This is a genomic window from Amycolatopsis sp. NPDC051903 (genome assembly GCF_044452505.1).
Taxonomy (GTDB): Bacteria; Actinomycetota; Actinomycetes; order Mycobacteriales; family Pseudonocardiaceae; genus Amycolatopsis.
Map to the genome: position 1 here is coordinate 33,378 of NZ_JBITBT010000008.1, position 113,076 is coordinate 146,453.

The 113,076-nt window shown below is 71.2% G+C and carries 100 protein-coding genes and 2 pseudogenes (1 of these 102 cut by a window edge); 65 read left to right on the top strand and 37 right to left on the bottom strand.

From position 1 onward, the window contains the following. Positions 1-255 precede the first annotated feature (255 nt). From ACIA77_RS19875 to ACIA77_RS19905, 7 genes are all read left to right on the top strand, one after another. The gene (locus ACIA77_RS19875) at positions 256-1,347 is read left to right on the top strand and encodes a hypothetical protein (protein WP_395887365.1); all 1,092 of its coding nucleotides are present in this window, start codon (positions 256-258) and stop codon (positions 1,345-1,347) included. Next, on the top strand, positions 1,347-2,498 hold the full coding sequence (locus ACIA77_RS19880) for a toxic anion resistance protein (protein ID WP_395887366.1): 1,152 nt from the start codon (positions 1,347-1,349) through the stop codon (positions 2,496-2,498). The genes ACIA77_RS19875 and ACIA77_RS19880 overlap by 1 nt, the downstream gene beginning before the upstream one ends. Then, the gene (locus tag ACIA77_RS19885; protein ID WP_395887367.1) at positions 2,495-4,102 is read left to right on the top strand and encodes a substrate-binding domain-containing protein; all 1,608 of its coding nucleotides are present in this window, start codon (positions 2,495-2,497) and stop codon (positions 4,100-4,102) included. Before ACIA77_RS19880 ends, ACIA77_RS19885 begins: the two co-directional genes overlap by 4 nt. Further along, complete coding sequence (locus tag ACIA77_RS19890; protein WP_395887368.1) at positions 4,099-4,674, top strand: hypothetical protein; 576 nt, start codon at positions 4,099-4,101, stop codon at positions 4,672-4,674. The genes ACIA77_RS19885 and ACIA77_RS19890 overlap by 4 nt, the downstream gene beginning before the upstream one ends. Before the next feature lie 90 nt (positions 4,675-4,764). Further along, the gene (locus tag ACIA77_RS19895; protein WP_395887369.1) at positions 4,765-5,094 is read left to right on the top strand and encodes a hypothetical protein; all 330 of its coding nucleotides are present in this window, start codon (positions 4,765-4,767) and stop codon (positions 5,092-5,094) included. A gap of 199 nt (positions 5,095-5,293) precedes the next feature. Beyond that, positions 5,294-5,947, top strand: coding sequence for a TetR/AcrR family transcriptional regulator (locus ACIA77_RS19900; RefSeq protein WP_395887370.1), 654 nt, complete (start codon positions 5,294-5,296; stop codon positions 5,945-5,947). Next, complete coding sequence (locus tag ACIA77_RS19905) at positions 5,944-7,194, top strand: cytochrome P450 (protein WP_395887371.1); 1,251 nt, start codon at positions 5,944-5,946, stop codon at positions 7,192-7,194. Before ACIA77_RS19900 ends, ACIA77_RS19905 begins: the two co-directional genes overlap by 4 nt. On the opposite strand, the gene ACIA77_RS19910 is transcribed toward ACIA77_RS19905, so the two are convergent. After that, positions 7,181-7,969 (bottom strand): hypothetical protein, encoded by a 789-nt coding sequence (locus ACIA77_RS19910; protein ID WP_395887372.1) that lies wholly within the window; start codon positions 7,967-7,969, stop codon positions 7,181-7,183. The two genes, ACIA77_RS19905 and ACIA77_RS19910, sit on opposite strands and share 14 nt — an antisense overlap. Before the next feature lie 92 nt (positions 7,970-8,061). After that, positions 8,062-8,355: a hypothetical protein gene (locus tag ACIA77_RS19915; RefSeq protein ID WP_395887373.1), complete on the bottom strand. Its 294-nt coding sequence runs from the start codon at positions 8,353-8,355 to the stop codon at positions 8,062-8,064. A 97-nt stretch (positions 8,356-8,452) separates the two neighbouring features. Between ACIA77_RS19915 and ACIA77_RS19920 the strand changes: the two genes are divergently transcribed. The 3 genes and pseudogenes from ACIA77_RS19920 to ACIA77_RS19930 all read left to right on the top strand — a co-directional run. After that, positions 8,453-9,049 carry a pentapeptide repeat-containing protein gene (locus tag ACIA77_RS19920; protein WP_395887374.1) on the top strand — a complete coding sequence of 199 codons (597 nt, stop codon included), beginning with the start codon at positions 8,453-8,455 and terminating at the stop codon, positions 9,047-9,049. Between the two features lie 32 nt (positions 9,050-9,081). After that, on the top strand, positions 9,082-9,681 hold the full coding sequence (locus ACIA77_RS19925) for a sulfite oxidase-like oxidoreductase (RefSeq protein WP_395887375.1): 600 nt from the start codon (positions 9,082-9,084) through the stop codon (positions 9,679-9,681). Beyond that, a pseudogene (locus tag ACIA77_RS19930) lies at positions 9,651-10,094 on the top strand (FAD-binding oxidoreductase); the annotation flags it as partial. The gene ACIA77_RS19925 and the pseudogene ACIA77_RS19930, both read left to right, overlap by 31 nt. A gap of 369 nt (positions 10,095-10,463) precedes the next feature. Here the strand turns inward: ACIA77_RS19930 and ACIA77_RS19935 are convergent. Next, complete coding sequence (locus ACIA77_RS19935) at positions 10,464-12,908, bottom strand: LuxR C-terminal-related transcriptional regulator (RefSeq protein WP_395887377.1); 2,445 nt, start codon at positions 12,906-12,908, stop codon at positions 10,464-10,466. Next, entirely contained in the window at positions 12,905-14,050 is a 1,146-nt protein-coding gene (locus ACIA77_RS19940) for a molecular chaperone DnaK (protein WP_395887378.1), read from the bottom strand. Before ACIA77_RS19940 ends, ACIA77_RS19935 begins: the two co-directional genes overlap by 4 nt. Positions 14,051-14,357: 307 nt before the next feature. On the opposite strand from ACIA77_RS19940, the gene ACIA77_RS19945 reads away from it, so the two are divergent. The 5 genes from ACIA77_RS19945 (at position 14,358) to ACIA77_RS19965 (ending at position 20,715) form a co-directional block, all read left to right on the top strand. After that, the gene (locus tag ACIA77_RS19945) at positions 14,358-15,407 is read left to right on the top strand and encodes an IniB N-terminal domain-containing protein (RefSeq protein ID WP_395887379.1); all 1,050 of its coding nucleotides are present in this window, start codon (positions 14,358-14,360) and stop codon (positions 15,405-15,407) included. 96 nt (positions 15,408-15,503) lie between these two features. Next, positions 15,504-17,276 carry an isoniazid inducible protein IniA gene (locus ACIA77_RS19950; protein WP_395887380.1) on the top strand — a complete coding sequence of 591 codons (1,773 nt, stop codon included), beginning with the start codon at positions 15,504-15,506 and terminating at the stop codon, positions 17,274-17,276. Then, complete coding sequence (locus ACIA77_RS19955; RefSeq protein ID WP_395887381.1) at positions 17,273-18,466, top strand: GTPase; 1,194 nt, start codon at positions 17,273-17,275, stop codon at positions 18,464-18,466. Before ACIA77_RS19950 ends, ACIA77_RS19955 begins: the two co-directional genes overlap by 4 nt. Positions 18,467-18,580: 114 nt before the next feature. Next, a complete protein-coding gene (locus tag ACIA77_RS19960; protein ID WP_395887382.1) occupies positions 18,581-20,155 on the top strand; it encodes a long-chain-fatty-acid--CoA ligase in 1,575 nt (524 codons plus the stop codon). Next, a complete protein-coding gene (locus tag ACIA77_RS19965; RefSeq protein WP_395887383.1) occupies positions 20,155-20,715 on the top strand; it encodes a TetR/AcrR family transcriptional regulator in 561 nt (186 codons plus the stop codon). The genes ACIA77_RS19960 and ACIA77_RS19965 overlap by 1 nt, the downstream gene beginning before the upstream one ends. On the opposite strand, the gene ACIA77_RS19970 is transcribed toward ACIA77_RS19965, so the two are convergent. Continuing rightward, positions 20,690-21,091 (bottom strand): pyridoxamine 5'-phosphate oxidase family protein, encoded by a 402-nt coding sequence (locus tag ACIA77_RS19970; RefSeq protein ID WP_395887384.1) that lies wholly within the window; start codon positions 21,089-21,091, stop codon positions 20,690-20,692. The two genes, ACIA77_RS19965 and ACIA77_RS19970, sit on opposite strands and share 26 nt — an antisense overlap. Positions 21,092-21,229: 138 nt before the next feature. On the opposite strand from ACIA77_RS19970, the gene ACIA77_RS19975 reads away from it, so the two are divergent. Both ACIA77_RS19975 and ACIA77_RS19980 read left to right on the top strand, forming a co-directional pair. Next, positions 21,230-22,354 (top strand): erythromycin esterase family protein, encoded by a 1,125-nt coding sequence (locus ACIA77_RS19975; protein ID WP_395887385.1) that lies wholly within the window; start codon positions 21,230-21,232, stop codon positions 22,352-22,354. 1,414 nt (positions 22,355-23,768) lie between these two features. Continuing rightward, positions 23,769-24,350 carry an NADAR family protein gene (locus ACIA77_RS19980; RefSeq protein WP_395887386.1) on the top strand — a complete coding sequence of 194 codons (582 nt, stop codon included), beginning with the start codon at positions 23,769-23,771 and terminating at the stop codon, positions 24,348-24,350. Here ACIA77_RS19980 and ACIA77_RS19985 read toward each other — a convergent pair. Further along, positions 24,308-25,291: a Gfo/Idh/MocA family protein gene (locus tag ACIA77_RS19985; RefSeq protein WP_395887387.1), complete on the bottom strand. Its 984-nt coding sequence runs from the start codon at positions 25,289-25,291 to the stop codon at positions 24,308-24,310. The two genes, ACIA77_RS19980 and ACIA77_RS19985, sit on opposite strands and share 43 nt — an antisense overlap. Before the next feature lie 101 nt (positions 25,292-25,392). Here ACIA77_RS19985 and ACIA77_RS19990 point away from each other — a divergent pair, with 101 nt between their 5' ends. The 5 genes from ACIA77_RS19990 to ACIA77_RS20010 all read left to right on the top strand — a co-directional run bounded on the left by ACIA77_RS19990 (position 25,393) and on the right by ACIA77_RS20010 (position 30,500). Beyond that, positions 25,393-26,355 (top strand): ABC transporter substrate-binding protein, encoded by a 963-nt coding sequence (locus ACIA77_RS19990; protein ID WP_395887389.1) that lies wholly within the window; start codon positions 25,393-25,395, stop codon positions 26,353-26,355. After that, a complete protein-coding gene (locus ACIA77_RS19995; protein ID WP_395887390.1) occupies positions 26,342-27,235 on the top strand; it encodes an amino acid ABC transporter permease in 894 nt (297 codons plus the stop codon). The genes ACIA77_RS19990 and ACIA77_RS19995 overlap by 14 nt, the downstream gene beginning before the upstream one ends. After that, positions 27,228-27,995 (top strand): amino acid ABC transporter ATP-binding protein, encoded by a 768-nt coding sequence (locus tag ACIA77_RS20000; RefSeq protein ID WP_395887391.1) that lies wholly within the window; start codon positions 27,228-27,230, stop codon positions 27,993-27,995. Before ACIA77_RS19995 ends, ACIA77_RS20000 begins: the two co-directional genes overlap by 8 nt. Continuing rightward, on the top strand, positions 27,992-29,716 hold the full coding sequence (locus ACIA77_RS20005; RefSeq protein WP_395887392.1) for an aminotransferase class V-fold PLP-dependent enzyme: 1,725 nt from the start codon (positions 27,992-27,994) through the stop codon (positions 29,714-29,716). The genes ACIA77_RS20000 and ACIA77_RS20005 overlap by 4 nt, the downstream gene beginning before the upstream one ends. 163 nt (positions 29,717-29,879) lie before the next feature. Beyond that, positions 29,880-30,500 carry a YdcF family protein gene (locus ACIA77_RS20010; RefSeq protein ID WP_395887393.1) on the top strand — a complete coding sequence of 207 codons (621 nt, stop codon included), beginning with the start codon at positions 29,880-29,882 and terminating at the stop codon, positions 30,498-30,500. 33 nt (positions 30,501-30,533) lie between these two features. On the opposite strand, the gene ACIA77_RS20015 is transcribed toward ACIA77_RS20010, so the two are convergent. Then, the gene (locus tag ACIA77_RS20015) at positions 30,534-31,691 is read right to left on the bottom strand and encodes a macrolide family glycosyltransferase (protein ID WP_395887588.1); all 1,158 of its coding nucleotides are present in this window, start codon (positions 31,689-31,691) and stop codon (positions 30,534-30,536) included. Positions 31,692-32,003: 312 nt separating this feature from the next. Between ACIA77_RS20015 and ACIA77_RS20020 the strand changes: the two genes are divergently transcribed. The 6 genes from ACIA77_RS20020 (at position 32,004) to ACIA77_RS20045 (ending at position 37,832) form a co-directional block, all read left to right on the top strand. Next, the gene (locus tag ACIA77_RS20020) at positions 32,004-33,578 is read left to right on the top strand and encodes an alpha/beta hydrolase (protein ID WP_395887394.1); all 1,575 of its coding nucleotides are present in this window, start codon (positions 32,004-32,006) and stop codon (positions 33,576-33,578) included. A gap of 173 nt (positions 33,579-33,751) precedes the next feature. After that, positions 33,752-34,654 carry an ABC transporter ATP-binding protein gene (locus ACIA77_RS20025; protein ID WP_395887395.1) on the top strand — a complete coding sequence of 301 codons (903 nt, stop codon included), beginning with the start codon at positions 33,752-33,754 and terminating at the stop codon, positions 34,652-34,654. Next, positions 34,651-35,385: an ABC transporter permease gene (locus ACIA77_RS20030; RefSeq protein WP_395887396.1), complete on the top strand. Its 735-nt coding sequence runs from the start codon at positions 34,651-34,653 to the stop codon at positions 35,383-35,385. Before ACIA77_RS20025 ends, ACIA77_RS20030 begins: the two co-directional genes overlap by 4 nt. A 182-nt stretch (positions 35,386-35,567) precedes the next feature. Next, positions 35,568-36,200 (top strand): hypothetical protein, encoded by a 633-nt coding sequence (locus ACIA77_RS20035; protein ID WP_395887589.1) that lies wholly within the window; start codon positions 35,568-35,570, stop codon positions 36,198-36,200. Further along, entirely contained in the window at positions 36,197-36,514 is a 318-nt protein-coding gene (locus ACIA77_RS20040; RefSeq protein WP_395887397.1) for a winged helix-turn-helix domain-containing protein, read from the top strand. Before ACIA77_RS20035 ends, ACIA77_RS20040 begins: the two co-directional genes overlap by 4 nt. Before the next feature lies 1 nt (position 36,515). Next, the gene (locus ACIA77_RS20045; protein WP_395887398.1) at positions 36,516-37,832 is read left to right on the top strand and encodes a DNA polymerase IV; all 1,317 of its coding nucleotides are present in this window, start codon (positions 36,516-36,518) and stop codon (positions 37,830-37,832) included. A 37-nt stretch (positions 37,833-37,869) separates the two neighbouring features. Here ACIA77_RS20045 and ACIA77_RS20050 read toward each other — a convergent pair whose 3' ends face one another. From ACIA77_RS20050 to ACIA77_RS20070, 5 genes are all read right to left on the bottom strand, one after another. After that, on the bottom strand, positions 37,870-38,964 hold the full coding sequence (locus ACIA77_RS20050; RefSeq protein WP_395887399.1) for a glycoside hydrolase family 88 protein: 1,095 nt from the start codon (positions 38,962-38,964) through the stop codon (positions 37,870-37,872). 92 nt (positions 38,965-39,056) lie between these two features. After that, a complete protein-coding gene (locus ACIA77_RS20055; protein WP_395887400.1) occupies positions 39,057-39,734 on the bottom strand; it encodes a FadR/GntR family transcriptional regulator in 678 nt (225 codons plus the stop codon). Positions 39,735-39,747: 13 nt separating this feature from the next. Further along, positions 39,748-40,791: an ABC transporter permease gene (locus ACIA77_RS20060; protein WP_395887401.1), complete on the bottom strand. Its 1,044-nt coding sequence runs from the start codon at positions 40,789-40,791 to the stop codon at positions 39,748-39,750. Further along, positions 40,788-42,323 (bottom strand): sugar ABC transporter ATP-binding protein, encoded by a 1,536-nt coding sequence (locus ACIA77_RS20065; protein WP_395887402.1) that lies wholly within the window; start codon positions 42,321-42,323, stop codon positions 40,788-40,790. Before ACIA77_RS20065 ends, ACIA77_RS20060 begins: the two co-directional genes overlap by 4 nt. 65 nt (positions 42,324-42,388) lie before the next feature. Beyond that, the gene (locus ACIA77_RS20070; protein WP_395887403.1) at positions 42,389-43,348 is read right to left on the bottom strand and encodes a substrate-binding domain-containing protein; all 960 of its coding nucleotides are present in this window, start codon (positions 43,346-43,348) and stop codon (positions 42,389-42,391) included. A 422-nt stretch (positions 43,349-43,770) separates the two neighbouring features. On the opposite strand from ACIA77_RS20070, the gene ACIA77_RS20075 reads away from it, so the two are divergent. Then, positions 43,771-44,892, top strand: coding sequence for a CapA family protein (locus ACIA77_RS20075; RefSeq protein WP_395887404.1), 1,122 nt, complete (start codon positions 43,771-43,773; stop codon positions 44,890-44,892). Between the two features lie 82 nt (positions 44,893-44,974). On the opposite strand, the gene ACIA77_RS20080 is transcribed toward ACIA77_RS20075, so the two are convergent. The 3 genes from ACIA77_RS20080 to ACIA77_RS20090 form a co-directional block, all read right to left on the bottom strand. Beyond that, positions 44,975-45,997, bottom strand: a complete 1,023-nt coding sequence (locus ACIA77_RS20080) for a family 2 encapsulin nanocompartment cargo protein polyprenyl transferase (RefSeq protein WP_395887405.1) — start codon at positions 45,995-45,997, stop codon at positions 44,975-44,977. Positions 45,998-46,019: 22 nt separating this feature from the next. After that, entirely contained in the window at positions 46,020-47,405 is a 1,386-nt protein-coding gene (locus ACIA77_RS20085) for a family 2B encapsulin nanocompartment shell protein (RefSeq protein ID WP_395887406.1), read from the bottom strand. Between the two features lie 181 nt (positions 47,406-47,586). Next, a complete protein-coding gene (locus ACIA77_RS20090) occupies positions 47,587-48,999 on the bottom strand; it encodes a family 2B encapsulin nanocompartment shell protein (protein ID WP_395887407.1) in 1,413 nt (470 codons plus the stop codon). Between the two features lie 517 nt (positions 49,000-49,516). Between ACIA77_RS20090 and ACIA77_RS20095 the strand changes: the two genes are divergently transcribed. From ACIA77_RS20095 to ACIA77_RS20105, 3 genes are all read left to right on the top strand, one after another. Next, positions 49,517-50,278: a hypothetical protein gene (locus tag ACIA77_RS20095; RefSeq protein WP_395887408.1), complete on the top strand. Its 762-nt coding sequence runs from the start codon at positions 49,517-49,519 to the stop codon at positions 50,276-50,278. A 5-nt stretch (positions 50,279-50,283) separates the two neighbouring features. Continuing rightward, a complete protein-coding gene (locus ACIA77_RS20100; RefSeq protein WP_395887409.1) occupies positions 50,284-51,435 on the top strand; it encodes a DUF6923 family protein in 1,152 nt (383 codons plus the stop codon). Positions 51,436-51,526: 91 nt separating this feature from the next. Then, on the top strand, positions 51,527-53,134 hold the full coding sequence (locus ACIA77_RS20105; RefSeq protein ID WP_395887410.1) for an esterase-like activity of phytase family protein: 1,608 nt from the start codon (positions 51,527-51,529) through the stop codon (positions 53,132-53,134). A 46-nt stretch (positions 53,135-53,180) separates the two neighbouring features. On the opposite strand, the gene ACIA77_RS20110 is transcribed toward ACIA77_RS20105, so the two are convergent. Beyond that, positions 53,181-54,200, bottom strand: a complete 1,020-nt coding sequence (locus ACIA77_RS20110; RefSeq protein ID WP_395887411.1) for an autoinducer 2 ABC transporter substrate-binding protein — start codon at positions 54,198-54,200, stop codon at positions 53,181-53,183. A gap of 174 nt (positions 54,201-54,374) precedes the next feature. Between ACIA77_RS20110 and ACIA77_RS20115 the strand changes: the two genes are divergently transcribed. From ACIA77_RS20115 to ACIA77_RS20140, 6 genes are all read left to right on the top strand, one after another. Continuing rightward, entirely contained in the window at positions 54,375-54,842 is a 468-nt protein-coding gene (locus ACIA77_RS20115; protein WP_395887412.1) for a hypothetical protein, read from the top strand. A 57-nt stretch (positions 54,843-54,899) separates the two neighbouring features. Beyond that, the gene (locus ACIA77_RS20120) at positions 54,900-55,442 is read left to right on the top strand and encodes a DUF305 domain-containing protein (RefSeq protein ID WP_395887413.1); all 543 of its coding nucleotides are present in this window, start codon (positions 54,900-54,902) and stop codon (positions 55,440-55,442) included. 26 nt (positions 55,443-55,468) lie between these two features. Next, on the top strand, positions 55,469-55,924 hold the full coding sequence (locus ACIA77_RS20125) for a DUF4396 domain-containing protein (RefSeq protein WP_395887414.1): 456 nt from the start codon (positions 55,469-55,471) through the stop codon (positions 55,922-55,924). 186 nt (positions 55,925-56,110) lie between these two features. Then, on the top strand, positions 56,111-57,337 hold the full coding sequence (locus tag ACIA77_RS20130) for a glucuronyl hydrolase (RefSeq protein WP_395887415.1): 1,227 nt from the start codon (positions 56,111-56,113) through the stop codon (positions 57,335-57,337). 40 nt (positions 57,338-57,377) lie between these two features. Continuing rightward, positions 57,378-58,688, top strand: a complete 1,311-nt coding sequence (locus ACIA77_RS20135) for a serine hydrolase domain-containing protein (RefSeq protein WP_395887416.1) — start codon at positions 57,378-57,380, stop codon at positions 58,686-58,688. 79 nt (positions 58,689-58,767) lie between these two features. Then, positions 58,768-59,310: a DUF3558 family protein gene (locus ACIA77_RS20140; RefSeq protein ID WP_395887417.1), complete on the top strand. Its 543-nt coding sequence runs from the start codon at positions 58,768-58,770 to the stop codon at positions 59,308-59,310. Positions 59,311-59,331: 21 nt separating this feature from the next. On the opposite strand, the gene ACIA77_RS20145 is transcribed toward ACIA77_RS20140, so the two are convergent. Beyond that, complete coding sequence (locus ACIA77_RS20145; protein ID WP_395887418.1) at positions 59,332-60,111, bottom strand: methyltransferase; 780 nt, start codon at positions 60,109-60,111, stop codon at positions 59,332-59,334. A gap of 45 nt (positions 60,112-60,156) precedes the next feature. Here ACIA77_RS20145 and ACIA77_RS20150 point away from each other — a divergent pair, with 45 nt between their 5' ends. Then, positions 60,157-60,717, top strand: a complete 561-nt coding sequence (locus ACIA77_RS20150; protein ID WP_395887590.1) for a TetR/AcrR family transcriptional regulator — start codon at positions 60,157-60,159, stop codon at positions 60,715-60,717. Positions 60,718-61,275: 558 nt separating this feature from the next. Here the strand turns inward: ACIA77_RS20150 and ACIA77_RS20155 are convergent. Beyond that, positions 61,276-62,037 (bottom strand): hypothetical protein, encoded by a 762-nt coding sequence (locus tag ACIA77_RS20155; RefSeq protein WP_395887419.1) that lies wholly within the window; start codon positions 62,035-62,037, stop codon positions 61,276-61,278. 90 nt (positions 62,038-62,127) lie between these two features. Then, positions 62,128-65,133 carry a BTAD domain-containing putative transcriptional regulator gene (locus ACIA77_RS20160; RefSeq protein ID WP_395887420.1) on the bottom strand — a complete coding sequence of 1,002 codons (3,006 nt, stop codon included), beginning with the start codon at positions 65,131-65,133 and terminating at the stop codon, positions 62,128-62,130. Between the two features lie 102 nt (positions 65,134-65,235). Here ACIA77_RS20160 and ACIA77_RS20165 point away from each other — a divergent pair, with 102 nt between their 5' ends. The 3 genes from ACIA77_RS20165 (at position 65,236) to ACIA77_RS20175 (ending at position 69,738) form a co-directional block, all read left to right on the top strand. Then, positions 65,236-65,889, top strand: a complete 654-nt coding sequence (locus tag ACIA77_RS20165) for a hypothetical protein (protein WP_395887421.1) — start codon at positions 65,236-65,238, stop codon at positions 65,887-65,889. Between the two features lie 29 nt (positions 65,890-65,918). After that, complete coding sequence (locus tag ACIA77_RS20170) at positions 65,919-67,472, top strand: alkaline phosphatase D family protein (protein WP_395887422.1); 1,554 nt, start codon at positions 65,919-65,921, stop codon at positions 67,470-67,472. A gap of 295 nt (positions 67,473-67,767) precedes the next feature. Then, positions 67,768-69,738, top strand: a complete 1,971-nt coding sequence (locus ACIA77_RS20175; RefSeq protein WP_395887423.1) for a protease pro-enzyme activation domain-containing protein — start codon at positions 67,768-67,770, stop codon at positions 69,736-69,738. A 35-nt stretch (positions 69,739-69,773) separates the two neighbouring features. Here ACIA77_RS20175 and ACIA77_RS20180 read toward each other — a convergent pair whose 3' ends face one another. The 3 genes from ACIA77_RS20180 to ACIA77_RS20190 all read right to left on the bottom strand — a co-directional run bounded on the left by ACIA77_RS20180 (position 69,774) and on the right by ACIA77_RS20190 (position 71,895). Continuing rightward, entirely contained in the window at positions 69,774-70,997 is a 1,224-nt protein-coding gene (locus ACIA77_RS20180) for an MFS transporter (protein WP_395887424.1), read from the bottom strand. Between the two features lie 102 nt (positions 70,998-71,099). Then, positions 71,100-71,375 (bottom strand): hypothetical protein, encoded by a 276-nt coding sequence (locus ACIA77_RS20185; protein WP_395887425.1) that lies wholly within the window; start codon positions 71,373-71,375, stop codon positions 71,100-71,102. Positions 71,376-71,718: 343 nt separating this feature from the next. Continuing rightward, positions 71,719-71,895, bottom strand: coding sequence for a hypothetical protein (locus ACIA77_RS20190; RefSeq protein ID WP_395887426.1), 177 nt, complete (start codon positions 71,893-71,895; stop codon positions 71,719-71,721). A gap of 110 nt (positions 71,896-72,005) precedes the next feature. On the opposite strand from ACIA77_RS20190, the gene ACIA77_RS20195 reads away from it, so the two are divergent. Continuing rightward, positions 72,006-73,067 (top strand): helix-turn-helix domain-containing protein, encoded by a 1,062-nt coding sequence (locus ACIA77_RS20195; RefSeq protein WP_395887427.1) that lies wholly within the window; start codon positions 72,006-72,008, stop codon positions 73,065-73,067. Beyond that, the gene (locus ACIA77_RS20200) at positions 73,013-73,207 is read left to right on the top strand and encodes a hypothetical protein (RefSeq protein WP_395887428.1); all 195 of its coding nucleotides are present in this window, start codon (positions 73,013-73,015) and stop codon (positions 73,205-73,207) included. Before ACIA77_RS20195 ends, ACIA77_RS20200 begins: the two co-directional genes overlap by 55 nt. A gap of 62 nt (positions 73,208-73,269) precedes the next feature. Here ACIA77_RS20200 and ACIA77_RS20205 read toward each other — a convergent pair whose 3' ends face one another. The 3 genes from ACIA77_RS20205 to ACIA77_RS20215 are packed head-to-tail and all read right to left on the bottom strand — an operon-like array spanning position 73,270 to position 76,374. Next, positions 73,270-74,289, bottom strand: coding sequence for an S-adenosylmethionine:tRNA ribosyltransferase-isomerase (locus tag ACIA77_RS20205; RefSeq protein WP_395887429.1), 1,020 nt, complete (start codon positions 74,287-74,289; stop codon positions 73,270-73,272). Then, positions 74,286-74,966, bottom strand: a complete 681-nt coding sequence (locus tag ACIA77_RS20210; protein ID WP_395887430.1) for an SDR family NAD(P)-dependent oxidoreductase — start codon at positions 74,964-74,966, stop codon at positions 74,286-74,288. The genes ACIA77_RS20205 and ACIA77_RS20210 overlap by 4 nt, the downstream gene beginning before the upstream one ends. 25 nt (positions 74,967-74,991) lie before the next feature. Then, positions 74,992-76,374 (bottom strand): purine-cytosine permease family protein, encoded by a 1,383-nt coding sequence (locus tag ACIA77_RS20215; RefSeq protein ID WP_395887431.1) that lies wholly within the window; start codon positions 76,372-76,374, stop codon positions 74,992-74,994. A 298-nt stretch (positions 76,375-76,672) separates the two neighbouring features. Between ACIA77_RS20215 and ACIA77_RS20220 the strand changes: the two genes are divergently transcribed. Genes ACIA77_RS20220 through ACIA77_RS20235 form a run of 4 tightly spaced genes read left to right on the top strand, consistent with a single transcriptional unit; the run spans position 76,673 to position 80,467 of the window. Further along, entirely contained in the window at positions 76,673-77,731 is a 1,059-nt protein-coding gene (locus ACIA77_RS20220; protein WP_395887591.1) for an ABC transporter substrate-binding protein, read from the top strand. 16 nt (positions 77,732-77,747) lie between these two features. Further along, positions 77,748-78,551 carry an ABC transporter ATP-binding protein gene (locus tag ACIA77_RS20225; protein WP_395887432.1) on the top strand — a complete coding sequence of 268 codons (804 nt, stop codon included), beginning with the start codon at positions 77,748-77,750 and terminating at the stop codon, positions 78,549-78,551. After that, the gene (locus tag ACIA77_RS20230) at positions 78,538-79,422 is read left to right on the top strand and encodes an ABC transporter permease (protein ID WP_395887433.1); all 885 of its coding nucleotides are present in this window, start codon (positions 78,538-78,540) and stop codon (positions 79,420-79,422) included. The genes ACIA77_RS20225 and ACIA77_RS20230 overlap by 14 nt, the downstream gene beginning before the upstream one ends. Before the next feature lie 49 nt (positions 79,423-79,471). Further along, positions 79,472-80,467: a YdcF family protein gene (locus tag ACIA77_RS20235; RefSeq protein WP_395887434.1), complete on the top strand. Its 996-nt coding sequence runs from the start codon at positions 79,472-79,474 to the stop codon at positions 80,465-80,467. A gap of 561 nt (positions 80,468-81,028) precedes the next feature. On the opposite strand, the gene ACIA77_RS20240 is transcribed toward ACIA77_RS20235, so the two are convergent. Further along, complete coding sequence (locus tag ACIA77_RS20240) at positions 81,029-82,675, bottom strand: DEAD/DEAH box helicase (RefSeq protein WP_395887435.1); 1,647 nt, start codon at positions 82,673-82,675, stop codon at positions 81,029-81,031. Between the two features lie 230 nt (positions 82,676-82,905). Between ACIA77_RS20240 and ACIA77_RS20245 the strand changes: the two genes are divergently transcribed. The 6 genes from ACIA77_RS20245 to ACIA77_RS20270 all read left to right on the top strand — a co-directional run bounded on the left by ACIA77_RS20245 (position 82,906) and on the right by ACIA77_RS20270 (position 89,546). Further along, positions 82,906-84,615, top strand: coding sequence for an acyl-CoA dehydrogenase family protein (locus ACIA77_RS20245; protein WP_395887436.1), 1,710 nt, complete (start codon positions 82,906-82,908; stop codon positions 84,613-84,615). A 187-nt stretch (positions 84,616-84,802) separates the two neighbouring features. Next, positions 84,803-86,464, top strand: a complete 1,662-nt coding sequence (locus ACIA77_RS20250; RefSeq protein ID WP_395887437.1) for a purine-cytosine permease family protein — start codon at positions 84,803-84,805, stop codon at positions 86,462-86,464. An 89-nt stretch (positions 86,465-86,553) separates the two neighbouring features. Beyond that, a complete protein-coding gene (locus tag ACIA77_RS20255; protein WP_395887438.1) occupies positions 86,554-87,288 on the top strand; it encodes a GntR family transcriptional regulator in 735 nt (244 codons plus the stop codon). Beyond that, positions 87,285-88,709: an amidase gene (locus tag ACIA77_RS20260; protein ID WP_395887439.1), complete on the top strand. Its 1,425-nt coding sequence runs from the start codon at positions 87,285-87,287 to the stop codon at positions 88,707-88,709. The genes ACIA77_RS20255 and ACIA77_RS20260 overlap by 4 nt, the downstream gene beginning before the upstream one ends. 16 nt (positions 88,710-88,725) lie before the next feature. Further along, positions 88,726-88,935: a hypothetical protein gene (locus tag ACIA77_RS20265; protein WP_395887440.1), complete on the top strand. Its 210-nt coding sequence runs from the start codon at positions 88,726-88,728 to the stop codon at positions 88,933-88,935. A 92-nt stretch (positions 88,936-89,027) separates the two neighbouring features. Next, positions 89,028-89,546: a GNAT family N-acetyltransferase gene (locus ACIA77_RS20270; protein WP_395887441.1), complete on the top strand. Its 519-nt coding sequence runs from the start codon at positions 89,028-89,030 to the stop codon at positions 89,544-89,546. A 101-nt stretch (positions 89,547-89,647) separates the two neighbouring features. Here the strand turns inward: ACIA77_RS20270 and ACIA77_RS20275 are convergent, their stop codons facing one another. Further along, on the bottom strand, positions 89,648-92,050 hold the full coding sequence (locus tag ACIA77_RS20275) for a Tex family protein (protein ID WP_395887442.1): 2,403 nt from the start codon (positions 92,048-92,050) through the stop codon (positions 89,648-89,650). 157 nt (positions 92,051-92,207) lie between these two features. Here ACIA77_RS20275 and ACIA77_RS20280 point away from each other — a divergent pair, with 157 nt between their 5' ends. From ACIA77_RS20280 to ACIA77_RS20290, 3 genes and pseudogenes are all read left to right on the top strand, one after another. Beyond that, positions 92,208-93,674, top strand: a complete 1,467-nt coding sequence (locus tag ACIA77_RS20280) for a chitinase (RefSeq protein WP_395887443.1) — start codon at positions 92,208-92,210, stop codon at positions 93,672-93,674. Between the two features lie 367 nt (positions 93,675-94,041). Continuing rightward, positions 94,042-94,257, top strand: a pseudogene (locus ACIA77_RS20285) (hydroxymethylbilane synthase); the annotation flags it as partial. Positions 94,258-94,318: 61 nt separating this feature from the next. Continuing rightward, positions 94,319-94,861 carry a hypothetical protein gene (locus ACIA77_RS20290; RefSeq protein WP_395887444.1) on the top strand — a complete coding sequence of 181 codons (543 nt, stop codon included), beginning with the start codon at positions 94,319-94,321 and terminating at the stop codon, positions 94,859-94,861. Positions 94,862-94,891: 30 nt separating this feature from the next. Here ACIA77_RS20290 and ACIA77_RS20295 read toward each other — a convergent pair whose 3' ends face one another. The 3 genes from ACIA77_RS20295 to ACIA77_RS20305 all read right to left on the bottom strand — a co-directional run bounded on the left by ACIA77_RS20295 (position 94,892) and on the right by ACIA77_RS20305 (position 99,205). Then, positions 94,892-96,583: a GMC oxidoreductase gene (locus ACIA77_RS20295; RefSeq protein ID WP_395887445.1), complete on the bottom strand. Its 1,692-nt coding sequence runs from the start codon at positions 96,581-96,583 to the stop codon at positions 94,892-94,894. Then, positions 96,580-98,040 carry a flavin-containing monooxygenase gene (locus ACIA77_RS20300; RefSeq protein ID WP_395887447.1) on the bottom strand — a complete coding sequence of 487 codons (1,461 nt, stop codon included), beginning with the start codon at positions 98,038-98,040 and terminating at the stop codon, positions 96,580-96,582. Before ACIA77_RS20300 ends, ACIA77_RS20295 begins: the two co-directional genes overlap by 4 nt. 76 nt (positions 98,041-98,116) lie before the next feature. Further along, positions 98,117-99,205 carry a winged helix DNA-binding domain-containing protein gene (locus ACIA77_RS20305; protein ID WP_395887448.1) on the bottom strand — a complete coding sequence of 363 codons (1,089 nt, stop codon included), beginning with the start codon at positions 99,203-99,205 and terminating at the stop codon, positions 98,117-98,119. A gap of 80 nt (positions 99,206-99,285) precedes the next feature. Here ACIA77_RS20305 and ACIA77_RS20310 point away from each other — a divergent pair, with 80 nt between their 5' ends. Next, positions 99,286-100,335: an AraC family transcriptional regulator gene (locus tag ACIA77_RS20310; RefSeq protein WP_395887449.1), complete on the top strand. Its 1,050-nt coding sequence runs from the start codon at positions 99,286-99,288 to the stop codon at positions 100,333-100,335. On the opposite strand, the gene ACIA77_RS20315 is transcribed toward ACIA77_RS20310, so the two are convergent. After that, positions 100,262-100,927: a TetR/AcrR family transcriptional regulator gene (locus ACIA77_RS20315; RefSeq protein ID WP_395887450.1), complete on the bottom strand. Its 666-nt coding sequence runs from the start codon at positions 100,925-100,927 to the stop codon at positions 100,262-100,264. The two genes, ACIA77_RS20310 and ACIA77_RS20315, sit on opposite strands and share 74 nt — an antisense overlap. Positions 100,928-101,122: 195 nt before the next feature. Here ACIA77_RS20315 and ACIA77_RS20320 point away from each other — a divergent pair, with 195 nt between their 5' ends. Then, positions 101,123-101,440 (top strand): hypothetical protein, encoded by a 318-nt coding sequence (locus tag ACIA77_RS20320; RefSeq protein ID WP_395887451.1) that lies wholly within the window; start codon positions 101,123-101,125, stop codon positions 101,438-101,440. A gap of 240 nt (positions 101,441-101,680) precedes the next feature. Here ACIA77_RS20320 and ACIA77_RS20325 read toward each other — a convergent pair whose 3' ends face one another. The 3 genes from ACIA77_RS20325 to paaI are packed head-to-tail and all read right to left on the bottom strand — an operon-like array spanning position 101,681 to position 103,984. After that, positions 101,681-102,274, bottom strand: a complete 594-nt coding sequence (locus ACIA77_RS20325; protein ID WP_395887452.1) for a TetR/AcrR family transcriptional regulator — start codon at positions 102,272-102,274, stop codon at positions 101,681-101,683. Positions 102,275-102,308: 34 nt separating this feature from the next. After that, positions 102,309-103,592 carry a phenylacetate--CoA ligase PaaK gene (gene paaK / locus ACIA77_RS20330; RefSeq protein WP_395887453.1) on the bottom strand — a complete coding sequence of 428 codons (1,284 nt, stop codon included), beginning with the start codon at positions 103,590-103,592 and terminating at the stop codon, positions 102,309-102,311. Then, complete coding sequence (paaI, locus tag ACIA77_RS20335; RefSeq protein ID WP_395887592.1) at positions 103,589-103,984, bottom strand: hydroxyphenylacetyl-CoA thioesterase PaaI; 396 nt, start codon at positions 103,982-103,984, stop codon at positions 103,589-103,591. The genes paaK and paaI overlap by 4 nt, the downstream gene beginning before the upstream one ends. A 215-nt stretch (positions 103,985-104,199) precedes the next feature. Here paaI and paaZ point away from each other — a divergent pair, with 215 nt between their 5' ends. Genes paaZ through paaE form a run of 6 tightly spaced genes read left to right on the top strand, consistent with a single transcriptional unit; the run spans position 104,200 to position 109,892 of the window. Next, positions 104,200-106,227: a phenylacetic acid degradation bifunctional protein PaaZ gene (gene paaZ, locus ACIA77_RS20340; protein WP_395887454.1), complete on the top strand. Its 2,028-nt coding sequence runs from the start codon at positions 104,200-104,202 to the stop codon at positions 106,225-106,227. Continuing rightward, on the top strand, positions 106,224-107,168 hold the full coding sequence (gene paaA, locus ACIA77_RS20345; protein ID WP_395887455.1) for a 1,2-phenylacetyl-CoA epoxidase subunit PaaA: 945 nt from the start codon (positions 106,224-106,226) through the stop codon (positions 107,166-107,168). The genes paaZ and paaA overlap by 4 nt, the downstream gene beginning before the upstream one ends. Continuing rightward, positions 107,165-107,449, top strand: coding sequence for a 1,2-phenylacetyl-CoA epoxidase subunit PaaB (gene paaB / locus ACIA77_RS20350; protein ID WP_395887456.1), 285 nt, complete (start codon positions 107,165-107,167; stop codon positions 107,447-107,449). The genes paaA and paaB overlap by 4 nt, the downstream gene beginning before the upstream one ends. Positions 107,450-107,456: 7 nt before the next feature. Further along, the gene (gene paaC / locus ACIA77_RS20355; protein ID WP_395887457.1) at positions 107,457-108,314 is read left to right on the top strand and encodes a 1,2-phenylacetyl-CoA epoxidase subunit PaaC; all 858 of its coding nucleotides are present in this window, start codon (positions 107,457-107,459) and stop codon (positions 108,312-108,314) included. Next, positions 108,308-108,814, top strand: coding sequence for a 1,2-phenylacetyl-CoA epoxidase subunit PaaD (gene paaD / locus ACIA77_RS20360; protein ID WP_395887458.1), 507 nt, complete (start codon positions 108,308-108,310; stop codon positions 108,812-108,814). Before paaC ends, paaD begins: the two co-directional genes overlap by 7 nt. Position 108,815: 1 nt before the next feature. Further along, positions 108,816-109,892, top strand: a complete 1,077-nt coding sequence (paaE, locus tag ACIA77_RS20365) for a 1,2-phenylacetyl-CoA epoxidase subunit PaaE (protein ID WP_395887459.1) — start codon at positions 108,816-108,818, stop codon at positions 109,890-109,892. Between the two features lies 1 nt (position 109,893). Here the strand turns inward: paaE and ACIA77_RS20370 are convergent, their stop codons facing one another. The 3 genes from ACIA77_RS20370 to ACIA77_RS20380 form a co-directional block, all read right to left on the bottom strand. Then, positions 109,894-111,000: an adenylate/guanylate cyclase domain-containing protein gene (locus ACIA77_RS20370; protein ID WP_395887460.1), complete on the bottom strand. Its 1,107-nt coding sequence runs from the start codon at positions 110,998-111,000 to the stop codon at positions 109,894-109,896. A 3-nt stretch (positions 111,001-111,003) separates the two neighbouring features. Next, positions 111,004-111,453: a universal stress protein gene (locus ACIA77_RS20375; RefSeq protein ID WP_395887461.1), complete on the bottom strand. Its 450-nt coding sequence runs from the start codon at positions 111,451-111,453 to the stop codon at positions 111,004-111,006. A gap of 547 nt (positions 111,454-112,000) precedes the next feature. Then, positions 112,001-113,076: the 3' portion of a chromosome segregation protein gene (locus ACIA77_RS20380; protein WP_395887593.1), read on the bottom strand. 100 nt of this gene lie beyond the right edge of the window; 1,076 of the gene's 1,176 nt are visible here — the last part of the coding sequence; the start codon falls outside the window, past its right edge — the gene reads right to left on this strand; it ends in the stop codon at positions 112,001-112,003.

Genomic DNA, 113,076 nt, shown 5'->3' on the forward strand with positions numbered 1-113,076 from the left:
CGCCCCCCCCCCCCCCCCCCCCCCCCCCCCCCCCCCCCCCCCCCCCCCCCCCGCCCCGCCCCCCCCCCCCCCCCCGCGCCGGTGCGCGATTTCCCTTCCACCGCACAGTGTGGTCACCCGCTTCCGGCGGAGATCCGACCGAACCCGTCCGTTCATCGACCGTTCACTTCGAACTCCTCGTGCCGCGCGTCAAACGAGTTGCAGGGACTGAAGGATCCGGGGTGACGCGTCGGGGGACGTGCGGAAGGTGGGTTCGTGAAACGCCGGTTGTCGATCGGGCTGGCTGTCGTTCTGGTACTCGCCGTGGTGGGGGTGATCATCTGGGGCCGCTCCGGCGGTGACGCCGAGGCGGGCGGCGGTGACCTCACCGTCGTGCGCGGTGTGATCGGGTCGGAGAAGCAGGCCTTCTTCACCGATCAGCGCGTGGTCGACGCCTTCGCCGAGCACGGCCTGAAGGTCGAGGTCGACACGGCCGGGTCGCGGCAGATCGCGACGACCGTGGACCTCGGGAAGTACGAGTTCGCGTTCCCGTCGTCCTCGCCGGCGGCGCAGAAGATCCAGCGCGACAAGAAGGTCACCACGGTCTACACGCCGTTCCAGTCGCCCTTGGCGATCGCGACCTTCGAACCGATCGTGCAGCTGCTGAGCGCGAACGGCGTGGTGCACAAGGGCGCCGGCGACTACCAGGTGCTCGACATCGCCAAGTACCTGCAGCTCACGCAGACCGGCGCGCGCTGGGACCAGCTGCCGAACAATTCGGCGTACCCCGCGCGCAAGAACGTCCTCGTGACGACCACCGACCCGCGCGAGTCGAACTCCGCCGCGATGTACCTGTCGATCGTTTCCTTCGTGGCCAACGGCAACGCGGTCGTGGCCGGCCCCGACCAGGAGACCAAGGTCCTGCCGCAGGTCTCGAAGCTCTTCCTGGACCAGGGTTACACGCAGAACAGCACCGAGGGACCGTTCGAGGACTACCTCTCCGCCGGTATGGGCAAGACCCCGCTCGCGCTGATCTACGAATCGCAGTACGTCGACCGCCTCGTGCGCCACGACGGGTCCATCCGCCCGGACATGCGGATGCTCTACCCGGCGCCGACGGTCTACTCGAAGCACACCCTCGTCCCCTTCTCGCCCAACGGCGACAAGGTGGGCCAGCTCCTGTCCACCGATCCCGAGCTGGGCAAGCTCGCCGCCACCTTCGGCTTCCGCACCACGAACCCGCAGCTGTTCCGCGACGTCGTCGCCGCGGCGAAGGCGCCGGTGCCCGACGACCTCGTCGACACCGTCGAACCGCCGAGTTTCGAGACCCTGGAACGGATGCTCGACGCGATCCAGAAGCAGTACTGATGGACGAATTCACCCTCACCCCACCCGAACCGGTGGCGGCGGTCCCCGTGGAGCGCGCCGCCGGGCTGATCGCGCTGGGCGACGACACGCGCGCCGAGATCTCCCGTCGCGCCGACGATTTCGCCGCGCGGCTGGAAGCGCTCGACGTCAAATCCCCCGAGTTCACGTCGCTGCTCGACGAGCTCCTCGCCGTCGGTGAAGCGGACATGCGCGCGGCGGCGACGGTCGCCGGCACCCTGCTCGACCGGTCGACGAAGGCCCTGGACTCCGCTCGCGGCGCCGTCGTGGCGCCGCAACAGCAGGTGACCACGAGCCTGTCGGAGCTGCGCCGCACGGTCGCGGAGCTCGACCCGGCGAAGCTGCCGATCACCGGCCGCAAGCTGCTGGGGATCTTCCCGGCCGCGCAGAGCGCCAGGCGCGCTCTCGACCGTTACCGCGCCGCCGGCGAGCCGGTGAACGCGCTGGTCCGCGAGCTCAAGGTGCGCCAGGACGTGCTGCGGCGCGACAACGCGGCGATCAAGGGCGAGCGCGAACGCCTCTGGGTGACGCTGGGCAAACTCGCCGAAGCAGCCGCCTTCGCCGAAGCGGTCGACGGTGCGATCGACCGCCAGGCCGGCGTCTTCGATCTGACGGATCCCGCGCACGCCAACGCGTTGCGCGCCGACATCCTGTACCCGATCCGCCAGCGCCACCAGGACGTGCTCACGCAGCTGGCCGTGAGCGCGCAGGGTTACCTCGCGCTCGACCTGGTGCGCCGCACCAACGACGAGCTGATCCGCGGCGTCGAGCGGGCCGTGACCACCACCGTCTCCGCGCTGCGCGTCGCCCTGCTGGTGAGCGCCGCGCTCGCCAACCAGCGCGACGTGCTCGACGAGGTCGACGCGCTGCAAGCGACCACCAACGGCCTGCTGCGGGCCAACGCCCAGCTGCTGCAGTCGCAGAGCGAGGAGATCCGCAAAGCCTCGCGCGACCCGGCCGTCGCCGTCGACACGCTGCGTGAATCGTTCGACCGCATCTACTCGGCGCTCGACGCGATCGACGGGTTCTCCGCCGATGCCCTGTCGCACATGGCGTCCACTGTGGAGTCGTTGTCCGGGGAGCTGCGCCGCGCCGAGGACCGGCTGCGCCGTTCGCACGAGGGGGAGCTGTGAAGAAACTCGCCGCGCTGGCGCTGGCCGCAGCGCTGCTGGTGACGGGGTGCTCGTCGGGGGGCTCAGACGACCAACCCGAAGCCGGCACGTTGCGCGTCCTCGCGGGCAGTGAGCTCGCGGACATGCAACCGGTGCTCGACGAAGCCGCGAAGGCCACGGGCGTGAAGGTCAAGTTCACCTTCACCGGCACGCTGGAGGGCACCGAGTCGCTCGCCGACGGCAGCCTCGACGGGAGGTACGACGCCGTGTGGTTCTCGTCGAACCGCTACCCGGCGGGCATCCCCGACGCGGCCAAGCGGCTCGGCAACCAGGTGAAGATCATGAGTTCGCCGGTCGTGCTGGGTCTTTCGCAGCCGGTCGCGCAGCGCCTCGGCTGGGACGCGAAGCCGCCGACGTGGGGCGACATCGCCGTGGCGGCGGGGAAGAAGGAGTTCACGTACGGGATGACGGACCCGTCGGCGTCGAACTCCGGGTTCTCCGCGCTCGTCGGCGTCGCGTCCGCGCTGGCCGGCTCCGGCACGGCGATCGACGCGCAGCAGATCACCGCCGTCACGCCGCAGCTCACCCAGTTCTTCAGCGCGCAGCAGCTCTCGGCCGGTTCGTCGGGCTGGCTGTCCGACGCCTTCCAGCGGCGCGCGACCGGGCAGGACCCGGGGCAGAAGGTCGACGGGCTGATCAACTACGAGTCCGTGCTGCTGTCGATGAACTCCTCGGGCAAGCTGCCGCAGCCGCTGAAGCTGATCTACCCGGCCGACGGGGTCGTCACCGCTGACTACCCGCTGACGCTGCTCACCAGCGCGAGCCAGGGCGCGCGCGACGCGCACCAGAAGCTCAGCGACTACCTGCGCACGCCCGCCGCGCAGCAGCGCATCATGCAGGTCACGCAGCGGCGCCCCGTCGTGCCCGGCGTGCAGCTGGGGCAGCAGTTCGCGCCGCGCGACCTCGTCGAGCTGCCGTTCCCGGCGACGCAGCAGGCCGTGGACGCGCTGCTTTCGGCCTACTTCAGCAAGATCCGCCGTCCGTCTCGCACGCTGTACGTGCTGGACACGTCGGGCTCGATGGAGGGCGACCGGATCGAGGCGCTGCGCTCGGCGCTGGCGGGTCTCACGGGCGCGGACACCTCGCTCGTGGGCCGCTACCGGCAGTTCCGCAGCCGCGAGGAGGTGACGATGCTGCCGTTCAACACCGCACCCGGCGAGCCGACGACGTTCACCGTGCCCGAGCAGAACCCGCAGGCGGAGCTGGCGAAGCTCAAGGACTACGCCGAGGGCCTCAAGGCCGGCGGCGGCACCGCGATCTACGACAGCCTCGAGCGCGCGTACCAGGTGATGGAACCCTTGCAGGCCAAGGACCCCGACCGCTTCACGTCGATCGTGCTGATGACCGACGGCCAGAACGAGAACGGCTCGGACCTCGCGGGGTTCAAGGCGGCGTTCGGTTCGCTGCCGCCGGCCATGCGCCAGATCCCGGTGTTCACGGTCCTGTTCGGCGAGGGCAGCGGCGACGAGCTCACCCAGGTCGCCACGATGACCGGCGGCAAGGTCTTCGACGCCCGGAACGTGCAGCTCGCCAGTGTGTTCCAGGAGATTCGCGGATACCAATGAGACGCTGGTTCGGCTCCACCAAGAACCTCTTCGGCTGCGTCGGCGGCCTGATCGGGCTCGTCCTGTACGTGGTCGGGGTGATCGGGCCGCTGTGGCTCGCGGTCGTGGTCGTCGCCGTGCTCTACGCGGCGGGCGCGCTGCTCGCCCCACCGGACAAGGTACGGCTCGTCGTCGATCCGGAAGCCGAGGCGGCGCAGGTGCGCTCGTCGCTGGACGCCCTGGTGCACACGGTCTCCGGGCCCGCCGGCCGGCTTCCCGCGTCCGCTGTGGACGGTGTGCGGCGCGTCGCCGAGATGCTCTCCGACCTGCTCGCCAACCCCGCGCGCCTCGCCGCGAACCCGGACCTCCAGCACCGCGTGCTGCTGCTCGCGCGCACCGATTTGCCGCTCTCGGTGCAGACGTACCTCAACCTGCCGCGCTGGTTCGCGGCCAACCGCGCCGACGCGGGCCACGAGCTGGTGAAACAGCTGGACCTCATCGAGCGCCGCGCGCACCAGCTCGCCGAGGAGTACTACGCGGCCGAGGTCAACCAGCAGAAGGATCAGACCCGCTACCTCGGCGAGGACGCTTAGCGGCGCAGGAATGGCCCACCACGTGGGCAGACGGGGTCAGGGCCCCGAGCCTGAGCCGGATTTTACTGTGCCTGAACCATTGTGTGCTGTGTGATGCAGTGGATTCGCTACTACTGGGGCGAGGACGACGCGACGTGCTACCTCGAAATCGGGGGCGACGGGTGGGCGGTCCGGCACGTCGAGCTGCAAGGTCCTGATCGGCGGCCGGTGACGGCGGCAGCGCTCGACGAAGTGCTGCACATCCGAGACCACGGCGAACTCGCCGACATGCAGGTGTACGAACGTCGTTACGGCGTCCTCGCGGAGGGCGATGTGCGTGGCTGGGACGAGTCCCACCAGGTCGTCGAGATTTCCGGGGCCGAGTTCGAACAGGTGTGGGTGGCAGCTCGCGGCGTGCTGGACGAGGCGGGGCAACGGTGATCGCGTGGTGCCGCCCGGCCAGCCGGGACGGCCGCACAGCGATCACCGAAGGCAGGAGCAAGCGAGCCGGGGGTGTTCGAGTCCGGCCGCCGCGGTCTACCGGCGCAGGAATGGCCCACCACGCGGGTTGTAAGACACGCGTCTCAAGGCTACTGTCGGCCAAGTAAGAAGATCGTCTTACGAAGGGTGCGCCGTGGAAATGCGTCGGGAGCAGGCCGGGGCGACGCGGGAGCTGTTGGTGCGCACGGCGGAGCGGTTGTTCGCCGAGCGGGGGCTGGCGCAGGTGCCGAACCGGCAGATCGTCGAGGCCGCGGGGCAGGCGAACAACTCGGCGCTGGCGTACCACTTCGGCAGCCGGACGGGGCTGATCCGGGCGATCACGCGCTCGCACGTCGAGCCGATCGCCGCGCGGGCGCGGGAGCGCGTGGGGCAGACGCGGCGGTCGAAGGATCCGCGGGACCACGTCGCCAGCCTTGTGCTGCCCTACACCGAGCACCTGGCGAGCCTCGGCAACCCCAGCTGGTGCGCGCGGTTCCTGGCGCAGGTCGTGACGGATCCGGCGCTGGTCGACGAGGCCGAGGGCGTGGATCCCGTGCTGGCGGTCGAATTCGTCGACGGCTCGGCGGCGGTGTGGGAGCACGTCGCGCCCCTGCCGGCGGCGGAGTCGGCGCTGCGCAGCCAGACCGCGCGCGTCGCGGTGATCCACACCTGCGCCGAGCAGGAGCGGCTCGCGGCGAGCACCGGCGTGCCCGCCGACTGGGCACTGGTCGGCGTGGCCCTCACCGACGCGTTGACCGGCTTGCTGACCGCCCCGCGCCACGATCTTCACCCCACTGCGGAAGGACGTTCATGACCAGCGCGAAACCGCCCGCCATGCGCCGCCCGGTCCCACCGGCGATGCTGCGCCGCGGCGGGTGCCCGTTCGACCCGCCGGCGGAGCTCGCCCGGTTCGACGAGCAGGCCCCGCTCACGCGCGTCGAGCTGCTCAACGGCGGCCACGCGTGGGTGGTCACCGGCTACGAGCAGGCTCGCGCGGTGTTCGCCGACACGCGCTTCAGCTCCGACACCGTCCGCAACCGCAGCGCGATGGACCTGCTGCCCGAGGAGGTCGGCGAGCCGCGGTGCCCGGTCGACTTGCCGAAGCGCGAGGACGGCCGGTTCCTGTTCATGGACCCGCCCGAGCACACGCGGCTGCGGCGGCTGCTCACCGGTCAGTTCACCGTCCGGCGCGTGCAGACGCTCGAGGCGCGGATTCGCGACATCGCCGTCGAGCACCTCGAAGCCCTGCGGACGGCCGGAAACGAGGGCGACGTGGTGCCGGCGTTCGCGTTGCCCTTGCCGTCACTGGTGATCTGCGAGCTGCTGGGCGTGGATTACGCCGACCGCGCGGAGTTCCAGGACCACACGTCCGTCGCGTTGAACCTCACCAAACCCGAGGACGAGCGCCGCCGCGCGTCCGAAGCGATCCACGGCTTCATGCGGAAACTGGTGGCGCACAAGCGCGAGCACCCGGCCGACGACCTGTTGTCGGGCCTCATCCACGGCGACGCCGAGCCGCCGCTCACGGAGGAAGAGCTCGTCGACATCGCCACCGTGCTGCTCGGGGCCGGCCACGAGACGACGGCGAACATGCTGGCGCTGGGCACTTTCGCGCTCCTGGAGCACCCGGACCAGCTGGCGCTGGTACGCGAGAACCCCGCGGTGCTCGACCCGGGTGTGGACGAACTGCTGCGCTACCTGTCGATCATCCACATCGGACCGTCACGCGTGGCGACGGAGGACATCACGGTCGCGGACGTGACGATTCCCGCCGGCGACACCGTGCTGATCTCGGTGCCGCAGGCCAACCGCTCGGCCGAGCACTGGCCGCAGCCCGAACGCCTCGACCTCACGCGCCCGCGCACGCCGCACCTGGCCTTCGGGCACGGCGTGCACCAGTGCCTCGGTCAGCAGCTCGCGCGCTCGGAGCTGCGCGTCGGGCTGGCGGAGCTGGTGACGCGGCTGCCCGGGCTGCGGCTCGCGATCGACCCCGCCGACGTGCCGCTGCGCACCGACATGCTCGTGTACGGCGTGCACTCGCTGCCGGTCACCTGGTCCTGAGCCGGGGCACCGTCAGGGTGAGGGCGGCCGTCGTGAGCCACGTCAGCAGGTCGGGCAGCGGGATCCGCGACAGGCGGTCCGGCCACTCGTCGGCGCCGGTGCGGAGCACGAGCTCGTCCTCACCCGGCGTCACGCCGGTGAGGCGCAGGCCCTCCGGCAGCTCGGGCAACGGCAGCACGACGGGCCGGATCCGCCTCGGCGAACGGAATCCCCGCTGTCTGATGTGGAGGGTCGTCGGCGTCAGCACGACGGTGTCCTCGGCGACGGCGGGGATCAGCGTGAGCCGGCCCCAGCCGGGGTGTTTCGCCCAGCGCACCTGGATCCCGTCGGGGCAGGGCGTCGCGACGATGTCCGGGCGCACCGCGGCGACCCGGTCGCGCACGACGTCGCCGGGCACCGTGATGTCGAGTTCGACGACCCGGGGGCTGACGGCGGGCGTCGGCAGGCTGCGCAGGCGGACGTCCTTCGCCAGCACCACGACGCGTCGCAACGGGATGCTGTCCGGCGGGGCCGGCCACTCGACGTCCTCGGCCACCAGCCGCACGTCGCCGACGCGGCCCGTGGCCAGCCGCAGGGAATCGGCGGGGTGGTCGAGTTCGGTGATCGTGAACCGGGCCTCGCCGCCCTTCACCTTCGCCGTGAGGCGGCGGCCCACGAGCTGTTCGGTGACCGTGCGCACGAGCGCCGCCGGGGTGGCGGGCACGTTCGGCAACAAGGAAGCGGCGAGGCCCGCGATTTCGGGAACCACGGCTTCGAACCATCGGCCTTCGGACACCGGGACAGGGTATTCGGCGCGGTTCCCGGTCGCTCTCGGTTGTGGTGTTCGCCGCGTTTTGGATTCCGTTTCCGGAAACGGGTTCAGCCGCGTCAGCGGGCGACGAGACGGGCGATGATCCCGCTCACGACCAGCCAGAACACCGCAGCGAGGCCGTAGTTGAGGATGACGGCGAGATCGCCGTTGCTCACGGGGAACAGGCCGGGGAAGAACAGGGCCAGCGGTTCGGCCAGTGATCGGATGAAGAGGAAGAAGCCGTTCGCCGTGTTGGCGCCGGCGAGCAGCATGACCAGGTAAAGCACTTCGATGAACGCGAACAACCCGCCGATTCCGGTGATCACTCGCGCTGCCGTGTTGGTTCTGGTGGAGCCTCGCCATCTGGACATGCTCGGTAATTCCCACTTCCGAGTGAGCGCGAAACGCGTCATCGGGAAGATTGCGCCGGTTGGCCCACGGTGTCACCGCGGTGGCTAGCCTGGCCACGTGTCCACCGCAGAGAGTGACCTCACGTTCCGCCGGGAAGACTGGTACGCCGAGGAATTCACGGGACGGCGGTTCGAGCGGTGCGAGTTCCACGACGTCGACCTGACCGAAGCCGTCACGCGCGGTGCGGCGTTCGTCGACTGCGTGTTCGGCAACGTCCGCTTCAACGCGTCACAGCACGTGGACACGGCCTTCACCGGGTGCAGCTTCACGCGGTGCAACCTGTTCGACGCGGAGTTCAGCGGCTGCAAGCTCGTCGGCAGCCGGTTCACCGAGTGCGGGCTGCGGCCGCTGCGGGTGCTGGGCGGCGACTGGTCGTTCACGGGGCTGGCGCGGGCGGACCTTCGTGGCGCGAAGTTCCAGGGCGTGCGGATGCGCGAAGCCGAGCTCACCGCGGCCGACTGCACGGGCGCCACGTTCGCCGACGTGGACCTCTCGGGGGCGGAGCTGCTCGACGTGAAGTTCGGCGGGGCCGAGCTGCGGGGCAGCGACCTGTCGGCGCTGGATCCGGTGCGCGCTGAGCTGGGCGGCGCGATCGTGTCCCCTGAACAAGCGACCGTGCTGGTGACCTCGCTGGGCTTGCACGTGCGCGGGTAGGCTGCGGCAGGATCTCTCGGGAGGAGTGGGCGATGGGTGTCATCACGCCTGGGTTCACCGGTCGCGCCCGCGGGGGCGACCCGCGGTTGCCGCCGGGTCAGTACCTCACGGAGGACTTCCCCGTCCTGTCCGCCGGCCCGACGCCGCGCGTGAACCTCGACAAGTGGGAGTTCTCCGTCACCACGGAGAAGGGCGAGAAGCGCTCCTGGTCGTGGCACGAGATGACGGCGCTGCCGAGTGAGAAGTTCACCGTGGACATCCACTGCGTCACGCAGTGGACCAAACTGGACACCCGCTGGCGCGGCGTCCCGGTGGCCACCCTGCTGGGCGACGCCGACACCGAGGCCGACTACGTGATGGCCCGCTCCTACGGCGGGTACACCACGAACATGCCGCTCGCCGACCTGCTCGACGGCCAGGCGTGGGTCGTGTACGAGTACAACGGCAAGCCGCTCTCGCCGGAGCACGGCGGCCCCGCGCGGCTGCTGGTGCCGCACCTGTACTTCTGGAAGTCGGCGAAGTGGGTGCGCGGGCTGCAACTGACCACCAAGGACGAACCCGGGTTCTGGGAAACCGCGGGCTACCACGATTACGGAGACCCATGGCGGGAACAGCGGTATCAGGGCGACTAGCCTGGCGCGTCGCCACGCTGGCGGAGATCCGCCAGGAGACGGCGACGGCCCGCACCCTCGTGCTCGACGTTCCCGGCTGGCCCGGCCACCTGGCGGGCCAGCACGTCGACGTCCGGCTCACCGCGGCCGACGGCTATACCGCCCAGCGCAGCTACTCCGTCGCCGCGCCCGCCGACGGGGACCGGATCGAGCTCACGGTCCAGCGCGTGCCCGGCGGTGAGGTGTCGGAGCACCTCGCCGGCCCGTACGCCGTCGGCGACCCCGTGGAGGTCCGCGGCCCCATCGGCGGCTGGTTCGTGTGGCGCCCGGCCGAGCGCGCGCCCGTCCTGCTCGTCGCCGGCGGGTCCGGCATCGTGCCACTGATGGCCATGGTCCGCGCCCGCCGCGCCGCCGGCAGCCGTGCCCCGTTCCGGCTCGTGTACTCCGTCCGCACCCCGGGGGACCTGTACTACGCCGAAGAGCTGCGCAAGCCCTACGCCGGCCTCGACGTCACGTACGTCTACACCCGCCGGCTCCCCGACGGCGCCCCCCGGCATCCCCCGCCGCATCTCCGTCGCCACCCTCAACACCGCCGGCTGGCCCGCCGACTTCGGCGCCACCTCGTACGTCTGCGGGCCGACCGGGTTCGTCGAAACGGTGGCCGACATCTTGCTCGCACTGGGCCACTCGCCGCACTCGATCCGCACGGAGCGCTTCGGCCCCAGCCGCGACTGACCGCGGAGCGCGGTGCCGGCGGGCCTGATCGGCTCCCGCACGACAGCCGTCGCTGCTGGGGCCGCCGGTCAGGACGGGTCGGGTTTGGCGAGGAGTTCGCGCAGCGTCGCGAGGAGTTCGCGGCGGTCGCCGGCGCCGAGTTTGGCGCGGATGCGCGCCATGTGGTGTTCGACGGTCTTGCCGGAGATGAACAGCTTGCTGCCGGCCTGCTTGTAGGTCAGGCCGTCGACCACCAGGCGTGCGACTTCGAGCTCGCGTTCGCTCAGGGAGCTCAGGCCCGGGGCGGCGCCGGCTTCCGGGGTGGCGGATTCGCGGCGGCCGGTGCCGGCCTGGAACTGGCGGGCGGCTTCCAGCAGCTGGACCATGGCTTTGCGGTCGGACGTGCGGATGGCGGCCTGGCCGGCCAGGCGGGCAGCGTCCCAGCACAGGTCGAGGCCGTGGAGTTCGGCGGCGGCCGCGGAGACCTCGTCGTGGTCGAAGTCGCCGCCCAGGACGGCGATCCAGCACGAGGCGGCGCGCGCGAGGGCGGCGGGGTAGCGGCCGTGGCCGGCGAACTTCGTGAGCACCGCCAGCTGGCGGCCGGCCGTGTCGAGGTTCTCCACGGTGATCGCCGCGTGGAGTTCGTGCCAGCACAGCGAGACCGTCCATAGTGGAGGGTTGTCGAGCCGGTCGAGCATGGCGTGGGCGCGGTCGAGCTGGCGCGCGAGCTTCGCCTGGGCGCCCGTGCGCGCGGCGGCGATCGCGAGTTCACCCAGGGGCAGCAGGGTGAACAGGTCCGTCTGCTGCCGCATCGACGCCTGGTACGCGCGGTCCCACGACTGCTGCAGCCCCACGAGGTCGCTCGCGCGCCGGGCCAGGCCCAGCTCCAGCGTCGCGAAGAACAGTTCGTCGCGGGCTTCCAGGCGGGTGTCCGCCACGGCGTCGCGGTGGGTGGCGGCGGCCGTGAGGTGGCCGCTGGTCATCGCGACCCAGCCGAGCAGCAGCCGGTGCCGCGCGGTCAGCAGGCCGCCGCCGACGTCGCTCGCCAGCGCGCGCTCCAGCGCCGACTCCGCGAGCCCCAGCTCACCCGAGTGCAGCCCGACGAGCGCGGCCAGCGCGGCCGGGCTGTCGGGCAGCGGCGCACCGCCCGACGCGGGTTCCAGCATGGCGGCCGCGCCGACGAGCGCCGACAGCGTCTCCGCGCCGTGGCCGTTCACCGAATCGACGATGCCGCTCGCGGTGCGGGCCACGGCCCCCGCGAACAACGTCGGCGCCACTCCGGGCACGGGCGCGTCGACCAGCTCCCGGGCGGCGGTCAGCTGGCCGGTGCCGGCCAGTGCGATGGCCGCGAACGCGGTCGCCGCGCCGCGTCCGGCCCAGCGGTGCGATTCCGGGGCCGGCGAACCGGTCGCCGAGTCCGCCGCGGCGGCCCAGCGGTACAGCTCCGCGCTGCGCGCCAGCTCTCCGCGGTGCGCCAGCACGGTCGCCGCGATCTCCGCACCGGCCGCTCGCGCTTCGGGGTCGTCGCCGGTCACCATGCCGTCGCCGAGCCGCAGCGCCGTGTCGAGATCACCGGACAACGCGGCGGCGCGCGCCCAGCCCGTCGTCACGGCGGCGTCGCGCGATCCGGCGTCGAACGCGGCTTCGAACAGCCGCGCCGCGAGTTTCGCGTCTCCCGGCAGCGCCTCGCCGGCGGCCGCCGCGAACGCGGCCGCCGCGCTGGCGCCGGAACTCCCGCTGTCCAACAGCGAGCGAGCCAGGTCCAGCACCGGCAACCCGCCGCGCAGCTGCACTTCCACGAGCTGCTGCAGCACCGTCAGGCGCCGCGCCGGCGGTCCGTACGTGCGCACCGCCTCGGCCGCTACGGGCAGCAGGGCGTCGTTGGCGTCGAGCAGACCGGTGGCCCGGGCGCCGTCGACGACCTCGGGCAGCCCGTCGGGCGTCCGGTCGAGCAGGGCGCACAACAGGTCCAGGTTGCGGCTCGCGCCGGCTTCGGCGGCGATGAGGTAGCGCAGCACGTCGTCGTCGAGCTCGGCCAGCTCGGCGCGGAAATCGCCCAGCCGGTCGGTCAGCGTGCGTTCCAGCAGCCGCGGCACCCCGCCGGTGCGCGAGTGCAGCGCGGCCGCGGCCGCGGCGTCGACGAGCCGGCCCGTCAGCTGCCGGGCCAGCGTGCCGACCGCCTCGGCGTCCAGGGGAGGCAGCTGCACCTGTCGTGCGACCGGCTCGGTGAACGCGCGCAACGCTTCCGCGCGCGGGTTCGGCCGGTGCGCCAGCACGACCGGGCCGGCCACCGCCGTGAGTCTCGTCAGCTCCTCGTCGCCGAGCTGATCGGCGTCGTCGACGAACGTCGCGTCGACGCCCGCCTCGCGGCAGCCCGCTTCGAGCGCGCCGAGCAGTGCGCTCTTGCCGTAGCCGCCGGGGGCGACGACGACCAGCCGCAGCGGCGCGTCGGGGGTGGCCGTCAGCTCCGCGAGGAGCAGCCGGGCGACGGGGTGGACGGCTTCGGTGCCGGATTTCGCCAGCAGTGCGTTCAACAGTGACCTTCACCGGTGGGGGCTGCGCCGGCGGGACGGGCGCAGGAGCTGAGAGAGGCGGGGTGGGGTTGGGGGATGCCCTTGTCCGCGGTGGCTTCGTGGGACGTCAGGACGGCGATCAGGACGGAGGAACCGATGGCGAGCACCGCCGCGGCGGCGGCGAGCGGCCGCCACCGGCGGAGGAGTTTCGCGGGCCCTTCGGGCTCGGGGAGCTCGAACGGCGTGATCTCCACCGGCGGCGGGGCGGGACGCTCGGTGAGTTCGGGCCGGCTTTCGACCCGGGGAAGCAAGGTGGTTTCCGCTGCGGGGCGGTCCCGCCGCGTCGGCGGGCTCATCCGCTGGACGGCGAGACTACTGGCTCCGAACGCGGCCGTGAGCGCGGGCTGCGGTCCGGTGAACACGGGGCAGGGGAGCCGGCCCGGCAGCACGCCCGGTCCGGGCTCACCGCAGAACACGATGCCCGCCAACGCGTCCGGCATGACGGAAATGCCGTGGGCGAGCGCGAAAGCGGTGCTCACGGCCGCCGCGGGCGCCACGCCCTCGGTGCTCGTGCGCGCGACCCAGCCGCTCGCCCCGGACGCCGTGGCCAGGGTGACCGTGACGCCGTCCGGGCCGAACTCGCACACAGCGGCCGTCTGGTCGCCGGGTTCGGGCTCGGGGAGGTGGGCGTAGAGCGCGGCGATCGCGCTGGGCACGAGCGTCACGGCCGCGAAGCCGGATTCGCCCAGCGCTCGTCGCAGTAGGTCACGCCGGTAGTTCCCCCAATCACCGGGGTGGGTGATCACGAGGTGGCGCGGTGCTCCTCCCAGTTGTGTGCCCGCGTGTTCGGCGATGCCCTCGACGACGACTGCGGTGAGTGACTCCGGGGAGAACCGCTCACCCGCGACGAACACCGGGACGTCGTCGCCGATGCGACGGTGGAACCCCGTCAGCAACCGGGACGGCGTGCCCGCTCCGGCGTGCGCCGCGGCGTCGCCGGTGAGCAGATAGCCCTCGTCGTCCAGGAACAACGCCGTCGCAGCGGCCGGTGAGCCCTCCCCGAGCCACAGCGGTTCGGGGGCACCCCAGCCGTCGGCTTGCCTGCGGCGCGTGGCGGCGTGGGTCCGGGCGTGGGCGACATCAATGCCGAGCACATAGGGCAACGCCGCTTCCTCCCTTCGTCGCACCGGGACGGGCCAAGGAGCGCAATCCGTACCCCTAGGGGTACGTCATCCTCACCCGTTCGGGTCATCTCGGCAAGCTGGGGTGGGATTTAACCCAACCGAGCCCCCGTATGGATGAGCCCCTAACTCCCTAACGATCTCATATCGACCCCCTAACGGCTGAGCGAGCGGCGACTGGGAGTAAACCCCGATGTGAGCGGGGGTGTCCGGTCCCTAGCTTGATCGCCACTCCCGGCCGTGGACGGCCGGGACATCCCCCGTAATCAACACAACTGGAGATCCCCACATGGACCCGGTGCAGACTCTGCACGACTTCACGCTCACCCTGCTCAACGACCCCACGTCGCTGGCCGCGTTCGCGCAGGACCCGCAGGCCGCGCTCGAGGCCGCCGGGCTCGGCGACATCAACGCCGCCGACGTGCACGAGGTCATGCCGCTGGTGCTCGACACCATCCCGGTCGACGACCTGGGCTCGCTGGGCGGCCTGCCGCAGGCCGGCGACCTGACCGGCGTTCTCGCCGATGGCCCGCAGGGCGCGATCGACCAGCTGCAGGCGCTCACCGCTTCGTTCGGTCTCCCCGGCGTGGCCGTTCCGTCGGTCGGCGACCTCTCGGCGCTGCCGGCCGTCGGCGGCGAGCTGCCGGCCGTGGGCGAGCTGCCCGCGGTGGGCGAGCTGCCTGCCGTCGGTGGCCTGGGCCTCCCGGCCCTGAGCGACCTCCCCGGTGCCAGCGACCTGCAGAACACCGCCGCGGGCGTCACCGCCCTCGCGCAGGACCCGACCGGTGCGTTCTCCTTCGGCAACGACCTCTCGCGCGGCCTGGACTCCGAGGCCGTCAACAAGGTCGGCGGCATCGTCAACGGCGCCGTCGGCCAGGTCGACACGGTCGGCGCCGACGTCAGCAACGCGGTCGGCGCGGCCTCCCCGGTGCACGTCGGCGACCTGCCGGCCGTTGCAGGTGCCGCGGCCCCGGTGGGCGACCTGACCAACAACCTGACCGAGGCCGGCGGCGGCGTCGCGGGCCACGTCAGCGACCTCGCCGGCTCGGTCACGGACCAGGTCGGCAACCTCACCAGCGGCCTCGGCGCCGGTGGCGTGGACCACGCCGTCAGCGGTGTGACCCACGAGGTCGGCGCGCTCACGCACGCGGCTCCGGACCTGGGCTCGTCGGCGTCCGACGCGGGCACCGACGCGCACAGCGGCACCGACGCGGGCGTCGGTGTGGTGCACGACACGGTGTCGACTGTCACCGACCTCGGCCAGCACTCGCTCGGCCTCGACCTCCACGCGGGCGCCGAGACCCCGCACGGCGGCGGCGAGCTGGACCTTCACCTCTGATCTGAGGTCCTAGGGGGTGGCTTCGCGGTCTGGGTGCGACCGCGGAGCCACCACCCGGTTCGCACACTCCTCGTGCACGGGGGAGACTCCTTCGATGTGACCGCTTCCGCTTGGCTCGAAGTGCTCGACGAGGCATTGGACGCCTGCCGGACCCACGGCCGCGAAGACCTGGTGCAGCGCCTGCGCAGACGCCGGGACCGGCCGCCGGGCCACACCCGCATCGCCGTGCTGGGTTTTCCCAAGCAGGGCAAGGGCTACCTCGTGAACGCAGTGCTCAACGCGCCCGTGTGCGCCGTCGGCGACGCGCCGACCCCCGCGGTGCCGGTGGAGATCGGCTTCTCCGCCCAGCCCACCGCGACCCTCGTGGGCCGCGCCGACGAGCGCGTGCCCGTTCCCGTCGAACGCCTCACCGGCGAACTCGGCGCGCGCCCCTCGGGTTCGCTGCGCCGCGTCGAGGTCGGCGTGCCGCGCGAGCTGCTGTCCGCGGGCCTCGTGCTCGTCGACACCCCCGCCATCGGCGACCCGCGCTCGCCGCGCACCGCCGCGGCCCTCGACGTGCTGGCCGACGCCGACGCCGTGGTGCTCGTCTCCGACGCCACCACGCCGCTGGGCCCCGCCGAGGTCGCCCTCGCCCACCACGTGCGCACCTGGGTGCCCCACGTGGTGCTGGCGCTGACCAAGATCGACGTCTGCCCGAGCTGGCGCGCCGTCGCCGAGCGCGACCGCGTGCTGCTGTCGAACGCCGGCATCGACGCGACCGTCGTGCCCGTGTCGGCCACCGTCCGCCTCGCCGCGGCCAAGGCGGGGGACCAGGAGCTCAACGCGCGCTCGGGTTTCCCGCAGCTGCTGTCGTGGATCGCGGAGCAGGCCGCGCGCCCGCCGGAGCACACGAACGCCGTGCTCGCGGCGATGAGCGTGCGGGCCGCGGCCACGGAGCTCGTGGAGGCACTGCGGACGCGCGCCGAGGTGGCCGGGCAGGAAGTCGGCGTGGACCAGACGACGCTGCTGCAGCGTGCGCAGCGCAAGGCCGACGAGCTGCGCAAGCGCAACACCCGCTGGCAGAACCTGCTCGCCGACGAGATCGCCGATCTGCAGTCCGACGCCGAGTTCGACCTGCGTGAGCGCACCCGCAAGATCGTCGAGACCATCGACGAGACCTTCGACCGCGGCGACCCGGTGAAGGTGTGGGACGAGTTCGGGCCGTGGCTCGACAAGACGCTGTCCGAGGCGGTCGAGACCAACTACGCCTTCACCGCCGACCGGGCGGAGTGGATCGCGCAGGCGGTCGCCGTCGCGTTCGGCGAGCAGTACGACCTGCCGGAGCTGCGGCTCGATTCGCCGGGCGCGGAGCTGATGACCGACGTGCGCCGGCCCCGCGTGGAGGGGTTCAAGATCGGCCACAAGCTCTTCACGGGTCTGCGCGGCTCCTACGGTGGTGTGCTGATGTTCGGGCTCGTCACGAGCCTCGCCGGGCTGCCGCTGATCAACCCCGTTTCGCTCGGCGCGGGCGCGGCGTTCGCCGCGAAGACGATCAGCGACGAGAGCGGCATGCGGCTGCAGCGGCGCCAAGCCGTGGCGAAGATGACCGCGCAGCGCCACGTCGACGACGTCTTCCTGCGCTTCTCCAAGGAGTGCCGCGACGCGATCCGCGGCGTGCAGCGGCGGTTGCGCGACCACTTCGCCTCGCTGGCCGAGGACCTCTCGGACCAGCTCGCCCGCGAACGCGAGACGATCATCGCCGGCTCCGCCGAGCGCGAACGGCGGACGGTGCGGCTGCGCCGCGAGATCGAGCGGCTCGCGTCGCTGCACCAGCGCGCGGGTGAGCTGGGCGTGCTCGCGGGCCGCGCCCCGAAGGAGCTGCCGGCGTGACCGACGACGTGCGCGGCCTGCTGGCCGACGCCTGCGCCTTCTACCGCGACAGCCCGCGCGCGGCCGCGTCGCTGCGGGAAGCGCTGGAGCACTTGGACGAACCGCTGCGCGTCGGCGTCACCGGTGCGCCGGGCACGGGCAAGTCGACGCTGGCGGCGGCGCTCGGCGAGCTGCGGGCGCTGCGCGACCTGGCCCTGATCGACGACCCGCCGCCGTCGGTGCTGACCGACGCGACCGTGCGGCTGCTGCGGCACCTGGAGCCCGACGAGCTGGCGAGCGCGCCGGCCGCCGCGCGCTCGGCGTTCGCGCGGCAGACGGCCGTGGACACGGTCCTGGTGCTGGCGCGCGCCGACGAGACGGGCGCCGGCCGCATCGACGCGCTGCTCACGGCCAAGCAGCTCGCGCGCCGAGCGTGGCGCGAGGATCCGTTGTGCAGCGGTTCGCAGGGCGTGATCGCCGTCGCCGGACAGCTCGCGTACGGGGCCCGCATGTTCACCGACGACGAGTTCGAACTGCTCGCCGCGTTCGCCGCCGTGCCACGCGAGGAGATGGAGCGCTACCTGCTGTCGGTCGACGCCTTCACCGACCCGGCGTTCCCGGGGCCGGTGTCCGTGGACACGCGGCGGTCGCTCATGTCGCGCTTCGGGCTGTTCGGCGTGAAGCTGGCGCTCACGCTGATCCGCACCGGCAGCGACAGCCGCGTGAAGCTGTCGACGGAGCTCGTGCGCCGCAGCGGGCTCGGCGAGCTGCGGGACACGATCGCGGGCTGCTTCGCGGCGCGCGCCGAGGCGTTGAAGGCGCGCAGTGCGGTGGTGCGGCTGGAAACCGTGCTGCGCAACGATCCCCGGCCGCAGAGCGACCGGCTGGAAGCGCGCGTCGAGCGCTTCGCGGCGACCGCGCACGACTTCCGCGAGCTGCGGCTGATCGCCGACATCCGCGGCGGGCGCACGGCGTTGTCCGGCGATCCGGCGGAGGAAGCCGTGCGGCTGCTGGGCGCGCAGGGCACGACGCCGGAGGAGCGCCTGGGGTTCGAGGTCGAGACCGACCCGCGCGAGGTCTACGCCGCGGGGGTCGACGCGGTGATGCGGTGGCGGCACGAGGCCGAACGGCCCGACCGCCCGCCGGCGGAACGGGCGGCGGCGCAGGTCGTGGTGCGCAGTGCGGAGGGCGTCCTCGCGCTGTTCGCGTGAGCCTGCCCGGTTTCCGTGACGCGACGTGGCCGGTTTTCGCCTGCCCGGGGAGTTGACGCTCGGCTGTCCTGGTCGCACCATAGAGCACTCTATGGTCCGGCGAAGGGAGCCGCGATGGCGGTCGGCGAGCGTCCTGACTTCCGTCTCCTCGGGGACGTGCTCGCGCACTGGGCCCGGGAGCGCGGCGACGAGCCGGCGGTGACCTTCGGCGGCGTCACGCGCACCTGGGCGGAGTTCGACGAGCGCGTGCGGCGGCTCTCGGCGGCGCTGGCGGCTGCCGGGGTGCGCCGCGGCGACCGGGTCGCGTTCGTGGACAAGAACCACCCGGCGTGCCTCGACGTGACGTTCGCCGCGGGCGGGCTGGGCGCGGCCAACGCGATCCCGAACTGGCGCCTGTCGCCCGACGAGCTGGTCTACGTGCTCACCGACTCCGGTGCGGAGGTCGTGTTCGTCGGTGCCGAGCTGCTGCCCGCGGTCGAGGCGATCCGCGACCGGCTGCCGGCCGTGCGGCGGATCGTCGTGGTGGGCGGGGAGAACGACGAGTTCGAGGCGTTCGTCGCGAGCGGTGATCCGTCCACTCTGGACTCCGGCCCGGCGGAATCCGGCCCGGTGGTGGAGGACGACGGTGTGCTGGTGATGTACACCAGTGGTACCACGGGGTTCCCGAAGGGTGCGGTGCTCACGCACCGGAGCGTGCTGACGCACGGGACGGCCGTGGGCAAGGCCTTCCCGATGGAGCCGGGGGACAAGAACCTGGTCGCGATGCCGCTGTTCCACGTCGGCGGAACCTGTTACGCCATCGTGGGTTTCCTCACCGGTTTCCCGACGATCATGACGCGCGAGCCGGACGCGAAGTCGCTGTTCGGCGCGCTCGCCGCGGGCGCGACCCACGCGTTCCTGGTGCCGGCGGTGGTCGGCGCGATCGTGCAGGCGGGGGAGCAGGCGATCGCGGCGCTCTCGCGGCTGAAGTACCTCGGTTACGGCGCTTCGCCGATGCCGTTGCCCCTGCTGCGCACGGCGCTGGCGGCGTGGCCGGACATGCGGTTCGTGCAGGTTTACGGCATGACCGAACTCTCGGGCGCGGTGACCACTTTGGACAACGAAGCCCACCGCGACGCCGCCCACCTCGAGCGGCTCGCGTCCGCCGGCCGTCCCGTGTCCGGGGTGGAGGTTCGCATCGTGGAACCGGCGACGCTGGCGGACGCGGACTCGGGAGAAGTCTGGATCCGCACGGACCAGCGGATGTCGGGTTACCTGGGGAAACCTGAGGCGACGGCGGAGACCATCGTGGACGGCTGGGTGCGCACCGGCGACATCGGCCGCCTCGACGACGGCGGGTTCCTGTTCCTCGAGGACCGCGTGAAGGACATGATCATCACCGGTGGCGAGAACGTGTACTCACCCGAGGTGGAGCGCGTGGTCGCGGAGTTCCCCGGCGTCGCGGAGGTCGCCGTGATCGGCGTGCCGGACGAGCGGTGGGGTGAGCAGGTGAAGGCCGTGGTCGCGCCGCTGCCGGACGAGGCCGTGGACGTGGACAAGCTCCTGGAGTTCTGCCGAGATCGCCTGGCGCACTTCAAGTGCCCGTCCAGTGTGGACGTCCTCGATGCCTTGCCGCGCAACGCGACCGGCAAGATCCTCAAGCGGACGCTGCGGGAGCCGTACTGGCGGGACCGGGATCGCAACGTCTGATGCCCGCGGTCACCAGGGAGCAGTACTTCGAGGCGGCGCTGCGTGTGCTGTCGGCCGACGGGTTCGCGGGCTTGAACGTCGGCCGCCTGTGCCGCGAGCTGGGTGTGACGAGCGGTTCGTTCTACCACCACTTCGGCGGCTGGGCGGCGTTCGTCGACGAGCTGCTGGCGTTCTGGGAGAACCGCCAGGTTCTGATCCTGGCCGCGGGCGACTTCGGCACGGCGGGCCCGGCGGCCGACTTCGCCGCGCTGATGGACCTCACGCGCGGGCTGCACCACAAGGCCGAAGCCGCGATCCGCGCGTGGTCGGTGAACGACGAAACGGTGCGCGCCGCGCAGAAACGCGTGGACGACGCGCGGTTGCGCACCGTCGGGCGCGCCGTGAAGGGCATCGTGGGGGACGCCGGGCCGGCGCGCACGCTGACCGCGCTGGGCCTGGCGATGCTCGTCGGCCACCAGCAGCTCGCGGCGGCGGGGGAGGACACGGATTTGGCGGCGTTGATCGCGGAGTACACCTGGCTGGTGCACTCGCGCGCTAGGCGTTGCCCAGGACCCGCTTGATCGCGATCTCCAGCACGACCCGCTTCGGGTTGGGGCGGGGCTGGCGGTAGCGCTGCGCGTAGCGGTTTTCCGCGTCGCGGACGGATTCCTCGTCGTCGCGCAGGATCATGCGGCCCTCCAAAGTGGACCACCGCGGACCGTCCACCTGGCACACCGCTGCGGCCACGCCGTCGCCGGTGCCGTCCCGGGTCACGCGCGCCTTGTGTGAATCGGCGAACGTGATGACCCGCGCGACCCCCGCCTCGAAGTCGACGGTCACCCCGACCGCGACGACGTGCGGCGTCCCGTCGGCGCGGACGGTGGTCAGCGAGGCGAGGCGCCGCTCGGTCCAGAAGGCGCGGAACTCGTCGCCGCGCGCGGTCAGGTCGATCTCCATACCCCGCACGCTAGCTCCCGGCCCGCCGCCTCCCGCGGCACGGGGTGGGTGAACTGCCTGTTTGAGGGTTGTGGGTGAACTTCACCCTTGTTCTCGGAGAAGGTTTCAATAGGGAGTTCAACGATACGATTCAAGCTCATGAACCAGCAGATCCACGATTTCGTCCCGCCGTCGGCCGAGCTCGTCGCCCTGGGTGAGCCGACTCACTCCGAACCGGCCTTCCAGTGGACCCGCAACGCCGTCTTCGCCCAGCTCGTCGCCGCCGGTTTCCGCTCCATCGCCCTCGAAACCGACCGCGTGGCCGCGTGGAAGGTCAACGACTACGTCCTCGGCCGCGGCGGCGACCTCGACGACGTGCTGGCCACCGGCTTCACCCACACCTTCGGCTCCCTCGCGGGCAACCGCGCCCTCGTCGAATGGCTGCGCACCCACAACGCGGCCGCCGCCGATCCCGCCGACCGCGTCCGCTTCCACGGCTTCGACCTGCCCACCGAGATGACCAGCGCCCCCAGCCCCCGCACCTACCTGGAACACACCCGCGACTACCTCGCTCTGGACTGGGACATCGCCGCCCTGACCGGCCCGGACGACGACTGGTCCCGCGAGGAGGCCGTCCTGGACCCGAAGCGCTCCCCGGGCGCCACCCCCGCGTCCGACCGCCTCCGCACCCTGGCCGACGACCTGCTGTCACTCCTGTACGTCCGCGCTCCCGCCCTGGTCGCCGCGACGTCGCACGAGTCGTGGCTCCGCGCGCACACCCACTGCACCGCCGCCCTCGGCCTCCTCCGCTACCACCGCACCGCCGCAACCGACACCGACCTCCGCACGCGCATCTCCCTCCTCTCCGCAGTCCGCGACGCGCAGATGGCCCAGAACCTCCTGGACATCCGCCACCACGAATCCCCTCGCGGCGCCACCTTGGTCTCCGCCCACAACCTCCACCTGCAACGCCCCCTCTGCACCTGGTCCTCCCCACTCACCACCCTCGACTGGCCCAGCGCCGGCTCAATCCTCACCGCGGTTTCCCAGGACTACTTCTTCATCCCCTCCACGACCGACGACCTGCAGTTGCCGACCCCACCGCCCCCGTCGTCCTCCTGGCACCTCCTCCCGCCGAACCACCTCCGCTCCGCGCCACCCCGCACCTCCCCCCACCCCGACCGCGGCTACTTCCCGCTGGACCAAGCAACAATCGACACGGCCGACGCGATACTCCAGATCATGGACACCACGAAGACGACGAACGAGCTGAAGGACACCTGACCCTTGCCCACCCTCACCACCTCAACCGGCCTCACCCTTGAAAATCCCACCGCGAACACCTTCGCGGCCCTCCTGGAATCCCTGCCCGCGACGCCCACGCCATCCTCCACGGCGCCCACGACAACGAATTCTGGCAAGTCTGGTACCGCCCCAACGGCATCTACCAACTCGAGTACCGCGCCGGCACACCATCCGAGCACTATCAAACGCTCACTGTATCGAGGGAAAAAGTCAATACTGCATTTTCCGGCTGGCTGACAGGCGGCGACGAATGGAAATCCGACTTCGCCTGGACCAACATCGGCCACTGGTTCGAAAACGACGAAGACTGAACCGATGCGCCACCGGCAGCATTGCACCGCGGCTGACCAGGCGGCCGTAACACCCCATGCGTGAGAAACCGCAAACATCGTTGCACCGCCAACAAATACGTCGCTGCAACGAAACAACGGAATGGGAACCACCCACCCCTCCCCCGCCCCCGATCCTCAGCCTCCTCTACGGTACTCACTTTGTGTCAAGGTACTCTTTCCAGCCTTGACACAAAGTGAGTACCGTAGAACGATTGGCTGACGGGGTGCCGTTCTCATGGGGTATTTTCGCCCGAAGGGCGGTTTTTCTTTGGGGTGTCGCCCTGCGGGCGTAAAGAGTCCGCCTGCGGCGAAAAAGCTCACGAGAAGCTCCCCGAAGCCCAATTATGACTACGGTTCGGGGCCTCTTGTCAAGGCGGGAAAGCGTACCTTGACAAGAGGCCCCGAACCGCGTTCTGGCTTCGTATCGGGGAGCAGGGCGGGGGTTGGTCGTTCTCGTTCGTCCCAGCATCGGTGACCATTGGTTAGATGGTGGACGGTTGCCAGTGCGGTGTTCCGGTTTAAGGAGGGGGCGCGCAGGGGTCGGGTTGGGGAGATTGGCTGCGGTTGGGGCAGATGGTGGTCGGTCGCCAGCGGCAGTGGCCCGGTGTAAAGAGGGGTCGCGCAGGGTCGGGTTGGGAGATGGGCTGCGGTTGGGGCAGATGGTGGTCGGTCGCCAGCGGCAGTGGCCCGGTTTAAAGAGGGGTTGCGCAGAGGATCGGGTCGGGAAGTCTGGCTGCGGTTGAGACAGATGGCAGCCGGTCACCACTGGCGGTGTTCCGGTTCAAAGAGGGGTCGCGCAGAGGATCGGGTCGGGAAGTCTGGCTGCAGTTGAGACAGATGGCAGCCGGTCACCACCGGCAGTGTTCCAGTTCAAAGAGCCGCCACGAAGCAATCAGCTCCAGACGATGCGCTGCCGTCAAAGCGACAGCACCCGGCCCCGTCCCAAACTGGTCCACTCCACCCGACACTCCCACCCCCACCCGCACCACCCCGCCCCCTCCATCCAGCCCAACCAGCCAAAACCCCGCGCAACTTGCCCCACCCTCAGCCACACTGTCCTCATGCCACCTCAGCCCCGGACGTTCGACGAGCTCTGTCGTGCCCTCGATCGGGGGCGGCGGTTCAAGTATCTCCCCTTCTGGGGCCACCGGCCCGACCCCGGGAACCGCATCGGGGCGGGGTGTCTGAGTCAGTGGTGGCCGGCGGCGTTCGAGCGGGAGGGGAGGATCTTCGAGACCGCCGAGCACTACATGATGTGGCGCAAGGCGATCCTGTTCGGTGACGACGTGGTGGCGGCGAAGATCCTCGCCGCGAGGCATCCGAGGCAGGCGAAGGCGTTCGGCCGGGAGGTGCGCGGGTTCGAGGAAGACGTGTGGAACGCGCACCGCTTCGGGATCGTCGTCGAGGGGAACGTGGCGAAGTTCGGGCAGAACGCCGGGCTCGGTGAGTACCTGGGCAACACCGGGGACCGCGTGCTCGTCGAGGCGAGTCCGGTCGACCGGGTGTGGGGGATCGGCCTGGCGCCGGACGACGAGCGGATCGGTGAACCGCGCGCGTGGCGCGGGCTGAACCTCCTCGGCTTCGCGCTGATGGAGGTACGTCAGGCGGTCGGTACGCGCGGGCGCAAACCCGCGGCCGAGTAGATCGAGTCCAGCACCGTCATCGTCTCGATCGCGTCCGCCGGGGAGGTCGGCACGGGGCCGTCCCGCAGCACCGCGTCCGCGAAGGCCTCCAGCTGGAACGCATACGTCGGCCGCCGCGTGAAGTGGACGACTTCGCGGCTGCCGCCGGAGCGCCGGATCGACAGCCGGTGGTAGAGGCTCGGCGAGATCGGGTTGAAAGCACGCAGCTCACCGCGGCTGCACCGCACCCGCGCGCTGATCCGCAGCACGGCCGACGACCACAGCGAGCAGCGCACCCGGCCCGTCGCGCCGGACGGGAACGAGAGCGACGCCGTCATCGCGCGGTCGACCTCGGGGGAGTGCAGCTTCGCGCGGGCGGACACCACGGAAGGCGTGGCGCCACCCAGTAGCCGGGCCAGGTGGACCGCGTAGCAGCCGGCATCCATGGTCGCGCCGCCCGCCAGTCGCAGGTCGTAGCGGATGTCCTTGAACCGCGGCAGCGGGAAGCACACCGAGGCCTCCACGTGCTGCACCTCGCCCAGCTCGCCGGACGCCAGTAGCTCCTCCACGCGCCGGGCGAACGGGTGGTAGCGGTAGTGGAACGCCTCCATCACCACGAGCCCCGACGCGTCCGCCGCGTCGGCGACGGCGCGGGCTTCGGAAGCGTTGGCGGTGAACGGTTTCTCACACAGCACGTGCTTGCCGGCGGCCAGCGCGGCGAGCGTCCAGCGGCCGTGCAGGCCGTTGGGCGTCGGGTTGTAGACGGCGTCGATCGACGGGTCCGCCAGCAGTTCCTCGTACGTCGAGTGCACCCGCGGGATGCGGTGCTTCGCCGCGAACTCGTGGGCGCGCGCGACGTCCCGCGCGGCGACAGCGGCGATGTCGACGTCCGGGTTCTCCCGGGCCGGCCGCAGGAAGGCCGCGGGTGCGATCGCGGCGGCTCCGAGCACTCCCATGCGCATGATCAGGAACCCTAGCGGACCAGCGAACTTCAACTCCCCGTTGACCTCTTCAACAACGAGTTGTAGCGTTCCGGCCACCACGACGCCTTGGAGGTCCCCGCATGCCGTCGCCGTCCCGTACCCGCGCCTGGCAGGCCGGCCTGCTCGCCGGTTCGCTCGCTCTCGTCACCGCCGCCTGCGGAGGTGGTCCCGACGGCGCCGGCGGCTCGGCCGCCGCCGACCAGCCCGCCGCCTCGGCCATCCCGGACAACTCCGCGCTGATCTCCGCCGTGAAGCCGGACGCGCAGCTCACCGCCGCGCTGCCGCCCCCGGTCGCGCAGGCCAAGACGCTGCACCTCGCGTCGAACATCCAGTCGGCGCCCAACAACTTCTACTCGAGCGACGGCAAGACGCCCATCGGCTACGAGGTCGACCTCGCGAAGGCCATCGGCGCCAAGCTCGGCGTCACGGTGTCGTACCAGGACATGGCGTTCGGTTCGCTCATCACGAGCCTGCAGTCCGGCCGCGTCGACCTGACCATGGCCGCGATGAACGACACGAAGGAACGCCAGCAGCAGATCGACTTCGTCGACTACTTCTCCTCCGGCATCACGATCATGGTCCGCAAGGGCAACCCCGACGGCGTCACGGGCCCGGACACGTTGTGCGGCAAGAACGTCGCCGTCGTCCAGGGCACGAGCCACCAGAAGTTCGCCGCCGCGCAGAGCACCAAGTGCACGCAGGCCGGCAAGCCGGCGATCACCGTGACGGCCACCGACTCCGACACGCAGAACCAGAACCAGCTGCGCACCGGCCGCGTCGCCGCGATCCTCAACGACCTGCCCAGCGCCGTCTACATCTCGCGCACCGCCGGCGACGGCAAGTTCTTCGAGGTCGTGCCCGGCCAGCCCATCGAGGGCGGCCCGTACGGGATCGGCTTCACCAAGACCAACACGAAGCTGCGCGACGCCGTGAAGCAGGCGCTGCAGGAGCTCATCACCGACGGCACGTACGGCAAGATCCTGCAGGCCTGGGGTGTGGAGCAGGGCGCGGTCAAGGAGGCGGCCGTCAATGGCGGGAGCTGAGCCGCTGCCGATCGTCCGGCTCCGGCACTGGGGCCGCTGGGTTTCGGCGGTGGTCATCATCGCCGTGCTCGTGCTGCTGGGGTTCGCGCTCGCGCAGGCCCAGATCGAGTGGGGCTCGGTGCCGGACTTCGTGTTGTACCGCGTGATGGCGGTCGGCCTGCTCAACACCGTGGTGCTCGCGGTGATCTCGCAGGCCGTCGCCATCGTGCTCGGCATCCTGATCGCGTTGCTGCGCCGCAGCGCCAACCCCGTGGCCAAGTGGTTCGCCGCCGCGTACACCTGGCTCTTCCGCGGGCTTCCGGTGCTGCTGCAGATCCTGATCTGGTACAACCTCGCGCTGATCTTCCCGACGATCTCGATCCCGCTGCCCTTCGGCGGTTACCTCGTCCACGAGCAGACGAACGTGCTGATCAGCGCGTTCACCGCGGCCCTGCTCGGCTTGGCGCTGAACGAAAGCGCGTACATGGCCGAGATCGTGCGCGCGGGCCTCACCAGCGTGGACGCCGGGCAGACCGAAGCCGCGAAGTCGATCGGCATGACCCCGGGCGCGACGCTGCGCCGGGTCGTGCTCCCGCAGGCGATGCGCGTGATCATCCCGCCGACCGGCAACGACTTCATCAACATGCTCAAGGGCACGTCGATGGCGTCGGTGATCGGCGTGACGGAGCTGATCCACGCGGCCAACAACATCTCGTCGAACAACCTGCTGGTGATGGAAACGCTGATCGCGGCGGCGATCTGGTACATGGTCGTGGTGACCGTGGCCGGCGTCGGCCAGCACTACCTCGAACGCGCCTTCGGGGCGGCCGACCGGGGTCCGGTGGCGCGCGCGGGCCGGGCGTTGCGGGGGATGCCGCTGGTGAGGAGCGCCCGTGTCTGAACCTTTGCTGCGTGCGGTCGACGTGCGCAAGAGCTACGGGCACACGGAGGTGCTCAAGGGCATCGACCTCGAGGTGCACCGGGGTCAGGTGGTGTGCCTGCTCGGGCCGTCGGGCGCGGGCAAGAGCACTTTTCTCAGGTGCCTCAACCACCTGGAGACCATCGACGCCGGTCAGGTGTGGGTGGACGGCGAGCCGATCGGGTTCAAGCTGCGCGGCGGGAAGCTGTACGAGCTGCGCGAAAAGGACGTCGCCAAGCAGCGTCGCGACATCGGCATGGTGTTCCAGCGCTTCAACCTGTTCGGGCACCGGACGGCGCTGGAGAACGTCGTCGAAGGGCCCGTGCGGGTGCTCGGCACGAACCCGGAGCGGGCGCGCACGGAGGCGCTGGAGCTGCTGGACCGCGTCGGGCTCGCGCACCGCGCCGACGCGTACCCGGCGCAGCTTTCGGGTGGCCAGCAGCAGCGTGTTGCGATCGCGCGGTCGCTGGCGATGAAGCCGAAGCTGATGCTGTTCGACGAGCCGACGTCGGCGCTCGACCCGGAGCTGGTGGGGGAGGTGCTCGCCGTGATGAGCACGTTGGCGCAGGAGGGGATGACGATGGTGGTCGTGACGCACGAAATGGCCTTCGCCGCCGAGGCGGCCGACGAGGTGGTGTTCCTCGCCGACGGCGCGGTGGTCGAAACCGGCCCGCCGGAGCGCGTGCTGAAGGCGCCGGAACACGAGCGCACCCGCCAGTTCCTCGCGCGGGTCCTCTCGTGACGCGGATCTCGCCCCGGTACCTGCTGCAGTTCGACGAGCCCGCCGGCTACCTCGACTTCGCGCGCTTCGGGCCGCCGTCGCACGCGGTGCTCGACACCACGGCGAGCCTGCTCGAGGCGACGACGAAGGCCGGTCCGTCCACTGTGGACGAGCTGATGCGCCAGGAGACGCGCGCCAAGGCGGCCGCCGCGCGGCTGTGCGGCAGCGACACCGACCACACGGTGCTGCTGCCGCACACGAGCCTCGGCCTGTTCCAGGCGGCGTTCAACAGCACCGGCGAAGTGCTCGTGTCGGCGGCGGAGTTCCCGGCCAACACCTACCCGTGGGCGCGGGCCGAGCAGGCCGGGCGAGTGCGCGTTCGCCGGTTGCCCAGCGGCTACGTGACGGCTTCCCGCGTCGCGGAAGCCCTGACGCCCGAGACGACGGTGGTGTCGGTCAGCGCCGTCGACTTCCGCACGGGCTACCGCGCCGACCTCGCCGCGGTGCGCGAGGTGGTGGGTGACCGGCTGCTGGTCGTCGACGCCATCCAGGGTTTCGGCGTGGTCGAGGAGCCGTGGGAGGTCGCGGACGTGCTCGTGGCCGGTGGCCAGAAGTGGCTGCGCGCGGGCTGGGGCACGGGGTTCGCGGTGCTGTCCGACCGCGCGCTGGAGCGGCTTGAGCCGATCCTGTCCGGCTGGACGGGCGCGCGCGACCCCGGCCTGTTCGACGACGAGATCCACCCCGCCGACGCGACCGCTGCGGGCTGGTCGATCTCGAACCTGAGCCCGGTCACGTCGGGTGCCTTCGCGGCGGCGCTGGAGCTCGTGGAGGAAGCGGGCGTCGCGGCGATCGCCGGGCGGATCGCGGAACGCGTGGGCGCGCTCGAAGAAGTGCTGCTGTCGCTGGGCGGTTCGATCGTGTCCGCGACGGAACGGCGCGCGGGCATCCTGGCGTTCACCCTGCCCGGCCACCCGGCGGAGCAGGTCGGCGCGGCGCTGTCCGCGGCCGGCATCGCGGCGACGGTCCGCCCCGAGCACGTGCGGCTCTCCCCGCACGCCTCCACACCCGTCGCCGCGGCCGACGCTCTGCGGTCCGCTTTGGACGGTCTGCTGCGCCCGCGCAAGTCCGTCGTCGTCGGCCCGGCCGCCGCGGGCGCGGCGACGCACGCGTTGCTGACTTCGCTGATCCCCGCCGTCGACGGCCTCGCCGCCATGCTGGGCCCCGGCAACGAGGTCCTGCTCCACGACCTGTCGCGCCTGCCCGACTCCATCGTCGCCATCGCGGGCGACGTCACCGGCCGCACGGTCGGCGGCCCCATGACGGACTTGTTGCTGGGCCTCGTCCGCCGCGGCACCACGCAAGACCTCACGAACTACCAGACCCACGGCCCGGACGGCCGCCCGATCCGCTCGTCCACCCTTTTCTTGCGCGACGCGGACGGCACCGCCGTCGGCTGCCTGTGCGTGAACAGCGAGACCTCCGCGGACGGCGCCGCCGCCCTCGCGCGGGCGGAAACGTTCCCCCCGGACGTCGACAGCCTGCAGCGCTTCCTCGTCGACCGCGCGATCGGCAAGGCGGGGATCCCGGTGGAGCTCATGAAGAAACGCCACAAGGCCGCCGTGGTCCGCGAACTGGACGAAGCGGGCTTCTTCCTGATCAAGGACGCGGTAGACCACCTGGCGACGCACCTGGACGTCACGAGGTACACGATCTACAACTACCTCAACGAGATCAGGGCCTGACCGGGCGGAGAGGGGCTGCGGCGGAACAGGCGGTCGCACCGCCGCGGGGCCGGCGGTTCATGGCGTTCCCGGGCTCTTGCAGATCGGCGCTGCAAGGATCCGGGTCACTGGCAGGAGCGTCTTGAACCCCATCGGACCAACGGGGGTGCCCTAGAGTCGTCGCGTGCGACTGCGGACCGGATTGCTGGTAGCCGGGGCGGCAACCCTGGCTTGGGGAGAATGGTTGAACTGGCGCTGGTCACGAGCCCTCGTGGGGCGCCGTGGGGGCGTCTCCGAGGCCGTGGTCGTGCTGGGATACCGGAACCCCCAGGCGACGGCGAACCTCATCAACCGCTGGCGAGTCCGTGCCGGCCTGCGCTCCATCGGTACCGGCAACGGACGGGACGTGCGCGTGATTTTCAGCGGCGGCGCGGTCAGCACCGGCGCTGCTGAGGCTCAGGTGATGGCTGACTACGCGAAGTCGGTCCTCGAGTTCTCCGGCACAGTGTTCCTCGAAGACCACAGTGGCACGACGTGGGAGAACGTCACGAACGTGATCCCCCTGCTCGAGGACGTCGACCGCATCAAGATCGCTTCTCAACCAGCTCACGCGCTCAAAGCCCGGGCGTACTTGCGGCGGCAGCGTCCTGATCTTGCCGAAAGGCTCGTGCTCGCCGGGGATTACCGCCCCGGCGAGTGGCTGATCGTCAAACCGCTGCTGGCTCTGTACGGGCTGTGGACGCTGCGCGGCCTCGAAGACGACGAGAGGAAGATCTCGCTCTGGCCGCTACCGCCTCGCGGGTGATCACAGCCGGGGCGTTCGCGCTACGCGGGTGAGTTACTTCAGGAACGCCTCCACCGCATCAGCGGCCACGTCGATCCCGCCGTGGGCGCGGATTTCCGCCTTCAGCGCGGCGAGTCGCGCGGCCACGTCGGCCGAGGCGGCGACCTCGTCGACCAGCGTGCGCAGGGACGCCGGGGTGACGTCGGCGGCCGGGAGGTGGCGGCCGACGCCGAGGGATTCCAGCTGGGCCGCGTTGCCGAACTGGTCGGCGGCCTGCGGGATGGCGACCGTGGGCACGCCGTACCACAGGGATTCCGTGCAGCTGCCCATGCCGGCGTGGGTGATGAACGCCGAGGCGGCTTCGAGGACCGCGAGCTGGGGAACGCGTTCGTGCACTTCGAACGACGGTGGCAGTGGGCCGAGGTCCTCGGGGGCCACGAACGAACCCAGCGACAGCACCACGTGCCACCCGGAATCCGCGAAGGCGGACAGGCACGCCCGGTACACGGGCAGCTGGTCGGTGAACGCCGTGCCGAACGACACCAGCAGCACGGGTTTCCCGTCGGACGGCGGGGTCCAGCTGCGGTCGGCCAGACGGTCGGGGGACAGGCACGGCCCGACGAACTGCACGTGCGGACCGACGCGGTCCCCGTGCGGCTGCATCGCGCGCGGGATCAGCGACAGCACCCGCGGCGGGTGGCCCAACCACGTCCACGCGTCCTCGTCGACACCGTTCTCCCGCAACCACTCGCCGAACGTCCGCGCGTAGTCCACACCGGACGGTGAGGACTTGATCGGACCCATGATCTCGGCCATGTCCTCGTCATAGCCCTCCCACGCGACCAGCGTCGGCGAGAGCTGCACGGCGGGCACGCCGTAACGGGAAGCCAGCAGTGGTGCGCCGAGCCCGCCGATGTCGTACAGCACCAGATCGGGGCGATCGTTGTCGAACGCGTCGAGGAGAACCGGGTGCACGGCGATCGCCTCGTCGAGGAAGACGCGCATGGCGTCGGCCGGGTCGTCGGGCCAGACGCCGGCTTCGCCGAGGGGCAGGATCGTCGGGTGGGTGACCACCTCGGCGCCCGTCGGTTCGACCAGCGACGCCAAGGGGGAACCCACGACGTAGCTGACGCGGTGGCCGCGGCGCACGAGTTCGGCGATGACAGCCAGGGACGGGTAGATGTGGCTCGGCGCGGTGGCGCCGACCATCATGATGTGTTCGCGCAAGGGGTGGGTCCTTTCCGGACTGGAGGGAAGGGCCCGGCGCGCAAGGGGGACGGCCGCGCAGGAGCGCGGCCGTGAAGAGTCACGCCGGGGTCAGAGCCGCCGAATGCGCTGGAAGATCGTCATGCGAGCCACCGTAGCGGTCCGCGTGGGCGATGACCAACCCGATTTCCGGATCGAAAGTCCACCTTTAGTAGGGACTATCGGGCGCTGACGGGCGAGGTGCCGGTCAGCGGGCACGAACCGGTCTAGGGTCTGGCGAACCCCGACCGACTCGAACCCGACAGGGAAGGAACACCCGTGAGACGTGCTGTCTTCGCGGCGGTCGCCGCCGCGACGCTGGCCTCGCTGGTCGTCGCGCCCGCCGCCGGCGCGGCGCCCGCCGCGCCGGCCCCCGCGGCCTACACCCCGCCGCCCGTGACGTGGGGACCGTGCGACAACGCCGGCCTGCAGGCGGCGGGCGCCCAGTGCGGTTTCGTGACCGTGCCGCTGGACTACCGCAACCCCGCCGGCGCCAAGGCGCAGCTCGCCGTGAGCCGCATCAAGCACAAGACGCCGGACTCGCAGTACCAGGGCGTCATGCTCACCAACCCCGGTGGCCCCGGCGGTTCCGGGCTCACGCTCTCGCGCGTCGGCGGCAACGTCCCGAACCACGCGGGCGACGCGTACGACTGGATCGGCTTCGACCCGCGCGGCGTCGGCTCCAGCAAGCCCGCGCTGTCGTGCGACAACGGCTACACGAGCTTCGACCGGCCCTCCTACGTGCCGCTCACGCCGCAGCTGGAGAAGACCTGGCTCGACCGCGCCAAGAACTACGCCGCGGACTGCGCCAAGAAGAACCCGAAGGCGCTGCTCGACAACCTGAAGACCACCGACACGGTGCGCGACATGGACTCGATCCGCGCCGCTTTGGGTGCCGACCAGATCAACTTCTACGGGTACTCGTACGGCACTTACCTCGGCCAGGTCTACGGCACGATGTTCCCGCAGCGCGTGCGCCGCATGGTGCTCGACTCGACCGTCGACCCGCGCAACGTGTGGTACCAGGCGAACCTGAACCAGGACGTGGCGTTCGACCGCAACATCAACCTCTGGTTCGGCTGGCTCGCGAAGTACGACAGCACCTACCACCTGGGCAAGACGCAGGCCGCGGTGAAGGCGACCGTCGACCGCGAGCTGGTCAAGCTGTCGTTCAAGCCCGCCGGGGGCCAGATCGGCCCCGACGAGCTGACCGACGTCATCCAGCAGGCCTCGTACTACCAGCTGACCTGGCTCGGTGTCGCCGACGCGCTGTCGGCCCTCGTGACCAAGGGCGACCCGTCGCAGGTCAAGGCCCTGTTCGAGTCCGACAGCGACAACGGTTACGCCGTGTACCTCGGCGTGCAGTGCACCGACGTGCAGTGGCCGACGAACTGGAACCAGTGGCGCGTCGACAACTGGAAGACGTTCCTCAAGGCGCCGTACTTCACCTGGCAGAACGCGTGGTTCAACGCGCCCTGCGTGTTCTGGCCCGCGAAGGCCGGCAAGCCGGTGCAGGTCGACGGCAAGGGCGTGAAGAGCGTGCTGATGATCGACGAGACTCTCGACGCGGCCACGCCGTACGAAGGCAGCCTCGAGGTCCGCAGCCGCTTCCCGGGTGCGTCGCTGATCGCGGAGCCGGGTGGCACCAGCCACGCCATCACCCCGCGCGGCAACGCGTGCGTCGACACGAAGATCGCGGACTACCTGGCGACCGGCGCACTGCCGGCCCGCAAGCCGGGCCGCACGGCGGACGTCGAATGCGCCCCGCTGCCCCAGCCGCAGCCCGCGCCGTCGGCGCCGGCCGCTCAGGAGCAGGCGAAGGCGCGGTCGCTGCCGCTGGTGGGTCACCTCTGACCTGCTGAAACAGCACAGCCGAGCGCCGGGCGGGGACTCTCCCCGCCCGGCGCTTCGCTGTCTCGAGGACCTTGATCAATCGAGTTCGCCGTACCTAGGGCTTTTCATCGCAGCGAGGTTTGTGTTACAAAGTTCGCCAGGAGGTTTGCGATGCAAAGTCGATGGGGGACGAGATGAGCGAGGCGTTCAGCCTGCGGGGACTGACCAAGCGGTTCGGTCCCGTGCTCGCGGTCGACGGGTTGTCACTGGAGGTCGAACGGGGTGAAGTGGTGGCGCTGCTGGGCCCGAACGGGGCCGGCAAGTCGACCACGGTCGACATGCTGCTGGGGCTGACGAAGCCCGACGAGGGGGACGTGCGGGTCTTCGGGGGCGGCCCGCGCGCGGCGGTCGACGCCGGGCGCCTGGCGGCCATGGTGCAGAACGGGTTCCTGCTGCGCGACGTGACGCCGGCGGAGCTGGTGGCGCTGATGCGGTCGATGTACCGCACCCCGCTGTCCACCGGAGAAGTCGTCGAACGGGCGGGTATCGGGGAGTTCGCCGGTCGCCGCTGCGGCAAGCTGTCCGGGGGTCAGCTGCAGCGCGTGCGGTACGCGCTGGCGCTCGCCGGCGACCCCGAACTGCTGGTGCTCGACGAGCCGACCGCCGCGATGGACGTGGACGGGCGGCGGTCCTTCTGGGCGTCGATGCACGAGTTCAGCGCGTCGGGGCGCACGGTGCTGTTCGCGACGCACTACCTCGCCGAGGCGGAGGACTACGCCGACCGCGTCGTCCTCATGAGGCACGGCCGCGTGGTGGCCGACGGGACCGTCGCCGAGGTGCGCGCCGCGGTGTCCGGGCGGGTGCTGCGGGCCGTGGTGCCCGGCGCGAGCGAGGCCGCGCTGGCCGATCTCGCGGGCGTCACCACGGCCCGGATCCAGGGCGCGCGGGCCGAGCTCGCGTGCGCCGACTCCGACCTCGCGATCCGCGCGCTGCTCACGACGTTCCCCGAGGCCGGCGACATCGAGATCACGGCCGTCGGACTCGAAGAAGCGTTCCTCGCCCTGACCGCCGACGAGCCGGAAGGGGCACTGCGATGAACCTCGTCTACCTCCGCCTGGAGATCCTGCGCATCGTGCGCAGCCCGCAGTTCGCGTTGTTCACGATCGCCGTGCCGCTGGGCATGTTCCTGCTCTTCGGCGGCCTGTTCGGCGACTACGTCGGGCCCGACGGCGTGCCGGCGAGCACCACGACGATGATCAACATGGGCGCGTACGGCGCCATGAGCGGCGCCCTGTTCACCGGCACGCGCGTGGCCACCGAACGCACCGACGGCTGGCAGCGCCAGCTGCGCCTCACACCGATGCGCGGCCCGGGCTACCTGTTCGTCAAGCTCGCGTCCGCGATGGCGATGGCGCTGCCCGTGCTGGTCGTGGTCTTCGTGGCGGGCGCGCTGCGCGGCGTCGACCTCACCGGTGGACAGTGGCTGCCGACGGCCGTCTCCGTGTGGCTGGCCGCGGTGCCCTTCGCGGTGCTCGGGTTGATGCTGGGGCTGTTCGGCAAGGGCGACACCGTCGGCGCGATGACCGGTGCGCTGATGCTGCCGCTGGGCGTGTTCGGCGGGTTGTGGATGCCGCTGTCGATCATGCCGGCGTGGATGTCGACGGTCGCGCACTTCATCCCGACGTACTGGCTCGGCCGCGTCGGCGCGATGCCGGTGACGCACTCCGGCGGGCTCGGGCTCGCCATCGGGGTGCTGGCCGCGTGGCTGGTGGTGCCCGCGCTCGTGGTGGTGCGGCGGTTCCGGTTGGACACGGCGAAGGTCGTTTGACGTGCCTTGTTACCAATCCGGCCATAAGTAGGCGGGACCCGACCGGACGTTACCCTGTCTGGCAACCCTTCCCGCCGTGACTGTGGTCGGATTGGTAACGAGCAGCACAGTAGCTTCCGTGCTGCATAGGGGTCAGCACGGTAGGAGGGCGAACCAGGGTGGAAGACGACGACGAGCCGCCGATGTCGGCAGCCGAGTCGCTGAACCTCATCGCCCGGCAGAACGAGCGGACGCGGCGGGAGCTGGGGGCCAGCCCGGCGCGCCTGCTCGGGGTATGGGCCCTCGCGTGGCTGGTCGGCTGGGGACTGGTGTTCCTGTCCGATCCCAGCCACGCGAGGCCGCTCATGCCGGGGTGGGCCTCGGGGGTGGTGGTCGCGGTGCTGTTCGTGTCGGCGATCGCGTACTCCGTCTACTACGGCAGCCGCATCAACCGCGGCATCCGCGGCCCGTCGCGGCGCATCGGCGCGATGTACGGCTGGAGCTGGATGATCTCGTTCGCCGCGCTGTGCCTGATCAACATCAGCGTGATGAACGCCGGCGTGCTCGACGCGCACACGACCTCACTGCTGTGGTCGGGTACCTCGCTCCTGGTCACGGGTGTGCTGTACCTCGCGGGCGGCATGCTGTGGCAGGACAAGCTGCAGTACGGCTTCGGCGTGTGGATCATCGTGTGCGGCGGAGCGAGCGTGCTCGTGGGCGTGCCGGGTAACTTCCTGGTCCTGAGCCTCGCCGGCGGCGGCGGGTTCCTCGTGGCTTCGCTCGTGTACTTCATCCGGGAACGGCGCCGCGGGCCGACGCGGGCGGCCGAGCGGTGACCGAGCCCAGCCTGCCGGAACTCGATCCGGTGATCCACGCCCAGGCCCGTTTGCGCGTCACGGTCGCGCTGGCCGGGTTGCACCGCGGCGACCAGATCACCTTCCCGCGGCTGCAGCAGCTGCTCGAGATGACGGCCGGCAACCTCTCCACGCACCTGCGCAAGCTCGAGGACGCCGGGTACGTCGAGATCACCAAGGCCTACGAGCACCGCACCCCCGTCACGCTCGTGAAGCTGACCGCGAAGGGCCGCGCGGCGTTCGAGGCCTACACCGAGGCGCTGCACCGGCTCCTGGACGCCACGGGCGGGAGCTGACGTGACCCGCTGGGTCGTCCACCTCGACCTGGACGCCTTCTACGCCTCGGTGGAGCAGCTCACGCGGCCGACGCTGCGGGGCCGCCCGGTGGTCGTCGGCGGCACGGGCCCGCGCGGGGTCGTCGCCGGGGCCAGTTACGAATCCCGTGAGTACGGCGCGCGTTCGGCGATGCCGATGTCGCAGGCGCGCCGGCTGCTCCCGCCCGGTGCGGTGGTCCTGCCGCCGCGGTTCCGGCTGTACGAGGTGCTGAGCAAGCAGGTCTTCGACGTCGTCGCCGACGTCGCGCCGGTGCTGGAGCGCATTTCCCTCGACGAGGCGTTCGCCGAACCGCCGTCGCTTGCCGGGGCTTCCGTCGAGGAGGTGACGCGGTTCGCGGAGGACCTGCGGGCGCGCATCCGCGCGGAAACCGGTCTCACGGCGTCGATCGGCGCCGGCACGGGCAAGCAGGTCGCGAAGATCGGCTCCGACCGCGCGAAACCCGACGGGTTGCTCGTGGTGGCGCCGGGCACGGAACGGGAGTTCCTCGCACCGCTGCCGGTGCGCGCGCTGTGGGGCATCGGGCCGGTCGCCGAGGCGAAGCTGCGCACGATCGGTGTGCTGACGCTGGGGGAGCTGGCCGCGTTGTCGGAGGCCGACGCCGTCGCGACGCTGGGCGGCGTGGTGGGCCGCGAACTGCGCAAGCTCGCGGGTGGCACCGACGACCGCGTGGTCGCCGAACGCGGCGAGGCCAAGCAGGTCAGCGCGGAGACCACGTTCGACACCGACATCGTCGACTTGCCGGCGTTGCGCGCGGAGGTCCGCAAGATCGCCGCCGGCGCCCACGCGCGGCTCGTGAAGGCCGGCCGGGTCGCCCGCACGGTCGTGATCAAGCTGCGGCACACGGACATGAGCACCGTGACGCGTTCGGAGACCACCGCGTCGCCCACCGACGACCTCGGCCAGCTCGCCGCGACCGCCGAACGGCTGCTGCTCGACCCGCGGGAGTTCGGCGGCGTCCGGCTGGCGGGCGTCGCGTTCAGCGGGCTTTCCGTGCCGCACCAGGACGCGTTGTTCAGCCTCACCGTGCCCACGGCCGCGGAACCGGTGGTGGCGACCACGCCGTCGCCGGGCGGGTCGGCGCCGGTGTCCTCGAGCGGCTGGCGGCCGGGTGACGACGTGGTCCACGCCGAGTTCGGCCCGGGCTGGGTGCAGGGCGCGGGCCACGGCCGCGTCACCGTGCGGTTCGAGACGCGGACCTCGGGCCCCGGGGTGGCGCGGACGTTCGAGCAGACCGATCCGGCGCTCACCCGCGGGGACCCGAAGGACTGTCTGAAGTAGACAGCCGGGCCGCCCGCGGGGAGCGGCCCGGCCGCACTCACTTCGCGGGCGGCAGCGCGCAGCCCGGCGTGAGGTCCGCGACCTGCTGGCCCGCCAGCAGGAACGCGCCGACCCCGTACCCCGACGTGTCCGTCGCCTTCGCCGGCCCCGGCCCGTCCGTCTTCGGCTGGACGTAGCCGACGAGGCCGTCGGCCGTCACGGCCTTGGTGGACAAGGCCTGCCACGCCCGGTCGACCGCCGGCTTGAACCAGCGGCTGTCCAGGACACCCGCGTTGACGCCCCACGCGAGGCCGTACGTGATGAGCGAAGTGCCGCTGCTTTCGCGGCCGCCGAACGGAAGCAGCAGGTTGGCGTGCCAGAAGCCGTCGGGCCGCTGGAGCACGCTCAGCGTCGTCGCCATCTTCTTGAACACCCGCAGGTACTCGGGGCGCCTCGGGTCGTTCGCGGGCAGGACCTGCAGCACCTTCACGAGCGCGGCGAGCGCCCAGCCGTTGCCCTGCGCCCAGTAGCCGATCGAGTGCGCGTCGGTGCGCCACAGGCCGGTGAACTCGTCGAACAGGCTCTTCTCCGTGCTGTGGAAGAGCTTCTGCATCGCCTCCAGCGTGGGTTCGGAGCTGTCCATGACCCCGATGCGGGCGAACGACGGCATCGCCATGTTCAGCGCGGCGACGTGGTCCCAGTAGCCCGTGTGCCCGGCTTCGACGCTCGCCACCTCGTCGGCCAGGCGGGAGCGCAGGTCGGCGAGGATCGGCGGGTCGGGGTGGAAGTAGGTGTACAGGTCGAGGTAGGCCTCGCCGGCCGCCTCGTCTTCGGCGCGGAACGGCTGACCCGCCGTTGTCGGCAACAGGTAGTTGTTGGCCTCGCCCCACGGCAGGGTCGTGTGGTTGGACACGCCGGTGGTTCTGACGACGGCGAGGTTGCCCACGTGGAACGTCGCGTTCTGCGCGTCCGCCGGCGCCAGGTTCTCGCCGTGGGCGACCCAGTAGTCACCGGCCTTGACCATCAGGTCGGCCACCGAGCACTGCGCGGCGGGGGCCGCCGGCGCCGCGGCCGCGGTGGCCACCGGTGCCAGCCCGCCGGCCGTCACCGCCGCGGCGAGCACGGCGAAGCCGCGGATTCCCGGGAAACGCATGGGTGCGTCCTCCTGTTCGGGCTCAGGGCGGCGGGAGCCACCGCGGTCGGTGGCCGGTCGATCACGGACTATGGTGTGGACCACTGGACGTGTCAAGGTGCCGGTGAGTGGTACGCCGCAACGGTTTCCAGCAGTCGCCGCGTCGCGGTCTCCGCGCCGTCGGCGTTCTTCGCCAGCACGGTGGTGAGCACGCGCGAGTGCGCCACGAGCGTGCCCGCCGTCGGTTCCGGCGCCGCCCGCAGCGCGGCGATCACGGGCACCTGTAGCTGCGTGATCAGCGCGTTGCCCGCGGCCCGCACGAGCGCGGCGTGGAAGAGCGCGTCGGCTTCCGCGAACTCCGCGGCGTCTTCGCGTTCCACCGCGTCCGTCAGCAACCCGTACGCGGCGGCCAGCGCCGAGAGCTCGTCGCGGTTGCGGTGCCGCGCCGCGAGCCGCGCGGCCTGCGGCTCGACGAGGTGGCGCAGTTCGAGCAGATCGTGCAGCTGGCGCTGCCCGTCCGGGCCGCCCACGCGCCAGCCGATCACGTCCGGGTCGATCGCGTCCCAGGCTTCCGGCGGCTGCGGCCACGTGCCGACCCGCGGCCGCGCCGTCACCAAGCCCTTCGACTGCAGCACCCGCAGGGCCTCCCGGACCACCGTCCGGGAGGCCGAGAAGCGGCGCCCGATGTCCTCCGGCACGATCGGCTCGCCGGCGGGCAGCGCCCCTTCGACGATCAGCCGGCCGAGCGCGTCGACGACGCGGGCGTGCAGGCCGGCCCCGTCCTCCCCCACGACAGAGCCCACGTCAGGCCGGGAGACCGACGCGGCGCTCCCCGCTGCGCAGCTGCTGCAGCACGACGGCGACCACGAGCAGCGCGCCGTGGGCCACGTTCTGCCAGAACTGGTTGATGCCCAGGCCCGACATGCCGTTGTCGAGCACGCCGAGGATGAACACCGCGAGCACCGTGGAGACGATGGATCCCTTGCCGCCCTTGAGCATCGTGCCGCCGAGCGCCGCGCCCGTCACGGCCTGCAGCTCGAGGCCCTCGGAGCCGGACGTCGGCTGGCCCGAGCCGGTGCGGGCGGTGATCAGCACCCCCGCGATGGCCGCGACCACGCCGACGAGCGCGTAGACGCCGATGATGTAGCGGTTGATGTTGATGCCCGCCAGGCGCGCGGCCGTGTCGTTGCCGCCGATGGCGAACACGTTGCGGCCGATGTCGGTGTACTTCAGCAGGAAGTGCAGCACTGCCGCGACGATCAGGAACACCCACACCAGCGTCGGCAGCCCGAGCACGCTTCCCTTGGCCAGGAAGATGAACAGGTCGTCGGCGCCTGTGTAGCCCTGGGCCTTGCCGTCGGACACGACCTGCGCGATGCCCTTGTACGTCGCGAGTGTGGCCAGCGTCGCGACGACCGGGTTCACGCGCCCGAAGATGATGATCAGGCCGTTGACGAGCCCGCACGCGATGCCGGTGCCGACGGCGGCCAGGATGCCGACGATCGAGCTGCCGGTGGACGTGAACGCCATCGCCGAGATCACCGACGCGAGGCCCGCCATCGAGCCGACGGAGATGTCGAGCGCGCCGAGGATGATCACCAGCGTCTGCACGAGCGAGAGCAGGCCCATGATGGTGATCGCGCTGCCGATCAGCAGCAGGTTGTTGGTGCGCAGGAAGTTGTCGTTGAGCGTCGAGAGCAGCACGACGAGCACCACGAGCGTGATGATCAGGCTGCTGTTCTGCACCCCGATGCCGTTGAGCACCTTGCGCGCGGTCGGCACGCGGTGCGGGCCGGAGTGGTCGGTCGGCTGCTCCTGCGCGGAGCTGGGCCGGGTCGGGGTGCTCACGCCCCCACCTCCTGGATGTCTTCGGCGGCCGGCTCCGTCGCCGGGATGGCCAGGGTCAGTACGGCTTCTTCGGTGGCGTCGTCGCGGCCCACTTCGCCCGCGACGTGCCCGGCGCGCATCACGACGATGCGGTCGGCCAGCGCGAGCACCTCGGGCAGGTCGGACGAGATCACGAGCAGGGCGATGCCTTCTTCGGCGAGACCGTCGATGATCCGGTAGATCTCGGCCTTCGCGCCGACGTCGACGCCGCGCGTGGGCTCGTCGAGGATCAGCAGCCGCGGGCGGCGGGCGAGCCAGCGCGCGAGCACGGCCTTCTGCTGGTTGCCACCCGAGAGCTTGCGCACTTCCTGCTCCATCGACGGCGTGCGCACGCGCAGTTCGCGCACGTACTCCGCCACGAGCTCGCGCTCCTTCGCGCGCCGGATCACGCGGAAGCGGCGCAGGCGGTCGAGCACGGCGATGGACACGTTGTCGCGCACGGACCGCTGCATCAGCAACGCGTCGGTCTTGCGTTCCTCGGGCGCGAACCCGATGCCCGCCTTCACCGCGTCGCCGGGGTTGTGCGCTTTGAAGCGCTTCCCACCCAGCTCCACGGTTCCGGAGCGCACGGGCAGGTCGCCGACGATCGCGCGCGCCAGCTCCGACCGGCCGGCGCCGACGAGCCCGGCGAGGCACACGACCTCACCGGCGCGGACCTCGAACGAGATGTCGGTGACGTCGTCGGTGGTCACGCCGTCCAGCCGCAGCACGACTTCGCCGGTTTCGGCCGTCTCGCGGCGTTCGAGCGCCGAGAGGTCGCGGCCGATCATCATGCGCACCAGCTGGTTCTCGTCGGTGTCGGCGGCCTGCTCGACGCCGATGAGCTTGCCGTCGCGCAGCACGGCGACGCGGTCGGCGAGCTGGAAGATCTCCTTCATGCGGTGCGACACGTAGACCACGGCCACGCCGGAGTCGCGTAGCCGGCGGATCAGCCGGAACAGCGCGTCGACCTCGTGCTCCGACAGCGAAGACGTCGGCTCGTCGAACGCGATCACGCGCGGCGGCGTGGCCGCGGTGAGCACGCGCAGGATCTCGACGAGCTGCCGTTGCGCGGCCGACAGCTTGCTGCCGAGCGTGGCGGGGTCGAGCACGCCTTCGAAGCCGTACTCGACGAGCGCGTCGTGGGTTCGCTGGTTGAGCGTGCGGCGGCTGAACACGCGGGCGCGCGCGGGCAGTTCGCCCACGAACACGTTCTCCGCCACGGAAACGTGCGGGATGATCTCCGGTTCCTGGTAGATCACGCGCACGCCCGCGGCCATCGCCGCGCGCGGGTTGTCGAACACCACCGGCTCGCCGTCGAGGCGCAGGGTGCCCTCGCTGGGCTCGTGGTCGCCCGAGAGCACGCGCAGCAGGGTCGACTTGCCGGCGCCGTTCTCGCCCATGAGCGCGAGGACTTCGCCGGACTGGAATTCCAGCGTCACGTCGTCGAGCGCGGTGACGCCGGAGAAGCGCTTGCCGATGCCCTCGGCGATCAGCGCCGTGGAACTGGCCATGGAGAGCCTTCCTCACAGGGGAACTCGGGGGTGTCGCACGTGGACACCCCCGGGCCGTGGTCGGGTCAGGTGCAGTTGACGCCGGCCGCCTTGAAGTTGTCCTTGTTCACCATCGTGGTCTTGGCGATGGTCTCCGGCGGGAGCTCCTTGCCGTTCTTGATCTTGTCGACGAGCACCTGGATCGCGGTGCGGCCCACCTCGGCGCCCGAGATGTAGAGCGAGGACTTGTTGCCCGTGTCCTTGCCGGCGGCCCAGTCCTTGCAGTCGAGGTAGGCGCCGAGGCCGACGCCGAGGATGTTGTTCGAGGCGACGCCGGAGTTGGCGAGCGCGGTGACGACGCCGGTTTCGTTCTCGTCGTTGCAGCCCCAGACGACCCAGTGCTTCACGCCCGGGTTGGAGCTGATCACGGCGCCGGAGCGGTTCTGCGCGTCGACGGGGGAGTTGTCGGTGCCGACGTCGATCACCTGCACCTGCGCGCCGGCGTCCTTCTCGAACGCGGCCTTCGCGCCGTTGACGCGGTCGGTGCACACGGTGAGGTCCTGCTTGTAGGCGCTGATCACCTTGGTGTCGGCCGCGGACCAGCCGGCGGCCTTGAACAGCTTCGCGGCTTCCTGGCCGACGGACGTGCCCATCTGCGTGCCGTTGAAGCCGACGAACGCCGCGGCCTTGCCCTGGCCGTCCTTGATGACGTCGTCGGAGGCGACGAGGGGGATGCCGGCGCTCTTGGCCTTGTCGATGACCTCCGGGCCGATGGCCTGGTCGGGCACGACGATGGCCACACCGTTGGCGCCCTGGGCGACGGCGGCGTCGAGTTCGGTGATGGCCTTGTTGGCGTCCTGGCCGAGGTTGACGACCTTGAGGTCGACGCCCAGCTCCTTCGCCTTCTCCTGCGCGCCCTGCGCCTGCTCCACGAAGTACTGCTGGTCACCCTGCTTCTGCAGGTAGTAGAGGGTGATCTTGCCGTTGGTGGGCGCCTGCTGCGCGGGTGCGGCGGCGTCCTTGCCCGACGAGCACCCGGCCAACACCGCACCGGCAATCAAACAACAACCAACAACGCTCCAGGTGCGCAACCTGTGCGGGTATGTGGACATCCAGTGCTCCCATGGGGGCCGAGGGCGAGTGTTGCGTCTGCGTGAACTGCGCGTGACTCGTATTACAAGACACTGGATCGGGTGACGTCAACCACAGGTTTGTGGGCGGTTAGCAGGGTGTTACCTACTCTGTGTGATCACTTCACGGCGGCGGCTTCGGTAATTATCGTATTTTTTCTCGTCTGGCCAGGGTTTGTTGCCGGGCGCTGGTTGTGACCGGATCGCGGTTGCTGGTGGGTTTTCTTGTTGACTTGGGTGCGATTACGGTCCGTGAAACCAGGGGTTGCATCCTGTCCGGTGGACATGCGGCAGGATGTGGCGCGCAACAGGGGCGTTTCTGGACGAAGGGGGCGAACGTGGCGCGCATCCGACCGGGCCTGGCGTGGGCCGGAGCCGTGCTGGTGCTGGCGGGGTGCAGCGCGGCACCGGCCGCGCAGCCGGCTCTGCCCGCTTCGCCGGCGCCTGCCGCGTCAAGCGCTCCCGCGGATTCCTTCACCGTCGTGGCGACCGGCGACGTCCTCATCCACCCCGCGCTGACCGACCAGGCCACGACCGACGGCGGCGGCGCGATCGACTACCGCAGGATCCTCGCGGGCGTGAAGCCGCTCGTGTCGAGCGCGGACCTGGCCATCTGCCACCTCGAGACGCCGCTCGCGCCGGAAGGCGGGCCGTACACGGGGTATCCGTCGTTCAGCGCGCCGCCGCAGATCGCCGAGGCCATCAAGGACACCGGCTACGACACCTGCTCGACGGCGTCGAACCACACCCTCGACAAGGGCGCCGCGGGCATCACGCGGACCCTGGACAAGCTCGACGAGGTGGGCCTCGAACACACGGGTTCCGCGCGCTCGGCCGCGGAAGCCGCCAAGCCCCTGATCCTCGACGTGCACGGTGTCAAGGTCGCCCAGATCTCCTCCGCCTTCGGCTTCAACGGCATCGAACGCCCGGCCGGCAAACCGTGGCTGGCCAACGAGATCGACGCTTCGGAGGTCCTCGCGGCCGCCCACGCCGCCCGAGCGGCCGGCGCGGAAGTGGTGATCGCGAGCCTCCACTGGGGCGTCGAGTACCACCACGAGGTCACCGACGAGCAGTCCGCTCTGGCCCGGAAGCTGCTGGCCTCGCCCGATCTCGACCTGATCGTCGGCCACCACGCTCACGTGGTGCAGCCGTTCGCCAAGGTCGATGGCAAGTGGGTCGCCTACGGGCTGGGCAACGAGATCGCCCGCCACGACGACCCCCGCGGCTCCACCGAGGAAGGCACGGCCGCCCGCTTCACCTTCACGCGGACCGACAGCCACTGGGCCGTCTCGAAGGCCGAGTACCTCCCGACCCTCATCGACCTCGGCCCGCCGATCCGGCTGCGTGACCTCACCGGGGGCGTGCACACCGCGCGCGGTGACGAAGCGTTGGCGAACACCGACGAGGTCGTGTTGTCCGAAGACGCCGGCCGCGACGGCCTTACGCGGCCGGGCAAGTAATCCCGCGCCCGGAACCCTCGGTCCGGGAAGGGCCTCTCGACGGAATTCGAGAGGCCCTTCCCGGCACGCGGGGCAGCAGGCCTCAGTGGTCGCGCCGCGTGATGTGGTGAGCCAGCGACGTCAGCTCCGCCGCCGGACGGGCGACGGGGGCGGTCGCGGACAGTGCGGACAGCGCGGCGGCCAGCAGCCGGGAAACCTCCGACGAGCTCCACGACCGGCCGCCCGCCGACTCGACCAGCGCCGCCGCCCGGCGCAGTTGCGTGGCCGACAGCGGCGCCTCCTGCCGGTACAGCGCCGCCAGCTCGTGCGAAGCCGCCGTGTCCTCGGCCAGCGCAGCCACGACCGGCAACGACTTCTTGCGGTTCTGCAGGTCCGAACACACCGGCTTCCCCGTCACCTCCGGATCACCCCAGATCCCCAGCAGGTCGTCGACGTGCTGGAACGCCAGCCCCAGGGCCTGCCCGAACGCCCCGAGCCCCGAAACGTGCTCCCCACGTCCACCCACCGCCAGCACCCCCAACGTGCAAGCCGCCGCCAGCAGCGCGCCGGTTTTACCCTCCGCCATCCGAACGCACGAAGCCCGATCCACCGACCGCCGCCGTTCGAACGCGAGATCCTCGCTCTGCCCGTGCAACAGCTCGAGCACCGCGGTGCTCAACACCCGAGCCGAAGCCGGACCGTCGACCGCCAGCACGTCGAAAGCCAGCGCCAGCAACGCATCACCAGCCAGGATCGCCGGGCTGGTACCGAACACGGTCCACGCCGTCGCCCGATGCCGCCGCGTTTCGTCGCCGTCCATGACGTCGTCGTGCAGCAGCGAGAAGTTGTGCACCAGTTCCACCGCCACCGCCGCAGCGACCGCGTCGGCCGGATCCCCACCGGCCGCCTCCGCCGACAAGAGCACCAACGCCGGCCGCAACGCCTTGCCGCTCGGCACCGCGCCACCCGAGCCCGATCCGTCCCACCACCCGAAGTGGTAACCGGCGATGCGCCGCATCGACTCGGGCATCCGGTCGACCGCCGCGCGCATCGCGGGCTCCCACCGGCCCCGGCTCCACGCCAGCACCTCCGGCACCGTCCTTGCCCGGGTGTCCACTGTGGTCATACGTCCCCTCCGAAGGTGAGTCTCAGCGCCCGATCTCGACGTCGTCGAGCACACCCAGCGCGTCGGGCACCAGCACCGCGGCCGAGTGGTACGCGCTGACCAGGTACGACGTCACGGCCCGGTCGTTGACGTCCATGAACCGCACGTTGAGCCCCGGCTGGTACTCGTCGGGCAGCGCCGCCGGCCGCAGCCCGATCACGCCCGCGTCCTCCTCACCCGTGCGCAGCACGAAGATCGACGTGGTGCCCTGCGGCGAGACCGGGATCTTGTCGCACGGCAGCAGCGGCACGCCGCGCCACGTCGTCACGCGCCGGCCGTCGAGCACGGCGTTCGCCGGGTACAGCCCGCGCGCGGTGCACTCGCGCCCGAACGCGGTGATCGCCTTGGGGTGGGCCAGGAAGAACCGCGACTTGCGCCGGCGGCACAGCAGCTCGTCGAGGTCGTCGGGCGTCGGCGGGCCCGAGCGGGTGGTGACCCGCTGGCCGAGGTCCGCGTTGTGCAGCAGGCCGAAGTCCGTGCTGTTCACCAGCTCGTGCTCCTGCCGCTCGCGCAACGCCTCCACGGTGAGCCGCAGCTGCTGCTCGAGCTGGTTCATCGGCTCGTTGTACAGGTCGGTCACGCGGTTGTGCGTGCGCAGGATCGTCTGCGCCACCGCGAGTTCGTACTCCCGCGGCGCCGGGTCGTAATCCACGTACGTGCCCGGCAGCGCGATCTCGCCGTCGTGCCCGGCGGACAGGTCGATGTTCGCCTCGCCGGACTTGTTGTGCGCCTTCGCCGGGCTCGCCAGCACGGACCTGATGTGCGTGCGCAGGCTTTCGACGCGCCCGTTGAGCCGCTCGAACGCCTCGGCCGGCAGCACGAGCACGATGCACCGGGTCAGCGCCTTCGCGGTGAACTCCCAGGTCCCGGCGCCGCCGCCGAGCATCGAACCGCCGAAGTGGTCGCCCGCGGTGAGCGTGCCCAGGTGCGCGTCTTCGCCGTAGGGGCCCGGCGCGGTCCGAGCCACCTTGCCGTTGGCCACCAGCACCACCGTGTCGAGCGGCGCGCCCGCCGTCACGACGGTGTCGCCCGGTTCGTACTCGCGCTGCTCGAAGCGTTCGGCCAGTGCCGCGAGCGCGTCGGCGTCGCCGAACCCGCGCAGCAGCGGCAGTTCCGCCAGCTCCGCGGGCACGACGTGCACCTGCGCGCCGGTGTTGTAGAAGCTCACCCGGCCGTCGCCGAGCGTGTAGGTGAGCCGGCGGTTGACGCGGTACGAACCGGCCGGCACCTCCACCCACGGCAGCTGCGACAGCAACCAGCGCGGGGTGATGCCGCGCATCTGCGGCAGCGACTTCGTGGTGGTGGCGAGCGTGCGGGCCGCGCGCGTGGACAGCGAAAGTGGCGCGCGCGGTTCTTCGGTGACGGTCATGCGGTTCCTCGCTTGTCAGGCTCGGGAGCGTCCGGGGTTCGCGCGTCCGCCGGTTTCGGCACGATCTTCAGCGCGCTCGTGCCGAGCCCCGTCGGCCCGAACGCCGACGGGGGCAGGGGCGCCGCGCCCGGGCGGGCACCCCCGGTCTCGGGCGGCCGCGGCGGCGTGGCCGGCGCGGACATCAGTCACCCCGTCCGATCTCGGCGTTCTCCAGCACGGCCAGCGCGTCGGGCACCAGCACGGCGGCGGAGTAGTACGCGCTCACCAGGTACGACATGATCGCCTGCTCGCTGATGCCCATGAACCGCACGTTGAGGCCCGGCTGGTACTCGTCGGGCAGGCCGGTCTGGTGCAGGCCCACGACCCCCTGCGCTTGCTCGCCCGTGCGAAGCAGCAGCACGGAGCTCGTCCGCGTGTCGGTGACGGGGATCTTGTTGCACGGCAGCACGGGCACCCCGCGCCACGCCGGCACCTGGTGCCCGCCGAGGTCGACGGCGTCGGGGTACACACCACGGCGGTTGCACTCGCGGCCGAACGCGGCGATCGTCTTCGGGTGCGCCAGGAAGACCGCGGGGTCCTTCCACACCAGGGAAAGCAGGTCGTCGAAGTCGTCGGGGGTCGGCGGCCCGGTGCGGGTCGACACGCGCTGGGCGTAGTCCGCGTTGTGCAGCAGGCCGAAGTCGCGGTTGTTGACCAGCTCGTGCTCCTGCCGTTCGCGCAGGGCTTCGACGGTCAGGCGCAGCTGTTGCTCGATCTGGTTCATCGGCTGGTTGTAGAGGTCCGCGACGCGCGAGTGCACCCGCAGCACGGTCTGGGCCACGCTCAGCTCGTACTCGCGCGGCGCGACGTCGTAGTCCACGAAGGTGCCGGGCAGCTGCGGTTCGCCGTCGTGCCCGGACGCGACGTCGATCGCCGCTTCACCGTGGTCGTTGGCGGGGCCGGCCGAACCCTCGGCGACGGCCGCGACGTGCTCGCGCAGCGAATCGGACCGGTCGAGCACGCCCTGGAACTCGCTGCGGGACAGGGAAAGCACGGTGCACGCGGTCACGGCCTTGGCCGTGTACTCCCAGATCCCGTCGGCGGTGGTGAGCACGGTGTCGCCGAAGTAGTCGCCGTCGGCGAGCGTGCCGAGCACCGTCTGGTCGCCGTACGCGCCGGTGCCGAGCTTGCTGATCTTGCCGTGCGCCACGAGGTAGACCTGGTCGGCCTGGTGGCCGAACTCCACGAGCGCGTCGCCGGGTTCGAACTCGTGCTGCACGAACCGCCCGGCCAGCTCGATCAGCACCTCCTCGTCGTCGTAGCCGCGCAGCGCGGGCAGCTCGCCCAGCTCCGGCGGGATCACGCGCACCTCGGCACCGGTGGTGGTGAAGGTGACGCGGCCGTCGCCGACGGAGTAACTCAGCCGGCGGTTGACGCGGTACGCCCCGCCCGAGACCTCGACCCACGGCAGCACCTTGAGCAGCCACCGCGTGGTGATGCCCTGCATCTGCGGAACGGACTTGGTCGTCGTCGCGAGCGTGCGGGCCGCGGCCCGGCCCAGGCTCAGTTGCGGTTGTTCCGGGTTCGCGGAGTCCACGGGGTCCGTGACGGTCACAGCGAAAACCACCCATCGTCGAATATCCAACGTGCGAAAAGTGTTCGGCACGAATTCAAGATCGTTTGCTGCGGAAATTCATTTTCAACGGCGCCGCGGGATTCAACATATCAAGCCGGCCTGCGCCGACAATCCCACGATCGGGTCACCGGAGCCGATTCACCTGTTTGCCAGAACGGGTAATCGGGCATTTCAGTTCCTGTTGTCGGCGTGTCGGTTTCGAGATGATCTTCCGGTGTCCGATTCCGGTCACCGTGGGTCGGCGGTGGTCACCCGGTTGGGAGGTTCCTGCGTAGATCTCCGGCGAATCGCAGGTGAAAGGCCTATTCAGGGCAGGTGTTCCAACGTTCAACTGCTCCGTTCCGGTGATCAATGCGACGCGAGCACGGCCACTAGAATGAACCGAAGTGCCGTCACTTGTCGCTGCCGAATCGCCTGACTAGCTTGAGCCGGGCCCGCTTCGGGAATTCGTCGAAGAATGGCGAACCGGGCGTTGATCGAGTGGGAAAGGGGTCGGATGAACGTCTACCTGACCGGGATCTTCTGGGTGGTCGGAGCGGCCGTGGCGGCCGCTGTGATCGGCTATCTGGTGCGGCGGTTCGGCTGGGACGAAGGTCGTCGTGACAACAACGACGCGGCCGGTCAGGTGTTCACCATTGTCGGCGGGCTCCACGCGGTGCTCGTCGCCTTCGTGCTGATCTCGCTGTTCGACGCGGTCGGCACGGCCCGCGACGGCTCCTACACCGAGGCCGACAGCCTCGTCTCGATGACGTGGGCCGCCGAAGCGCTGCCGGGCGACACCGGGCCGCGCGTGCAGCAGCTGGCCGAGGCGTACGCGAACACCGTGCAGCACCAGGAGTGGCCGCGGCTCGCCGACGGCGGCCAGGTCCCGCAGACGGGCTGGACGCAGCTCGACCAGCTGCGCAAGACGATCGCGGCGGCGCAGGCCGGCGACGACTGGCAGAACGACCGCAAAACCGAGGCCGCCGACGACCTGTGGCAGGTCTACCAGGCCCGGCAGGAGCGGCTCACCGACGCGGCCACCAGCGGCGTCGGCTCCGTCGTGTGGTTCGCGCTCATCCTCGGCAGCGTCATCTGCGTGCTGCTGCCCAACCTCTTCGGCGGCACGCGCATGGCGGCGCACCTGGTGATCGTGTCGACGCTGGCGGGCACGATCGCGCTGCTCGTCTACGCGATCTACCAGCTGCAGAACCCGTTCGCCGGTGGCGCGAGCATCCAGCCCGACGCGTTCACCTCGGCGTTGTCCCGGCTCGCCTGACCGCCGTGCGCGTGCCTCGATTCGTGCCGGTGGCGGCGGCCGCGGTCGCCGTGTCGGCCCTGCTCGCCGCGTCGGGCTGGCTCGCGCCGCCCGGCCGCACGCACCCGGCGGCACCCGCGTCGTGTCCCGTGCTGCAGGTCGAGAACCAGACCACGCACACGTCCTCCATCGTGCGGCTCACGCTGCCCTCGGGTGAGCGGTACGTGCTCGGCAGCGCCGCTTCGCCGATCAACGCGCTGGCCTACTCGGCGGCGCAGGGCGTGGCGTACGGCGTGACGGACCGGGCCCACGTCGTGCGCGTCGACAGCTCGGGCCGCGTAACGGATCTCGGCGAACGGCCCGGCGTCGGCGTGACCGGCGCCGTGGGTGGTGCCATGGCCGGGAACTCGTGGTACGTGCTGCGCGCCAACGACCTGTACACAGTGGACGCCGATCCGGCGAGCCCCACGTACCTCGGCCTCACCGGACGCGTGCAGCTGCGGCCCGTCGTGCTGTCCGCCGGTGTCGACGACATCGCCTACAACCCTGCGGACGGGCTGCTGTACGGCGTTTCCGGCACCGCCGCGGGCCACGGTTCGGTGGTCACGATCAACCCGCGCGACGGCCGGGTGGCTGCCGTACCCGCGCTGCGGTTCCCGCTCGCGAAGTCCTACGGCTCCGTCGTGTTCGGACCGGACCGTGCGCTCTACGCCACGGCGAACGAGATCGGGCACCGCAGCGTCACGTACCGCTTGCCGCGAGACGGATCCGGGCCGGCCGTGGAGATCAGCACGGGTCCGGACCTCATCAGCTCCGACGCGGCGGGGTGCCTCGCCGCCGCGGCTCCGCCGCCACCGCCGCCACCACCTCCGTCTCCGTCGTCTCGTGCGCCGTCGCCGAGTTCCGTGAGACCCGCGCCGTCGCAGGCGGTCGCGCCGCCGCGGCAAGTGGTTGACCAACCGCCGTCCGTGACCGCGACTCCGGCGACGGCGCCGCCGGATCCCGTCGCCGCGCCGCCTTCCGCGCCGCCGCCGGCGAAATTTCGCCCGGCTCCGACGCCCGAACCGGTGGCCGACGCCGGTGAGCGCGTGGAGAAACAGCGCAGGTGGGGCCTCACCGCGCTGCTCCTCATCATCGGCGGCGGAGCGGCTGCCGCGCGGATGAGGCGTGGCCGTTAACGCGGGCGTCGCCTCGATGACGGGCGTTGTCCAACTCCGGTAACCAGACTCCTCCTCCGGCGCCGGATGACGCCGGAGGAGGAGGAAACGGATGAAGCGCGTGAGAACAGTGGTCGCCGCGGGGATTCTCGCCCTGCCGCTGGTGGCCACCGGCACGGCGTCGGCGCACGGCGGTGACCACACCGCGTTCGCCGCCCGCGACGACCACTACGGGACGCGAGCCGGCCAGCCGCTGCAGGTGCACGGCGACGGGGTCCTCGGCAACGACGGGCCCGGCGGCGGCGCCATCGTGCGGCACACCACGCCCGCGCACGGTTCACTGGCCCTCAACCCCGACGGGACGTTCCGCTACACGCCCGCCGCCGGTTTCCACGGCCGCGACTCCTTCACCTACTCGGTGTCGGACGCGGTCCAGCTCTACCCGACCGACCTGCCGCCGCTCGCGACCATCGGCGGCGTGAAGATCACCGGTGGCGCCTACGGTTCCGCGCTCACGCCGGTGCCGGGTTCGCGCGACGAGTTCTACGGGCTCACCGACCGCGGGCCGAACGTCGACGCGCCGGACGGGTCCAAGGTGGAGCCGTTGCCGGACTTCGACCCGGCCATCGGCAAGTTCCGCCTCAAGAACGGCAAGGCCGTGCTCGAGAAGCGGATCCCGCTGCGCGCCAACGACGGTTCGCCCTACAACGGGCAGGTCAGCACCGCCGCCGACACCGGCGAGAAGATCGTGGGTCTCGACGGCAAGCCGTTGCCCGCCACGCCGAACGGCTACGACTCGGAGGGGCTGGTCGCCGAGCGCGACGGCACGTTCTGGGTGTCCGATGAGTACGGTCCGTTCATCACGCACTTCCGCGCCGACGGCCGCGCGATCGAGCGGCTCTCGCCGTTCGACGGCACGCTGCCGAGCGAGCTGAAGTACCGCGTGCCGAACAAGGGCATGGAGGGCCTCGCGCTCACGCCCGACGGCCGCACGCTCGTCGGGATCATGCAGTCGGCGCTGCAGCAGCCGGACCTCACCAAGAAGCCCGGCAACGTGACCACGCTGCGGATCGTGACCGTCGACCTCAAGACCCGCGCGACGCACGAGTACCTCTACCTGCTCGACGACCCGGACGACACGGGCACGGCCGTCAGCGAGATCACCGCGCTGTCGGCGACGAAGTTCCTCGTGGACGAACGCGATGGCGACTTCGAACCGGGCGCGTTCAAGAAGCTCTACCAGATCGACCTCACGGGTGCGACGGACGTCGGCCCCAAGGCGAACGTCTCGGGTGCTTCGTACGACGCGGTCAAGGGCGGCCTGCTCGTCGGCGACGACCAGCAGAGCATCGACGCCTACGTCGGCAAGGACACCACCGACGAAGCCACCGCGGACCTCGCGAAGGTGGGCATCAAGCCGGTGTCGAAGAAGCTGTTCCTCGACCTCGGCGCGCTGGTCACCGGGTTCGACCCGGCCGGTGGCTTCTTCGGTCACGACAAGGTGGAGGGCGTCGCGACCACCGACGGCGGCCGCACCGTGGTGGTCAGCAACGACAACGACTTCGGCATCGACGGCCTGACCAACACCGAGCCGCCGTACGCGCTCCACGCCAAGACGCTGCCGAACGGGCAGCAGGACGACGGGGAGTACCTGAAGATCGACCTGGCGAAGCTGCCGGCCCGCACCACGACGGCGACGGTCACGATCGACGTCCGCTGAGTGCTGTCCGAAACGGCCGGGGTTCCCCGGGGGACCCCGGCCGTTGTCAGTACTTGAACTGGTCGACGTTGTTCTGCGTGATCAGCAGCGGGTCGCCGAGCAGCAGGGTCCTCGCGCGCTGGTCGTACTTCACCGCCGGAAGTTCGGGGCTCACGTTGTTGCTGGGGGAGAAGCCACGGCCTTCGGCGAGCTGCTGCGCCGTCCACGCGGTGAGGTAGCCCAGGGATTCGACGTTCCACAGCACCGAAGCCGTGCACGAACCGTCGAGCAGGTACGGCTTCATCGTCTGCGGTGTGCCCGTGCCGACGGTGTACACGCGGCCGATCTTCTGCTGGTCGCGCACGGCTTGCGCGACACCCGGCGCCGACGTGGTGCACTCGCCGATCAGGCCCGTCAGGTCCGGGTGGCGGTCGAGGACTTGCTTGGCGAGTTCCGTCGCGGTGGTCGTGTCTTCGCCGGCGTACACGGTTTCCACGATCTGCGCCTTCGGGTAGCGCTGCGCGGTGTAGGACTTCTCGACGTCGATCCACGCGTTGAGGTTTGCCGCGGTCTCCCCGCACGAAACGATGGCGAACTTGCCGGCGCCGCCCGTTTTCGCCATGAGCGAGTCGACGAGCGCGGTACCGACGCCTTCGGGGGAGGCCTGGCTCACGAACACCTCGCGTTGCGACCGCGGCGCGTCGGTGTCGGTGGTGAGCACGTGGACACCCCGGGCGCGGGCGTCGGCGATCGCGGGCGCGAGCGCGGCGGGATCGTTGGGCGCCACGGCGATCACGTCGAAGTGCTGCGCCACGAGGTCGCGCACGATCGCCGTCTGGGCGGCCGGGTCGACCGTCGCGGGGCCCTTCGTGAGCCACTGCGCGCCCAGCTGCTTGGCGGCTGCCATCCCGCCCGCGTTCATGGCGTCGTAGTACGCGAGGCCGGCGACCTTGGGCACGAAGGCGATCTTGATCGGGCCGTCGTCGGCCGCCGTGGTGCGGACCTCCGACGAGCAGCTGCCGAGGCCCGTCACCGCGCTGATCAGCAGCGCGACGCCCAGGACGAGCGTCTTGGACGGCCTTCGCATCCCCACCATTCCTTCGGTTTCACGGTCTGCGCACCGCCGGGCGACCTGGAGCGAACGTAAGGGAGACTGCTCACAGGGGTCAACCGGTCGTGTGCAAAGGGTTACTGAAGTGAGCTCAACCGGATGGCGCAGTCACCTGGTACCCGTTCGGGGTATGTCGCTAGGCTGATGACGATGAGGCGCTCACCCCGCGGGTTCGCGGTCCCGGTTCCGGCGCGCTGGCTGCTGCTCGGCGCGCTGGTGTTCGGGGTGCTCGTGATGCACCACGTGCCGGCGCCGCACGGGGGCGGGATGTCCGGCGAGCCGGGGATGTCGGCGAGTCCGGCCGGGCGCGTCGTACCCGTGCCGGTGAGTCCGGCCGGGGTGGTGGCGAGTGCCGGGTTCGCCGTGGCGACGGTGTCCGCCGCGGACTCGCCGGTGGTGTCGCCGGCTCCCAGCGATGGTGGCCACGGGATGCTGCACCTGTGCCTGGCGGTGCTGCTGGCCGCGGCGGGTGTCGCGCTCGTGGTGGCGTGGCTCGGCCGGTGCCGCGACGGGGTGCCGCCGGGGCCGGATCACCGTGGGATCGCCGGGTTCGCGCGGGCGCCGCCGCCACGGACGGGCCGGGAAGTGCTCACCGCCTCCTGCGTGCTGCGGATCTGATCGGACACGAACGTCTCGTGTCTCGGATCCGTCATCCCCAGTGAGGAAAGAAACATCATGAATCGCACCATCCTGGCGGGCTTCGTGCTGCCCGCTTTCGCCGCCGTCGTCGTCGGGTGCTCGGCGTCCGAACCGGCGGTGCCGCCGCCCGTCCACAACGCGGCGGACGTCACGTTCGCGCAGGACATGATCCCGCACCACGAGCAGGCCGTGGCGATGGCCGCGCCCGCGCCCCGGCACACCGGTGACCGGCGCGTGCTCGCGCTGGCGAAGCAGATCCAGCAGGCGCAGCAGCCCGAAATCGACCAGCTCACCGCGTGGCTGCGGGAGTGGGGTGCGCCGTCCGGGATGGCGCACGGGTCGCCCGGTGACATGAAGATGCCGGGCCTGGTCGACCCGGCCGGCCTCGATCGGCTGCGCGGCGGCGCGTACGACCGTGAGTGGCTCGAGTTGATGATCGAACACCACGCCGGTGCCGTCGAGATGGCGCGCACCGAGCTGGCGCAGGGGAGCGCTGCGGAAGCGAAGGCGATGGCCCGGCGGATCGTCGACACGCAGCAGGCGGAGATCGCGTCGATGAAGGCGATCCTCGGTGATTGATACCCCGAGGGGGTATAGTGGGCGGCATGACCGAACACCAGCACGGAGCGCCCTGGTCCACCGCGATCCAGGCGACGCTGCACTGCCTCACCGGGTGTGCCATCGGTGAGGTGCTCGGCATGGTTCTCGGCACCGCGTTCGGGCTGCACAACGCGGCCACAGTGGTGCTGTCGATCGTGCTCGCGTTCGTCTTCGGCTACGGCCTGACGATGCGCGGTGTCCTGAAGTCCGGCCTGACGCTCGCCGCGGCGTTCAAGGTCGCGCTGGCCGCCGACACCGTGTCGATCGCGGTGATGGAGATCGTCGACAACTTCGTGGTCGTGGCCGTCCCGGGTGCACTGGACGCCGGGCTGACGAGTGCGTTGTTCTGGCTGTCGCTGGTCTTCTCACTCGCCGTGGCGTTCGTCGTCACGGTGCCGGTGAACAAGTGGATGATCGGCCGCGGCAAGGGGCACGCCGTCGTCCACGCGCACCACCACTGAGCGGTCCGGAGCGGTTCTCGTTGTCACGCGGGAGCCGCTCCGGCCGCGGAAATGCGAATTCACATCCTTGAACAATTCACGGTTGTGAATGCTCGCTTCGGCGGGTGTACAAGGTCAGGACGGTCGTGTAAAACTCAGTCGACCTTCCGGTGATGCATTTCCCCACATGTGAAATGGCGGGCACTCGTGAGCGTTTCCCGGCGTACTCTGCTGACCACCGCGGCCGGTGCCGCGGTGGCGGCGACGGCAACCAGCACCGTTCCGGCGGCGGCCTCCGACCAGGGAGTCTCCGGTCAAACCGCGGTGTTCCGCTCAGCGGCAGACTACGCGGTGAAGAAGCTGCGCGCGGTCGCGCCGGGCGTCACCGCGTTTCCGACCGGGACCAAGTTCGAGAAATGGGCCTTTTCCCAGAATGGTGACTGGGTCGGCGGATTCTGGCCCGGCGCGCTCTGGATGGCGCACCTCTACACGGGTGACGAACAATTCCGCGACCTCGCTCTGGCCTCGGCCGACAAACTCGCGCCGCGCCAGACCGACACCTCCACCCACGACCTCGGTTTTCTCTTCTACCCGTCGTGGGTCACCGCCTGGCGCCTCACCGGCGACGACAAGTGGCGCGCCGGTGCGCTGCAGGCCGCGGCGTCGCTGATCAAGCGCTACAACGCGAAGGGCCACTTCATCCGGGCGTGGGGCGCGCTGACCGACCCGAAGGACGCGGGCCGGATCATCATGGACACGATCATGAACCTCGACCTGCTCGACTTCGCGACCCGGCAGACGGGTGACGGCCAGTACCTCGACATCGCCGTCGAGCACGCCAAAACGGCCCAGCGCGTGTTCGTCCGCCCCGACGGCTCCACGCCCCACGTCTTCGACTTCGACCCGGCCACCGGCGCCGAACTCGGCCCCGGCACGGTGCAGGGCTACAGCGCGAGTTCGTGCTGGTCGCGCGGGCAGTCGTGGGGCATCTACGGCTTCACCACCATGTACCGCCGCACCGGCGACCGCTCCTTCCTGACCACCGCGCGGCGCCTGTCGGACTTCGCGCTGGGGGCTCTGACGCCGGACAACGTGCCCGTGTGGGACTACCTGGCCCCGCAGGCGCCGAACGACGTCAAGGACGCCTCCGCCGGCGTCGTGATGGCGTGCGGGCTCCTGGACCTGGCCGAGGTTTCGGGCCAGTCGCACTACCGCGTCGCGGGCTTGCGCCTGCTGGAGGCCACGGCTCGGACGTGCCTCACCACCCGTTCGACGAGGGCCGATGCGGTGGTCGCCCGCTGCACCCGCAACCGGCCGGCCGAGGACGGCGTCGAGATTTCGTTGCCGTACGCGGATTACTACCTGCTGGAAGGGATCCTCCGGGTGTTGAAGCCGCGGGAACTGGACCGGGCGATCGACTTGTCGAGCCGCTGAGCCCGGGCTCCCGCCCGTTCCGTGCCGCTAGGTTGACGGGATGGGGTGGAACCTGGGCGAGCTCATCGCGAAGTACGACGTGCCGGGCGCTCAGGTCGCCGTGCTGGCCGACGGGGAGATCCACGACGAGGCCGCGGGTGTGCTGAGCCTGCACACCCGGGTCGAGACCACGGCCGACTCGGTGTTCAAGATCGGCTCGATCACCAAGATCTGGACGGCGACGTTGATCCGGCAACTGGTGAACGAAGGTGGCCTGGACCTCGACCGTCCGGTTCGCGACTACGTGCCCGGCTTCCGGCTCGGCGACCCGGCCGCCACCGAGGCCCTGACCACCCGCCACCTGCTCACCCACACCGGCGGCATCGACGGCAACCACCTCACCGACACCGGTCGCAACGACGACGCGATCGAGAAGTTCGTCGCCACGCTCGCCGGCGCGGAGCACCTGCTCCCGCCGGGCACCCTGTTCTCCTACTCCAACAGCGGGTACGTGGTGCTCGGCCGGCTCGTGGAAGTGTTGCGCGGCAAGCCCTTCCACGACGTGCTGCGCGAGCGTCTCGTGACCCCGCTGGGCCTGTCCACCGTCGCCACCACCACGTACGAGGCGATCCTGCACCGGGCGGCGGTCGGCCACGTCGAGTCCGGCGGGGAGCTCGTGCCCACGAAAAGCTGGGCGGTGCGCTACTTCTCCACGCCCAGCGGCTCCCACCTCGCGATGAGCGCCCGCGACCTCCTGGCGTTCGTCCGCCTGCACCTCACCGACCACACCCTCGCCGCCCTGCGCGCCCCCCAGCTCGACTCCGTCCCCGACTTCGGCGGCGGCATCCTCGGCTGGGGCCTCGGCTGGATGCTCTACAGCGACGGCGTCGTCGGCCACACCGGCGTCTCCAAGGGGCAGAAGGCCTTCCTGCGCGTCGCCCCGTCGGCCGGCGTGGCGGTGGCCGTGCTGACCAACAGTTCGGGCGCGGAGCCACTGGCGTACGAAATCTTCGGCACCGTGCTCCGCGACCTCGCCGGCGTCGAGACGGCGCCACTGCCGATCCCACCCGCGAATCCCGCTCCCCTCGACGCGGACCGCATGTGCGGCACCTATCGCACCACCTTGTACGACCTCACCCTCACCGTCGAGGGCGGCCGCGCGTTCCTCACCCGCCGCCCCCGCACCGAACTCGCGAAGTCCTTCCTGGGCAAGCCGGAGGACCGCGTCGAGGTCGTCCGCCTCAACGACAGCGCGATCATCACCACCGCCCCGAAGCCCGCCGCCCACCAGGTCCTGTCCCTCCTCGGCTCGGACGGGTACGGCCGCGCCCGTTACCTCCACAACGGCGCCGTCGCGTACCGGATCACCTGACCCCCGCCGCGTGCGGGCCGGCGCAGGCCAGGGAAAAGCCCCGGGACCAGTCCCCGGCGCCGCGCGTACGGTCCGGCGCATGCAGCGACTCGCGGTGGCTCTTGTGCTGGTGTTGATGGGCGTAGCCGCCTGCGGCTCGCCTGATCGGCCGACGAGTCCGGCGAAGCCTTCGACGCCGGTCACACCGCCGGCCGCGCACTCGACCGCGCCGACGAAGCCCACGATCTCCAGCCTGGCAGCTCATCCTTGCCAGGCACTGACCCACGAGGACACCGTTCGGCTGAACGTGGTCATCCAGGGCGAGGAAGTCCCGGACCCGAGCGGCAAGACGTGCGAATGGGGTGCGCTGGGCGGACTGGTCGGCTTCGTTGCGTACCCGACTACCGACAAGACCCGCGACCAGGATCTCGGGCACCTCACCGTCAGCACGATCGCGGGGCACCGCGCGCTGCTGGGCCAGGCCACCCACGGCCGGGACACCGGCTACCTGATCTTCGTGATGACCGGCCCGGGGCAGTCGATCAAACTCGACGCGGTCAGTTTCGGCCCGGGCGCCCCCGGGCCCGACGCGCTCACCGTCGGGAAGAACTTCGCCGCGGCGATCGTCCGCCGGTTGAGCTAGCCGCGGGTCTCCCGGTCCGCGTCAGGAATCCTTGCGCCCCACCAGGTGGAAGATCCGGCTGAGTTGCCGGTAGGGGTCGCGGCGGCCCGCTTCGAGCTCGACGGCCGCGGCGGCGGCGACTTGGGCGGTGTTGTCCGGATCGAGGTCGGCGCCGCTGAGGTCGAGCCAGTCGACGAAGTGCCAGACGCCGTACCACTGCAGCGGGGTGACGCCGCGGTCGGTGAGTTCGGCGCTGAGGTCTTCGACGGTGTCGCCGTGGGTGGGGAGGCCGAGGACGCCGATTTCGCTCGTCGCGTCGAAGGAGGCGAGGGCGTCGGCCCAGCGGCGTTCCAGTGCGGGGCGCACGGCGGACGCGTGGGCGTTGCCGGCCATGATCGAGACGAGGCCGCCGGGCGCGGCGCAGGCGCAGAGCTGGTCGAGCACCTCGGAAGGGTCCTCCAGGTACCCCAGGACGCCGTGGCACAGAACGGCGTCGAACACACCCGAAACCGCCTTCGACGCGTGTTCGCCGTCCGACTGCACGAACGTCACGCGGTTCTGCAACGCGGCCGGAAGCCGTTGGCGCGCCTTGTTCAGCATGCCCGCCGACGGGTCGAGCAGCGTCACGTCGTACCCCGCCTGAGCCAGCGGGAACGACTGGTGCCCCGCGCCGCCGCCGACGTCCAGGATCGTGGCCGGCGGAGCGGGCAGGTGGTCGAGCAGCTGCTGGTGGATCACGTACGTCCGCACGCGTCCCTTCACGGTGGCGTACGCGCCGTCCGCGAATCTGTCGGCCAAGCCGGCCCAGGTGTCATCGGCCATGCCCCGAAGTTAGCAGTCAGTCACTGATAACTTGGGCACGTGAGGATGAGCGGGTCGGAACGGCGGGCCCAGGTCCTGGCCATCGCCGCGGGTGAGTTCGGCGAGCACGGGCTCCACGGCGCGTCGGTCGAGTCGATCGCGCACGAGGCGGGCATCACCCAGGCCTACGTGTTCCGGATGTTCGGCACCAAGAAGGCCCTGTTCCTGGAGCTCGTGGGCGCGGCGTTCGACCGCTTCAGCGACGGCATGGCCGAAGCCGCCGCCGACACGGGCGGCCGCGAAGCGCTGACGCGCATGGGCGCCCGGTACCACGAATCCCTCGCGGACCGCACCACGCTCAAACTGCAACTGCAGGGCTTCGCCGCCTGCGGCGACGACGAGGTCCGCGAACTGGTCCGCGCCCGCGTCGCCCGCATGTGGAACACGGTCGCCGACACGACAGGCCTCGACGCCGTGACGGTCAAATCGTTCCTCGCCTTCGGCGCTCTCCTGAACAGCGCCGCCGCGCTCGGGGCCGACGACGTGGCCGAGCCGTGGGCGGAGGGCGTGCGCACCCGCATCCGGCCGGGCCTGTTCGAGCACATCACGGCTGACACGAACCGCTGACTGAGCACTGCGGCACACTGCCGGATAACGCAGGCGCGCTTGGGACGTCGACGGTGTCGCCGACGTGCGAGGCTGACGGCGCGCGTTCGCTGACTCAGCACTCCGGCGCTTTGCTGGGGGCGGCACCCGATGGCGCCGCCCGCTCCGGCCTGACGATCGAGCACATCACAGCTGACACGAACCGCTGACTCAGCACTCCGGCATACTGCCGGATAACGCAGGCGCGCTTGGGACGTCGACGGTGTCGCCGAAGAGCGGGACCGGCAGCGCCTCCGCTGACTCACCACCCCGGCGCCTCGCGGGGCCGCGCCCGATGGCTTCGCCCGCTCCGGGCCGGCGATAGAGCACATCACGGCCGACACGAACCGCTGACTGAGCACTCCGGCACACTGCCGGATAACGCAGGCGCGCTTGCGATGGAGACGGCGTCGCCGAAGAGCGGGACCGGCAGCGCCTCCGCTGACTCACCACCCCGGCGCCTCGCGGGGCCGCGCCCGATGGCTTCGCCCGCTCCGGGCCGACGGATCGAGCACATCACGGCCGACACGAACCGCTGACTCAGCACTCCGGCACGTCGCCCGGGTGCTGGAGCCACGCGTCCGCCCCGTACTCGTCCGGGCCCAGCCGGACCCAGCGCGCGCTGCCGTCCACGGTCTCGCCGGGGACCCAGCACTCCACGGGCACGCGGGCGTAGTTCGCCGCCAGGCCGGTCACCGCGGCCGACGTGCTCGGGCTCGCGCGCAGGGTCAGCGGCGCGCCCGCCGTGGTCACCGCGCCCCACACCGCCGCCGGGCCCGTCCACAGGAAGGTCACGTCCACCCACGAGCTGCCGGTCAGCCCGAGGCCGTCCCACAGCACGCCGTCGGCGAGGTCGAGGCCGGCGGGGTTCTTGACGACGCGGCCGCGCGCGTCCTTGCCGCCGTTGAAGCCGTCCTGGAACGCCGCCTGTGCTTCCGGAACGCCTTGCGGCAGCGTCGGGAACGTGGCCCGCGAAGCCGGCGGGTTCCAGTAGTCGTCGTGCGTGTTCCACGGGCCCACGTCCCACACGGGGGCGTACTCGCAGCGGGTGTCGTCGGTGCGGCACACCTTCACCGTGTACGTGCCGCTTCCCTGGCGCGACACGGATTTCGTCGACGGCAACGCCACGAAGTGGTCCCGGCTCGCGATCACGTGGCCGTTGGCCGTCGTGCCGCCGACGAGGCCCTCGCGCGTCGCGTAGATCCGGTACGTCGAGGGCACGGTGTCCACAGCGGACCGAGCCGGCCCGCTCCGCACGAGCGGCGCCACCCCGTCCACCGTGGACGGATCCACCCGCACCATCCGCGTTTCCTCCCACCACGAAGGGTCCCGCCGGGATCTTCGTCCCGGCGGGACCCTTCGTGGTGGCAAGCGGCGCCGCGCGGATGGGGGTCAGGCTGACACGATCCGTGGACCCCCACCCGTGGACTCGGCGGACTCCAGCCTCGTCTCGAGCTCCGACTGCTGCGGCCGCGCCGAAAGCTCCCGCCAGATCGCCAGCGCCCGCTCCGAGTACGTGCGCGAACGCTCCGGCTGGCTGAGCGCGGAGTGCAGCTCACCCAGCAGCTGCGAAACCTCGGCCTCCGAACGGCGGTCGCCGTTGCGGCGGTGCACGCTCAGCGAGTTGACCAGCAGCAGCTGCGCGTGCGCGAAATCGCCGCTGGCCAGGCAGAGCTCACCGAGGTTCTGGTTGGCGTACCCGACGCAGTGGTCGTCGCCCAGGTCGGTGAACACGGCGATCGCGCGCGTCACGTGCTCGCGCGCCGGCCCGAGGTTGCCCTCGTGCTGGTGCAGCAGGCCGAGCCGCTGCAGCGCGTGGGCCTCGCGGTGCCGGTCGCCGATGGCCGCGGCCAGTTCGAGCGCGTCGGTGAACCACCGCTTGGCCGGCGCGTAGCACTTCTGCGCCATCCACACCGCGCCCACGGCGATCCGGATCACCGCCTCACCGTGCGGGTCGCCGGCCTCGGCGAAGAGCTCCGACGCCTCGTGACAGCGCTTGAGCGCGAGGTCGTTGTCGCCCTGGATCCGCAGGATCGTGCCGAGCCCGGCCAGCGCCACGCCGGTGCCCTGGGCGTCGTCGACGCGCTCGTAGAGCTCGCGCGCAGCGTCGAACGCCACGAACGCATCGGCGTAGCTGTCCTGGTACAGGTGGATCTGCCCCAGGTTGCGCTGGATGATCGCCTCGCCGCGCACGGCCCCCGCGCGCCGGGCCGCCACCAGCGCCACCGCGTGGGTGGCGTGCCAGTCGTCCTGGTGCCCGCGCAGGTCGAAGTACGGCGTGAACGCGGCCGTGAGCTGCCAGGCCAGGTCGTCGAGACCCAGCTGCGCGGCCAGCGTCACCGCGGCGACGCCCGAGCGGCGTTCCGCGGCGAACCACGCGGCCGGGTCGGCCAGCAGTTCGCCGGTCCCGTCCGGCGGTTCCGGGTACGGCACGGCGGGGTCGCGGTACTGCCCGAAGAAGTGGATCGGCATCCGCTCGGCCGCCGTGACGGCCAGCGCCAGGTACCCCTCCAGCACTCGCCGCACCGCCTGCCGCGTCTTCCCCGGCGCGTCCCGCTCCGCCAGCTCAGCCGCGTACACGCGCAGGAGGTCGTGGAGCCGGTAGCGCGGCTGGCCGGTGGCGTCGGACGCGACGAGCTCCACGAGGTGGGCGTCGACGAGCACGTCGAGCACGTCGTCGGCCGAGGGCCGGCCCAGCGCGGCCGCGACCACCCACGCCGGGAACTGCAGCGGCCCCAGCGCTCCGAGCCGGCGGAACGCCGCGGCCGCTGACATCGGCAGCAGGTCGTAGGACAGCGTCACGCTCGCCCGCACGGCGAGGTCGCCGACGCGCAGCTCGTCGAGCCGGCGCCGCTCGTCGTGCAGCCGGTCGGCCAGGATCCGCAGCGACCAGCTGGGCCGGTTGGTCAGCTTCGCCCCGGCGACGCGGATCGCGAGCGGCAGGTGCCCGCACTGGCGCAGGATCGCCGCCGCGTTGTCGGGTTCGGCCGCCACCCGCTCCGCGCCGACGATGCCCTCCAGCAGCCGCGCCGCTTCCGGCTCGGGCAGGAGGTCGACGTCGACCGGCACCGCGCCGTCGAGGTCGGGCAGGCGCACGCGGCTGGTCACGAGCACCGTGCACGCGCCCGTGCCCGGCAGCAGCGGACGCACCTGCGCGGCACTGCCCGCGTCGTCGAGCACCACGCACATGCGCTTGCCGGCCAGGCGCGAGCGCAGCAGCGCCGAGCGTTCCGGCAGGTCGCGCGGCAGCCCGGCGTCCGGGATGCCGAGTGCGCGCAGCAGCTCGGCCAGCACGCCCATCGGCGCCCGCGGCGACGACGACGTGCCGGCGAGGTCGACGTGGAGCTGCCCGTCGGCGAACGCGTCGCGCACCGCGTGGGCCACGCGGACCGCGATCGCGGACTTGCCGACGCCCGGCGCGCCCGACAGCACGACCACCGTCGGCTTGCCCGTCTCGCCGTGCTCGCGCAGCCGCGTGACCAGCTGGTCGACCACGTCGTCGCGGCCGGTGAAGTCCGGCAGGTCCAGCGGCAGCTGGCAGATCGGCAGGTCGGTCGCCGGCCGGGCCACGGGCGGGCCGACGGGCACGACCGGCACGGCGGTTTCCGGCGCCACGAGCGTCGCCCGCAGTTCCCGCAGCCGCGGGCCGGGTCTGGCGCCGAGTTCCTCTTCGAGCGTGCGCTCGGCCAGCTCGTAGGCCTCGACCGCCTCGGCGATCCGGCCCCCGTCGCGCAACGCCGTGACCAGCTGCTGCCACAACTGTTCGCGCAACGGGTGCTCGGTGACGAGGCCGCGCAGCTCGGCGATCGCCTCGCCGTGGCGGCCCAGTTGGAGCCGCGCTTTCAGCCGCTGCTCCTGCACCGCCAGCCGCAGCTCGGTCAGCCGCGCGATCGTGGCACCCCAGCTGTGGTCGTGCGGCAGGCCTTCGAGCACTTCGCCGCGCCAGAGCGCGTCGGCTTTGTCGAGCAGCGCGAGCGCCGATTCCGCGGCACCGCGTTCGAACGCATTCCGCGCTTCGGCGGCGTGTTTGCTGAAAACGACGTGATCGAGTTCTTCGTCCGCGGCCGAGAGCAGGTATCCCGACGCGCGACTGCTGATTCGGTCGCCCAGCTCGGGCGCCGTCTCCGCGAGCCGGCGGCGGAGGGAGTGGACGTAGGTGCGGATGTTGGCTGCCGCGGAACGAGGTGCTGCACTCGGCCACAAGACTTCGACCAGCACTTCGGTGGACACCACGACGTTCGGCTGCAAAGCCAGCGCGGCCAGCAGCAACCTCGGCTTCGGCCCGCCCAGTGGGACGGCCCGGCCTTCAGCAACGACCTCCAGCGGCCCGAGAATCCGGAACGCGAGCGAAGTCAACAATTTACCCGCCTGAGCGGCAAGGTCCCCATGACCGGGCATGCTAGGAGCGTCCGTGGCGGTTAGCTAGATCCATTCGGCCGCTGAACGCCCCCGAAATGCGATTTGTACGGGTCGTGTACAACGCCTCGACACGCTATGGCCATGAAGCGTTCGAAGCTCCGGCGCCTCGCCGGTTTCGGGGTCGTCCTGGCCGCGGTGGGCGGGTTCGCGCTCACCGCGGCGGTGCCCGCGTCCGCCACCGTCCCCGGCAAGGTCCAGACCGCCGGTGACCCGCTCAACGTCCGCCGCGCGCCCAACACCGCGGCCACGGCGGTAAAAACGGTCGCGAACGGTGCGACCGTCAACATCGAGTGCCAGACGACGGGCAATTCCGTGACCGGCCCGCTCGGCACCACCACCATCTGGGACTACGTACCGGCTCTCGGCGGGTACGTGTCCGACGGCTACGTGCAGACCGGGTCCGACGGCCGCGTCGCCCCCGACTGCGGCACCGGCACGGGCAGCGCGCAGTGCGCCGCGTCGTGCGCCGCCGAAGGGGTGTTCCGCTCGTCGGACGCGCACTTCGTCGCCTACGACACCAACGCCGACGGCAGTTCCGGGGTCGTGCAGTACTGGCTCGCCGACGGCTCGGGCCGGTACTACGTCTGGGCTTCCGGCGGCAACGGCACGTCGGTGGACCAGGCCGCACCCGTCGCGAAGGGCAAGTGGGTGTTCTACAAGGTCTGCACGGGCCACCACACCTCGCCGCCGACCTTCGCTGGGTGCAGTGCCGGCCTCACCGACTTCGCAGCCTGACACTTGTACTCCCCGAAAGGAACCTTGCCATGGGCCAGGTGAACCGGCGCTCGGTGCTGCTGGGCGGACTCGCCGCCGTGACCGCCGCCGCGACCACGACGGCGCTGCCCTCGTGGGCCACCGCGCGCACCGCGATCGCCGCACCGCCGATCCACGACCCGTTCCAGCTCGGCATCGCCTCGGGCGACCCGCTGCCGGACAGCGTCGTGCTGTGGACGCGGCTCGCGCCCGCGCCGCTCAACGCCGACGGGTTCGGCGGGATGCCGGACGCGACGTACGTCGTGGATTGGGAGCTCGCGAACGACGAAGCGTTCTCCTCGATCGTCCAGAGCGGATCGGTCGACGCCGTGCGCGCCTCGGCGCACAGTGTCCACATCGAACCGACGGGGCTCGAGCCGGCGCGCGAGTACTTCTACCGGTTCAAGGCCGGTGGCTACGTTTCGCCCGTCGGCCGTACGCGCACCGCTCCGGCCGCCGGCGCGGCCGTGAACCAGCTGAAGTACTGCTTCACCTCTTGCCAGCACTGGGAAGAGGGCTGGTACCACTCGTACAAGGGCGTGGTGCGCGACGACCCGGACCTCGTGCTGTTCCTCGGTGACTACATCTACGAAAAGCCGTCCGGGCGCAAGAAAGCGGAACTCAACCCGCGCAAGCTCGCCGTGCCTTCGGACACCACCACGCTCGCGCTCTACCGCGCGCGCCACGGCCAGCACAAGACCGATGTGGACCTCCAGGCCGCGCACGCGCTCGCGCCCTGGATGGTCGTGTTCGACGACCACGAGGTGATGAACAACTGGAACAGCACCACGAGCCCCGCGTCGACCGCGCGCAAGGGCTACGGGTTCCAGGCGTTCTACGAGCACATGCCGATCCGGTCCACGGCCAAGCCCAGCGGCGCGTCGATCCAGCTGTACCGCCAGTTCCTGTGGGGCAACCTGGCGCGCTTCCACATGATGGACACGCGCCAGTTCCGCAACTCGCAGGTGAGCGGCACGGCGTGCGGGCCCTACCGCGACACCTCGCGCACCATCACCGGCACGGCGCAGGAGCAGTGGCTGCTCAAGGCGTTCGAATCGCACCCGGCCACGTGGGACTTCCTGGGCCAGCAGGTGTTCTTCGCCCAGCGCGACGGCGACGGCGACTCGGCCACCTGCGAGAGCCCCGACTCGTGGAACGGTTACGCGGCCTCGCGCGACCGCATCACGCAGGGCTGGATCGACCGCGGGGTGCCGAACCCGGTCGTGCTCACCGGTGACGTGCACCGCCACTGGGCGGCCGACCTGCGCAAGGACTACTTCGACCACAGCGACCCGATCGTCGGCTCGGAGCTGGTGACCACTTCGGTCACGTCCAACAGCGACGACGCGGCGCCGCCGAGCGCCGCGTGGCTCGCGAACAACCCACACATCAAGTACTGCAAGGGCGAACGCGGGTACGTGCGCGTCACCGCGACGCCGGCGCAGCTGCTGGCGGACTTCGTGGTCGTGTCGGACACGAGCGTGAACGACCCGGCGCAGCTCGTGATCAAAACCGACAAGAGTTTCGTGGTCACCGCGGGTTCGAAGGGCCTGCAAGCGGTCTGATCACCCGGGCGGCCGAAGCACCCGACGGAAGTAGGTGGTGCTCGGCCGCCCGGCGTGCTCCGTGTTACCACTCTGCGGAACACGAAACCCGGACTTTCCTCGCATCCAAGGATATTCCACTCGAAACAGTGTGGACGAACCGGACTTCTCCTTGGCCCGCCACGGAAGATCGATCCGGCGGGCGAGATAACAGTTGCGAACCGGCGTGGGCGACGCTTCCCCGGCGGCGGGCGCGGACCTAGTCTCAGGCCGGACGTTCGCGGCCTGGGGTCCGCGATTCACGAGGGAGTTGCCTGTGCGAAGAAGTCTTACCGTGTTCCTCTCGCTGGCGGTGGCGGGTGGTCTCGCGGCCACCACGCCGGCGGTGGCGTCGGCCCAGGGGCGGGCCGACATCCCCCAGTCGCACCCGCTCTGGGCGAACCCCGGGGCCAAGGTCGCCGACACCGCGCCGGCTTCTCAGCTGGACTTCCGCGTCTACCTGAACCAGCGCGACGAAGCCGGTGCCGAAGCCGCGGCCGCGGGTGTGTCGGACCCGCAGTCGAAGAGCTACAAGCAGTACCTGTCGCCGGAACAGGTGCGTGACCGCTTCGCCGCGTCGGACCAGACGGTGGCGGCGGTGAAGAACTGGCTCTCGGGCGCCGGGTTCAAGATCGGCGACGTGCCGTCGAACCGCGCGTACGTCGAGGCCACGGGCTCGGCCGACCAGGTCCAGCACGCGTTCGACGTCACGCTCGGCAAGTACGCGGTGAAGGGCCAGACGCTGCGCGCGGCGGACAAGGACCTCTCCGTGCCCGCGTCGGTCGCCGCCGACGTGCTCGGCGTGGTCGGCGTCGACCAGGCCACGAACCTGCTGAAGCCGGACCACACCGACGGTGCCGACTCGCGGACCGCCAAGTCGGCCGGCCCGCAGACCGCGCCGCCCGGACCCGGCTTCCGCAACTCGGGCCCGTGCAGCGCCTACTACGGCGAGAAGACCGACACCACCGACCCGGCGTACAACGGCCAGCAGCTGCCGTACGCGCCGTGCGGCTACACCCCGGCGCAGCTGCGTTCGGCCTACGGCCTCGACCAGGCCGCCAAGCTGGGCGCCGACGGCCACGGCACCACGATCGCGATCGTGGACGCCTTCGCGTCGCCGACCATCTACGCCGACGCGTCCGAGTACGCCCGGCGCAACGACCCGGCGCACCCGCTGAAGCAGTCGCAGTTCAGCCAGCACGTCTTCCCGGCGAACCCGGTTCTCGAGCCGCCGGACCAGTGCGACGCGTCGGGCTGGTACGGCGAGGAGACCCTCGACGTCGAGGCCGCACACGGCCTGGCGCCGGGTGCGGACATCCTCTACGTCGGCGGTTCCGACTGCGAGGACCTGTCGCTGGACACCGCGCTGAACTACGTCGTCGCGGGCCACAAGGCCGACATCGTGTCGAACTCCTACGGCGACACGGGCGAGGACCTGCCGGCGAGCGAGATCAAGGCGTTCAACCAGATCGCCGAGCAGGCGGCGCTCGAGGGCATCGGCGTCTACTTCTCCTCCGGTGACAACGGTGACGAGGCCGCGCGCCTCGGCACGCCTTCGCCCGACTTCGCCGCTTCGTCGCCGTGGGTGACCGCGGTGGGCGGCACCTCGCTGGCGGTGGACAAGAAGGGCCAGCGGATCTTCGAGACGGGCTGGGAGACCGGCAAGTCGACGCTGACCAACGGCGCGTACGCCCCGGCGTTCCCAGGTGCGTTCAACGGTGGTGCCGGCGGTGGCACGAGCCGCGTGTTCGGCCAGCCCTTCTACCAGAAGGGGGTCGTGCCGGACGCGCTGTCCACGAAGAACCAGAAGGGCAACAAGAAGGGCCGCGTGGTCCCGGACATCTCCGCGGTCGCCGACCCGAACACCGGCATGCTGGTGGGCCAGACGCAGCGCTTCCCCGACGGCGACTACTACGACCAGTACCGCATCGGGGGCACCAGCCTCGCGTCCCCGGTGTTCGCCGGCGTGATGGCCGTGGCCGACTCGCTCGACCACTTCCACCACGGCTTCATCAACCCCGCGCTGTACCAGCTCACGTCGCGCACCTCGGTGATCTACGACGTGAAGCACGTGGACGGCGCCGTGGAGCGCGTGGACTTCGCGAACAGCGTCGACGCGTCGGGTGGGCTGCTCACGTCGGCCCGCACGTTCGACTACCCCAACCTCACGATCCACACGACCGAGGGCTACGACGACGTGACCGGCCTCGGTTCGCCGAACGGCCTGCCGTTCCTGCTGCTCGTGTGATCCGCCACTGAGGGTCGAAACAGGCCCCCTTCCTGTCACGGCAGGGAGGGGGCCTGCTTCGTGTCGTGGCGCACGGCCCGCACGGCCGGCGACAACAGCGGCACGAGCGCGGCCGTCGCGAGGAGCGCGCCGCCGGCGGTGGCCACGGGACCCGCGCCGAACGCCGCCGCCAGGGGACCGGCGGAGAGCTGGCCGAGGGGGATGCCGACGTAGGAACCGAAGTCGTCGTAGGAGGCCATCCGGGACAACAGGTGCCCGGGGACGTTCTCCTGCAGCGTGGTGTCCCAGGCGACGTTGGCGAACCCGCCGCCGAGGCCCGCGATCAGGGCCGCCGCGGCGAGCGCGACGAAGCCGGGATGGGTGCCGAGCACGATCAACGGCGCGGCCGTCAGCGCGGCACACACCTGGCCCACCGACAGCATCCGCCCCACAGCGACGCGGTACATCAGCACGCCCGTGATCAGCACCCCCGCCGCCCGCACGCTGAGCACCGCGCCCCACGACGCTTCGCCGACCGTGTCGCGCGCGATGATCGGGCCGAGTACCTGCCACACGCCCGTCTGCGCGATGTTGACCACGGTGTAGGCGGCCACGATCTGCCACAGCCACGGGACGCGGCGGAAGTGGTGCCAGCCCTCGCGGATGCCGCGCAGCACCGACTCCCGCGCGGTGGCCTGGGCGGGCGGCAGCTTCAGCGCGCTGAGCAGCACGCCGGCGACCAGGTACGACACCCCGTCGGCCGCGATCGCCCAGCCCCCGCTCGTCGTCACCACCAGCACCCCGGCCAGCGACGGCCCCGTCACCTTGGCCACGTTGCGCGCCGTGGCCAGCAGCGAGTTCGCCTGCCGCAGGCTCGCGCGCTCTACGAGCTGCGGCACGATCCCGCGCAGCGCCGGCGTGGTGAACGCGGTGAGGACTCCGTTGAGGAACTCCGTCGCGATGAGCGCCGGGAGCGAGTAGTTGCCGGTCAGCAGGATCCCCGCCGCGACCAGCTGCGTCACCCCGCTGCCGAGGTTCGCGACGCGCAGCACGACCGCCCGGGGAAACCGGTCGGCCACCGACCCGCCGACCAGCAGGAGCGCGAGCATCGGCACCATGTTGGCCGCGAGGACCACACCCAGGTCGCCGGTGGCGCGGCTGCTGTCGAGCACCGCGAAGGCGAGCGCCACGGGAGTCATGGAGCTGCCGAGCAGCGACACGAGCCGCGCGGTGAAGAACAGCGTGAACCGCCGCTGCCGCAACGGCTGTGGTACCCCCATCCGCCGATCTTGGCAGGGCCGGGTGCGGCCGGGGAAGTCGGTTACGGCTGGGGGTCTACAAAGGACTTTGGTGGTTGCGCCGCTGCTGCGCAGCGACGCTGGTCAGTGCTTGAGGTGCCCGGTCTGCCGAAGGAAGTCGGTGATGAAGTCATGGCCGACCTCCTGGGATTCGTCGGCCCAGCCGCGAACACGGGTCGTGGGCCGGTCGTCGGTTTGCTCGATGACCCGGTCGCGCTCGGCCGCGGGGTGGTGCCACTCGTCGCCGCAGCCGTTCGGGCACGGCATCTCGATCGTGCGCAGTTCGGACAGATCAGCGGAAGGCTGTTCCCAGGACAGCACCCCACTGCCGGAGCACAGCTCGCACGAAGTCGTGGACATCGCCGATCCCTCCGCATCTCGGGCACGCCTTCCGGTCCTTGGTGAGACCGGAGCCGTAGCAGTCAGGGCACGTCCTCGGCATGGTAGCTCACTCTCCGTGGTGTTTTGGCTTTCGAAGGAAGACGGGCGGGGGATGGTTCGGTGGCAGGACTCGGCGCAGTGCGAATCACCCGGTGCGATCACAACGCCGGTCTCGGGGTCGGTGACTGTCTCTCCGCCGTCGTCGCGGATCCACCAGCCCACCGTCATCGCCTCCGGAAGCACGGCCGGCAATCCCGCGAACGGTCGCGGTCGCCGCCAGGCTCGTCGGACAGTTCCGAACGGAACGCCCAGCGCGCGGGGATCACGCGCCCACGGGTGCCCCACGGGTGCACTGTGGTTCCACCACGTCGTGAATCAGGTCCTCGAGCTCGGCCCGGCGGAACAGGTGGTTGCGGGCGTCCTTCGTCCAGAATCGCGCCGCGTATATCGCTTCTTCGACCTCGTCGACAGGCAGCGTGCCTGCAAAGCGCACCGTCATCGTGCACCGCCCTTTGGGAGTCGTTGCTGATAGTTACCGCCGAGAGGCTAAAAGTGATTGGTAGGCTTGGAAGGACACCGAAGGGACACCAGGCGGACGGCAGGAGCACCATGCGCGTGCCCGATCTCCCGGGAGACAGCGTGGCCGACCGGCTCAAGGCGGCTCGCAAGCTGAAGGGGCTGAGTCGGCTCCAGCTCGCGCAGCGCGCCAACTTCTCGCAGTCGCTGGTCAAGAAGGTGGAGCAGGGCAGCAAGCCGCCCAGCGCCGCGTTCGTGGCGGGAGCGGCGCGGGTGCTCGGGATCAAGGTCGCCACGCTGTACGGCACCCGGGAAAGCGAGGTGCTCGACGAGCCGAGTCCGGAGTCAGCCGGCGTCGCCGAGCTGCGCGGTGCGCTCGACGCCTACGACGACCCCAGGCCTGAGGGGGACCCGCTCACCCTCGACGCCGTCGCCGGGCGCCTCACGAAGATCTCGGCGAAGGCTCTCGCGCTGCGCAACGCCGACGTGCTCGCCGAGCTGCCCCCTCTGCTGCACCACCTGTACGTCCTGGCCGGCGAGCCGGGCCACGCCGGTGAGCAGGCGCGCGCGTTCCTGCACGACGCCTACCGGATGGCGGCGACGGTCGCCGGGCGGTTTCGGCAGGCCGACCTCGCGGCGATCGCGTCCGAGCGCCACATCCAGCTCGCGCCGGCCACCGGCGACCCGCTGCGCATCGCGATCAGCGCGTACCACCGCAGCACGCGCTACCTCCAGCACGGTGACTACCGCAACGGGCTGCGGCTGCTCGACCGTGCGCGCGGGCACGTCGCCGCGGGGCCGGCGGACCGCGCCATCGCGATCCAGCTCGATCTGCGCGCGGCGATCCTCGCCGCGCGCGCCGGCGATCCGAACGAGGCCGACGGGTACCTGTCGGAGGCGCGTGCGTTCGCCGAGGAGTTCCACCCGCCGGAGACGCCCCACTACAACGTGGACGCGAGCGTGACGAACATCGTCGTCCACTGGTGCGCGACGCCCGTCGAGAACTACAACGCCGCCGAGGCCGTGCGTCGCGCCGAGTCGGTGACCGTGGTGGATCCGCGTCGTCCGGAGCGCGTCGCGTCGGGCACCACCACATCGACATGGCGCGGGCGTGGCTGCTGCACGGCAACCGGGAGAGGACGCTCGCCGAGCTGAACGCGGCGCGGAAAGTGGCGCCGAACGCCACTCGCCACCACCCGTCGGTCTCCGAGACCGTGCGCGGGCTGGCCACTGCCGAGCGCCGCGTCACCGACTCGCTGGCCGGGTTCGCGCAGTGGGTGGGCATCCGGCTTTGAGCGCCACGCTGCGGAACAACGGGGGAAGTCCGCGCGAAGGTCCACAAAGGACCCCCGAACACTCACCTCTTCAACAACAACGACACATCCCCGAACTCATGCCACAAGTACCGCCGCTCGACCGCCGCGTCGTAGGCCTGCTGGACGAGCGCCGGGCCGACGACGGCTTCCAGCAGGAGCAGGTGCGAAGCCTCCGGGGTGTGCAGGCCCGTGATCAAGCCGTCGACGACCGAGGCCGGGTGCGAAGGCCCCAGCACCAGGGACGTCCAGCCCGACGCGCTCGTCACCGCGCCGTCCACGGCCGCGGATTCCAGGGCGCGCACCGCGGTGGTCCCGACGGCGATGACGCGCCCACCCTGCGCGCGGACCCAGTTGGCGAGCGCGGCGGTCGTCGCGGGGACGTGGAAGCGTTCGGCGTACGGGGGTTCGCCGGCTGCCGGGGAGGAGACGCCCGTGTGCAGGAGCAGCGGCGCGAACAGGACGCCGCGGGAAACGAGGCGGGTGACCAGGGCTTCGGTGAACGGGCGGGCGGCGCTGGGCATCTCGGCCGAGCCCGGGTCGAGGGCGAACACCGTCTGGTAGTCGGGCAGGGGCCAGGCGCGCGGGACGTAGCCGTAGCGGATCGGGCGGCCGACCTGGGCCAGGTACTTCGCGACGCCGCCCTCGACGTCGGCGCGGGCGCGCCACAGGCGTGCGCCCGGGACGTGGGGCGCGTCCAGCGTCAGAGCCGCCCCGGCCGGCAGCAGCAGGCGTTCGCCGGGCCGGCCGTCCAGCAGCGGGCCGCCGGGGGAGCGGAGTTCGACGACCCAGCTGCCGTCGTCGAGTTCGGTGGAGAAGTGGATGGTGATGACCTCGCCCGAGCGCACCGCGTCGACGGCCGCGGGCACTGTGCCGGACGTGTTGACCACCAGCAGGTCGCCCGGGTGTAGGAAGTCCCCGAGGGAGTGGAATACGGAGTGCCGGACGCCGGCGGGGTCCGCGAACAGCAGGCGGACCTCGTCACGGGCCAAGCCGCGCGCTTCCGGCGGCGCGGCGGCGTACAGGTCCTCGGGCAGGGTGAAGCGGGTGCGCGCCGGCCTCACGGACGCACCGCCTCGAGCAGTTCGGCCGCGCGGTAGCGGCCGCTGGGCGGGCGTTCGTCGAGCAGCCGCAGGAACGCCGGCACGGCCGTCTCCGGCAGCGGCCGGTCGGAGATGTCCTCGCCCGGGAAGGCGAGCTGGTGCATGGCCGTGCGCAGGTCACCCGGGTCGACGGCGTACACGGCCAGCGCGGAGTTCTCCACCCCGAGGACGGCCGTGGCGTGGTCGAGCGCGGCCTTCGCCGAGCCGTAGGCGCCCCAGCCCTCGTACGGCTCGACGGCGGCGTCGGAACTCACGGAAACGAGCGTGCCCCGGGCCGCCGTCAACGCCGGCAACAGCAGCCGGGCCAGACCGAGCGGCGCGAAGACGTTGGTGCGGAACACGGCCTGCAGCTCGTCGTCCGGGTAGTCCCCGAGCGGCGGCAACGGGCTCACGCCCAGTGTGCTGGCGTTGTTCACGAGCAGGTCGAGCCTCGGCCCGGCGGCCTCGGCGAGGGCGGCGCGGTGCACCGGGTCCGTGACGTCGCCGGGCACGGCGGTGAAACCGAGCTCGTCGGCGGCGGCCCGCAGCGCGGCCTCGCCCCGGCCGGTGCCGAGCACCGTCCACTCGCGACGGACGAGGGCCGCGGCGAGGGCTCGGCCCAGACCGGCGGACGCGCCGGTGATGACGGCGGCTGGCATGGGTACCTCCTGGAGTGGGTACCTCTCAGCCTGCGACCTCCACCTTACTGGAGGTCAACCGGCGCAGGATCGTGTACGCCAGCAGCGAAACGACGAACCCGGCGTAGTACGCCAGATCCGCTCCGTGCAGCGCCGCCGCGACCGGTCCGGTGTAGACGGTGGTGTTCATGAACGGCACGGCCGCGGCGAAGCCCACCACGAACGCGACCACCGCCGGCCACCACCGGGCCGGCTTCGCCAGCTCGGTCAGCACGTCGAACCGCCGTCCGCCGCGCGTGCGGCGCAGCCAGTCGGGCACCACGACCCCGAGGAACGGCGGGATCCAGTAGCTCACGAACAGCAGCACGTTCTCGAACTTCGCCGACAGGTCACCGCTGTGCATCCACAGGATCAGCGCGAACGCCAGCACCGTCACCACCACCGCCGACACCGGACGGCGCAGCCGCACGCCCACCGTCTGCAGCGCGAGCGAACCGCTGTAGTCGTTCATCGCGTTGGACGACACGGCGGCCAGCCCGATCACCAGCAACGCGAGCCCGCCGACGACCCCGCCCCCGACCAGCTTCGACACCCCGGCGGCCGTCTGGTCGCCGAGCGCCGACCCGAGCGCGAGCCCGATGCCCTCGCCCAGCGCGTAGGACGCGGTGAGCCCGAGCAGCGTGAACCAGAAGACCCCGGCCGGTTTGGTGTCGGCCGGCAGGTAGCGGCTGAAATCGGCCGCGTAGGGAGCCCACGAGATGGCGAGGCTGAGCGTGATCGTCGAGAACAGCACCACGGCGCCCGCGAAGTCGCCGCCCGACGCCGAGTCGGTGAACGTGATCGGGTGGTCGAGCACGACCTTCACCGCGAGCGCCACGAACGCGACCACCAGTACCGCGCTCATCACGGCCTGCACGCGGTGGATCACGGCGTAACCGAACACCCCGAGCGCGCACTGCAGCGCCAGCACCAGCAGCACGGCGGCCCAGAACGGCAGGCCGGTGAGCTCGGCCAGCGCTTCGCCGCCGAACAGGCCGACCAGCGCGTCCCACGCGATCGACCCGAGCCACTGCACGAGCCCGGGCAGCACGACCCCGCGCCCGAACGGCAGGCGCGCGAGCGGCAGCTGGCCCGTGCCGGTGCGCGGGCCCCAGGTCGAGAGGTACGCGGGCGGCAGCGAGCCGAGGATCGTGCCGATCAGCGCGACGATGAAGCCCGTCGTGAAGCCGAGCCCGAGCGTCGAAGCGAGCGTGCCGGTGAACACGGCGGTCATGGTGAGGTTCGGCGCGAACCAGACGCTCGCGAGCCGCCACGGCCGGCCGAAGCGGTTGCCCTCCGGCACGGGGGTGATCCCGTGCGTTTCGATCGCGAGGTCACCGGACCCGGACGGCATGCGCCCCCCGAAGACGTCGGCGTCGATCCCGCTCATGCGCGGGCCTCGCCGGCGTTCGGTGCGGCGTTCGTCAGCCGTGCCGTGCTGATGGGGTCCCTCGCAGGCTCGTTCACGTCGTGATTGTCCCTTCTTCGTGCGGCCGCGGTAATGATTCCTCTCCAGGGGAGTTCCCGGGAAGCGACCGCGACGAACGTCTCCCCGCAGCCGATAACCACGGTCGCGGGCTCTGTCAAGAGGTGCCCGCGAGATTTCCCGGCATGCGGATGTCGGTGCAGGTCCGTGCGCTCCCATGCGAACCTCGCCGCACACCAGATCCGTGAAAGGGCGATCCGACGTGCGCACCCACCGCAGAACCCGCTTCCTGGCCGCCGCGCTGACCGCGCTGTCCGTGGCAGGCGTCCTGGCCGGGTGTTCGCGCGCGGACCGGCCGCAGGAACAGGCGCAGAACGAGGGCGCGGCGAGCGAGGTCCGGCTCGGCTACTTCCCGAACGTCACGCACGCCCCGGCGCTGATCGGCGTCGAGAAGGGCTTCTTCACCCAGCAGCTGGGGAAGACGAAGCTCACCACGCAGACCTTCAACGCCGGCCCCGACGAGGTCAACGCGCTGCTCGGCAAGTCGCTCGACATGGCGTTCATCGGCTCCGGCCCGGCCATCACGGCGTTCGGCAAGTCCGAAGGCACGATCCAGCTGGTCTCCGGGGCGGTGTCCGGCGGGGCGCAGCTCGTGGTCAAGCCCGGCATCACCAGCGTCGACCAGCTCAAGGGCAAGACGCTGACCACGCCGCAGCTCGGCAACACCCAGGACGTCGCGCTCAAGAAGTTCCTCGCCGCCAAGAAGCTCACCGGCCAGGTCACCGTGACCACGATGGACAACCCGAAGACGCTCGACGCGTTCCTCAAGGGCGACGTCGACGGCGGCTGGCTGCCCGAGCCGTGGTCGTCGCGGCTGGTGCTCGACGCCGGTGCGAAGGTGCTGGTCGACGAGAAGTCGCTGTGGCCGCAGGGCCGCTTCCCGACCACGGTCGTGATCGTGCGCAGCGAGTTCCTGCAGCAGCACCCCGACACCGTGCGCGCCGTGCTGAAGGGTGAGCTCGCCGCCATCGACTGGGCCAAGGCGAACCCGGCCGACGCGAAGACCGTCGTCAACGGCGCTCTGAAGAAGCTGGCCGGCAGCTCGCTGAGCCCGGCTGTGCTCGACCGCGCGTTCTCCGGCATCGAGCTCACCACGGATCCGATCCCGGGCCAGTTCCCGCAGCTGGCGCAGGACTCCGTCACGGCGGGGGTCGCGAAGTCCGCGGTGTCGCTGAAGGGCTTCGCCGACTTCGGCCCGCTCAACGACGTGCTGAAGGACGCGAAACTCCCCGCCGTCGAATCCCGCGATCTGGCCAAGTGAGAGAGGCAGCGAGCGAATGACCGTGACGACCCTGCCCGGAGACCACACCGACCACACCGGTTTCACCGGCACCGCCGCCGTGCGCCTGTCCGGCGTGCGCAAGGCGTTCGGCCCCGCCGGGCGCGCGGTGGTCGCGCTCGACGGCGTCGACCTCGACGTCGCGCCGGGGGAGTTCGTGTGCCTGCTCGGCGCGTCCGGCTGCGGCAAGAGCACGCTGCTGAACCTCGTCGCGGGGCTCGACGCGCCGTCGGCCGGTGAGATCACGCTCAACACCTCGCGCCCGGCCGTGATGTTCCAGGAAGCCGCGCTGATGCCGTGGCTCACGGCGAGCCGCAACGTCGAGCTGCCGCTGCGGCTGGCCGGGTTCGGCCGCGCCGAGCGCCGGCGCAAGGCCGCCGAGCTGCTGGACCTCGTGCGGCTCAACGGCGTCGGCAAGAAGCGGCCGCACGAGCTGTCCGGCGGCATGCGGCAGCGCGTCGCGCTCGCGCGGGCGCTGGCCGCGACGCAGCGGGTCGGCGGCGAGACCGAGCAGGCGCTGCTGCTGATGGACGAGCCGTTCGCCGCCCTCGACGCCATCACCCGCGACGTGCTGCAGAGCGAGCTGCTGCGCGTGTGGCGCAGCACGGGCACGTCGGTGCTGTTCGTGACCCACGACGTGCGCGAGGCCGTGCGGCTGGGGCAGCGCGTGGTGCTGCTGTCGTCGCGGCCGGGCCGGGTCGTGCGCGAGTGGACCGGCGTGGCGTCGGCCGACACCGAAGAGCTGACCGACGAGATCACGGGTCACCTGCGAAAGGTCATCAGCACCCATGCCGCAGCCTGACCGTTCCGGGGTCGACGAGCTCGACGCCGTCGGCTCCGGCCTCGACGCGCTCGACGCCCCGGTGGGGGAGCGCCGTCCGTCGTTCTGGCGGCGGTTCGCGTGGGGGTTCCTGCCGCCCGTGCTCGCGCTCGTGCTGCTTGTGGTGGTGTGGCAGATCCTGTGGGCGGCGGCGTTCTGGCCGGAGGCCCAGCTGCCCGCGCCGCTGGCCGTGTGGGACGAGTTCTGGAGCCGGCTCACCGACGGCGAGGTGTTCGGGTTCATCTGGACGTCGGTGCACCGCGCCGCGCTCGGGTTCGCCGCGGGCGTGCTGATCGGGACCCCCTTGGGCTTGCTCGTCGCCAAGGTGCGCGTGGTGCGCGCGGCGATCGGGCCGCTGCTGACGGGGCTGCAGAGCCTGCCGTCGGTGGCGTGGGTGCCGGCCGCGATCCTGTGGTTCGGCATCAACGACGCGGCGATCTACTTCGTCGTGCTGCTCGGTTCGGTGCCGTCGATCGCCAACGGGCTCGTGTCGGGCATCGACCAGATCCCGCCGATCCTGCCGCGCGTCGGCCAGGTGATGGGCGCGCGCCGGCTGTCGGCGGCCCGGCACATCCTGCTGCCCGCCGCGTTGCCCGGGTTCCTGGCCGGGTTGAAGCAGGGGTGGGCGTTCTCGTGGCGGTCGCTGATGGCGGCGGAGCTGATCGCGCTGTCGCCGCAGCTGGGAGTGGGCCTCGGCGCGTACCTGAACCAGGGTTCGTCGCTCAACGAGATCGAAACGGTGATCGCCGCGATCTTCCTGATCCTGCTCGTCGGGATCGGCATCGAACTGCTGGTGTTCCGGCCGCTCGAGCGGATGGTGCTGCGGGCGCGGGGACTCACCTCGTCGCTGTAGCGAGGGCTCGTCCGAACGGGGCAACGCGCATCCAGCACAATGTCGGATCGTGGCCCCCGGGATCCTGGCGTTGATCGCCGATCTGATCTTCGTCGTGCGCTTCCTGCGCGAGCCCCGCCGGTTCGGCAACGCCGTGTGGTTCGCGATCGCGCTCCTGTTCACGGCGCTGTGGCTGTTCAGCCTCACCGCCGGGCTCGTGTGGGTGCAGGTCGTGGTGCTGATCGTCGCCGGCGTGGTGGCGGCGACGTCCGCGCTGGTGCTGCCGTGGGCGCTAATCGCCAACGGGCTCGTGATGTGGCGCCGCGAGGGACACCGGCCGGCGAACCTGCTGTCGCTGCTGGCCGGGCTCGCGATGCTGGGGATCTACGGGGTGACGCTCGCTTCGCTCGTGTTCCTGCGCCAGTCGTGGCTGGTCGTGCTGGCGGCTTCGGCGCTGCTGCTGTCGGCGTACCTGGCGTTCGTGTTCACCGCGCTGCTGCTGTACTCCGTGCTCTACAGCCGCGTGAACCGCCGCGCCCGCGCCGACGCGGTGATCGTCCTGGGCTCCGGCCTCCTCGGCGACCGCGTCCCGCCGCTGCTCGCCAGCCGCCTCGACCGCGGCGCACAGGTCCTCCGGCGGTCGCCCGACGCGGTTGTCGTCGTCTCCGGCGGCCAGGGCAGTGACGAGCTCACATCGGAAGCCGCCGCCATGGCGTCGTACCTGGAGAACACCGGCGTCCCGCGCTCGGCCGTCCTGCTGGAAGACCGCGCCACGACGACCGACGAGAACCTCCGCTTCAGCGTCGACGTCCTGCGCCACCACGGCGTCTCCGGCCGCTTCCTGGCCGTGACGAACAACTACCACGTCTTCCGCACCGCCGTCCTCGCGCGCCGCCTGGGGTTGAAGCTGGACGTCATCGGCGCGAAAACCGCGTCGTACTTCGTGCCGAGCGCCTTCTTGCGCGAATTCGTGGCCCTGCTGGTGCAGTACAAGAAGACGAACATCGCCGCGTTCGTGGTGCTGGTCGGGTTCCCGCCGGCGCTCGCCCTCGCCACCCTCCTCTGACGGCTCGGCTCGGTTCGAGGAGCCGCCGCGCAAACGCTTGCGCGCGCTGACCAGCCAGGGGAGTAGGGCGGCGACCCGGTCGCCGACGGGCTTCGGCCCGCGGTCGCACCGACGACTCACTGAGCTGCTCGGTCGTGGCCAGCGTCGACGGGCTGGCCAGCGTGAACTCGCGGACCGGTTGCACACGGTTGTGCGCGGCGGCCGCTGCGGCGATCCCTCGGCGCCGTTGCTCGATTGCCCGTGCGAGGCGGAACCGGTCTGCGGGCACGAAGTTTGCTGGCCGGGTTGTGCGCGGCACTTGCCGAAGCGCAACTCGTCGTTTGCGCGCGGAGGCCGATCCGCGCATTCGGGCGCAATCTCGCTGGGGCTGGTTGCGCGCGGCGCCCATTGCCGCAGAACTGACGTCGGCTTTCCGGCCCGCCGGATCAGGCCGGCGAATCGGTCTCGGACGGGTGCGGCGCGCGCTGCGGCGGAACCGGGCGAGGCTTTCCGGCCTCCAGCGGCGTAGACGGACCGGCCCGCCGGCGTGAGCCAGCGGGCCGGGTGCGGGTGGCACTGGGGTCAGCGGCCGCCGCGGCGGGAGCCGGCGCGGGTGCCCGCGGAGAAGGCCGCGGCGCCGCGGCCCGGTTTCTGGGAGCGGTTCGACTGGGGCTGGCCGGAGCCGTTGCGGGATTGGCGCGGTTCGCCCTGTGCGCGGCCGTTGGCGGTGCGGGTGGTGGGAGTGCCGGCGCGGCCGTTGGCCGAGCGGCCGCCGGTGCCGGACGCGCCGGAGCGGGTCGGGCGGCCGGAGCCGTTGGCCGAGGTGCCGGTGCGGCCGGAAGGAGCGCCGTCGCGGGAGGTTCCGCGGCCGGTGCCGCCGCGGGTGGGGCGGTTGCGGCTGGGCGAGTCGTCCTGGCGGCGGGCGGCGGCGCGGGCGCCCTGGCCCCCGCGGTTTTCCGCGGCCGGGCCGCCGCGGCGGCCCGAGCGGCCCGCGCGCGGCGCCGAGGGGTCGGCGCCGGAAGCCGTGACCTTCTTCGGCCGGTTGTCGACGGCCGGGCGGCGGCTGAAGGTGCGTTCGCCGGGGGCGAGTTCCGTCAGCAGCGGGTGGCCGGGGCCGATCTGGGTGGTCGTGGGCTTGATGCCGGCCTTGCGGGTGAGGTCGCGGACGTCGGCGACCTGGTCGTCGGTCATCAGCGTGATGACGGTGCCCGACGCGCCCGCCCGCGCGGTGCGCCCGGAGCGGTGCAGGTAGGCCTTGTGCTCGACCGGCGGGTCGGCGTGGATGACGAGCGTGACGTCGTCCACGTGGATGCCGCGAGCCGCGATGTCCGTGGCCACGAGCGTGCGCGCGGTGCCCGAGGAGAACGCCTCGAGGTTGCGCGTGCGCGCGTTCTGCCCGAGGTTGCCGTGCAGTTCGACGGCCGGTACGCCGTTGGCGACCAGCTTGCGGGTCAACGCCTTCGCGCGGTGCTTCGTGCGCGTGAACACCAGCGTGCGCCCGGGCGCGGCCGTCAGGTCGACGAGCACCGGCAGCCGGTGCGTCTCCTCGAGGTGCAGCACGTGGTGCGTCATCGTCGCGACCGGCGACTGGGCCGAGTCGACGCTGTGGGTGACCGGGTCGTGCAGGAACTGCTTCACCAGCACGTCGACGCCGCGGTCGAGCGTCGCGGAGAACAGCAGCCGCTGGCCGGACTCCGGCGTGGCGGCCATGATGCGGCGGACCTCGGGCAGGAAGCCCAGGTCGGCCATGTGGTCGGCCTCGTCGAGCACGGTGATCTCGATCCGGTCGAGCTTCACCTCACCCGAGCGCATGTGGTCGGCCAGCCGGCCGGGGCACGCGACGACGATGTCGACGCCGTCGCGCAGCTTCGTGACCTGCGGGACGGCGCTCACGCCGCCGAAGATCGTGGTGGTCTTCAGGCCCAGCACCTTCGCGAGCGGCTGGAGCGTGGCGTCGATCTGGGTGGCGAGCTCGCGCGTGGGCGCGAGGATCAGCGCGCGCGGCCGGCCGGGGCGGCGGCGCGTCGGGCCGCCGGACAGACGCGCCAGCACGGGCAGCGCGAAGCCGTACGTCTTGCCCGAGCCGGTGCGGCCGCGGCCGAGCACGTCGCGCCCGGCGAGCGTGTGCGGCAGCGTCGCTTCCTGGATCGGGAACGGTGCGGTGACTCCCTGCGCGGCCAGCGCGTCGACGAGGGACTGGGACAGACCTAGTTCGGTGAATGTGGTCATAGGTGCGTGCGGGCGCGGGGTGCCCCGGTTCTCCATACGTGAGAAGGGTTGTCCTGCCCGGCGCAGACCTCGGGGGCCGCGGCGCGTGGTACTGACAACAAGGGCGGTCCGAGGCAGAACTGTGCGGACCGCAAGATCAGTATAACCGCCCGTGCCCGAACCGCCGAGTGAGTTTGCCCGCAGTCCCGGCGCCTTGCTAAGTTACCCGTCGGTAATCACGGAGGAGTGCCATGCTGCTGAACCCGCGGGCGTACGACCCGAAGTCCTTCGACCCGGAGACCCGGCGCCTGCTGCTCGCCACCATCGAGTGGTTCGAGACCCGCGGCAAGCGCAAGCTGACCGAGGACTACCACAACCGCACCTTCTACGCGGACTTCCTCGAGTTCGCCGGGCGGGAAGGCCTGTTCTCGACCTTCCTGACCCCGGCGGCCGACGCCGACGGAGACGAGAACAAGCGCTGGGACACCAGCCGCGTCGCCGCGCTTTCGGAAATCCTCGGCTTCTACGGCCTCAACTACTGGTACCCGTGGCAGGTCACCATCCTCGGCCTCGGGCCGGTGTGGCAGAGCGCCAACGAACCCGCCCGCAAGCGCGCCGCCGCCGCGCTCGCCGCCGGCGGCGCCGCCGCGTTCGGACTGTCCGAAAAGGACCACGGCGCCGACATCTACTCGTCCGACCTCGTGCTCACCCCCGCTGGCGCGGGCGGCTACCTCGCGAACGGCGCCAAGTACTACATCGGCAACGGCAACATCGCCCGCACCGTGTCGGTGTTCGGCCGCATCGAAGGTGTCGAAGGTCCCGGCCAGTACGTGTTCTTCTACGCCGACTCCGAGCACCCGGACTACCACCTGGTGAAGAACGTCGTGCCCTCGCAGATGTTCGTCGCCGAGTTCCGGCTCGAGGACTACCCGGTGCACGCCGAGGACGTCCTCCACGTCGGCGCGGAGGCGTTCAGCGCCGCGCTCAACACCGTGAACATCGGCAAGTTCAACCTGTGCTTCGGCGGCATCGGCATGGCCACGCACTCGCTGTACGAGGCGATCACCCACGCCCACAACCGGATCCTCTACGGCAACCCGGTCACCGACTTCCCGCACGTGCGCCGCGAATTCGTGGAGGCCTACGCGCGGCTGATCGGCATGAAGCTCTTCTCCGACCGCGCCGTGGACTACTTCCGCTCCGCCGGCCCGGACGACCGCCGCTACCTGCTCTACAACCCGATCACCAAGATGAAGGTGACCACGCAGGCGCAGAAGGTGATCGGCCTGGTCGCCGACGTCGTGGCCGCGAAGGGCTTCGAGGCCGACACGTACCTCGCGATGGCCAAGAACGACATCGACGGCCTGCCCAAGCTCGAGGGCACGGTCGCCGTGAACCTCGCGCTCATCGCGAAGTTCATGCCGAACTACCTCTTCGCGCCCCAGGACCATGCCCCGGTGCCGACCCGCACCGACGCCGCGGACGACGAGTTCCTGTTCCGCCAGGGCCCGGCGCGCGGCCTGTCCAAGGTGCGTTTCCACGACTGGAAAACGGCCTACGCCCGCGCCTCCCGCATCCCCAACGTCGCCCTGTTCCGCGAGCAGGCCGACCACCTCGTGCGCCTGCTCGCCGAAGCCACGCCCGACGAGACCCAGCAAGCCGACCTCGACTTCGGGCTCGCGCTCACGGAACTGTTCACCCTCGTCGTCTACGGCCAGCTGATCCTCGAACAGGCCGAGCTGATGGCGATCTCCGACGACCTGCTGGACCAGCTCTTCGCCGTCCTGGTGCAGGACTTCAGCGCGGCCGCCGTCGACCTCAACGGCAAGGCGAGTTCCACGGGCAAGCAGCAGGAGATCGCGCTGGCGGCGCTGCGCAAGCCCGTGGTGGACGGCGAGCGGTTCGCGCGCGTGTGGACGATGGTGCGCGACCTGTCGGGTGCCTACGAGATGAACCCGTGACGCCGGCCGGTCCGCGAAGCGGCGGAACCGGCCGCGAATCGGCGCAAGCGTGATCTTGCGGCACGAAACCGCTGGTCAGCGCAAGATCACCGGGCGCGCGTCCGCGTAACCGAGCGCAGCGGGCGCGGACACCTCCCGGCAATACTCCGTTCCTAGTTTTCGGCCCAGCCGGCCGGAAGGAGCGGACATGGGGCTCGCTGACAACCCGAACATGGAAGACTATTCCCTGCGCTACACACCGGCGTCGTTCCGGAAGTGGTCGCCGTGGATGGTGTTCCTCAGTTGCCTGGTCGGGATCTCGGCCATGGCGGGGTACGCGCTCGACGCGGCGTTCGTGGACGCCTTCGGTTTCGCCAACGCGATGATCGGTTTCCTCGTCGCCGCGGCCGTGACGCTGCCGCTCACGCTCGTGATCGCGTTCGCGATCGCCCGTCGCCACGTCGACATCGACCTGCTCACCCGTGGCTCGGGGTTCGGGTATCTCGGGTCCACGCTCACGTCGCTCGTCTACGCGACCTACACGCTGATCTTCCTCGCCTACGAGGGCGCGATCATGGCGCAAGCCGTGACGGCGCTGACACACCTGGCCATCCACCTGTCCTATGTGGTCGTGTCCGCCGTGATGATCCCGTTGACACTGTACGGGATGACGTTCAGCTCGAAGTTCCAGGCGTGGACGTGGCCGCTGTGGATCGCGCTGATCGGGCTCGCCATCGGCACCGCCGCGACGGCACCGGAAGCCGGGCACAACATGGTCCACCCCGCCACGGTCGCGCCGACCGGGCTCGCGGGGCTCACCGTGCTCGCCGTGTTCACGATCGCTGCCGCGCAGCTGTCGCTCGCCACGCAGGTCGGCGAGCAGGGCGACTACTTGCGGCTGATGCCCGATCCCACCTCGCGATCGCGCGGCCGCTGGCGGCTCGCGGTGATCATGGGCGGTCCCGGTTTCGCGCTCTTCGCCGTCGGCATCTTCTTCGCGTCGACGCTGCTGGTGGGCTACGCGGCCACGAAGATCGGGCCGGACCGGGTCACGGTGCCGGTGGACCTGTTCACCGCCGTGTACGAGCGGCTCACCGGCAACCACACGGTCGCGCTCGTGCTCGCCGGGCTTCTGGTGCTGCTGTCGCAGCTCAAGATCAACATCATGAACACCTACTCCGGCTCGCTGTCGTGGTCGAACTTCTTCTCCCGGCTGCTGCACCGGCACCCGGGCCGAGCCGCGTGGGTGTTCCTGCAGGTGGGCCTCGCGCTCGTGCTGATGGAGCTGGACATCTTCACGCACATCGTCGAGGTGCTGGCGTGGTACTCGAACGTCGGTGTCGCGTGGATCGCGGCGATGGTGTCGGACCTCGTGCTCAACCGGCGCGTGCTGAAGCTGGCGCCGAAGGAGCTGGTGTTCCACCGCGCGCACCTGTTCAACGTCAACCCGGTCGGCTTCGGCTCGATGGTGATCGCGGGCGCGGTGTCGATGGTCGCCTACTACGGCGCGTTCGGTGCCACGATGGCCGCGTTGTCGCCGTTCCTGGCGCTGGTGCTGGCGTTCTTGTTGCCGCCGGTCGTGGCTGTTGTGACGCGGGGGCGCTGGTACGTGGCGCGCCGCTCGGAACTGCCGGTGGACGCGGGTGAGCTGCCGTGCTCGGTGTGCGAGGGCAGCTACGACGTCGGCGACATGGCGACCTGCCCGTTCCACGGCGGCACCATCTGCTCGCTCTGCTGCTCCACCGAGGGCAAGTGCAAGGACGCGTGCAAGCCCAGTGCGTGGCGGCCGGTCGATCTCGGAGTGCCCGTCGTGCCCGCCCGCACCCCGGAGCTGACCGCCGCCTCGACATCGCCGGAGGTGGCGCCGTGACCGCCGCGTTGCGGGTTAACACCCGGGTGACACCGGGGACTCCGGCGGGCAATCTCCGGTGCCTACGGTCCGGCGGCGTGAGGAGCCCGGTGAACAGGGCGGACGACGTGCGCAGACTGCGGGATCTGCTGCGCTCGGCGGTGCAGGGCGGCCGTTTCCCCGACGGGCTGCTGCCCGCGGAGGCCGAGCTGAAGGCCGCCCACGGGGTGTCCCGCGCGACCGTGCGCGAGGCTCTCGCACTGCTCCGTGCCGAAGGGCTGATCGAGCGGACGCAGGGTGTCGGCACCCACGCCGTCGCGCGCCCGGTGAGCACCGGGATCACCGAGGCACACGGGGCAGCGGCGCCCTCGCAGGCGAGCCTGCTCAACCGCCGCACGCGGCCGCGAGTGCTCGACCGGTCCGTGGTCGCGCTGCCCGCGGTCGCCGCGGACCGCCTCGGCGTCACGGCCGGAACCCCGTGCTTGCGCCTCGAATACGTGGCGCTGCACGAGGAGGAACCGTTGTGGTTGGCCACGAATTACGCGCTGTTCCCAGAGGCGGAGAAGCTGCGCGACTGCCCGTTCGTCACGGACTGGTACGCGCTGCTGGCCGACGCCGGGGTCGAGTTGGGCTCCTCCGAGTTCGTGATCGGCGCCGAGACCGCGGACCCGCTGACCGCGGCGGTGCTCGGCGTCCCGCCGGGCGCGCCCGTACTCGCCGTGGAGCAGACCTTCGCCGACCCGCGGGGCCGGCTGTTCGACCTCGCTTTCGTCCACACCCGCGCGGACCGCTTCCGGTTCGTTTCGCGCGGCACCCGCACTCCCGCCCTGGAGGAACTTCGATGAGCTCGATCGACCCCACGACGCTGACCGGCGCCGCCACCGCCCTGCGCGAGGGCACTGTGACCTCCGCCGGGCTCACTGAGGCGGCGATCGCCCGTGCCGACGCGTGTGATGCGGAGGTCGGCACCTACCTCACCCGCTTCGACGACTACGCCCGCGAACGCGCCGCGGTCGCGGACGCCGAGCTGGCCCGCGGCCTCGACCGCGGCCCACTGCACGGCATTCCCTTCGGTGTCAAGGACATCCTCGCGATGGCGGAAGGCCCGACGACCGCGCAGAGCCTCGTGCTGGACCGGTTGTGGGGCCAGGGCAAGGACGCGCCGGTCGTCGCGCGGCTCAAGGCCGCCGGTGCGGTGATCACCGGGAAGACGACCACGATGGAGTTCGCGTGCGGAATGCCCGACGCGACGAAGCCGTTCCCGGTGCCGCGCAACCCGTGGGACGCCGCGACGTGGCCCGGCGGGTCCAGCTCGGGGACCGGCAGCGGGGTGGCGGCGGGCATGTTCCTCGCCGGCCTCGGCACCGACACCGCGGGCAGCATCCGCATCCCGGCGGCGTTCTGCGGGGTGAGCGGGCTGATGCCGACCTTCGGCCGGGTGCCGAAGTCGGGGTGCGTGCCGCTCGGGTACAGCCTCGACCACATCGGGCCGCTCGCGCGCAGCGCCGAGGACTGCGCCGCCGTGCTGCAAGTCATCGCGGGATCGCACCCGAGCGACCCCGACTGCGTGGACCCGCCGTTCGCCGCGCCCGAGCTCGGCGGTGATCTGGCCGGGCTCCGGATCGGCGTGGTCCGGCAGCACCACTTCCCGGCGGAGGCGGACCCGGCGCTGGCCGGGGTGTTCGAATCCGCGGTGGCCGAGCTCGCAGCGCAGGGCGCGCAGCTCGTCGAGGTGGAGCTGCCGTACTGGCAGGAGATGATCACCGCGGACCTGGTCACCATGAGCTGCGAGGCGCTCGCGTACCACCGGGCGGACCTCACGAAGCGCTGGGACGACTACTTCGTCGCGACCCGCGCGATGCTCGCCCTCGGCGCCACGGCGTCCGGCGCGGACTACGTGCAGGCACAACGGGTGCGGCGGGTCGCGCAGGACGCGATCGGCCGGCTGTTCCACACGGTCGACGTGGTGGTCAGCCCGACGGCCGCGGTCGGTGCCCCGGCGTTCGACAGCCTGGTGGGGGCCGACGGCACCGTCGACGTCGGCGCGCTGTTCTCGGTGGTCTTCACCCCGTACTGGGACTCCGTGGGCAACCCCGTCCTGGCCGTGCCGATGGGCTTCACCGCCGCTGGGCTGCCGCTCTCGATGCAGCTCGCGGGGCGCGCGTTCGACGAGGCGACCGTGCTCCGCGCCGGCGCTGCGTTCCAGCGTGCGACCGACTGGCACCTGCGCACTCCGGAACTCGCCGCGACCGCCGCGGCAGCCTGACCCGAAGGGAATCGGAATGTCCGAAGTAGACACCACCGACGCCGTGCGGCGGATGCTCGGCGCCGCGGGTTTGCCGGCGAGTGAAGCGGAACTGGCGCGCTACGCGGCGGCTTATCCCGCGCAGCGGTCCGGATTGGACGCGCTCTACGCGGTGCCTGCCGCCCGCTACGCCGAACCGGCGCTGCGGTTCCGCGCCGAGTCGACCGTGGAAGACTGGGCTTCGTAGCCGCGATCACGGAATCGGGCCTCTGCCGGCGGGCGTTCACCGTGCGGCAGAGGCCTGTTTCCCCTTCGCTTCGCACGCGGCAGACTCGCAGCGTGAGCACCTTCGCGGCCCAGGCCATCCGCACCCAACGGCTCGACCTCCTTCCGCTGCACGTCGAGCACGCCGACGAGATGGCCGCGGTGCTGGCCGATCCGGCTCTGCACACCTTCATCGGCGGCACGCCGGACACGCCCGGAGCGTTGCGCTCGCGCTACCGGCGCCTGACCGCAGGCTCTCCCGACCCGGGCGTGTCCTGGTTGAACTGGGTGATCCGCCACCGCGGCGAGTCTTGCCTGACGGGCACCGTCCAGGCGACAGTCAGCTGCGCCGGCCACGGCCCCGTCGCCGAGCTCGCCTGGGTGGTGGGGACTCCGTGGCAGGGAAGGGGCATCGCCACAGAAGCGACCCGAGGTCTCATCGCCTCGCTCGACCGGCAGGCAGTGCTCACCGTCATCGCCCACATCCACCCCGAACACCGGGCATCCGCTGCCGTCGCCACGGCCGCCGGGCTCACACCGAGCGATGAACGGCACGAAGGCGAGATCCGATGGCGCCGGGGCGCCGGCCGATGACTTCGAACCGTTGTTCCGCACGACCCAGAAGGGGGCCGTAACCGGGAAACGGGCCTCTGCCACCCGGTGCGCGGCGTGCAGAGGCCCGTTTCGCCTGCGTCCTACTTGCCGAACCCGGCGCGGCGCAGGGCGTCGGCCATGGCGCCGCCGCCGAAGTTGCCGCCACCCTGTTGCTGGCCGCCGCGGCCCTTGCCGCCGCGGTTCTGCTGCTGGCCGCCGCGCCGCTGGCCGCCGCCACCCTGACCGCCACCGCCGCCCTGGCCGCGGTCGCGGCCGCCGCCACCGCCGCGGCGGTCCTGCGACGAGGCGCCCGGCTCGTCGTCCAGGCGCAGCGTCAGCGAGATCCGCTTGCGGGGCACGTCGACGTCGAGCACCTTGACCTTCACGATGTCACCCGGCTTCACGACGTCGCGCGGGTCCTTCACGAAGTTCTTCGACAGGGCCGACACGTGGGCGAGGCCGTCCTGGTGCACGCCGACGTCGATGAACGCGCCGAAGGCCGCCACGTTGGTGACCACGCCCTCCAGGCGCATGCCCGGCTTGAGGTCGCCGATCTTGTCCACGCCTTCGGCGAACGTCGCCGTCTTGAAGGCCGGGCGCGGGTCGCGGCCGGGCTTCTCGAGTTCGGTCAGGATGTCGGTGACGGTCGGGAGCCCGAAGGTCTCGTCGACGAACTCGGCGGGCTTGAGCGCCTGAAGCGTGCGCGCGTTGCCGATCAGCTCGCGGATGCCCGAGCCGGTGCTGTCGAGGATCCGCCGCACCACGGGGTAGGCCTCGGGGTGCACGGCGGACGAGTCGAGCGGGTCGTCGCCGTCCGGGATGCGCAGGAAGCCCGCGCACTGCTCGAACGCCTTCGGCCCGAGCCGGGCGACCTCCTTGAGCGCCGTGCGCGTGGTGAACGGACCGTTGGTGTCGCGGTGGGCGACGATGTTCTCCGCCAGCGACGTGGTGATGCCCGAGACGCGCGTGAGCAGGGGAGCGGACGCGGTGTTCACGTCGACGCCCACGGCGTTCACGCAGTCCTCCACCACCGCGTCGAGCGAGCGCGACAGCGACACCTCGGACAGGTCGTGCTGGTACTGCCCGACGCCGATCGACTTGGGGTCGATCTTCACGAGCTCGGCCAGCGGGTCCTGCAGCCGGCGCGCGATCGAGACGGCACCGCGCAGCGACACGTCCATGCCCGGCAGCTCCTGCGACGCGAACGCCGACGCCGAGTACACCGAGGCGCCCGCCTCGCTGACCACGGCCTTCGTCAGCTTGAGGTCCGGGTGCTTCTTGATCAGCTCGACCGCCAGCTTGTCGGTCTCGCGCGATGCCGTGCCGTTGCCGATCGAGATCAGCTCGACGTCGTGCTTGGCGGCGAGCGCGGCCAGCTCGGCGATCGACTGGTCCCACTTGTTCGCCGGCTGGTGCGGGTAGATCACGTGCGTGTCGACGACCTTGCCGGTCGCGTCGACCACGGCCACCTTCACACCGGTGCGGAAGCCCGGGTCGAGGCCCATCGTCGCGCGCGTGCCGGCCGGGGCGGCCAGCAGCAGGTCGCGCAGGTTGGCCGCGAACACGCGCACGGCGTCGTCCTCGGCTGCCTGGCGCAGCCGCATCCGCAGGTCGATGCCCAGGTGCAGGAGGATCTTCGTGCGCCAGGCCCAGCGCACGGTGTCGCCGAGCCACTTGTCGGCCGGGCGGCCCTCCTGCTTGATCCCGAACTGCTGCGCGATCCGCATCTCGTAGTCCGTCGGCCCGACGCGCGGCTCCGCGTCTTCGGCCCGCGGCTCCTCGGGTTCCATCGACAGGTCGAGGATCTCCTCCTTCTCGCCGCGCAGCATCGCGAGGATGCGGTGCGAGGGGAGCTTCGTGTACGGCTCGGAGAACTCGAAGTAGTCGGCGAACTTGGCGCCGTCGGTCTCCTTGCCGGCGCGGACCTTCGACGCGAGGTGGCCCTCGCCCCACATCTTCTCGCGCAGCTCGCCGATGAGGTCGGCGTCCTCGGCGAAGCGCTCCACGAGGATGGACCGCGCGCCGTCGAGCGCGGCCTGCGCGTCGGCGACGCCCTTGTCCGCGTCGACGAACACCGCGGCGGCCGCCTGCGGGTCGGTCGACGGGTCGCTCAGCAGCCCGTCGGCCAGCGGCTCCAGTCCCGCCTCGCGGGCGATCTGCGCCTTCGTCCGCCGCTTGGGCTTGTAGGGCAGGTAGATGTCCTCGAGCCGCGACTTCGTGTCCGCGGCGATGATCTGGGCTTCGAGGGCTTCGTCGAGCTTGCCCTGGCTCCGGATCGACTCCAGCACGGCCACGCGGCGCTCGTCGAGCTCGCGCAGGTAGCGCAGGCGCTCTTCGAGCGTGCGCAGCTGCGCGTCGTCGAGCATGCCCGTGACCTCTTTGCGGTATCGGGCGATGAACGGCACGGTCGACCCCCCGTCGAGGAGGTCGACGGCCGCCTTGACCTGCCCTTCGCGCACCCCCAGCTCTCCGGCGATGCGCTCCTCGACCGACTGCACGCTCACAACAGGCTCCTGATCCTTCTCGGTGTCCCGTGGCGAGCATTCTGCCGTCCGGGGCACCGCGACTTTCGTATGGGCCTGTCGAACCGTTCCTTGACACCGAGATTGGTCTAGTCCACTTTGTGGTGACGTACTTCACTCTTGTGTGGAGGTCCCCACCGTGTCCCCTCGGAAATCCAGACTGGCGCTCGGTTCGCTGGTCGCCACCGTGGCCGCGTGCCTCGGTATCACCCTCGCCGTCGGAGGCAGCGCTTCGGCGGCCAACATCCTGGCCAACCCCGGCTTCGAGAGCGGTAGCCTCGCGGGCTGGACCTGCAGCGGCTCCGCGTCCGTCGTGTCGAGCGGTGCCCACAGCGGGAGCAACGCGCTGAGCGCCGCGCCGTCGTCGTCGGACACCGCCCAGTGCGCCCAGCAGGTGCCGGTGAAGCCCAACACCGCGTACCGGCTCTCGGCGTGGGTGCAGGGCAGCTACGTCTACCTGGGCGTGTCCGGCACCGGCGGCGCCGACAGCAGCACGTGGACGCCCGGCACGAGCGGCTGGAGCCAGCTGTCGCTCGACTTCACCACGGAAGCGTCGACCAGCGTCACCGTCTACTTGCACGGCTGGTACGGGCAGCCGGCGTACCTGGCCGACGACGTGAACCTCGACGGCCCGGGCACCCCGCCGCCGACGACCCCGACCACCCCGACGACTGCGTCCACGACGCCGACCACTTCGCAGCCGCCGGTCGTCGGTGACCTCGCGAAGCACGTGCTCACGGGCTACTGGCAGAACTTCTTCAACGGCGCGAAGGCCCTGCGGCTCGCCGACGTGCCGAAGAGCTACAACGTCGTCGCCGTGGCCTTCGCCGACGCCACCGGCACGCCGGGTGCCGTGAGCTTCACGCTCGATTCCGGCCTGTCCGCGCAGCTCGGCGGCTACACCGACGCGCAGTTCCGCGCCGACGTGAAGACGCTGCACTCGCGCGGCCAGAAGGTGATCATCTCCGTCGGCGGCCAGAACGGCACGATCAGCGTGAGCGATTCGGCGTCGGCGACGAACTTCGCCAACTCCGTGAAGCAGCTGATCTCGACCTACGGCTTCGACGGCGTGGACATCGACCTCGAAAACGGCGTCAACCCCACCTACATGGGGCAGGCCCTGCGCAGCATCCACTCCGGCGGCGGCTCGATCATCACGATGGCCCCGCAGACGATCGACATGCAGTCCACGCAGGGCGGCTACTTCCAGCTCGCGCTGAACGTCAAGGACATCCTGACGGTCGTCAACATGCAGTACTACAACTCGGGCACCATGCTCGGCTGCAACGGCCAGGTCTACGCCCAGGGCACCGTCGACTTCCTCACGGCGCTCGCGTGCATCCAGCTCCAGGGCGGCCTGCGCCCGGACCAGGTGGCCCTCGGCCTGCCCGCCTCGGGCTCGGCGGCGGGCGGCGGCTACCAATCACCGGCCAACGTGGTTTCGGCGCTGAACTGCCTGGCCCGCGGCACCGGCTGCGCGGGCTTCAAGCCCTCGGCGACGTACCCGGCGATCCGCGGCGCCATGACCTGGTCGATCAACTGGGACGCGACCGCCGGGTACGCGTTCGCGAACACCGTCGGAGGCGGGCTCGCGAACCTGCCTTAGGAGGTGTTCCGGACAGACCTTGGAAGGACTCCCGCGACGGCAGGGGAGGGCGTCGTCGCGGGAGTTCCTTTCAAGACACCCCCAGTGCACGTGCTCAGAGGGGGGTGACCACGTGCCGGGGGTAAGCCTGCCGTGCGCCGGTAGGTGAACCTGTTGAGGGGTTGTTGAATCCGCTGGTCAGACCGTCTTTGGCGAGTCGACGATCGGCAGTGCGTCATGCTGCGGGCGGTCCGCGGGGCGGCGATGGGGTGGTCGGCACGCCGAGCTCGCGCACAGTCCGGATCGCCACCCCAACCTCCCCGATGGCTCTGGCTCAAGCCGAAAGGTCGTCGCGGACCGGGCTCCGTTCGGCGTCGCCACCGAACTGGTGAAGGTCACGTCGGCTGGCGACCGGTGGCTGGGCGACCTCGCGGAACTCGGCGGAAAAGGCGCGTTCGTCAAGGAGATCGACGCCGAACTGTTGCGCGGCGAAGCCGACCTGGCCGTTCACTGCCTCAAGGACATCCCCGGCGACGTCCCGATCGCCGACGGCCTCGCGCTCGCGGGCCACCCCACCCGTGATGACGTCCGCGACGCTGTCATCACCCGCGACGGCAGGCCTCTCGGCGAACAGAAACCGGGCGCCGTCGTCGGCACCAGCGCGGGTGCGCCGCACCGCGCAGTTGCGGTTGCACTACCCGCAGCTGACCGTGAAACCCTTGCGCGGCAACGTCAACACCCGGCTGGCCCGCCTCGACGAAGGGCACTTCGACGTGCTCGTCGCCGCCGTGCCGGGGCTCGTGCGGGTCGGCCGGCAGCACCGCATCACCGAAATCCTGCCGGTCGCGACCATGTGCCCGCCCGTCGGCGCGGGGATCGTCGCTCTCGTCGCCCGCGCCGACGACACCGAACTGCTCGACCTCGCCGGCCACCTCGACGACCCCGGCACCCACCGCCAGGCCGACGCCGAACGCGCCATGCTCCACGCACTCCAAGGGCACTGCAACAGCCCGATCGCCGGCGTCTGCACGACCGAGCCCACCGGCCGGCTCTCGTTGCAAGGCAAGGCGTTCACCCTCGACTGCACGTGGTGGCTCGACTCTCGCCACGAGGGCGTCCCCGACGACCCCGCAGCCCTCGGGTCCTTGGTCGGCTCCGACCTCCTGCGCCGGGGAGCCCGCGCCATCGTCGACGCCATTCCCCACTGACCACGCCCGGGAACGCGCCCGAAGAGACGATCACCCCCGAACGTCGACGATCGGCAACCGCAACGCGCCGGGGGCGGTAGGGGGTACTGCCGGGTGGCGCGGGGCGACCGGAGCCACCCGCCGGTACGGCTCGCCCGGAGCCGGGCGGGGGTCGGCGTCGCCGTTGTTGGGCCAGAGGGCCAGGGCGCGTTCGGCCTGGGCGGTGATGGTGAGGGACGGGTTGACGCCCAGGTTGGCGGAGATCGTGGAGCCGTCGACGATGTGGAGGCTCGGGTAGCCGTGGACGCGGTGGTACGGGTCGACGACGCCGGTGCCGGGGGAGTCGCCGATGGTGCAGCCGCCGATGAAGTGGCCGGTGATGGGGGTGTTGGCCAGGTCGGTCCAGGCGCCCTGGGGCAGGCCGCCGATCTTGGCGGCCACGCGGCGGGTGACCTCGTGGCCCGCGGGGATCCAGTCGGGGCTCGGTTCGCCGGTGCCCTGGCGGGTGGTCATGCGCCGGCCGAAGAGACCGCGCTTGGTGTACGTGGTCACGGAGTTGTCGAGCGTCTGCATGACCAGCAGGCCGATCATCCGCTCCGACCAGTGCCGCGGGTTGTGCAGGCGCGGCAGGTCGCGCCAGCGGCGCGCCAGTTCCCGCAAGCCCAGCGCCCACCGCCGTTTCCCCGGAACCGCGTCGACGAGGACCGTGGCCATCAGGCCCATCACGTTGCTGCCCTTGCCGTAGCGCACCGGCTCGACGTGGGTGACCGCGTCGGGGTGGATGGACGACGTGATCGCGACCCCGCGCGTGTAGTCGGTGTCCTTGCGCAGCGACCGCGCGGCGAGCACGGCCTCGGAGTTCGTGCGCGCCAGCACCCCCAGCCGCGGGGACAACCCCGGCAACGTCCCGTCGTCGCGCAACTTGTGCAACAGCCGCTGCGTCCCGAGCGCGGCGGCGGAAAACACCACTTGCCGCGCGGTGAACGTCCGGCGGCCCTTGCGCACCCACCGGCCCGTGCGCTCCGTGTCGACCGCGTACCCGCCGGCCACCGGACGCACCGAGACGGCCGTCGTCAGCGGGTGCACGACGGCACCCGCCCGCTCGGCGAGGTACAGGTAGTTCTTCACGGTCGTGTTCTTGGCCCCGACGCGGCAGCCGGTCATGCACTCGCCGCAGTGCGTGCAGGCGCGGCGGGCGGGACCGGCGCCACCGAAGAACGGGTCGGGTGACTCCTCGCCGGGCCGCGCGCCGAAGTACACGCCGACGGGGGTGCGGTGGTAGGTGTGCCCGATGCCCATGTCGTCGGCGACCTCGCGCAGCACCTCGTCGGCGGGCGTCGTCAGCGGGTTCTCGACCACGCCCAGCATCCGCTTGGCCTGGTCGTAGTAGGGCGCCAGCTCGTCCTTCCAGTCCGTGATGTGCGCCCACTGCCGGTCGCGGTAGAACGCGTCCGGCGGCTCGTACAGCGTGTTCGCGTAGACCAGCGAACCGCCGCCGACGCCGGTGCCGCTCATCACGAACGTGTTCTTGAGCAACGTCAGCCGCTGGATGCCGTACAGGCCGAGCTTCGGCGCCCACAGGTACTTCCGCAGCCGCCAGGACGTCTTGGCGAACTCGTCGTCGGCGAAGCGCCGCCCGCTCTCCAGCACGCCGACGCGGTAACCCTTCTCCTGCAGCCGCAACGCCGTGACGCTGCCGCCGAAGCCGGAGCCGATCACCAGCACGTCGTAGTCGGTGTTCACGAACCCACCACCCGGAAGTCGGCCGGGTCGAGGACCCGGGTCCTGCGGTCGTACTCCGTCACCAGGCCGGGCCAGTTGGTGCTCACGCGCCCGTCGGCCTGCCGGTACCAGCTCGTGCACGCGCTCCACACGCTGTGGCCCAGCCGTTTCTGCACCTCGCGGTCGTAGCGCTCCTCGACCTCCGGGCGAACGTCCAAGTAGGACACTCCCGGGCGCGCGAGCTGCTCCACGGCCTGGCGGATGTAGCGCGCCTGCCGTTCGATCATGTAGATGATGGAGCCCGCGCCGAGGTTGGTGTTGGGGCCGTAGACGCAGAACAGGTTCGGAAATCCGGGCACCGTCATCCCCAGGTACGCCCGCGCGCCGCCGCGCCACGCGTCGTCGAGGGTGCGCCCGTCGAGGCCCAGCACCTTCATCGAACCGAGGAAGTCGGTGGCGTTGAACCCCGTGCCGTACACGAGCACGTCGGCTTCGTGCTCCACGCCGTCTTCGGTGCGCACGCCGTGCGGGGTGATCTCGCGGATGCGGCCGGTCTCGACGTCGACATTCGGCTGCGCCAGTGCGGGCAGGTAGTCGTTGGTGAACAGGATCCGCTTGCAGCCCAACGGGTAGTGGGGCTTGAGCTTGCGCCGCAGCGCCGGGTCCTTGATGTGCCGGTGCCGCAGCTGGGCCGTGCGCAGCTCGAAGAGCCTGGCCAGCACGGGGTGGCGCGTCATCGCGTACGTCGCGTACTCGGCCAGCAGGAAGATCCGCAGCCGGCCGAGCAGCTGGGTCGCCGGGAGGGTTTCGAACAGCCGCTTCTGCCAGCGGGCGTAGCGCGTGTCCTTCTTCGCCATGACGTACGGCGCGGTGCGCTGGAAGATCGTGAGCTTCGCGGCCTGCTTCTGCAGCGGGGGCACGAACTGGATCGCGCTCGCGCCGGTGCCGATCACGGCGACGCGCTTGCCGGCCAGGTCCGCTTCGTGGTTCCACGTCGCCGAGTGGAAGGCGACGCCCTCGAAGCTGTCGCGGCCCGGGATGTCCGGCAGCACCGGGCGCGACAGCTGCCCGACGGCCGGCACGAACACGTCGGCTTCGTACGTCTCGCCGCCCGCGGTCTCGACGCGCCAGCGGCCCTGGTCGAACGTCGCGGCCGTGACCTCGCGCCCGTAGCGGATGTGGGTTCCGAGGTCGTGGTCGGCGATCACGCGCTTGAGGTACGCGTGGATGTCCGGCTGCATCGAGAACCGCTTCGGCCACCGGGGATTGGGCGCGTAGGAGAACGAGTACAGCGGCGACGGGATGTCGCACGCCGCGCCGGGGTAGGTGTTTTCGCGCCACACCCCGCCGGGCTCGCCCGCGCGCTCGAGGATCGTGAAGTCGTGGAAGCCGGCCCGCTTCAGCTCGATGGCCGTGCCGACCCCGCCGAACCCGGTGCCGACGATCAGCACCGACGGCGTCCTTGGCGTGTCACCCATCCCCAGGAAGTTACCGACCGGTTCGCCGTGGCGGAAGGACACGAACGGTCAGAGAATCGAGAATTCCGGCCAGTGGTCAGGCGGGGTTCAGCCGGACGTCGTGCTCGGCTTCGGGTTCGGCCCACTTGAGCAGCCGGCGCCCGGCGCTCTCCAGCGCGGACACGTCGCGCTTCGGCAGCCGTTCGAACGGCGTGAGCACGACCGTCGCCCGTTCGCGCGCGGTCTCGACCTCCCAATAGCCTTTCACGTACCCGCCGGCCAGCACCGTGCCCTTCACGATGCCGTTCTGCGAGATCACGCGCTTGCGGTGCTCGTCGGAGATCACACGCGTGCGGTCGGCGTAGGACAGGATCGGCTGCTCGAACGGGGCCAGCAGCCGCGGCGGTGCCGGCACGTCCTCGCCGGGCAGCGTGGCCTCGGGCAGGTCGTAGAGCGTCCGGCCGGCGTCGTCGAGGTACGTGCGCAGGTCCATGCTTTCGACGACTTCACCGAGCTTCGTGAGCCCGGACCACGTCTGCACGTCGGCGACCGACGCCGGGCCGAACGCCTTGAGGTAGCGCCGCACGAGCTGTGCCAGCGACGGCACGGCCGAAGTACCGGCGAGCCAGGTGTCGGCGACCTGGTACGTCGGCTGCCCGGCCCGGCCCCAGACCCCGCGCGGCGGGATCTGCACCAGCGGCAGGAGACAGCGCACCAGGTGCATCAGCGAGCCGCCGGGCCGCTCGGGCCACCGCTGCGCGAGCGCGGTGCCCAGCTGACCGCTCGTGTGCGGGCGCTGCGCGAGCAGGGCGCGCGCCTCGTCGGCGACCGCGCCGTGGTCCAGCCCGGCCACGAGCGCGGCGTGCTGGGTGTTCGTCTTGAGGTCGCGGTCCATCACGGGCTGCACGAGCGGGCGCCAGGCCAGCGCGTCGGCCGCCGTCACGAGGTGCACGGTGCCGCGCATCAGCACGAGCCGCACCACTTCGCGCTCGATCAGCAGCTTCGCCAGGTCCTCGGGCCGGAAGCCGTGCAGGCGCGTCCAGAGCGCGTAGTACGGCGGGAACGGCGCCTGCGCCTGCAATCCGGCGAGGTGCTCGACGGCTTCGAGTGCGGACAGGTTCACCCGGCGCAGGAGCAGCTGGCGGTCGAGCGTCGCGCGGTTGAGGGCGCGCCGGCTGAGCTTCATGAGGTGAGCGTAGCCAGCACCGCGGACAGTTCCGGCCCTCGAGAGGCGCGGGCCGCGGCCCCTGATCGATAATTCCGGCCATGGCAGAGCTGGCGGCCCCCGCGGTCCGCGACTGGGACTTCCCGCGCGGCACCGCGAGCGTGCTGCTCATGCTCGGGTTCGCCGAGGACCACGGAGTGCCCGCGGAGAAACTGCTGGCCGGCACCCCGCGCGAAGCGCTCACCGGCCCCGAGAAGCAGGTGGACGCGCGGCAGGAGCTGGCCGTGGTGCGGGCGCTCGTCGCGCACACCGGCGGTGGCGACGACCTCGCGCTGGAGCTGGGCCGGCGCTACCGCGTGACGACGTTCGGCATCTTCGGCTTCGCGTGCATCAGCAGCCCGACGATGCGCGACGCGATGCTGTTCGCGCTGCGCTACCTCGACCTGAGCTTCACGTTCTCCATCCCGCACGTGGAGCTCGACAGCCGCGGGATCGGCTTGGTCCTGGACGATTCTCGAGTGCCGGCCGACGTCGCGCGGTTCCTCGTGCTGCGGGACCTGGCGGCGATCCACACGGTGATGAAGGACCTGCTGCCGGAGATCTCCGTGCGGGGCCTGGAGTTCGGGTTCCCGGCGCCGGCGTCGGTGAAGTCCTATGTGGACATATTCGGCGTCGCGCCGCGGTTCGGCGCCGACCGGAACCGGGCGAGCTTCGACCCCGCGCTGCTGACGATGCCGCTGCCGCAGGCCAACGAGCAGACCGTGGCGCTGTGCGCGGCCCAGTGCGACGCGCTCGTGGCGCGCAGCCGCGAGCGGTCCGGCATCTCGCAGCTGGTGCGGGAACGCCTGGTGCGCCTCGGCGGCGTCGACGCCGGCATGGCGGAGGTCGCGCGCCAGCTCGCCGTGAGCCCGCGGACGCTGCGCCGCCGGCTCACCGAAGCCGGCACGGGGTACCGGCAGCTCGTGGACGAAGTTCGGCAGACCCTCGCCGAGGAACTGCTCGACACCGGTGCGCTGTCCGTGGAGGACGTCGCGCTGCGGCTGGGTTACGCCGAGGCGTCGAGTTTCATCTACGCGTTCAAGCGCTGGACGGGGATGACACCGGCGGCCTACGCGCGGCGGTCCGCTCCGCGAGCACGGCCGGGTAGGTGACCTCGAGGAGGTTCATGATGGACTCCACGAGGAACGTCCGCAGTTCGTCGCGCTCCAACGTCCCGCGGATCAGCCATTCGCGCGACGCGGCGCGCAACATCCCGCCGTACGAGCGGATCATCGCGCGCAGCTGTTCACGGCCTTCGCCGACGTCGGTCATCAGTGCCGCGGCCAGCACGCGGTCGGCCGCGACGTCGTCGGCCTCCAGCATGATCCGCTCGATCTCCGGGTCGCGGCCCGCGGCCTCGGGGCCGATCGCCGTGAGCCACGCGTCGCGGTTGCGGTCCACCACGTCGATCCAGCGCTCGATGCCGACCTCCAGGCGGCGCCGCACCGGTCCGTCGGGCAGCGCGTCGACCACGGGCGCGGGCACGATCATCATCTGCCGCACCACTTCGAGGTACAGCTCGCGCTTGCCGCCGAAGTAGTGGTTGATCAGGGGCCTCGCCACCCCCGCGGCCGCAGCGATGTCCGAAGTGGACACTGACGCGTAGCTGCCTGCTCCGAACAGCCGCCGCGCCACCGCGAGGATCTCGGCCCTGCGTTCGGCCGGTTCCAGCCGGCGCCGCGTGGGCCGGGTTCCGGTGCTCATCTCGTCAGCCTCGTCGTCGGTCGTCGTGCTGTCAACAACTTGTTTACTGCGCGTAAAGAATGTGGTTCGGTGTTGCGCACGACGGTATTTGGGCGGTCGGACGCTGTCGTTATCCAACCGGAATAACCGGCCGGTAACTACGCCGCCCCCTCGCGCGACGGATGGACTGGGGGCTCGGCGCTGGGGTAGGAGCACATGAGCGATGCGGAGGGCGGCGCGACGGGGCCCGCCGGGCGCTGGGTCAGCGTGCGCTTGCAACGCCGCCAGGTGTGGGTCGACGAACCCGCCTGCGCGGCCGACTGCACCGGGGACTGCCCGGTGGACCCGGGTTTGACGATGTCCTACGACGGCATCGCCATCAGCAACTTCGCCGACGGCGAACTCGTGGCCGAACGCTGGATCCCGCTGGGCGCGGAACCCAGCGAGGAAGACGACGAGGTCCTCATCGAGCAACTGCGCGCCGCCATGCTCTGGCAATCGCACCAACCACCCCACAGCACCACGGGCGATTAACGCTTGCCCCGTGGGACTTCCCGGCGCGAAGTGTCACATCAGGACAGTCGGGGGTGCGGGTCTTCGTGCTGTGACAGCACACCTCGCGATTGCGCGAACGTCTCCTCCGCGGCGGCCTTCGGGCAGAGTTCCCTGTGTGGCCTTGACTTCCGCTCGCCGGCGCGGAATCCGGCGCGAAAGCCCTGGGGTGCGGGGATTGTCGGATCCCTGCTCGGGAAATTCCCGAAAATCCCCGCGACGTCAGGATCGCAGGCCGTCGAACGCCATCTTGCAGACGGCGTCCGCGAGGTCCTCGGCCGAGGAGCCGCGGCGGGGGCGATACCACTCGATGAGCGAGTTCACGGTGCCGAACAGCAGGCGCGCGGCGACCGCCGGCTCGATGTCGGGGCGGACGTCGCCCTCGGCTTCGGCCTGTTTGACGAGATCGGTCACCAGGTGGTCGAACTCGCGGCGGCGGGCCAGCGCCGCGCGTTCGACCTTCGTGTTGCCACGCACGCGCAGCAGCAGCGTCACGAACGGCAGCCGGTCGGCCAGCACGAGCACGCTGCCGCGCACGAGGTGTTCCAGGCGGTCGATCGCGCGGCCGTCGAGGCTTTCGGTCGACGCGGCGATCTCGAACAAGCCGTCCAGCGCCCGGTTCACGGCGAGCCGCAGGAGTTCTTCCTTGCTGGGCACGTGGTGGTAGATCGCGGACTTCGTGATGCCCAGCTTGCGCGACAGGTCCTCCATGCTGGTGCCGTCGTAACCGCGCTCGTTGAACAGCTTCACCGCGACCTGCAGCAAGGACTCCAGGTCGTACCCGGGCCGCCCCCGCCGGGCCGGGGCGGTGTTCACGCCGCCTCCGCGGGAGGAAGTGCGCCGGCCGTGGTCACGTCCGGTCCCGCTCGTCGATGACCCGGCGCATCTTGCCCACCGACCGCTCCAGGGTGTCCGGATCCACCACGTCGACCCCGACCGTCACGCCGACGCCGTCCTTCACCCCGGCGATCAACGCGGCGGCGGCGGCCGTGCGCGCGTCGGCCGACGCGTCGTGGCGGGCCTCGACGCGCACGGTCAGGTGGTCGAGCCGCCCGCGCGTCGAGCGCACGAGCTGGAAGTGCGGGCTCAGCGCCTCGACGCGCAGCACGATCTCCTCGATCTGCGTGGGGAACACGTTCACCCCGCGCAGGATGATGAGGTCGTCGCTGCGCCCGGTCACCTTCTCCATGCGCCGGAACGCCGGCCGCGCGGTGCCCGGCATCAGCCGCGTGAGGTCGCGCGTGCGGTAGCGGATGATCGGCAGCGCCTGCTTCGTCAGCGAGGTGAACAGCAGCTCGCCCTGCGCGCCCGAAGGCAGCACCTCTTCGCCGAACGGATCGATCACCTCGGGGAAGAAGTGGTCCTCCCAGATGTGCAGGCCGTCCTTGGTCTCCACGCACTCCTGCGCGACACCCGGCCCCATCACCTCGGACAGGCCGTAGATGTCCACGGCGTCGAGCGCGAACCGCTCCTCGATCTCCGCGCGCATCTGCTCGGTCCAGGGCTCGGCACCGAAGATGCCGACCTTGAGCGAGCTCGCTCGCGGGTCCACGCCCTGGCGCTCGAACTCGTCGAGCAGCGTCAGCATGTACGACGGCGTGACCATGATGATCTCGGGCTTGAAGTCGGTGATCAGCTGCACCTGCCGCGCGGTCATGCCGCCCGACGCCGGGATCACGGTGCAGCCCAGCTTTTCCGCGCCGTAGTGCGCGCCGAGCCCGCCGGTGAACAGGCCGTAGCCGTAGGCCACGTGCACCTTGTGCCCGGGCCGCCCGCCGGCCGCGCGGATCGAGCGCGCCATCACGGTCGCCCACGTGTCGAGGTCGTCCTCGGTGTAGCCGACGACGGTCGGCTTGCCCGTGGTGCCGCTGGACGCGTGCAGCCGCCGGACTTGCTCCTGCGGCACGGCGAACATCCCGAACGGGTAATTGTCGCGCAGGTCGGCCTTGGTGGTGAACGGGAACTTCGCGAGGTCCGCGAGCTCCTTGCAGTCGTCCGGGTGCACGCCCGCGTCGTCGAACTTCTTGGTGTAGAAGGGCACCTTGGTGTACGCGTGGCGCAGCGACCACTGCAGGCGCTCGAGCTGGACGGCGGCGAGTTCGTCGGTGCTCAGTCGTTCGGCGGTGTCTTTCATCGGGTTTCCCGGCTCTTCTCGATGACGCGGCTGCGGCCGCGGAACTCGGCGACGACCTCGGGGCCGCCGGGGGTGTCCCGGTGCACGGTGACGTCGTAGATGCCGTTGCGGCCGTAGCGGGTGCGCTCGGTGGCCGTGGCGACGAGGTGGTCGCCGAGCCGGCCTGCCGCGACGAACGAGATCTCCGCACCGGAGGCGACGGTGACCGGCCCGTGGGTGTTGCACGCGAGGGCGAACGCGGTGTCGGCCAGCAGGAACACGAACCCGCCGTGGGCGATGTCGTGGCCGTTGACCATCGACTCCGTCACCTTCATGGTGGCGACGGCGCGGCCGTCGGCGGCCTCCACGAGCTCGATGCCCAGGCCCTTCGACGCCTCGTCGGTGTCGAACATGGCGTGTGCCGCGTTGCGCGTCGTCACGGGCGGCGACCTCCCGGTGAGTTACTGACCGAATGGCCGGTAAATCAGCGGCCGCCGTAAGTAAAGGCGGCCAGCGGGTTCCCTGTCAAGCACCGGGACTTCCGATCAGGCGCCGCACCGGCTACGATGGAATTACTGAACGTCCGGTTGGTAATTCGGTGTACAACACGGCGAGAGGGTCGGGCCCCATGGTTTTGCTCCGCAGCTACGTCTCCGGCGGCTGGCACACGGCGACGGACGAGGGAGTGCCGCTGCACGACGCGGCGACCGGCAAGGAGGTCGCCCGCCTGTCGTCGGCCGGTGTCGACTTCGCCGGCGCGCTCGACTACGGCCGCCGCGTCGGCGGCCCGGCTCTGCGGAAGCTCACGTTCCACCAGCGCGCGGCGCTGCTGAAGGCGCTCGCCTCCTACCTGCGTGAGCACCGCGAGGAGCTGTATGCGCTGTCGGCGCGCACCGGCGCCACCCTGGGCGACTCGAAGTTCGACGTCGACGGCGGCATCGGCTTGCTGTTCAGCTACGCGTCGAAGGGCAAGCGCGAGCTGCCCAACGACACCGTGTACGTCGACGGCGCCGTCGAGCCGCTGAGCAAGGGCGGCACGTTCGTCGCGCAGCACATCGCCACGCCGCTGCACGGCGTCGCGATCCAGATCAACGCGTTCAACTTCCCGGTGTGGGGGCCGCTGGAGAAGTTCGCGCCCGCGTTCCTCGCCGGGGTGCCGAGCCTGGTCAAGCCCGCGAGCCAGACCGCCTACCTGACTGCGAAGCTCGTCGAGCTCGTCATCGAATCCGGGATCCTGCCGGAGGGTTCGCTGCAGTTCATCGCCGGCGGCGTCGGCGACCTGCTCGACCACGTGACCGCGCAGGACCTCGTGTCCTTCACCGGTTCCGCGTCCACCGCGCAGAAGCTGCGCGCGCACCCGGCGGTCGTCCGCAACTCCGTGCGGTTCAACGCCGAGGCCGACTCGCTGAACTGCTCGATCCTCGCGCCCGACGCGCGCCCGAGCACACCGGAGTTCGACCTGTTCGTGAAGCAGCTCGTCACCGAGATGACGGTGAAGGCGGGGCAGAAGTGCACCGCGATCCGCCGCGCGTTCGTGCCGGCGGAGATGCTCGACGACGTCGCCGCGGCGGCGAGCGAGCGGCTCGCCAAGGTCGTGGTCGGCAACCCGGCCGCCGAGGGTGTCCGCATGGGTGCGCTGGCCAGCCTGGAGCAGCGTGAGGAGGTCCGCCGCTCGCTGAAGGCGCTGCTCGACGCCGGCAGCGTGGTGTTCGGCGACCCGGAGCACGTCGACGTCGTCGGGGCCGACGAGTCCACCGGCGCGTTCCTCTCGCCCGTGCTGCTGAAGGCCGACCCGGAGCGCTCGGAGCCGCACGAGGTCGAGGCGTTCGGCCCGGTGTCGACGCTGCTGCCCTACACCTCGATCGAGCAGGTCATCGAGTTCGCCGCGCGCGGCGGTGGCTCGCTCGCCGGTTCGATCGTGACGGGTGACCCCGAGTTCGCGCGGACCGTCGTGCTCGGCGTCGCGCCGTACCACGGCCGGCTGCTCGTGCTGGACGCCGACGACGCGAAGGAGTCGACGGGCCACGGCTCGCCGATGCCGCAGCTCGTGCACGGCGGGCCCGGTCGCGCCGGCGGTGGTGAGGAGATGGGCGGCATCCGTGGCGTGCTGCACCACCTGCAGCGCACGGCCGTGCAGGGTTCGCCCACGGTGCTCTCCGCGGTCACCGGCCGCTGGGTCGAAGGCGCGCCGCGCGTCGAGGGCGAGCACCCGTTCCGCAAGTCGCTGGCCGAGCTGCGCGTCGGCGACTCCGTGGTGGCCGGCCCGCGCACCGTGACGCGCGCCGACATCGACCACTTCGCCGAGTTCACCGGCGACACGTTCTACGCCCACACCGACGAGGCCGCCGCGGCCGCCAACCCGCTGTTCGGCGGGATCGTCGCCCACGGCTACCTGGTCGTGTCGTTCGCCGCGGGCCTGTTCGTCTCGCCGGAGCCGGGCCCGGTGCTCGCCAACTACGGCCTCGAGAACCTGCGGTTCCTCACGCCGGTCAAGGAAGGCGACGCACTCACCGTCACGCTCACCGCGAAGCAGCTCACCCCGCGCGTCGACCAGGAGTACGGCGAGGTCCGCTGGGACGCCGACGTCACCAACCAGAACGGCGAATCCGTGGCGAAGTACGACGTGCTCACCCTCGTCTCGAAGGAGCAGCCGTGACCGCGACAGTCACCGAAGAGGACCTGCTGGGCCACTTCGAGCACACCATCGAACGCGACCAGCGCATCGAACCGCGCGACTGGGTGCCCGAGGGCTACCGCAAGACGATGGTCCGCCAGATCGCGCAGCACGCGCACTCGGAGATCATCGGCATGCAGCCGGAGGGCAACTGGATCACGCGCGCACCTTCGTTGCGGCGCAAGGCGATCCTGCTCGCGAAGGTGCAGGACGAGGCGGGCCACGGGCTGTACCTGTACTCGGCGGCGGCCACGCTCGGCGCCGACCGCGCGGACCTCACCGACAAGCTGATCTCGGGACGGCAGAAGTACTCGTCGATCTTCAACTACCCGACGCTGACCTTCGCCGACGTGGGCGTGATCGGCTGGCTCGTCGACGGCGCGGCGATCTGCAACCAGGTGCCGCTGTGCCGCAGCTCGTACGGGCCGTACGCGCGGGCGATGATCCGCATCTGCAAGGAAGAGTCGTTCCACCAGCGGCAGGGCTTCGAGCTGCTGATGACGATGATGCGCGGCACGCAGCAGCAGCGGGAGATGGTGCAGGAAGCCGTGAACCGCTGGTGGTGGCCGTCGCTGATGATGTTCGGCCCGCCCGACGCCGAATCGCCGAACACGGCGCAGTCGATGGCGTGGAAGATCAAGCGGCACACCAACGACGAGCTGCGGCAGCGCTTTGTCGACATGTCGGTGCCGCAGGCGGAGGCGCTGGGCGTCACGTTCCCGGACCCCGACCTGCGCTGGAACGCCGAGCGCGAGCACTACGACTTCGGCGCCGTCGACTGGGCCGAGTTCAAGAACGTGCTGCAGGGCAACGGTCCGTGCAACAAGCAGCGCGTCGAGCACCGGCGCCAGGCCCATGACGACGGTGCGTGGGTTCGTGAGGCCGCTGTTGCGCATGCTTCGAAGAAGGAGGCTTCGCGATGAAGCACGACTGGCCGCTCTACGAGGTGTTCGTGCGGGGCAAGCGCGGGCTGAACCACGTGCACGTGGGCTCGCTGCACGCGGCGGACGACCAGATGGCGCTGCACCACGCCCGTGACCTGTACACGCGGCGCAACGAGGGCGTGTCGATCTGGGTCGTTCGCGCTGACAACATCACCGCGTCGTCGCCGGACGAGAAGGACCCGTTCTTCGCGCCGAGCGGCGACAAGGTCTACCGGCACCCGACGTTCTACGACATCCCCGACAACGTCCCGCACATGTGAGGCCTTGATGTCCTTCGACAACGTCTACGAGGCCATCACCGAGGACAACGACGCCCGGTGGGCCTTCGGTACGGGCTTCGCCGACCCGCTGTCCGGTGTGGACACTTCGGTGCCCTCTTCGCTGGACGCTTCGACTTTGGCGGCATACTGCCTGATGCTGGGCGACGACGCGCTGGTGTTCTCGCACCGCCTTCAGGAGTGGGTCACGAACGCGCCGGAGCTCGAAGACGAGGTGGCGATCGCCAACATCGGCCTCGACCTGCTGGGCCAGGCCCGGCTGCTGCTGGCGCGCGCCGGCAAGGCCGACGGAACCGGCCGCTCGGAGGACACGCTCGCGTTCCTGCGCGCGGAGAACGAGTTCCGCAACGTGCGGCTCGCCGAGCTCGGCGGCGGCCACTTCGGGCACCTGATGGCCCGGCTGCTGGTGTTTTCGACCTGGCGGCTGGCGTTGCTACAGCAGCTGGAGTCCAGTGTGGATCCGGTGCTCGCGGCAATCGCGGCCAAGGGTGTGAAGGAGCTGGCCTACCATCGCGACTACGCGGCGCAGTGGGTCGTCCGCCTCGGTGACGGCACTTCGTTGTCGCACGAGCGGATGCAGGAGGGCCTCGACGTGGTGTGGCCGTACGTCGACGAGCTGTTCAAGACGCACTCGCTGGAGCTGGTGGACGCGGCGACGCTGCGGCCGGAGTTCGACGTCGTCCTCGACCAGGTGCTGGCCGCGGCGACACTGGAGCGGCCGACCGCAGGGGCCGTGGCCGGCGTGTCCGGGCGCACCGGACGCGACGGCGTCCACACGGAGCAGATGGGCTTCCTGCTGGCGCAGCTGCAGAGCGTGGCGCGGGCGATGCCGGACGCGACATGGTGACCGCCGTGTCGGCCCGCGCGGAAGCCGTGGCCGCGACCGTGACCGATCCCGAGCTGCCGATGCTCACGCTCGCCGACCTCGGCGTGCTGCGTTCGGTGTCCGAAGAGGACGGTCGCGTGACGGTGGCCATCACGCCCACCTACACCGGCTGCCCGGCCATGGACACCATGCGCGACGACCTGGAGCACGCGCTGCTCGGCGCCGGCTACGCGGACGTCGAGATCCGCACGGTGCTCGAACCGGCGTGGTCGTCGGACTGGATCTCGGCCGACGGGCGGCGCAAGCTCGCCGCGGCCGGGATCGCGCCGCCGGGCGCGGCGCCGCGGCGCGCGAGCGGACCGGTGCCGCTCACGTTGGCACCGCCCGTGTCGCGCATCGCGTGCCCGCACTGCGGTTCGCTCGACACCGAGGAGCAGTCGCGGTTCAGCGCCACCGCGTGCCGGGCGCTGCGGCGCTGCCGCGCGTGCCTCGAACCGTTCGAACACGTCAAGGAGATCTGAGTTGACCAGCACGATTTCCCGGCGCACCGGCTTCCACTCCCTGCGGGTGGCCGACGTCGAGCGGCTGTGCGACGACGCGGTCGCCGTGACGTTCGACGTGCCCGAAGCGCTGGCTGAGACGTTCGCGTTCGCCCCGGGCCAGTCGCTGACGCTGCGCCGCACCGTCGACGGGCGCGACGAGCGGCGGTCGTACTCGATCTGCGCGCCCGCCGGGCGGCGCCCGCGCGTCGGTGTGCGCCTGGTGCCGGACGGCGTGTTCTCGACGTGGCTGGTGAACGAGGTGCGTCCCGGCGACGTCGTCGACGTCGCGGCACCGACGGGGACCTTCACACCGGATCTGGCCGCGGGCGGTCACCACGTGCTCATCGCGGCCGGCTCGGGGATCACGCCGGTGCTGTCGATCGTCGCGTCGCTCCTGGAAACGCCCGACGCCACCGTCACCGTGCTCTACGGCAACCGGCGCACGGACACCGTGATGTTCGCCGACGAGCTGGCCGACCTCAAGGACCGGTACCCGGCCCGGCTGGAGCTCATCCACGTGCTCTCGCGCGAACCCCGCGAGGCCGAGCTGTTCACCGGCCGGCTCGACGCGGACAAGCTGCGCGCGCTGTTCGGTTCGCTCGTGCCGGTCGAGTCCGTGGACCACTTCTGGCTGTGCGGACCCTTCGGGCTGGTCACGGGCGCGCAGGAAGTGCTGGCCGCGCTGGGTGTGCCGGAGTCCCGGGTGCACCAGGAGCTGTTCTACGTGGACGACGTGCCGCCGGAGCCGGTGAAGCACGTGGACCCGGCCATCGCCGGCGCGGCCTCGGAGGTCACGCTGATCCTCGACGGGCGCTCGACCACGATGAGCCTGCCTCGGCAGTCGTCCATCCTGGACGGTGCGCAGAAGTTCCGGCCGGACCTGCCGTTCGCCTGCAAGGGTGGCGTGTGCGGCACGTGCCGCGCCCGCGTGACCGACGGCGCGGTGGACATGCGGCGCAACTTCGCGCTGGAGAAGTCCGAAGTGGACGCCGGGTTCGTGCTGACGTGCCAGTCGCACCCGGTGAGCGAACGCGTGACGGTGGACTACGACGAGTGACTCAGCGCCGCCGGCGGCGACGCCGGCCGGTGGCGAGGTCGTCCGGGGTGTCCGGTTCGGCGGCGGCCCGGGTCGTTTCGGGCAGGCCCATCATCTCGGCCGCGCGTTCCTGCGAGGCGGCGAACATCCCCGACGGCCGGTCCTTGGCGCGCCGCAAGGCTGACGGGCGCAGCCGGTTGTAGCCGCGCACGGCGACGGGCCGGCGGGTGCGCAGCTCGAACTCCGGCGCGTCGGCCAGCTCGGCCGCGAGCGCGCGGTCGACGAGCACGGTGCCGGGCCGGGCGACGGACGTCAGCCGGGCGGCGAGGTTGACGACCGAGCCGTAGACGTCGCCGAAACGCGACAGCACCTGCCCGTAGGCCAGACCTCCGCGCACGGCGGGCAGGGTGTCCGATTCCGTCGCGCGTTCCGCCAGCGTCAGCGCGATCTCGGCGCCGGACGCGGGGGAGTCGGTCACGTAGAAGACCTCGTCGCCGATCATCTTCACGATGCGGCCGCGGTGGTCGGCGATGATGCCGGCCGCGAGCGATTCGAACGCGTCGAGCACTGCGCTGAGCTCGTCCTCGTCGACCTGGCGGGTCATTTTGGTGTAGCCCACCATGTCGGCGAAGCCGACGACCTGCGGGCGCGCTTCGAGGTCGTCGTCGGCCGCGAAGGCGCGCCCCGCGTAGGCCGCGAGGTGGCGGCGCCACACGAAGCTCTGCACCTGCTCCAGTTCGGGCAGGAGGCGTTCGACCAGCCGCGTGACCTGGCGGTCGTTGCCGGCCAGGTCCGGGTGGTCGGTGATCAGCGACCACAGCAGGTGCACCTGCCACTCGGCCAGCCGCGACAGGTGCTGGCCGAGCGCGCGCGTGACCGCGACTTCGAGGTTGCCCGCCACGAGCCCCGACTGCACGAGGTTGTCGGCCGTGCGCATGGCTTCGACGTCGGCGTCGGTGAAGACCACCTCGTCGTCTGCTGCGGTCGCGAACCCGAGGGCGCGCCACAGGCGGCGCGAGCGTTCCTCGGGCACGCCGGCTCGCCGGGCGACTTCGAGGCGCGTGTACTTGCTCGGGCCGCCGAGGAGGAGTTCCTCGAGGCGCTGCTGCAGGCCGGGGGACTCGGGCACGGCTCAGGTGGTGTGCACGATGAGCACGTCCACACCCGACTTGCGCGCGACCTCCGCCGGCACCGAGCCCAGGATGCGCCCGGCCAGCGTGTTGAGCCCGCGGTTGCCGACCACGAGCAGGTCGGCGCCGCGGTCGTGCACGACCTTCCGCAGCGTATCCACGGGCTCGCCCTTCACGGCGACCGTCTCGATGTCCGCCGCGCCCGCCTTCGCCGCGCGGTCGCGGGCGCTCTGGAGCGTGTCTTCGGCCGGGGCCGAGCCGACGACCTGGTACGCCTCGTCACCCAGTTCGTCCTGGGCTTTCTCGATGTCGTGCTTGCCGGCGGGGTAATACGCGCACACCACCACCAGCTTCGCGCCGGCGTCCGCGGCCACCCCGGCCGCCCGATCCACCGCGGCGAACGACGAGTCCGACCCGTCCGTCCCCACCACCACGGTCCGATAGACAGCCATCCAGAACCTCCCGGCGATCCCGAAACGGGGCGGCGTCGCCCCTCTTGTCGGTTGTTCCGGGGGAAGGTTACTCGCCAGTCGGTTGTCCCGCCGGGCACGGTGGGCGCCGAGCCGAATTTGCTGGCCGGCGCGGTGTGTTTCGGGCCGGCCACACTCGTGCCGTCCTGCCGTTCCGCCTTGCGAAAACGACGGCCGGGCGGGTGAGTTTTGTGGCGGGTCCGGCCAGCTCGGACTCCCGCGGCGTGTCGGTCTGGCCGCGTCGGCGGAAGTCCCGCCAGTGCCGTGCGGAGATTGGCCCGACTGTTCGCCACAGTGGCGGACCCAGTCACGCGACGTGGAGGAATCCCGTGGCGCGTTCGGCCTGGTCACGTCGCCGAAACCCCGCCGGTGCCATGCGGGAATGGCGGCCCCACTTGTTCGCCGCGGGTGGAAGCACTGGTTGAGGTGCTTCCACCGCCGGGCCGCGAGCCCGGCGTCCCTGGGGATTCCCCGTACATCCGCGCCGGTCGGCGGTTACGGGAAGCCGCTGGCCGGTCCGGTCGGAGGGTCAGTCGTTGCGTTTGCCCGGGCCCGGGGAGGGCTGGGCCTGGACCTTTGCCTTCGGCACGTCGGCCGTGTTGAGGCGGACGGTCTTCTCGACGTCGCCCTGCATCGAGACCGAGCCCGGCTCGGCGGGCTTGGCCTGAGGGCTCGCCGGCTTCTTCGGTGCGGTCTTCGCGGGTGCCGGCTCGGCCTTGATGTCGGCCGGGATGTGCGTGTCCGTTTCGCCCAGGACGTGGTGGGCTTCGGCGAGCACGGTGCGGGCCTGGCGGACCTGGTCGGCCAGGCTGGTGCGGACGTTGCGCAGCGCTTCGACGCGCTCGTTGGCCTGGGTGATGCGCCGGTTGGACTCGTCGGTGGCCGTGCGGACGCGGCGGCGCGCCTCGTCGGCGGCTTCGGCGAGGCGGGCGTTGGCCTCGGTGATCGAGTCCTGCTTCCGCTTGTTCGCGTCGGCCACGGATTCGCGCTGGCGGCGGTCGATCTCGGCGCGGGCCGCTGTTTCTTCTTCCAGCACCTTCGCGCGGATGGCGGCGGCGTCTTCGGCCGCTTCGCGCACGCGGCGTTCGGCCTCGGCCTTCGACGCGGCCTCCTGCTCGGCCAGCACGCGCATGGCCTCGGTGCGGCGCGCGGCCATCGCGATCTCGAAGTCCTCTTCGACCTGCGTGCGGCGGGCCTCGGATTCGGCGTCGAGCTTCTGGCGCTCGGCTTCGGCCTTGTCGGTGATCGACTTGGCCTCGGCGCGGGCGTCCTCCAGCACCTTGCGGTGCTCGGCCTCCATCTCCTTGCGCCGCAGGTCGAGCTCCGTGAGCAGCTGCTCGTAACGGGCGCGCATGGCGCTGGCGTCGGTCTCCGCCTTGGCGCGGATGTGGCCGGCCTCGGCCTCGGCGCGCGCCCGGGTGTCGGCGGCCTCGTCCTGCGCCAGGCGCAGCATGCGCTGCAGGCGCTCGGACAGGCCTTCGACGCTCGTCGGCGGCTGGGCCAGGCGGTCGACCTGGCCCCGCAGGTCGGCGATCTCACCGCGCGCGATTTCCAGCTGGCGGGCCAGATCGCCCGCCTGTGCGATGGCGGCGTCGCGGTCGCCGG

What these genes read in the sequence shown, in the direction of transcription:
- ACIA77_RS19880 (WP_395887366.1), top strand. Translation starts at nt 1,347, where the DNA reads ATGGACGAATTCACCCTCACCCCACCCGAACCGGTGGCGGCGGTCCCC.
- ACIA77_RS19890 (WP_395887368.1), top strand. Translation starts at nt 4,099, where the DNA reads ATGAGACGCTGGTTCGGCTCCACCAAGAACCTCTTCGGCTGCGTCGGC.
- ACIA77_RS19900 (WP_395887370.1), top strand. Translation starts at nt 5,294, where the DNA reads ATGCGTCGGGAGCAGGCCGGGGCGACGCGGGAGCTGTTGGTGCGCACG.
- ACIA77_RS19905 (WP_395887371.1), top strand. Translation starts at nt 5,944, where the DNA reads ATGACCAGCGCGAAACCGCCCGCCATGCGCCGCCCGGTCCCACCGGCG.
- ACIA77_RS19915 (WP_395887373.1), bottom strand. Translation starts at nt 8,355, where the DNA reads ATGTCCAGATGGCGAGGCTCCACCAGAACCAACACGGCAGCGCGAGTG.
- ACIA77_RS19925 (WP_395887375.1), top strand. Translation starts at nt 9,082, where the DNA reads ATGGGTGTCATCACGCCTGGGTTCACCGGTCGCGCCCGCGGGGGCGAC.
- ACIA77_RS19945 (WP_395887379.1), top strand. Translation starts at nt 14,358, where the DNA reads ATGGACCCGGTGCAGACTCTGCACGACTTCACGCTCACCCTGCTCAAC.
- ACIA77_RS19960 (WP_395887382.1), top strand. Translation starts at nt 18,581, where the DNA reads ATGGCGGTCGGCGAGCGTCCTGACTTCCGTCTCCTCGGGGACGTGCTC.
- ACIA77_RS19965 (WP_395887383.1), top strand. Translation starts at nt 20,155, where the DNA reads ATGCCCGCGGTCACCAGGGAGCAGTACTTCGAGGCGGCGCTGCGTGTG.
- ACIA77_RS19970 (WP_395887384.1), bottom strand. Translation starts at nt 21,091, where the DNA reads ATGGAGATCGACCTGACCGCGCGCGGCGACGAGTTCCGCGCCTTCTGG.
- ACIA77_RS19975 (WP_395887385.1), top strand. Translation starts at nt 21,230, where the DNA reads ATGAACCAGCAGATCCACGATTTCGTCCCGCCGTCGGCCGAGCTCGTC.
- ACIA77_RS19980 (WP_395887386.1), top strand. Translation starts at nt 23,769, where the DNA reads ATGCCACCTCAGCCCCGGACGTTCGACGAGCTCTGTCGTGCCCTCGAT.
- ACIA77_RS19985 (WP_395887387.1), bottom strand. Translation starts at nt 25,291, where the DNA reads ATGCGCATGGGAGTGCTCGGAGCCGCCGCGATCGCACCCGCGGCCTTC.
- ACIA77_RS19990 (WP_395887389.1), top strand. Translation starts at nt 25,393, where the DNA reads ATGCCGTCGCCGTCCCGTACCCGCGCCTGGCAGGCCGGCCTGCTCGCC.
- ACIA77_RS19995 (WP_395887390.1), top strand. Translation starts at nt 26,342, where the DNA reads ATGGCGGGAGCTGAGCCGCTGCCGATCGTCCGGCTCCGGCACTGGGGC.
- ACIA77_RS20015 (WP_395887588.1), bottom strand. Translation starts at nt 31,691, where the DNA reads ATGATGGTCGGCGCCACCGCGCCGAGCCACATCTACCCGTCCCTGGCT.
- ACIA77_RS20025 (WP_395887395.1), top strand. Translation starts at nt 33,752, where the DNA reads ATGAGCGAGGCGTTCAGCCTGCGGGGACTGACCAAGCGGTTCGGTCCC.
- ACIA77_RS20030 (WP_395887396.1), top strand. Translation starts at nt 34,651, where the DNA reads ATGAACCTCGTCTACCTCCGCCTGGAGATCCTGCGCATCGTGCGCAGC.
- ACIA77_RS20035 (WP_395887589.1), top strand. Translation starts at nt 35,568, where the DNA reads ATGTCGGCAGCCGAGTCGCTGAACCTCATCGCCCGGCAGAACGAGCGG.
- ACIA77_RS20050 (WP_395887399.1), bottom strand. Translation starts at nt 38,964, where the DNA reads ATGCGTTTCCCGGGAATCCGCGGCTTCGCCGTGCTCGCCGCGGCGGTG.
- ACIA77_RS20065 (WP_395887402.1), bottom strand. Translation starts at nt 42,323, where the DNA reads ATGGCCAGTTCCACGGCGCTGATCGCCGAGGGCATCGGCAAGCGCTTC.
- ACIA77_RS20080 (WP_395887405.1), bottom strand. Translation starts at nt 45,997, where the DNA reads ATGACCACAGTGGACACCCGGGCAAGGACGGTGCCGGAGGTGCTGGCG.
- ACIA77_RS20085 (WP_395887406.1), bottom strand. Translation starts at nt 47,405, where the DNA reads ATGACCGTCACCGAAGAACCGCGCGCGCCACTTTCGCTGTCCACGCGC.
- ACIA77_RS20095 (WP_395887408.1), top strand. Translation starts at nt 49,517, where the DNA reads ATGAACGTCTACCTGACCGGGATCTTCTGGGTGGTCGGAGCGGCCGTG.
- ACIA77_RS20105 (WP_395887410.1), top strand. Translation starts at nt 51,527, where the DNA reads ATGAAGCGCGTGAGAACAGTGGTCGCCGCGGGGATTCTCGCCCTGCCG.
- ACIA77_RS20110 (WP_395887411.1), bottom strand. Translation starts at nt 54,200, where the DNA reads ATGCGAAGGCCGTCCAAGACGCTCGTCCTGGGCGTCGCGCTGCTGATC.
- ACIA77_RS20115 (WP_395887412.1), top strand. Translation starts at nt 54,375, where the DNA reads ATGAGGCGCTCACCCCGCGGGTTCGCGGTCCCGGTTCCGGCGCGCTGG.
- ACIA77_RS20120 (WP_395887413.1), top strand. Translation starts at nt 54,900, where the DNA reads ATGAATCGCACCATCCTGGCGGGCTTCGTGCTGCCCGCTTTCGCCGCC.
- ACIA77_RS20125 (WP_395887414.1), top strand. Translation starts at nt 55,469, where the DNA reads ATGACCGAACACCAGCACGGAGCGCCCTGGTCCACCGCGATCCAGGCG.
- ACIA77_RS20135 (WP_395887416.1), top strand. Translation starts at nt 57,378, where the DNA reads ATGGGGTGGAACCTGGGCGAGCTCATCGCGAAGTACGACGTGCCGGGC.
- ACIA77_RS20140 (WP_395887417.1), top strand. Translation starts at nt 58,768, where the DNA reads ATGCAGCGACTCGCGGTGGCTCTTGTGCTGGTGTTGATGGGCGTAGCC.
- ACIA77_RS20145 (WP_395887418.1), bottom strand. Translation starts at nt 60,111, where the DNA reads ATGGCCGATGACACCTGGGCCGGCTTGGCCGACAGATTCGCGGACGGC.
- ACIA77_RS20150 (WP_395887590.1), top strand. Translation starts at nt 60,157, where the DNA reads ATGAGCGGGTCGGAACGGCGGGCCCAGGTCCTGGCCATCGCCGCGGGT.
- ACIA77_RS20155 (WP_395887419.1), bottom strand. Translation starts at nt 62,037, where the DNA reads ATGGTGCGGGTGGATCCGTCCACGGTGGACGGGGTGGCGCCGCTCGTG.
- ACIA77_RS20160 (WP_395887420.1), bottom strand. Translation starts at nt 65,133, where the DNA reads ATGCCCGGTCATGGGGACCTTGCCGCTCAGGCGGGTAAATTGTTGACT.
- ACIA77_RS20165 (WP_395887421.1), top strand. Translation starts at nt 65,236, where the DNA reads ATGAAGCGTTCGAAGCTCCGGCGCCTCGCCGGTTTCGGGGTCGTCCTG.
- ACIA77_RS20170 (WP_395887422.1), top strand. Translation starts at nt 65,919, where the DNA reads ATGGGCCAGGTGAACCGGCGCTCGGTGCTGCTGGGCGGACTCGCCGCC.
- ACIA77_RS20180 (WP_395887424.1), bottom strand. Translation starts at nt 70,997, where the DNA reads ATGGGGGTACCACAGCCGTTGCGGCAGCGGCGGTTCACGCTGTTCTTC.
- ACIA77_RS20185 (WP_395887425.1), bottom strand. Translation starts at nt 71,375, where the DNA reads ATGTCCACGACTTCGTGCGAGCTGTGCTCCGGCAGTGGGGTGCTGTCC.
- ACIA77_RS20190 (WP_395887426.1), bottom strand. Translation starts at nt 71,895, where the DNA reads ATGACGGTGCGCTTTGCAGGCACGCTGCCTGTCGACGAGGTCGAAGAA.
- ACIA77_RS20195 (WP_395887427.1), top strand. Translation starts at nt 72,006, where the DNA reads ATGCGCGTGCCCGATCTCCCGGGAGACAGCGTGGCCGACCGGCTCAAG.
- ACIA77_RS20200 (WP_395887428.1), top strand. Translation starts at nt 73,013, where the DNA reads ATGGCGCGGGCGTGGCTGCTGCACGGCAACCGGGAGAGGACGCTCGCC.
- ACIA77_RS20210 (WP_395887430.1), bottom strand. Translation starts at nt 74,966, where the DNA reads ATGCCAGCCGCCGTCATCACCGGCGCGTCCGCCGGTCTGGGCCGAGCC.
- ACIA77_RS20215 (WP_395887431.1), bottom strand. Translation starts at nt 76,374, where the DNA reads ATGAGCGGGATCGACGCCGACGTCTTCGGGGGGCGCATGCCGTCCGGG.
- ACIA77_RS20225 (WP_395887432.1), top strand. Translation starts at nt 77,748, where the DNA reads ATGACCGTGACGACCCTGCCCGGAGACCACACCGACCACACCGGTTTC.
- ACIA77_RS20230 (WP_395887433.1), top strand. Translation starts at nt 78,538, where the DNA reads ATGCCGCAGCCTGACCGTTCCGGGGTCGACGAGCTCGACGCCGTCGGC.
- ACIA77_RS20240 (WP_395887435.1), bottom strand. Translation starts at nt 82,675, where the DNA reads ATGACCACATTCACCGAACTAGGTCTGTCCCAGTCCCTCGTCGACGCG.
- ACIA77_RS20245 (WP_395887436.1), top strand. Translation starts at nt 82,906, where the DNA reads ATGCTGCTGAACCCGCGGGCGTACGACCCGAAGTCCTTCGACCCGGAG.
- ACIA77_RS20250 (WP_395887437.1), top strand. Translation starts at nt 84,803, where the DNA reads ATGGGGCTCGCTGACAACCCGAACATGGAAGACTATTCCCTGCGCTAC.
- ACIA77_RS20260 (WP_395887439.1), top strand. Translation starts at nt 87,285, where the DNA reads ATGAGCTCGATCGACCCCACGACGCTGACCGGCGCCGCCACCGCCCTG.
- ACIA77_RS20265 (WP_395887440.1), top strand. Translation starts at nt 88,726, where the DNA reads ATGTCCGAAGTAGACACCACCGACGCCGTGCGGCGGATGCTCGGCGCC.
- ACIA77_RS20300 (WP_395887447.1), bottom strand. Translation starts at nt 98,040, where the DNA reads ATGGGTGACACGCCAAGGACGCCGTCGGTGCTGATCGTCGGCACCGGG.
- ACIA77_RS20305 (WP_395887448.1), bottom strand. Translation starts at nt 99,205, where the DNA reads ATGAAGCTCAGCCGGCGCGCCCTCAACCGCGCGACGCTCGACCGCCAG.
- ACIA77_RS20310 (WP_395887449.1), top strand. Translation starts at nt 99,286, where the DNA reads ATGGCAGAGCTGGCGGCCCCCGCGGTCCGCGACTGGGACTTCCCGCGC.
- ACIA77_RS20315 (WP_395887450.1), bottom strand. Translation starts at nt 100,927, where the DNA reads ATGAGCACCGGAACCCGGCCCACGCGGCGCCGGCTGGAACCGGCCGAA.
- ACIA77_RS20320 (WP_395887451.1), top strand. Translation starts at nt 101,123, where the DNA reads ATGAGCGATGCGGAGGGCGGCGCGACGGGGCCCGCCGGGCGCTGGGTC.
- paaK (WP_395887453.1), bottom strand. Translation starts at nt 103,592, where the DNA reads ATGAAAGACACCGCCGAACGACTGAGCACCGACGAACTCGCCGCCGTC.
- paaI (WP_395887592.1), bottom strand. Translation starts at nt 103,984, where the DNA reads ATGTTCGACACCGACGAGGCGTCGAAGGGCCTGGGCATCGAGCTCGTG.
- paaZ (WP_395887454.1), top strand. Translation starts at nt 104,200, where the DNA reads ATGGTTTTGCTCCGCAGCTACGTCTCCGGCGGCTGGCACACGGCGACG.
- paaB (WP_395887456.1), top strand. Translation starts at nt 107,165, where the DNA reads ATGAAGCACGACTGGCCGCTCTACGAGGTGTTCGTGCGGGGCAAGCGC.
- paaC (WP_395887457.1), top strand. Translation starts at nt 107,457, where the DNA reads ATGTCCTTCGACAACGTCTACGAGGCCATCACCGAGGACAACGACGCC.
- paaD (WP_395887458.1), top strand. Translation starts at nt 108,308, where the DNA reads ATGGTGACCGCCGTGTCGGCCCGCGCGGAAGCCGTGGCCGCGACCGTG.
- ACIA77_RS20375 (WP_395887461.1), bottom strand. Translation starts at nt 111,453, where the DNA reads ATGGCTGTCTATCGGACCGTGGTGGTGGGGACGGACGGGTCGGACTCG.